Source organism: Ralstonia sp. PBBBR1, assembly GCF_002256165.1.
Taxonomy (GTDB): Bacteria; Pseudomonadota; Gammaproteobacteria; order Burkholderiales; family Burkholderiaceae; genus Ralstonia; species Ralstonia thomasii.
This window is the reverse complement of the sequence record NZ_NKIL01000006.1, coordinates 55,654-170,996: the sequence shown is the minus strand read 5'-3', so window position 1 is coordinate 170,996 and position 115,343 is coordinate 55,654. Positions and strand designations below refer to the sequence as shown.

Here is a 115,343-nt window from a genome sequence, read left to right as displayed (position 1 = left end):
CCCGACGCAGTTCCGCGCCATCAACTCGCTCTCCGACGCCGTGCATTGCGATGGCCTGATGCTCGATCGCAACGCCGCGGCAGATCCAGAGCGCACGCGAGCCCTGGCGCAGTTCAAGCTCAGCCATGTACGCATGTATTCGGTGGAGCGCGTGGGCGAAATGCTGACCGGCCGGGTCGGACTCACGCATATCGACGAGAATTTTCTCGATGACTACGCCGCGCACTATTTCTATGGCTTTACCAAGAGGTTGATCGATCTGGCCGCCGTGCTGTGCCTGTCGCCCTTGGCACTGCCGATCGGCTTGGCGGTTGCCGTTGCCATACGACTGGAATCTCCAGGGCCGGCCTTGTTCCGTCAGGTGCGCGTTGGCCTGTTCGGCAAACCCTTCACCATGCTGAAATTCCGCAGCATGGGCGTCGATGCCAGCGCGCCCGCACAGTTCGCCGCCCGACGAGACCCGCGTGTGACCCGCGTCGGCCGGGTCATCCGCAAATATCGGCTAGATGAGATCCCTCAGTTGTGGAACGTCCTGGTGGGGCATATGAGCCTGATCGGCCCGCGCCCTGAACAGGTGCCCATGGTGGAGGATTTTGAGCGGACCATTTCGTACTACCCATACCGCCATCTGGTTCGGCCAGGCCTGTCGGGGTGGGCACAAGTCCAGCAAGGCTACGCGGGCACGCACGAAGAAACCGTGACCAAACTCAGCTACGACCTCTATTACGTCAAGCACTGCTCGTTCGCCTTGGATCTGCTGATTGCCGTCAAGACGCTACGGACGATGCTGACCGGGTACGGGGCACGGTGAGCATGGCCGACATTCGCCTGCACCAGCCGCAGCCAATGCGCATCCTGTTATTGACCACGGGGTTGAAGCTTGGCGGTGCCGAGCAGCAAGTCGCCGCGTTAGCACGGCAGTTCGTCGCCCTTGAGCACACCGTAGCAGTTGTCAGCCTGACCCCCGGAAGCGACGTGGCGTTGCCCGAAGCCGTCACGGTCGTGCCTTTGGAGATGCACAAGACGCCGCAGTCGATGGTGCGGGCGCTATGGAAACTGCGTGCCTTCGTGCGCCAGTGGCAACCGGACATTATCCACGCCCACATGGTGCACGCCAACCTCCTCGCCCGCGTCCTGGCCGCGACGGGAGACATGCCCCCCGTCATCTGCACGGCACACAGCGCACGAGAAGGTGGCGGCTTGCGCATGCTGGGCTACCGGCTGACCGACCGTTGGAGCCACCTCAATACGCACGTCAGCCCGCAAGGACGACAAGCCATGATCGAAGCTGGGGCGGTGTCCTCGGTGCGCATCACAGTGGTACCCAATGGCATCGATACAGCTCAATTTCGCCCCGATACAGCGCTGAGGCAACGCGCCCGGGAAGCGCTTGGACTACAGGACAGTACTCGCCTCCTGATCAACGTTGGGCGCCTCGTCAAAGAGAAAGCCCAGGCGACGCTGATCGATGCGTTTTCCCAGCTCGAGGCGGATTCCGACACGCAGTTGCTCATCGTCGGAGATGGGCCGCTCCGGGGCGCACTGGAACAGCAGATCCGCGACCGTCGGCTCACGGGACGTATTCGTCTTACGGGTGCCCGCAGCGATATTCCTGCCCTGTTGAATGGAGCCGATCTGTTTGTGCTGTCTTCCGACATCGAAGGCATGCCGCTCGCACTCGGCGAGGCGCTGGCTTGTGGCCTGCCCGTTGTAGCAACCGATGCCGCTGGAGTGGCGGAATTGCTGGGGGAATACGGTGAAATCGTGCCACGCGGCGACCCGACGGCGCTTGCTGCGGCGATGCACCGAGCACTGGCTTGCGGCCTGGGCGATGCTGACGCGCAAGCCGCGCGACGTGCCCACATTGCCAGCCGCTTCAGCCTTGAAGCTGTCGCCTTGGAATGGCTGGGGCGCTATGCCAGCCTCATCGGCACGGACCGTGCCGCCTCAGCAAGGGTCGCGCAATGATGCACAAGGTTGTCAGCAACCTGATGTGGATGCTTGCCGAGCGGGGTCTGCAGATCGGCGCCGGCATCGGCGTGGTTGCCATGCTGGCACGTGGCTTGGGGCCGGAGGGGTTCGCGCATTTCCAGTACGCGCAGGCGGTGGTCTATGTGGCGGCCTCGGTTGCCCTGCTCTGCGGTGCGGAAGTCGTCATCCCGCGCCTGGTCGCTCATCCGGAACCGCAAGCGCAACATCGGTTGTTGATGCATGCCTTCGGCTTGCGATTGGCAGCAGGCATGCTGGGCTATCTGCTGATGTGTGGGTTCCTTGCGATCACGCAGCAGCCGATGGATTTCTGGTTGCCAGCGCTCATCCTGGGCATTGCGATCCTGCTGCGAGAGCCCTTCGGTGTTGTCACCGCCTGGATGCAAGCGCACACGCGCACACGCCCCAACACGCTGTTCAACGTTGTGTCGCTGACGATCAAGGTGGCCGGCGTGGCAACGCTATTTGCCCTTGGCGTACATAGTGTGCCGGCTTACGCCACGATGTTCTCCGCCGAGCCCATCGTACTGGCGGCATTGCTCGCCGCGTTCTATCTGAGCCGTGCGCCACGTACACCCACCGCCCGCGACCCAGAGCTCACGCGCGAACTGTTCACCAGTGGCCTGCTCTTCTGGGTCAGCTTCATGTGCATGATGGCTTCGCGTCGCGTTGACCAGCTGCTGCTCAAGCCGTTCGTCTCACTCAGCGAACTTGGCGCTTATGCCGCGTCAATGCAGATCCTCGACAACTTCGTGATGCTGGCGACGATTCTTTCTGCAGGGTTGGCGCCGGTCTACGTTTACTCCCAGTCCGCACTGGCACAGGCTCGCCGAAACGTACTCCGGATCGCGGGCGGCATGGTGGCCGTGGGCGCGATCGGTGGTTTGGCGATTGCGCTGAGCGCGCACTGGATCGTTCACCTGCTCTATGGGGCCGCCTTTGGGCGTGCCGTCGAGTTGCTGCAGCTGACCGCCTTGGCATCGACACTCGTGTTTGCCGATGTTGCGCTCACGCTGCTACCCATCCATATGCGAGTGCCGCGCCTCGTCGCCATCAAATGGGCGCTGGCGCTTGTTGCAACGTTGGCCGTCGATGCCTTCGCCATTCCGCGCATCGGTGCCTATGGCGCCATTCTCGGCTACGCAGTCGCGAATCTACTTTCCGTGCTATTTGGCATAGCCGTCTGGATGCGCTACCGCACGATCGCGCAGCGTCCCCTCGGAGTGAGCGCATGACGCAGGCAAAACCACGGGTGTGCTTCCTGACCGGAACGCTCAATGCACTGGCAGGGGCTGAGCGCATGACCGCCACCATCGCCAACGCGCTCGCTGAACGGGGCTACGCAGTCACCATCCTCAGCCTATGGGATACCGCAAGCTGTTTTGCGCTGCATCCATCCATTCAGCACGAAGCGCTTTTTGCTGAGCGCCCTTCATTCAAGCGAGCCTACGCGGCAACGGTGGCGGGCATCCGACGACACCTCAAGCGACATCACATCGACGTGCTCGTACAGGTGGACACCATGCTGTCGCTGTTTGCGTTGCCGGCGGCGTTGGGCCTCGGGGTACGACATGTTGCCTGGGAGCACTGCCACTTCGACGAAGACCTCGGCCGGCGCGCACGTCGATGGGCTCGACGCCTAGCGGCGCGTTATTGCGAGCAGATTGTTGTGCTGACTGAGCGCGATCGAAAGCGATGGATGGAGGCTTTGCGGCCGCGCAGCTCTGTGGTCTGCATTCCGAATCCGCTGCCGTTTCCCATGCCGGCGCAACCCGCGCCCCGAACCAGCAAGACCGTTCTGGCGGTCGGTCGGCTGGTGCATACCAAAGGCTTCGACGTGTTGCTGAATGCTTGGGCCATCGTCAACGAACACGCACCCGATTGGAAGCTGATGATCGTTGGGGAAGGCGAGGAACGCCCGCCGCTGGAAGCGCTGCGCGATCAGCTTGGCCTACGCAGCAGCGTCACTCTGCCGGGCATCTATCCGGACGTCACGCAAGCGTATGAGCAGGCGTCGATCTTTTGCCTGTCATCGCGTTACGAAGGATTCGGCTTGGTGCTGATCGAAGCGATGGCGTTTGGTTTGCCGATCGTTTCTACGGCGTGCGAGACAGGGCCGCGTGAGTTGCTGGAGGATGGGCGGGATGCGGTAATGGTGGCGGTTGACGATCAGGCCGCTCTTGCTGATGCGCTGCTGCGCCTGATTACAGACCGTAGTGAGGCAGATAGATTTGGGCACGCAGCCAGCATGAAAGCGACCGTGTTTTCCGAGGATAGGATCGCGAAGGTGTGGAATCGACTACTGCGATAATCAAACGCAAAACCAGTGATAAGTGCGGTCGAACAACCATCACGACTTGACGGTAATTTTACCACGAGAGGGAGATAGGCCGAGAGATCCCCACTCTCGTACGACCAAACGGACAGAGCGCAAAGCAGCCTCCTTGGCATGGTACATTCGTTGCCTAGCTTGGCAGAAATGCGTTGGCTTTCACCCTGAAATAGCTGAACCTAAAGTACACCATGAAAGTATCTCTTCGCCGAAATAAAGTTGATCCGCATTTTTACCGTAGCTTTAATGAGGATCTACGTCACATGACGAATGAGCAACTACAAGAGCACTATGCGAGCAAAGGGCGGAAGGAAGGTCGACACCCGAATTGGGAATCCGTCGTTCGAACGAGGGCTGAGCTACAAGGATTCGACTTCGAATTCTATCGCGACTTCTACCATGATTTGCGACATCTTCCGCCCTCCGATCTAATCGCACATTTTCTCGAGCATGGTAAGCGAGAAGGGCGCTTTGCTAGCCCTGAAGAACTCGCAATGGCTGAGAAGCAAATCAAATCGTTTGATGCAGACTTCTATCGTGCTTACTACTCTGACGTAGCAGCATTCAGCGACGAACAAGCGAAAAATCACTATCTTGCCTTTGGCTTGCGCGACAAGAGATATCCGAATGTCGATGCCTACATCAATGATCTCAATCTCGATCACTGCCCATTGCCTAATGACTTCTCATCAGAGACATACCTCAAGCTGAACTCTGATCTTCAAAACCACCTTAAAAAACCGTGGGAACCCGCATTGCACTACATGATGTATGGGCGGTGGGAGGGACGCCAATATCAGGGGAATAAGCCCAGCACCACATATAATGCAAGGACGCTACACCAACAGCTCTCAAGTGTCTATGACATGCCCGAGGTCGTCATTGACCCGCTCCGGAAGCCAACGGTAAATGTGCTGGTTCCGGCGTTCGACTTTGCTTCGATGTCCGCAGGATTTTTTGGCGTATTCCAAGTAGCCCTGTTCATCAAGCGATGCGGCTTGAACGTTCGACTGGTAATGTATGACAAATTCAACTTCGATATTGATTACTCTCGCGAGAAGCTGAAGAATTACCCAGGGATGGAAGCGCTGTTCGATGATGTTGAAGTGGCATATATCGGAGATCGCATAACGCCACTAGCGATCTCACCGCTCGATAACTGCGTTGCAACAGTCTGGTATAGCGCCTATCTTGCAAAAAAAATCATGGCGCTTTGCGGCGGAAGAAAATTCCTTTATCTGATACAAGATTACGAATCAGTATTTCACCCCAGCGGCTCCCAGTATGCATTGTCAGATCTGAGCTACAGCTTTAACTACTCCGCACTTTTCTCATCTGAATCGCTGCGAAATTATTTCACCGAAAACAAAATCGGTGCATTTGGACGAGAAAATGTGGATTCCACGTACTTTAACAATGCATGCGCCAGTGCCCTCCCCCCCAAGGAGGAGTTCATCTCTTCGCGGCGCCAGGGCAAGAAAAAAAGGCTAGCATTCTACTCCCGGCCGCCAGTACACCGGAACATGTTCGAATTGGGGGCGCTCGCACTCATTTTGGCTGTTCAGGAGGGCGTCTTCCCAAAGGACGAGTGGGAGTTCGTCGGCATCGGCCTAGGCGAAGCAACCATCGAACTCAGCGAGGGGCTTCATATGAAGCAGATGGAACGCATGAACTTGCGCGAGTATCAGAATGTCATATCAACCTTTGATATTGGCTTTTGTTTGATGGCTTCCTCACATCCCAGCCTCCTTCCGTTTGATCTGGCTGGCTCGGGCGCCGTAGTGGTGACTAATAGTTTTGGCGTCAAGGATCAAACCTACTTCGACAAGCTAACTCGAGACGTTATCGTTGCTACGCCAGATGTACACGCCCTCGTTGAAGCGCTGCGTGTTGCCGTCAACCGGGCCAACGATCTGGAAACTCGCTACCAAAATGCCTTAGCGATGACATTCCCGCGCACCTGGGATGAAACCTTCACCGAGGAACATGTGATGTTCATTCGCAATACCTTCAAGGAGACGCTTCAATGAATACTCCACGCCTGACGCTCGGCGAAATCGGTCGACGACATGGCTCGGACAAATTCACACGCCATCGATACGAGAGTATCTACGAATATTTTCTCGAGCCGCTGCGCGATAGCCCCCTGAAATTGTTGGAAATCGGCATTGGGGGCGAAAATCTCGAGTCAGGTGGAGGCTCACTAATCGCATGGCGCGACTACCTACCCAATGCCGAGATTTTTGGAATCGACATCTATGACAAATCCTTTCTTGCCGGCGAGCGCGTACATACATTCATCTGCAACCAAGCGGAACCCGAGGATCTGAATCGCCTGTGTGACAAACACGGTCCATTCGACATCATTATCGATGATGGAAGTCATCGCGGGCCCGATGTCGCTAGCGCGTTATTCACACTATTCCCTCGCCTGCGTGCGGGCGGAATATACTTCATTGAGGACACTCAGACGAGCTACTGGCCCCAGTACAACGGCTCTTCGCTCGTACCGAATTGTTACGATACTGCCATTCGCTGGACCAAACTCGCCGTCGATCTCATCAATCGAGGCGAGATACTCGATCCTTCAGCTTTCCCATTAGCTGCAAATATTGACATCTCAGAGCTGCACGTTTACCACAACATATCTGTTCTGGTGCGACGCCCCGAGGGGCATTTACTCGAAAGTAATATTATTACAGAAAAAATGCGGGCGGACTTTCTAGCCGCAGATCTCGCAATGCATGGTGATATATCCTCATTACATATGGATCTTGCCCAAGACCCCGCCCTATTTCGAGCACTCCTAAAAAAAGTCGTAGAACTCGGCGGACTGAAAGAGTTACTTCGCGATTGATCGCCACCTAAAAACTGGTCGCGTGAATTTAGATAATAAAAAATATCGCAAGTCGACAAAGAATATAAAAATAAAAATAATCAATCTATAATCTAAGTTTTATGTAAAAATCGAAACGCGCTCTTACACCAATACGACAAACACTTTTCACCCGCCAAGCAATTCTCTTATGCTCTCAACTGCAATAACCGATCTTCGGGAAAGTTTGATCTCCTGGCGACTATGGTCGCTACTTGGATGGTTAGAAATTCGGCAGCGATATGCCAGATCGGCAGTCGGACCATTTTGGTTGACGATCAGCATGGCGATCATGATCGCTTCCATCGGGGCCGTATACGGAACATTATTCGGTCAAAACCTGACAGAATATCTGCCATACCTGAGCATTGGCTTGGTTATGTGGTTTCTGCTTGCGCAAATTGTCAACGATGGCGCAACAGTTTACATTCACAACTCGCATTACATTCGCCAAGCCGCCACACCAAAACTACTTTATGTACTTCAAATCGTATGGCGAAACCTCATTATTCTAGCTCATAATTTTGTTATTGTGATAGCACTCTTGGCTATATTTGGCGTAAAAAGTTGGACCACACTTCCACTGTTTGTTCCAGCGATCATTCTATTTATATTGAATGCAATGTGGATGGCAATGATTGCAGGGCTTCTTTCAGCTCGCTTTCGCGATCTACCGCAGATTATCTCCTCTTTATTCCAGGTAGCGTTCTACGTATCACCCATCATGTTTCGACCTGCATCATTAGTGAGATTCGAATGGATCGTTGATTTGAATCCCCTAGCTTATCTACTGCAATTGGTCCGAGGCCCTCTGGTGGGAGAAATTCCGTCTCTAGAGACCTGGGGAATTGCGATTGGAATGGCAGCAATTGGATGGACAGTCGCCTTGTTGCTGACAGGGCGCTACCTTAAGCGCATTCCGTACTGGGTTTGATCGGAGACTTCTAGAATGGCTTATCTCGAATTGTGCAATGTCGGACTAGATCTCCCGATCTATGACATACAAGGGCGCTCTCTCAAAAAGCGCCTCATGCGGCTGGGCAGACGTAATGAACTCGCTGAAAAATCTTCTGGCGTTATTGTAGTGAACGCCCTTGCCGGGATCAATTTGCGCTTGGATTCAGGCGACCGAGTCGGTCTCATCGGCCATAACGGTGCGGGCAAATCTACTCTGTTGCGGCTTTTGGCAGGCATCTACGCACCTACCTCCGGCTCCATTGAGAAACAGGGCAAGGCTGTTCCGCTCCTCGATATCAGCCTCGGGATGGACGAGAATTCAACAGGGTATCAAAATATTCGCCTGCGCGGCCTATTGCTGGGCATGACAAACGCGGAAATTCGCAACAAAGAAAGAGACATAGCAGAGTTCACCGGTCTTGGTGATTCATTGGACCTGCCGCTGCGTACATATTCAAGCGGTATGCGTATGCGACTTGCCTTCGCGGTTTCTACGGCGATAGACGCTGATATCCTGCTACTTGATGAAGTGATTGGCGTGGGCGATGCTTCGTTCCAGGAAAAGGCCAACGCACGTCTGCATGACCTTCATAATCGCGCACAGATTGTCGTTTTGGCCATCCACTCAAATGATGTCATTCGGCGAATGTGCAATAAGGTCATCTGGCTCGAGCACGGGCATATAAAAATGTTTGGCTCCACGGATGAGGTTCTCAGCGTGTACGAGGGCCAACATTAGGCATCGCCAAGGTATTCCCGCCCGCAGAGGCGATCGCCTACGGTTAAAATCGGGCCAGCGGTGGGAGCACCTAGCCCGATCTTCGCGCTCAGGTAGCAATGCGTGCACCACCATCGCTTTGAAACCTTGCTGTACGTCAGCCGCGCGATCGCCAACCGAATTCAGCTCTACAATCATCGACGGCCACAACAAGCGCTGAAGACGAAAACACCGGCTGAGGCTTTGCGTTCGCCGCTTAACCTAAGCAGGTTTCGCTGGATCATTCCACACCTTCTCTCAGATAGGTCCGGTTTACGTCGGCGGAGGGGTCAGCTTTACAGCGAGACCAATACTTAACCTAGGCTCGGCGCTTGGGCCGTCCATCCGACAGTTTGTAGGGCCTCTTTGCAGAGCACTCAGGGGCTCGCTTCACGTCGGCATGAGTAACTCTGGTCCGGTTTGGATAAGTATTACCTTTTGCTTTCCCGGGCGCCACATCGTTCGCAATCGCCCCGGCCAATCACATCGGCTTTTGGCCCCTACTTTCGCCTCATCACTCTTCTGCCAAAGCGGGCAAAGCGCCATGCGTTATGCATGATTAGGATGTACAGACTCGACTGCACGAGGAACAGTGCAAAGAGCCACTGATCTGGAACGCCCATCTTCCACCCCAACACGCCGATTAACCCCATCACGGCATTGCTCGCCACAATTATCCAAACAATGGAATTGGGCCAAAATCCAAGGCGCGACAGAATATGATGCAAATGTGTGCGATCCGCTGAAAGAGGGTTTCTTCCTTTCAGGGCACGGCGTAAAACAACCGCCAGCAAATCTATCAAAATAAAACCGAGTATCCACAGCATTACGACGGGTGGAACATGTTTTCCACCGTTGTATCGAGCTTGGGAAAGCTCGACAGCAAACCAGGCAATAGCAAAACCTAGCATCAGGCTGCCCGCATCGCCCAAAAAGATGCGTACCTTTCCCCGCAGAGGGGTACGTACATTGAAGATCAAGAAGCCAAGCAACGCCCCGCAGAACACCACACAAATACGTTGTGCAGCGCCGTTGCCCAACTCACCTGCAACGTAGGCAAACCAGGCAAAGATAACAAACGCCAGCCCGCCACATAGCCCGTCAATGCCATCGCTCATATTCATGGCGTTCGCCACCGCAACGACGGCGAACAGTGTCAGCGGAATCCCCCAGTTGACCAGATCAATCTCGCGCCGACCAAACAAATCCCCCAGCGACATCAAATAGACCCCGCCCCACGAGGTCATCAAAATCGCAGCAAATATTTGGGCAAGCAGCTTTGGGACAGCCGGTATATTGCGTAAATCGTCCATGACTCCGACCACTGCCAGCATGGATAGTCCACCCAATAAGGCAACGTAATAGCCCTGGGTTCGCATGTACATCAGAGACCCGATCCATACCGCCATGGTAATCGCAATGCCACCAATGAGCGGCACCTCGCCGACATGCCGCTTCCGTGCGTCCGGGCGATCAACCAAGCCTGCTGTCGCCGCCACAGGATGAAGGGCAAGGACCGCGAGTACACACGCTAAGAAGGAGGTACCGGGTACCCAGAAGAAATCAAACATGCCGTTATTTGTGTTGAATGTCGGCCCGAGCGAGACCGAGGCGATAGCGCCAGTATGCCTTTGAACTGAAGAGTCGCCCTAGGCTGGCGATATGCCAAGCCAAGTACCGCCACTTCCGATGGCTGGCCCGCTGGGCGTCGTGCACAACCACTGCTTCCTGCACCCAGGTAACGGATCGTCCCAATAGGTGCATGCGTAGACAGATGTCCGTGTCCTCGCAATACAGTCGATATCGCGAATCAAAGCCCCCCACATCGCGAAACGATTCACGGTCGAAGACCATGCACATGCCGGCAACCCAATCGACCTGCTGCACAGGAATCGTGGGCAAGTAATCGGCCGTGCGATGACCTCGCCAAAAACGCTTGAACAAGCGCCACGGCGACAGGACACGACGGGCGCTGTCCTCAATACGCCCTTGCGGCGAGACAACGCGCGGACCAACCACTCCAGGGTACAGCCTGACGTTGTCCAACAGTGGCGTTAAACTGCGCGGCCCCACGTGAATATCAGGATTCAGAACACAAAAATAATCCGCCCCACAGAATGCGAACGCTGCGTTGTGGTTTTCACCAAAGCCCTTTGGTACTACGTTTTCAATCCAGATCAACTCGAAACCAGGAGCTTCTGTAACGAAGGGGTGCGCTTCTGGCAAGTTCAGCGTAACAATGACCTGCAGTGGGACCACCGCGGCCAGTTCTCGAAGTTGCTGCAATAGTGGTTGCAGTAGCTCGCCTTGACCATGGCTTACGACGGATACTGCCACCTGCAGCGCGACATCCCCTGTTGCCTCTTGCATGAGCGACCCTTTCAGACTTGAATCAAGTCACGAACCATGCCGGCGAATCCATCAGCGAATCGATGATAACCGTGAGCGCGCGACTCTCGCATCACGGAAACCAGTCGCGGGCCTAGTGATTTGCGGAACGCTATGCGACGTAGAAAATGGCTTTGCGCCTCTTCCAGCAAAGCCAGCCGGTCTGTGGGAATGGGCACACTGGAAGACTCGAGACGCTGATGCAGTGCCTCAAGGCGAGCTAGCTTGTAACGAAGATATTGGTCGCGAGGCGTATTTACAACACGCCGTGCGTGCGTAACCAGTCGCGAAATAGTGGATACAGGAATACCAATCACATTGGCGCCGTGCTGGCGGTATTGGGTCAGTCTATCGGGCAGCATTGCCACAGTGCCTTGTGCAGCGGCACAAGCCGCAAGCCATTCGTCATGAATCCAGCCATCCGGAAACGGCAGCGCAAGTTCCAACAACTCGCGCCGGAATGCCGCTGTCGTACCGGTCACAAGATTACGCCGGCAGTACACTTCAAAAAACCGCTTGCCGCTCACCAATGCCTGCTCGTGGGGCGATAGCCTCAGCGCCTCAAATAACGATTTCCCCAGATCCTTTCCCTCGCCATCAATCAGCACGGCATCAGTATGTACAAGCAGGATCGACGGAGTGGTCTCTAGACACTCCATCAATTCAGCGACCTTGGTGTTAGCCCATATGTCGTCCTGATCGGCAAGAAAAATCACGTCGGTTTCTAACGAGCGGATCGCTTGTTCGAAATTGCGACGCACGCCAAGCCGTTCTTCATTGCGAATCAGAGAAACGCGCGTGCGACCCATACCTTCCATCTGCACTGCCCAGGCCTGCAGACGCTCCCAAGTTCCATCATCAGAACGATCGTCACACACCACGATATGGGCAGGCGCGCGTGACTGCCGAGCAATTGAATCCAGCTGAGGTTGCAAAAATACACCCGCATTGCACGTGCACATTGCAACCCCGCACGTCAGCTTGACGCTAGGTGCTACCTTGGGAACCGACGCGATTGCGGGTGATGTCCGCAGGTCTTCAATGGGCCCAGAAATCATATTTAATTAATTTCCGACAGCCTGCACAGTAGGCCATCAACTCAAATACCCAACCTCTTTGAGAAAATAGATCCGGGCCCCTAGCAGTCCAAACGAAGTGACTCCACTACGAAATGGAACTTGGAGTAAGCGATTCGATCTCGTATTCTGAAGAGGCCATTGGAATCTGAACTAGATTCGGGATTTGACTGAACACAGCCTCAAACGCGACCTCCCAACGCTCAGGAAGAATTGTAACGCCTGCATTCAATACCCTTTCACTCATCGGCATCCCCGCAGCACGTTTGAGAGCATCGAGCATGGGCTCCAATTCAGGCTCCGCACATACAATATTTGCAGAATAAGCTGACAAATCTTTCTTAGGCCCATATACAGTCGTGACCACTGCTGCGCCGGCTAGCGCGAACTCTAGCGGTGGATAACTGGGATGTGGCGCCATCATCAACGACAAAACAAGATCAGTCCTACATTTGAGATCATCATATTCATCGAGCGATAATTTCCCGAGATTACGAACAATCGCACCACATTCCAGTTGAATATTCGGGACTTGCGCCTCTCCAGCCATAACAATATCCCAGGCCTCACGATCCAGCAGCCCTCGCGAAAAAGCCTCATTTATAACACGCAACCCGAAGTAGAAAAGATTTCGCTCCACCCCTGGTCGACCGTAAAAGAAAAGCGTTTTCTTTGACTTCTCAGGGAGAGGACTCTTCCTATTATCGATCAGACGCGCCACCGCAGGCTCAAACGAAACCATTGGCGTTCTTGGACCCATAATTTCGGAATCCTTGACGCACCTAACCATTAATTGCGTATTACATACTGCTACAAATCGTTGGGTCTTATAGCTATGCTCTGCCAGCAACCTTGTATCGCCGTTTGCATAAAAAATTGGCTCATAATCCTGGACAAGATAAATAAAGCGCCGTTTAAGCGGAAGCGCCGCAGCGATCATTGCATCCCACCAAGCGCTCACCACCAGTTGGTCCTCCGGATGTAAATCCAGATAGCCATAATAGTTGTATCTTCGCTCAGCGACGCTAATAACCTCTATGCTTGCCGCATCAATTGGAATATGGTATTTATCAAACAGTCCTTGAAGTTTCGAAACCTTCCCATTTACCACTGTCTGAACAACACGGAGTCTCTTACCCGTCTTATTACTGTACAGCGCCGCAAATATCAATGCAGTGGCAACCCCTCCGAATAACGACGAGTCGGACAATGTAGGAACAAGCACAACTACAGCGGGAGCTCGCCCCGCTTTTGGTAATGCCGGCATGACCGGCGTGATATAAGCATTAGCGCTATAGTAAACTTCATCAAAAGACTTTGCCGTTATCTGTTCAGCAAGGGCTGGAAACGGGCGCCCCTCGATTCGCGCACTTAGCCAATGCTCCACACGGGAAGCAAACTGATGAACCGAAAGCAGTGCCTTTCGCATCAAAAAAACACCGCGCCGAAAGACTCTGAGGACAAATATCTTCTTACTCATTAGGCTCAGCCTCGTAGGCAAAAGACACAAAACGATCGCCTACTGCGGTGTCATAGCTCTCAAGATACGACAAATAGGATCGATAAAAATCGTTATAGGGAATGGGCTTATGTCGTCTAGATTGGCTCTCTTTGTGAAGAATATAACCTCTATCGGACCCAATCAACATTGTTTTAAAGCCTGCCTTCTCGAGGCGGATGCACAAATCTACATCACCACCGCAAATAATAAAACGTTCGTCAAATCCATTTATCGCATCGAATTTAACTCGTTCAACTACGGTGACAGCCCCCGTCACCGCACTCAGCGTCAGATCACTCCTAATATCCGGCTCCAACGCGCCTTCTGCACACAATTTTGTCACGGAGGACAGAGCCTTCCCAACGTGGATATGATCTGCGAGCCCTCCCGAGACCAGATACACTCCACCATGTTGGATTGTCTTACCATCTCCATATAGCAAAACGCAGCCGACCCCTCCGATTTCCGGTTCGATCGCACGCTTCACCATGACCTCCAACAACCCTTTCGATGACTCAACTAGCTCGGTATCATTATTCAAAAAAAGAATAACGCCACCGGTTGACTGCCTCACCGCCCAGTTATTCAATTTCTGATAATTAAATGGCTGATCGTAAATTAGAACCCTTGCTTCCGGATATTGAGAAATCCCCCGCCCAATAACAGCCAACTCCGCGTCACTTGAGTTATTACTTATAAGCAGAATTTCCTTACAGCGCGGCCCAAATTTCCGCAATGATTGCACGCACTGCAGAGTCATTTCCGCCTTATCCTTAAAAGGAATCAACACCGAGATATCAGAATTCATATGATCCCTTCCTTCACTGAGGACAATTTTTTTGCCTCACCAGAATTCCCTGCAATTTCTGATGGCACCCGCCTCATGCACTCAAGAAATATTGAGAACAATTGGCCCCAAAAAAACAAAATTGCAAGCTCAGATTTTATCCTCGTCTCGCCATCTCGTTTTTTCATGACTATCCCGGGGAGGGAAAACGACCATCAACATACCAAACAACCTCTGACACTGAATCCCTGCAGCGGGTGACTACATCACGCTTAGCAAGATCGAAGACGAGATGCCGACGAATATAAAGCTAGCGCGCAGCAACAACCAAAGAAATATCAGAAAGGCTCATCGTTTTTCGAGAGTAGCAACCCGACGATTCCTCTACTAATTCCCCTCAAATGAATACATCTGCAGATGCCAACACACTGCCGCCCTGATCCTTTGCAGCAAGGATGGGAGTGCCTTCAAAGGGCCACTCAATTCCTATGGTCGGATCGTTCCACAGAATACTCCGCTCGTACTGTGGGTAATAATAATCCGTTGTCTTATATAAAAACTCAGCACAATCGGAGAGAACAACAAAGCCGTGAGCAAACCCCTCCGGAACCCACAGCTGCTTTTTGTTTTCGGCGGACAGCTTTATACCCACCCATTTCCCGAAATTAGGAGAACTCTTTCGAATGTCTACTGCCACATCGAAAACCTCCCCAGCAACAACCCTCACCAGCTTCCCTTGCGGATTCTGGATTTGATAGTGAAGTCCGCGAAGTACGTGCTTCGCTGAGCACGAGTGATTATCCTGCACAAAATTCACATCAAGCCCAGAAACCTCGCAAAAGCTTTTCTGATTAAAGCTCTCATAAAAAAAGCCCCGATCATCACCAAATACTTTTGGCTCGAGCACGAGAACCTCCGGCAGGGAGGTAGGGGTGACTTTCAGATTCATTTAATTGCTTCCGAAATAATTTGCTGGAGATATTTTCCGTAGCCGTTCTTGGAAAGCGGTGCGGCCAATTTTGCTACTTGATCAGCACCAATCCACTGGCGTCGATATGCAATTTCCTCCGGACAGGCCACCATCAATCCTTGCCGGTTCTGCAGGGTGGCAATAAACGTCGCCGCCTCCAGCAGCGACTCATGCGTGCCCGTATCAAGCCAAGCGTAACCGCGGCCCATGATCTCGACGTCCAACTGGCCCTGCGCCAGGTAATGCTTGTTGACGTCCGTGATCTCGAGCTCGCCACGGGCCGACGGTTTAATGTCGGCGGCAATGTCGCACACCTGGTTGTCGTAAAAATACAGCCCGGTGACGGCGTAGTGAGAACGCGGCTTGGCCGGTTTTTCTTCCAGCGAGAGCGCACGGAAGTTCTGGTCGAATTCGACCACGCCGTAGCGCTCCGGATCGTGAACGTGATAAGCGAAGACGGTGGCACCGGATTGCTGCGTGGCCGAACGCGTCAACTGGGCCACAAGATCGTGGCCGTGGAAGATGTTGTCCCCGAGAATCAGCGTCGAGGGATCATTACCCACGAAGTCGCGCCCAATGATGAACGCCTGCGCCAGCCCATCCGGCGAAGGCTGCACCGCGTACTGCAGATTCATCCCCCACTTGCTGCCATCGCCGAGCATTTCCGTAAAGCGCGGCGTGTCCTCCGGCGTGGAGATGATCAGGATGTCGCGAATCCCCGCCAGCATCAGCGTGGACAGCGGGTAGTAGATCATCGGCTTGTCATACACCGGCAGCAGTTGCTTCGAAACCGAGCGGGTGATCGGATAGAGTCGCGTGCCGGAGCCGCCGGCAAGGATGATGCCTTTACGCATAGCGCTTCATTTAGGAAAGAATTTGATCTAGCAGAAGATGAATGCCCTGCTTCCAGTCCGGCAAATGAATGCCGAACGTTTCGGTCAGCTTGGCGGTGTTCATGCGCGAGTTGGCAGGCCGTGGCGCGGGCAGCGGATACGCCGTCGCGGGAATCGCCTCAATCTGCTCAGGATCGACTTTCAGGTCCACCCCATGCGATTTGACGTAGCACAGCACCTCTGTGGCGTAGCCATGCCAAGTTGTTTCGCCTGCCGCTGCCAGGTGGTAGATGCCGCCCGGAAACGCCGCGCGATCACCGGACAGCCAGAAGCGCGCAATGATTTGCGCGGTCACGTCGGCGATCAACGCTGCTGTGGTGGGCGCACCGAACTGATCGGCGATCACACGCAGGCTGTCGCGTTCGCGGCCCAGCTTCAGCATCGTCTTGGCGAAATTGCCACCATGCGCGCCAGCTACCCAGCAAGTGCGCAGCACAAGCGCCGCCGCACCCGAGTCGGCGATTGCCTGTTCGCCTGCGAGCTTGCTCTTGCCGTATACGGACTGCGGGTCTACCGCATCGGTCTCGACATAAGCGCCGGCCTTGGTGCCATTGAAAACGTAGTCGGTGCTGTAGTGCACCAGCAGACTGCCCAGCGCACGCGCTTCCTCGGCCAGAACACCGACCGCCGCGCCGTTGACGGCAAATGCCGTTTCGGCATCGGTCTCCGCCTTGTCGACAGCGGTGTAGGCGGCCGGATTGACGATCACGTCCGGGCGATGCTCGCGCACCAAGCGGCGCAGCGCGTCCGGCTGCGTCAGATCGCAACCGGCGCGATCCAGCGCGATCACTTCACCTAGGGGGGCAAGGCTGCGGCGCAGCTCAAAGCCCACCTGGCCGTTGCTGCCCGTGACGAGCAACCGGGGGACAGGATTCGCCTTACGCTGCATATTGCTTCGCCACCCAGTTCCGGTAGTCACCCGAGACCACGTCCTGCACCCACGCCTGGTTGTCCAGATACCACTGGACAGTCTTGCGCAGGCCCGTTTCGAACGTCTCAGCGGGTTTCCAGCCAAGCTCGCGTTCCAGCTTGCGCGCATCGATGGCATAGCGGCGGTCGTGGCCTGGCCGATCCTTCACGAACGCGATCTGATCGCGATAGGAACCCGTCGCCTTCGGCTTGAGTTCGTCGAGCAGGTCGCACAGGGTGTACACGACGTCCAGGTTGGTCTTCTCGTTCCAGCCGCCGACGTTGTAGGTCTCGCCCAATTGGCCGCGCGCAAGCACCTCACGGATGGCGGCGCAGTGATCGCCTACGTAGAGCCAGTCACGCACGTTCTGGCCATCACCGTATACCGGCAGCGGTTTGCCGCTGAGGGCATTGGTGATCATCAGCGGGATCAGCTTTTCCGGGAAATGGTACGGGCCGTAGTTGTTCGAGCAGTTGGTCGTCACGACCGGCAAACCGTAGGTATGGTGATACGCGCGCACCAGGTGATCCGACGCTGCCTTCGATGCCGAATACGGGCTGTTGGGCGCGTATGCGGTGGTTTCCGAGAACTGCGGATCGTTGGGCCCGAGTGAGCCAAACACCTCGTCCGTGGAAACGTGCAGGATTCGGAACGCCGCCTTGGCATCGGCATCCAGGCCACCCCAATAAGCGCGCACCGCTTCCAGCAGGGTGAACGTGCCGACGATATTGGTCTGAATGAACTCTGCCGGACCGTGAATGGAGCGGTCGACATGGCTTTCCGCCGCAAAATGGACCACGGCGCGCGGCTTGTATTTGGCAAGCAAGCCATCAAGCGCGGCGCGGTCGCAGATGTCGGTTTGGGAGAATACGTGACGCGGGTCGGCCTCAACGGGCTCCAACGTTTTACGGTTGCCTGCGTAAGTCAGCTTATCGACGTTGACGATGCCGTCGGCCGCAGGGTCGGCCAGCCAATTCAGAACGAAATTACCGCCAATAAAGCCGGCACCGCCGGTTACGAGGATATTGGACAAACTCAGTGCTCCTTGTCTCGGCCGTGGGAACTCGTTTGGGCCACGCAATGTACCCATGAGGCGCAGCGGAGTTGTTAAATATGGTGGGAAGTCGCGTATTCTATCCGACCCTAGGGCATACCCTGCCAAAGGGTCCGATCTTTTTGTAGCGCGTTGTAACACTTGAGGCGCTAACGCCTCAACCCCATCGAATGCGCGGTTGACAGCACATGACGGTTGCACCTCTCCCCCACGCCATCGGCGACCTCCAAGGCTGCTGCTCCCCCCTCCACTCGTTGCTGGCCGCCCTCCCCCCCAACGCCCCCCTGCGCTTCGTCGGCGACCTCATCAACCGCGGCCCCGAGTCGCTGGCCGCGCTGCGCCAAGTCATCGCACTTTGCGAGGCCGGCCGCGCCCGCACCGTCCTGGGCAACCACGACATCCACCTGCTGGCCGTGGCTGCGGGCGTGCGCAAACCCGGCAAGCGCGACACGATTGCCGACGTCCTCTCCGCCCCCGATAGCGACCAGCTCATTACATGGCTGCGCCACCAGCCGCTGGCCATCTTCGAAAACGGGTTCCTGCTGGTGCACGCTGGCGTCCTGCCTCAGTGGACGACTGGCGACGTACTGGAGTTGGCCGGAGCGGTGGAGCGTGAACTGCGCAGCCCACATTGGAAAACCTTCCTGGCTGATGCGTTTGGCAACCATCCAGACAAGTGGAGCAACGATCTCATCGGCATGGACCGCCTGCGCCTGACCATCAACGCGCTGACACGCCTGCGTTTCTGCAAGCCTGACGGCACGATGGAGTTCGAAACGACGGACGCCGACGGCGCGCCGGATGGCCACATGCCGTGGTTCGACGTGCCGGGCCGCCGCACGCGAGGCACACCCATCGTGTTCGGGCATTGGTCCACACGGGGGCTGGTGATGCGCGACGATGTGATGGGCTTGGATACCGGCTGCGTGTGGGGAGGCAAGCTTACGGCTGCCAAGCTGTCACTCGCGCCGGCCGGACGTGACGTGATCCAGGTGGATTGCGAGCAGGCGCAGGACCCGCTCGCGCACAAAAAGAAATAGCCGGTTGACCTAGCCCGCGCGAGCGATCAGGTTGGCAACGGCTTCCTGGCTATGTGCAGCCAGCGCCCGCCGGTCCATCTCCGGGGCCACCGCGGGGCCCACAAAGACTTCCACCACCAACGGCGGCCCGTTCAGCATGGCGTTGATCGTATCCATCATCGACAGATCGCCGACATACGCGGGAATGGTCGTCAATTCGCCCGTGGCAGCGACCCGATAGCGCAGCGCCAGTGGGCGGATCGGTGCGCCAGCGCTGACGGGCGCCTGGAACAGGTTGGCGTGGAACGGCAGCAGCTGCAGCCCGTCAGACGTCGTACCCTCGGGAAACACGCAAATGGCATCGCCCGAACGCATCGCATCGGCGATGACGTGCATGATGCGATGCGCGTCGCGCTTGCGGGCGCGCTCGACGAACAGCACGCCGGTCTGCGCGCACAGCCAGCCAATCACCGGCCAGCTGCGGATCTCTGATTTGGCGACGAAGCGCGGCGGGTACCAGCTGTTGATCGCATAGATGTCGATCCACGACACATGGTTGGAGACCAGCATGGAGCCGGCCAGCTCCTTGCCCGTGACGGGCTCGCCATGCACCACGAGCGACACGCGGAACAGCGCGAGCAACTTGCGCGACCACCGCTGAATCAGCGCCTGCTTGGTGTGCGGCTTGATCCACCAGAATAGCAGCGCGCACGTGATCAGGCCTTCGACCAGATGTACGAGCAAGCGCAGCTTGCGCCGCACATGCTTGCGCTGCGGCGAGCTGGCCTCGGCGGGCGCGCTTGCCACGCGCTGATCAATGCCCGTCATAGGCAAGGTGGCCAGCGACCATTGTGGCGCGCACGCGGCCGGCCAGCTCAAAGCCCAGGTAGGGCGAGTTCTTGCCTTGGCTGCGCAGAGCGCGAGGCTCAAGTTTCCAGGTCGCGTCCGGATCGAACACACACACATCGGCCATCGCACCCACTTCCAGCGAGCCCGCACGCAGGCCCAGCACGCGAGCAGGCTCGCTGGTGATGCGGGCCAGCGCCTTCGAAAGCTCGACCTTGTGCTCGGTGGCCCAGCGCAACGTGAGCGGCAGCAGGGTTTCGAGGCCGGTCGCGCCTGGCGTGGCCTCGGCAAACGGTAGCAGCTTCTCGTCGTCATCCACGGGCGTGTGGTCGGAACAGATCGCGTCGATCGTGCCATCCGCCAGCGCACGCACGATGCCATCGCGGTCGCGCCCGGAACGCAGCGGCGGCACAAAGCGCATCTGCGAATTGAAGTAGCCGATATCGATGTCGGTCAGCGAGATATGGTGGACGTTCACATCGCACGTGACCGGCAGGCCTTCGGCTTTTGCGCGGCGTACAAGCTCGATGCCGGCGGCCGACGACAAACGGCACAGGTGAACGCGGGCGCCTGTGCTGCGAATCAGTTCGAAGATGGTATGCAGGCGCACCGTCTCGGCGATTACCGGCACACCCGAGAGGCCCAGGCGTGAAGCCAGCGGGCCGCTTGCGGCCACGCCGCCCTTGCCCAGATACGGGTCTTCGGGGCGCAGCCAGACAGTGAAGCCGAAGGTCTGCGCATATTGCAGCGCGCGCATCAGCACCTGCGTGTCGGCCATCGGTGCATCGGTCTGCGAGAAGCCAACGCAGCCCGACTCAGTCAATTCGGCCATCTCCGTCAGCACCGCGCCCTTCAAGCCGACAGTGAGCGCACCGAGCGGATACACATGCGCCTGGTTCAGGTTGCGCGCGCGAAACTTGAGCATCTCGACCAGGCCGGGTTCGTCCAGCACAGGATCGGTGTCCGGCGGGCACACCAGCGAGGTCACGCCGCCGGCCATGGCCGCGGCCATTTCCGATTCGAGCGTAGCCTTGTATTCGAAACCCGGCTCACGCAGGCGCGCGGACAAGTCAATCAGACCCGGGCAAACAACCAGGCCCGTCGCGTCGATGGTCTTGTTGGCATGGAAATCCGCCGGCGCGTGGCCGACACCGACCACCTTGCTTGCCGCGATGTACAAGTCCTGTTGTGCGTCGACACCGTTGGCCGGGTCGATCAGGCGGCCGCCTTTGATATGCAGTTTCATTGCTCTTCTTAGTCGTTGTTGCCAGCCACGATGCCCATGACCGCCATGCGCACCGCGATGCCGAACGTCACCTGATTCAGGATCACCGATTGCACACCGTCGGCCACGGCGGAGTCGATCTCCACGCCGCGGTTCATCGGGCCGGGGTGCATGACGATGGCGTCCGGCTTGGCCAGCGCCAGGCGGTCCTGCGTGAGGCCGTAGGCCTTGAAGTATTCCTGCGCGGAGGGCAACAGCGCACCGCTCATGCGCTCGTTCTGCAGGCGCAGCATGATGACCACATCCACGCCCTTCAGGCCCTCTTCCATGTTGTGGAAGACCCGCACGCCCATGTGCTCCAGGCCACCCGGCAACAGCGTGCGCGGGCCGATGGCACGCACTTCGGCGCAGCCCAGCGTCGTCAGCGCGTGGATGTCGGAACGCGCCACGCGCGAATGCAGGATGTCACCGACGATGGCCACCGTCAGGTTGGAGAAATCCTTCTTGTAGTGGCGGATGGTGAACATGTCGAGCAGCCCCTGCGTGGGGTGTGCATGACGGCCATCGCCCGCATTGATCACGTGCACATGCGGCGCAACGTGCTCGGCGATCAGGTACGGCGCCCCGGAACTGGCATGCCGCACGACAAACATGTCCGCCTGCATCGCCGACAGGTTGTTGATCGTGTCGAGCAGTGACTCACCCTTGCTGGTGGAAGACGCATTGATGTTCAGGTTGATCACGTCCGCCGACAGCCGCTTGGCGGCGATCTCGAACGTGGTGCGCGTGCGCGTGGAGTTCTCGAAGAACAGGTTGAACACGCTCTTGCCGCGCAGCAGCGGCACCTTCTTCACCTCGCGGTCGGAATCCGATACGGAGACGAACTGCTGCGCGGTGTCCAGCACGTCCGTGAGGATGTCGCGTGACAGTCCCTCGATCGACAGCAGGTGCTTGAGCTCGCCGTTTTTCGTGAGCTGCGGGTTGGCAAAAGTCTTGGGCATGGAGAAACGAAAGGCGACGAGGTCAGGTCAGGTCAGGTCAGGTCAGATCAAGGCAGGTGCGGTGCGCGCTTGAAGTCAGGCGCCCTTGGGCTCGCGCGTGAAGGTGAAGCGCGCGCCAGCGCCTTCGCCGGCTTCGCTCAGCACGAGCGATTCGTCGGCGGGCAGCGTGATGCGTTCACCGATGTAATCCGGGGCCACAGGCAACTGGCGTTCACCGCGGTCGACCAACACGGCAAGCTCCACCGCCGCCGGACGCCCGTAGTCGAACAGCTCGTTGATGGCCGCGCGGATGGTGCGGCCGCTGGCCAGCACGTCGTCTACCAGCAGGATGCGGCGCTCGTTCACATCGAACGGCAGCGTGGTCGGCTGCGCCTTGGCGTGCAGGCCTTTCTTGGCGTAGTCGTCGCGGTGCATCGCAACGTTGACGACGCCGTATTCCGGCAGGCCAAGGTCATGTGCCAGCCGCTTGGCGATCCATGCGCCGCCGCTGACAATGCCGGCCACCGACCAGGTGTGGCCGTCGGCCAGCCGCGTGCGCAGTTGTGCAACGAGGCTCTGGTACAGCGCCTCGGCATCGATCTGTTGCGATGTCATGCGTGTTCGTCGAAAAACTGTTGGAGGATGATGCGCGCGGCTTCTGCGTCGAGCACATCGTCGGAGGCACCGGCATCCTGTGCGGCGATCGACGAATAGCGCTCGTCCACCCAGGTGACCGGCAGGCCATAGCGGCCGTGCAATTGATTGCCGAAGCGCTTGGCGAGCTTGATCATCGGCTGCTCTTCGCCATCGGGGTGGACGGGCATGCCGACCACGAAGCCCACAGGCTGCCATTCGCCGACCAGCCGGCTTATCTGCGCGAAGCGGAAATCGACCGAACGGTTCGGAATGGTTTCCAGCGCCCGCGCCGAGCGCGAAACCGTATTGCCCAGCGCCACGCCGATGCGTTTTTCGCCGTAATCGAATGCCAGCAAGGTGCCTTCCACAGGCACGGAAGCGGTGGCCGGACGTGCCGGCTCAGGCATGCCCGGCCTCACCCGACAGCATGGCGGGGTTGATGCCGAGCAGGTTCAGCGCCGCGGCAAACCGCTCTTCGGGGGGCACGTTGAAGATGATCTCGGGATCGGCCTGGACGGTCAGCCAGCCGTTGCGGCTGATTTCGTCTTCCAGTTGGCCGGCACTCCAGCCGGCATACCCGAGCGTCAGGATGAAGCGGTGTGGGCCGCCACCCTGGGCGACGGCTTCCAGCACATCCTTCGAGGTGGTCATCTCCAGCCCGCCCGGCACCGCCAGCGACGACGAATACGCGCCCGTGGCGTCGTGCAGCACAAAGCCGCGCTCGGTCTGCACCGGGCCGCCGTAGTACACGGATTGTTCTGCGAGGGGGTGGATTTCGAGCTTGAGATCGATCTTGTCGAACAGCGTCGCCAAGTCGATATCGATGGGGCGGTTGATCACGAGCCCGAGCGCGCCGCGCTCGTTGTGCTCACACATGTACACGACCGTGCCCGAAAACGCGGAATCCGCCATGCCAGGCATAGCGATCAGGAACTGATTCGTGAGATTGATAAGTGCGTCAGGCGAGGCCATGAGGGGGAGTTTACCAAAAGCCCTCGGCCGCTGCCCCTCTCATTTGGAGGAATCGGCCCTCGGCGCAAGGTTTTTTGTGGGTGGCGCATTGTGGCGCTTTAGGCACTCGTCACGGTTGCGTGCGGCGGCGTGATGTTCAGCGCCTCCAAGTCCGCGGCTTCCAGCCAGCGCCATTCGCCCGGCGCCAGATCACCCAGCGACAACCCGCCGATGGCGCTGCGGTGCAATCCGTCCACGTGGTTGCCGGCGGCCGCCACCATGCGTTTCACCTGATGGTATTTGCCCTGCGTGAGGGCCATGCGCAGGTGGTGCGTGTCGACGCGCTCGGCCCAGGCGGCGGCAACGTTTTCATTTTCGTCAGCCAGCAGCACGCCGGCGCACAGTTGGGCGATCTGCGCATCCGTCACGGGCTCGGCGGTGGTGATTTCGTACACCTTGGGCACCTGGTGGCGCGGGCTGGTGACAGTGTGAACGAACTGGCCGTCGTCGGTCAGCAGCAGCAGCCCCGTGGTGTCCTGGTCGAGCCGCCCGACGCACTGCACGGCGCGCTCGCGCAGCGGCACCGGCAGCAGCGTGTACACGCTCGGATGATGTTTCGGCTTTTGCGAGCATTCAACGCCAGCCGGCTTGTTGAGCATCAGATAGGCGCGGGCGTGGTATGCCCAGCGCTCACCGTCGACATCCAGGACTAGGCCGGCGGTATCGACCAGGGCATCGGGGCTTTCCATCTCGACGCCGTTGATGAAGACCAACCCCGCGAGGACGAGGTCCTTGCAATAGCGGCGCGTGCCGAAGCCCTGGGATTGCAGGATGCGATACAGCGGTAGACGAGAAGAATCAGCCATGACAACAACGTGAACAAGACAAAAAGGGGCGAATTTTGCGATACGCTCGGCCAGTCTAAAGAGCAACCGATTCCATCCGATGCCCTCCACCGCCCCAAGCCGCCAGCCGTACAACATCGGAGCGCACTTCCAGCGAGGTCTGGTGTGGTTCCGGCGCGATCTGCGGCACTTCGACCACGCGGCGCTGCATTATGCCTTGCGGCACTGCCGCGAGGTCTATTGCGTGTTCGTGTTCGACCGCGACATCCTCGACGCGCTGCTCGCGCGCGGGCTCCAGGCCGACCGCCGTATCGAGTTCATCCGCGCGTCCATCGAGGAACTGCGCAGCGCGTTACGCGAGGCCGGCGGCGACCTCATCGTGGTGCATGACCACCCTCGCCACGCGATTCCGGAGATCGCGCGCAAGCTGAACATCGAGGCCGTCTTCGCCAACCATGACGAAGAACCTTCCGCGCAGGCGCGCGATGAAGCGGTGCGCAAAGTGCTCTCCCAGCAGCCGTGCGCCTGGTTCGACTTCAAGGATCAGGTGATCTTCGAGCGCGACGAAATCCTGAACGGGCAAGGCAAACCGTACGGCGTCTTCACGCCTTACAAGAATGCCTGGTTGGCCGCGCTGACGCCGTTCGACTTGCGCGCCTATCCGACAGAGCCCTACTTCGACGCGCTGGCGAGGCCGCCTGAGGCACTTGCGCACCCAACGCCTGCGCTGGAAGCGATGGGCTTCGCGCACACCAATCTGTCGGAGATTGCCCTACCCACCGGCATGTCGGGGGGCCAGGCATTGCTCGACGAGTTTGAAGACCGCATGGACGACTACCATGCGCGCCGCGATTTTCCCGCCGTGCGCGGACCCAGCTATCTGTCCACGCACCTGCGCTTTGGCACCGTATCGATCCGCACGCTCGCTGCGCGCGCACATGCCGCCATGCTGCGCGGCAGCCGGGGCGCGGCGACGTGGCTGTCGGAACTGGTCTGGCGTGACTTCTATTTCATGATCCTGCATCACCGCCCGGATCTGGCCGACGGCGCCGCGTTCCATCCGGAATTCGACCGCATCCGCTGGGTGGACGGCGACACCGGCGACGCGCGCTTTGAAGCGTGGAAAGGTGCACAGACTGGTTATCCGCTGGTGGATGCGGCCATGCTGCAGATCTTCCAGAGCGGCTACATGCACAACCGCCTGCGCATGGTGGCGGCCAGTTTTCTCATCAAGGACCTTGGCATCGATTGGCGGCGCGGCGAGCAGTATTTTGCCGACGTGCTGAACGATTTCGACTTCTCAGCCAACAACGGTGGCTGGCAGTGGGCGGCGTCCAGTGGGTGCGATGCGCAACCGTGGTTCCGCATCTTCAACCCCGTCACGCAGTCGGAGAAGTTCGACCCGCAGGGCCGTTTCATCCGCAAGTACCTGCCGCAGTTGGCAAAGCTGCCCGACAAATACATCCACGCACCGTGGACGGCACCAGCCAATGTGCTGAAGGAAGCGGGCGTCGTGCTGGGCGAGACGTATCCCCGCCCCATCATCGACCACGCAGGCGCACGTGCGGCCACGCTGGACCGCTATGCCGTGACCAAGGCACATCGCACATCGGGCGCTGAAGCGGCGGCAATGAGCAAATCCAGCAACGACGATTGAAGATCGCCACGCAGCAAACAACAAGGGGCCGGTAGACCACCGGCCCCTTGTTGTTTTTGCGAAGCGCGTCGTCAGCCTGCCCTGGCCGCCGGCGCGCGCTCGCCGATGAGGTTGCGCAGATGCTGGAGCAACTCCTCTTCGTTGTACGGCTTGCCCAGGTAGACGTTCACGCCGATCTCAGCCGCGTAACGGCGGTGCTTGTCGGCCGTACGCGAGGTGATCATGATGATCGGCGTGGCGCCGATGCGCTCATCCGCACGCACGTTGCGCGTGAGGTCGAACCCGTCCATGTGCGGCATTTCGATGTCAACGAGCATCGCGTCGGGCGTGACTTCCTGAAGCTGACGCAGCGCGTCCACGCCGTCGCGCGCGAGCACGGCCTGGTAGCCGGAGCGCGTGAGCAGACGCTGCGTGACCTTGCGCACCGTGAGCGAATCGTCGACCACCATCACGATTGGCTGTGTGGCCAGGCCCGGCACGGCGTCGATGCTGCCGTCGCGGTGCAGCTCGGCCACGGCGCCCGTCGCTTCCTGATCGGATGGGCCACGTGCGGCGGCTTCGCGCTCGAAGCGCTGCGTGAGCACCACGGGGTTGTAGATCAGCACGATCTCGCCGTCGCCCAGCGTGGTCGCACCGGCAATACCTTCCAGACGTGCAAGGTGCGGGCCGATGTGTTTGACCACCACTTCGCGGTTGCCGATCACTTCGTCGACGTGCACGGCGGCGCGCTCGGCACCGTTGCGCACGACCACCGCCGGCGAGTACTTGCGCGCGCCCGTGACGGATGTCGCTTCTTCGAGCAGCGCGCCAAAGTAGTGGAACGGCACGGGGCCGGTCGGCAATTGCAGCGCGGCGGCGTTATACGCCTCGGCCAGCGCCTGCGGGCGCAGTTGCTGTACGTGGTCGATCATGCCCGACGGAATCGCGTACACACGCTCGTTCACGCGCACCAACAGCACCTGCGTGATCGCAGTCGTCAGCGGCAGGTGGATGGTGAAACGCGTGCCGACTACGGGCGTGGTCTGCAGCGAGATCCGGCCACCCAGGGCGACGGTTTCGGCACGCACCACGTCCATGCCCACGCCACGACCGGCCAGTTCCGACACCTGATCGGCAGTGGAGAAGCCCGGCGTGAAGATCATCTCGGTGAGGCGCGCGTCGCTGGCTTCTTCGTCAGCGGCCAGCAGTTGACGCTCCAGCGCGCGTGCGCGAATGCGGTCGAGGTTCAGGCCGGCACCGTCGTCAACGAAGTGCAGCACGACTTCGTTGCCTTCCTGCTGCACCTCGAGCGTGAGCTCGCCAGCCGGATTCTTGCCCTTGGCGCGGCGCTCGTCGGCCGACTCAATGCCGTGTGCGACGGCGTTGCGGATCATGTGTTCCAGCGGCCCGCCCATGCGGTCCAGGACGCTGCGATCCAGTTCCACCGTACCGCCCTTGATGAACAGACGGACTTCCTTGCCGGTTTCCGCCGCAGCCTGGCGGGCCACGCGATACAGACGGTCTGCCACGGTATCGAACTGCACCATGCGCGCGCGCATCAGGCTGCGCTGCAGGCCGCGCGTGAGGCGTGCCTGGGTTTCCAGATCGAGCGATGCCTGATCGAAACCGCGGAACAAGTTCTGCTGCACCGTCGCCACGTCGTTGACGGACTCGGCCATCATCCGCGTCAGTTCCTGCAAGCGCGTGAATCGGTCGAACTCCAGGGGGTCGAACGACTCGGAATGTGCAGCCGCATCGGCAATGCGCGACTCCATCTGCGTTTCGGCCTGGATTTCGATCTCGCGCACCTGCGAGCGCAAACGCGCTACGTTGTCGTTCAGTTCCGACAGGTAGGTCTTGAGCGCATCGACTTCCGACTCGAGGCGCGCACGCGCGGCACCGACTTCACCCGCATCGTTGATGAGCGAATCGAGCGCACGCGCCTGCACGCGCACCATCGCGCGCTGGCGTTCGGCCACTTCCAGGGCTTCGGCTTCCGGGCTGCGCGTGCCGGTCAGATCGACGTTCGTCGATACCGCAACAGCCGGCAGCATCGATGCGCCGGACGATGCATGCGCGTCGGCGGCCGTCTGCTGCGTATCGGCGGCATCGGCTAGGCCGGCATCGAGCGGCAGCAGATTGCCCGCGCCCAGGGCATCGACGTGCGCCTGGATGCGGTCAAACCAGACGTAGAGCTTGCGGAACAGTGCGCCATCCACGCGGTTCTGACGCAGGCCGCCTTCAATGGCGCTCTCCATTTCGTGCGCGGCCTGGCCCAGCGTCATGGCGCCCGCCATGCGCGCACTGCCCTTGACGGTGTGCAGATTGCGCAGCAGCAGGCCAGCGGCATTGCGGTCCTGCGGCGCGGCTTCCCACGCACGCAGGTGCTGGCCCAACTCGGGCAGCGCAACGTGCGCTTCCTCCAGGAAGATCTCGAGCAGCGCCGGGTCGAGCGCGTCGGTCGGCGCCTGGCGGACCAGCTCACCCACAGCGGGCTCGGCCACCGGCGACTCGTGCGCGGGCACGAACGTCGACGTCACCTGTGCCGGTTCGAAGCCGGGCTCGCCAGCCAGGCCTGCGGTTTCGTTCTCGGCTTGTTCGGCTTCGGTAAAGGCGGCAGGCGCCGGCTCCAGCGGCAGGCGCGGACGCACGAGCAGCCGCTCGCACAGTTCGTCCAGGCTGCGGCGCAGCGGCTCGTCGGTGTCCGGCCAGAGGCTGGCGGCAAATTGATGCAGCATGCCGCGCATGCGCTCGACGGCTTGATCGAGCAGGCGGAAGTCGCCCGGATGCATCGCCACCGGGCGACTGTTCAGATTCAGCAGCACCTGCTCCAGCGCCCCAGCCAACTGGCGCACGGGCTCCAGCTCAACCACGGCGGAACTGCCTTGCAGCGTGTGCGCGGCGCGCAGGGCCAGCTCGCTCGGCGGCGTGCGGCCTTCGTGGCGCCACTCCGAGAAATCCACGCCGAGCCGGCGGATCAGATCATCGGCTTCCTGCAGGTAGACGTTGTACAGCGCCACGCTGATGCGGACCGGACCAATCTCCTTCACGCCGTCGTCGTGCGGTGCTTCCTCCAGCTCGCCGGTCTGCGCGAACGGGAACGGGATCACCTTGGCGTCGGCATCGGCGGCAACCGGTTCAGCGGCAGCGTCCTGAATCGTCTCTTCGACGTGCTCTGCAACCGGCTCGACTGCCTCATGCTCGACCAGCGGTGCGGTCGCCTTGGGCATCGGCGCCTCGACGTCGGGCAGCGCAGGTTCGTCTTCCCACTGGAGCGCGACGGCTTCTTCGGCTTCTGCAACGGGCACATCCGGTGCAGTCAACTCCATCGGCTGGATCGCGTCGATGTCGTGCAATGCGGGTTCCGCAGCCGGTGCTTCGGGCACTTGCGGCTCAGCGTGTTCGGGAGCGGCCTGCGTTTCAGGCACGGCCTCCAGCCACACGAACGGACCGCCATGGCGCACGCGCTCTGCGGCGGCAACCAGCGGTTCAATCGCGTGATCGGCTTGGGGCGATTGCGCGATGGCAGCGGCCCACGTCGACAACTCGGACTCGGCGCGCGTCAGGAGCGCGGCCAGGTCATGCGTCGGCACACGGCTCTCGGCCAGCCAGACATTCATCACCTGCTCGATGGCCCAGGCCGCCTCGCCATAGCGCGTGAGCCCGACCATGCGGCCCGAGCCCTTGAGCGTGTGGAACGCGCGGCGCAACTGCGTAAGCAAGTCCAGGTCCGAACCGGCAGCCAGACCGCCCGTGCCCATGTCGGCAGCGGCCTGCAGACCCTGCAGGTCGGCGCGCACGCCGGCCAGCACTTCTTCGGCTTCAGACAGGAAGATGTCGAGCAGCTCGGCATCGATGGATTGGGTATCCCGTGCGGCAGTTGGCGCAGGCGCGGCGGCCGCAGGCGCAGCAACCGGTGCCGCCAATGCGGCCTGCATCCGCTCAAGCGCGCCGGGGCTGCCAACCTGCCATGCATCGAACTGGGCCAGCGCCTCTTCCAGGCGGCGTCGGCGAGCCGGATCGTCGTCGATGGCGGCGGCATCGCGCGCTTCCTGCAGCGCAGTGCGCAGCTCCGCAGCCAGCGGGTCGGTCGGGTCGACCGGTTGCTTGGCCAGCAGGCGATCAAGCAACGATTGCAGCGGCGACGCGGCATCGGCATTGGCGATGTCTGCGCCGACGAGCGTTTCGGATTGCGGCTCGCGGCGGGCCAGCATGCCGGATTCGGTGTCGAAGGCGAACTCGCGCCACGCGGTTTCGCGCTCGGTGGGCGTCAGCTGGCCTTCAATGACGATCTCGTCGACTTGGCCGCCGGTCAGTTCTGTGCCGGCAGACAACGCATCAAGCAAGGCCTGCAGACCGCTGACGTTGGCAGCCAGCGCAGCCAGGTAGCGCTCACGATCGGCAGTTGCGCCCTCGCCCGCGGCTTGCAGCGCGTTGATGGTCGATTGGGCAGCTTCGGTGGCGTGCACTGCCTCATAGGCGTCGAGCGCGGCAAAGGCAGTTTGCATCTCGCCGAACAGGCGGGCGGCTTCCTGCAGGCCGCCGCTTTCCACGCCTTCGCGCTCGAACGCATCGAGGTGCGTTTCGGCAGAGGCCAGCAACGTTTGCAGCGCGCGAACCTGCTCGGCATGCGCGCGGCGTTGTGCAGCTTCTTCGGCCAGGAGCGTGAGCCATGCGGGAGCCGGCACGGCGTGACCGTCTTGCGTCGCGCGGGCGTGTTCGGCCAGTTCGCTGCAGCGGGCGGCAAACCACGCGCTGCGCAAGTCGCCGGATTCGCCATGCACCGCCCACGGGCGGGCCAGCATGCGCGAGAGGAATTGCAGCGTGGGCGCAACGTCCTGCCCGGCAGCTTCGGTCAGACGGTTCGACAGGTCGGACAGGGCCGGCTGCCCCAGCGCATCGGCATGCAGCGCAAGGGTCTGCAGTGCAGCATCGAGTTCGTCCGCCGCGGGTGCAGGTTGTTGACTGAGCGTTTCGAGCGAACGACCGACGCGTTGCAGCGTGTCGCTGGCGTCGGTCGGCAGCAGTGCGTAGTACTGACGCGTGTGCAGTGCGCCAGCGGGCGCGTGCGTGGGCGGAATCGCGAAGGCCTGCACGCAGGCCACGATATCCGGGCCAAGCGTGTCGTCGCCAACCGGCACTGCCGGTGCGTTGCTGTACGCCATGCCGGCCAGCAAATACAGCGCGTCGGTCAGCAGGCCTTGCGGCAAGTGGACGTTGTTGTGCGAGTACTGGCGCAGCAGCAGGTTGACGCGTGCGGCCAGGCGCTTGGCGGTCATGTCGGCCGGCACCAGGCCCGCACGCAGGGCGCCAAATGTCAGGGCCAGCACGAGCCACAGATCGCGCTGCAGATCGTCCCCGGCGCGGCGCGGTTCGCGCTCCAGCGCACGGATGCCATGCAGCAGGTCTTCCAGCGGTGCGTAGGCCGCTGCCGCGGCCGACGGATCCACCACCGCACCATCGGCGTTCGAGGCCGGCGCACGCAGCGCGGTCAGCAACGCCAGTTCGAACTTGCGGCGCAGGCGCGCCAGCCCCGGCAAATCGCGCGAGGGCAGCAACAGCGCCGGCAGGTGGCGCAGCTCATCGGCCCACAGGTCAGCCGGGTGGATGCGCTCTTCGCCCAGGCGGGACAGCACGGCTTGATACGGCTGGAACAGGCGCAGCGGCTCTTCGGCCATGCCGGCCATGAGGTCGGAAACGTATTCCTGCAACGCCTGCACGGCGCGCGAGAACACGTCCAGCGTTTGGGCGTCGGCGGCGACGCTGCCGGCATCCACCGCCTCGAGCAGGCGCTTGGCGGCTTGGCAATACACGTCGACACCGCGCAGACCCACGATCAGCAGCGCGCCGGCAGCCTGGTGCAGATACTGGCCGGCTAGGCGCAGCGACGTCGTATCGCGCGCACCGATGACCTCCGGATCGGCGATGACATCGGCCGCGTATTCGCCGAACTCGCGCACGGCATCGTCCAGCGCAGCGCGCATGTTGGGCGCGACCCACGCCAGCGCGGAGAGATCACGCGCGGGCACGGCAGGCTTGGGGCCGGATTTCTGACGCCCGGCTGGGGCTCCCACCGCCTCGACAGAGGCGGATTCGGGCTGGGCGGAAGATTGATGACGCATGTGTGCTTCCAAAAAGCAGGTGGCGGTTGCCGCGATTGCCCCCGGGGTGGCCCCTTCGGCGTTCCCGCCCGAAATCCAGAGGTGACGAGATCAGGCGATGCGGAACCGCGCCACCGAGTCACGCAGTTCTTCGGCAAGCTGCGTGAGCTGGCGCACCGACTGCGCGGTCTGGCGCGTACCGGTCGACGTCTGTTCCGTGATGTGCAGGATCTGTTCAATGTTCTGCGCAACGTCCGAAGCCAGCGTCGCTTCGTGCGACGTCGTCTGCGAAATGCTCTCAATCAGTTCGGCAAGCTGGCGCGACACGCGACCGATCTCCACCAGTGCAGCACCGGCGTTATCGGACAGCTTCGCCCCTTCCACCACACCCGCCGTGCTGCGCTCCATGGCGTGCACCGCGTCTTGCGTGTCGGTCTGAATCGTGCGGATCAGCGCGCCGATCTGCTTGGCTGCCTCGGCCGAACGTTCTGCCAGGCGCTGCACTTCTTCTGCCACCACCGAGAAGCCGCGACCGGCTTCACCAGCGGATGCCGCCTGAATGGCAGCGTTCAGTGCCAGCACGTTGGTCTGCTCGGTAATGTCCGAGATCAGCTCCACGATTTCACCGATCTCCTGCGACGATTCGCCCAGGCGCTTGATCCGCTTCGAGGTTTCCTGAATCTGGTCACGGATGTCGTTCATGCCCGTGATGGCGTTCTGCACCGCCTGCTGACCTTGCTCGGCAGCGGCCAGCGAGGCGCGTGCAACGTTGGCCGATTCAGCAGCACCGCGCGAGACCTGCGTAATGCGGTCCGCCATCTCCACCACCGACTGACCGGTCTGACGAATCTGGCGCGATTGTTCTTCCGATGCGGCCACCAGGCTTTCCGACGTGGTCTGCACCGCCGACGATGCCTGCGTCACCTGCTCGGCCGTCTGCTGCACCCGGCCGACCAGCTCGCGCAGTTCTTCCACGGTGTAGTTCACCGAGTCGGCGATGGCGCCGGTAATGTCTTCCGACACGGTGGCCTGCTTGGTCAAGTCACCGTCTGCAATGTCCTGCAGTTCGTTCATCAGACGCAGAATTGCGGCCTGGGTGGAATCGTTGTTGCGCTTTTCCACCATCCGGCGCTCTTCAGCTTCGCGCTGGCGCGCTTCTGCTTCCATCGTACGCACGCGCGAATCGCGCAGGTACAGGGCGGCCAGGCCGGCCAGGCAGACCACGGTCAGGATGGCCGACAGCACCACCGCACCGAGCGTCATGGGGCGGCTGCGCACGCTGCCGGCATAGGCAGACTGCAGGTCAGACAGCTCGGCACGCAGCTTTTCGTTGTCGTTGAAGATCTGCTGTTGGGCGCGCTTGGCGGCGATCAGGCCCGGCAGGTTTTCCAGAATGATCTGCGTGGTCTTCTGCACGTTGTCGAAACGGGTCGACAGTTCTTGCAGGTAGCCCTTCGTCTCGGCATCGGTGGCGGCCGACAGGCGCAGCGCTTCCGAGCCGTTGAGCAGTCCGTTCAGGGTTTCACGGAAGGTGTTGGTGTCCTTACCGAGCAGGAACGCCGTTTCCGGGTTCACGCCTTCGCCGGCCAGGAACTCGTTCATGTTCTTACCCAGACGCTGCGTCAACATCACCAGCTGCGACGAGGCGGCCACTTCACGGGCCGGCGCGTTGGTCTGCAGCTTCATCGACGAGATCTGCTCGGCTTCTTCCAGCAGTTCGGGGTTCGACGCGTTGAACACGTTCAGCGTCTTACCCACCGCCACCAGCGTCTTTTCCTGCGCCAGAATGGCCTGGGCGCTCTTGTCGCTGCGCTTCCACTCTTCGATCGACTTGTCGAGCAGTGCTTCGGCCTCGCCACCCGAGGCGCGCACACCGCGCTCCGAGTTGCCATTCTTCAACGCATCGAGGTTTTCCTGCAGACGCGCGCGGCTCTCCTTGAGCTGGGCGAATGCGTTGGTGTTACCCAGCAGCGCCACCGGCACCGCCTTGGCCAGTCGCTGCGAGTGCATCAGCGTGTCACCGGCAATTTCAATCTGCACCGAACCGTTGTTGGCCTGGCGGTTATCCAGGTACACCGAGATCAGCAGGGCCAGCAGGCCGACCACCAGGCCGATCGTGAAGACACGCTGCTGCGCGGCAAACGGCACGCGCTCCATCCAGCCGACCACGGCGTCCATGGGCGAGCGGCCCAGCTGCGTGGGCGTGCCAGCGGGATTATCGTCATCCGTATGGGACGCATTGTCCAACTGCGCCAACTGCACGGAAGCCGCCGACGCGCCCTCCGCTGCAACCTCGGGCGCCCCAGCCTCACCGGCACGGCGACCTGCGTTGAACCACTTGAACCCCATAGGACCCTCTTGTCTTGTCGATGCTGCCGTCTCGTTCTGTCGAGATCAGCCGCATGGATTTCCCGTCCGCGTCCGCGCCTTGTTCAACCTGGCGTGGTACGCACCTTCGGCGGAGCCTGTGAATACACTTGGCCACCTGGCGCGCCCTGTTGCGCGCGCCACGCACCGCCTCTTGCCCCTGCGCACCCCGCTCCCGTTGCGGCGTGCCCAATCGTTCTTGTTGGCTCTAAGGCTCTACGACCTGATTGCCCAATCGCTTTACGTGCGGCTGCGACCGACCTGCAGGAACGCCGGATCGGCCAGCAACTGCCGCACATCCAGTTCGCGCCATTGCGTGCCCTGCGCGTCGCGCCAGGCGCGCCCCAACCACGGACGCCCCTCTTCCGCCGTGGCTTCCGCGGGCTGCAGATCGCTCAGGCTGCGCAGGCCGGCCACGCGCGGCACGACAATCGCGCACGCACGCTGCGGGTCTTTGGACAGCACCACGATCTTGGCGCCGCTGCCACTGCCCGTCGGCGCTTCACCGCAGAACAAGCCGAAATCGATCACGCCGAGCAGGTTGCCGCGCGCATTCACGAGACCGAGGTACCACGGCTGCGTCAGCGGCACGCGTGCGGGCGGCTGGTAGTCCAGCACCTCGCCGGTTTCGGTCAGCGACAGCAGCCAGTGGTGTTCGCCGATCTGCACGCCCAGAAAGCCTTCCGTCGCCGACTTGGCGCGCGCCTCCTGCAGGCGGCGGGCCAGCATCGCCTGGTATTCGTGCAGGCGCTGGCGGGAGGTCAGGTTGGTGCGCTGTTCGTTCACGTCTGGCTCATGTCCGGTGCTGGGTCTTTGCTGCGCGCCGTCTCGACGTCGCGCTTCTAAACGAACTGCCGCAGGATCACTGCGCCAGCTTGGCGATCTTCTCGAGCAGCTCTTCGGCCTTCACCGGCTTGACGATGTAGTCCGATGCGCCCTGGCGCATGCCCCACACGCGGTCGGTCTCCAGGCCCTTGGTCGTGCACATGATCACGGGGATGCCCTGGAAGCGCTCGTCCTTCTTGATGGCGCGGGTCGCCTGGTAGCCGTTCTGGCCCGGCATCACCACGTCCATCAGGATCAGGTCGAAGGTTTCGGCTTCGAGCTTGGTCATGGCCTGCTCGCTATCGGCAGCGACCGTCACCTTGAAACCGTTCTTGCCGAGAATCTCCGACAGGTGCAGCGCTTCGGTCGGAGAATCATCGACCACCAACACTTTCTTGATTGCCATACAAACAGTCCTTCGTTAAGAGAGATGCCGTCACTGCGCGGCAGCTCGCGCCACCGGCAAATGCGTCTGGACCGCCTCCAGCAGCGCTTCCTTCGAGAACGGCTTGGCGAGATGGTCCACCGCCCCGACCGACTTGCCCCGCGCACGGTCGAAAATCCCGTCGCGCGAAGAGAGCATGATCACAGGCGTGGCATGAAACTTTGGGCTTTTCTTGATCAGCGAGCAGGTCTGGTAGCCGTCTAGATTGGGCATCAGGATGTCGCAGAACACGAGATCGGGCTTCAGGTCACCCACCTTGGCCAGTGCGTCGAAGCCGTCTTCGGCCAGCACGACCTGGCACCCGGCCTGGGTGAGGAAAATCTGCGCGGTACGGCGAATGGTGCTGGAATCGTCGATTACCAGCACTTTGCAGCCTGTCAGGGAATGCGCCAGCGGAGAGTTCGCCAGCGGTTGAGAGTCAGCCAGTTGTTCCACCCGCGCGGATTGCATCATGTTCTCGCAGTGCGCGACCACGGGTCGCCACGACATTCTGACCGGATGGATCGCGGCAAATCGCCACGCAGCGCGCCCTCCAAACGGAAAAGGCCCACGCTGGCGACGACTTCAAAACTACGCCCCCCGGCCCGCTTATGAAGTGTGAAGCTCAGAATTTGACGAAGTGTGACAAGTCACCTATTCGCCGTCAATGGCGCCGGCCGTCCGCCGAGCGCTTGTGGCATGGAAGCGACGAGCCCATTCATCGAACCGTCACTTCCTGATACTTGGCTGTCAGCAAGAGGGCAAACACTCACTTGCCGACGGGAGACAGGTCAGATCCGAATCAGATCTGCACCATTTCGAAATCTTCCTTGCGCGCGCCACACTCGGGGCACGTCCAGTTGATGGGCACGTCTTCCCACTTCGTGCCGGGCGCAATGCCGTCGTCCGGGGCGCCTTGTTCTTCGTCGTAGATCCAGCCGCAAATCAGGCACATCCACGTCTTGTATTCAATCTGTTGTTCCATAGGGCAAAGCTTCGGTGGTTCCGTCTATTAAAATGGCAGGCCAGATGGTACCGAATCGCGCCCGGCTGCGCCAGAACAGGCAGCGGGCAGACACGGTGTTTGACTGCATCCAACCCGGATCTGCGGCAAACCACCACATAATCGCCTCGAACCGCCTTTAAACCGTGCCGCAGCGCCGCTCTGCTCGGCGCCACGCTCTCTCCCAACACCCTCCATGTCGACTCCCTCCCGCAGCGCCGCCCTGTTTGAACGTGCCCAGAAGACCATCCCCGGCGGAGTGAACTCCCCGGTACGCGCCTTCCGCTCGGTGGGCGGCATCCCGCGCTTCATTGCCAAGGCAGCCGGCCCGTACCTGTGGGACGCGGACGGCACCCACTATATCGACTACGTCGGCTCGTGGGGCCCGATGATCGTTGGCCACGCGCATCCGGAGGTCGTGCGTGCCGTGCAGGACGTCGCCGCCGACAGCTTCTCGTTTGGCGCGCCCACCGAGGCCGAAGTCGTCATGGCCGAGGAAATCTGCAAGCTCGTGCCGTCGATCGAGCAAGTGCGGCTCGTGTCGTCGGGCACCGAAGCGACCATGAGCGCCCTGCGCCTGGCGCGTGGCTTTACCGGGCGTGACCTGATCGTCAAGTTCGAAGGCTGCTACCACGGTCACGCCGACAGCCTGCTGGTCAAGGCCGGTTCAGGCCTGCTGACGTTTGCCGATACGACGCAGAACGCACCGTCTTCCGCCGGCGTGCCGGAAGACGTGGTCAAGCACACGATGGTGCTGCCGTACAACGACGTGGCCGCACTGCGCGAGGCGTTTGCCCGCCACGGCAAGGAAATCGCCGCCGTGATCGTCGAGCCAGTGGCCGGCAACATGAACCTGGTGCGAGGCAGCAACGAATTCCACCAGGCCATGCGCGCGCTGTGTACCGAGCACGGCGCCGTGCTGATCTTTGACGAGGTGATGACGGGCTTTCGCGTGGCGCTCGGGTGCGCGCAGGCGCTGTACGGCATCAAGCCGGACCTGACGTGCCTGGGCAAGGTCATCGGCGGGGGCATGCCGGCCGCTGCGTTTGGCGGCCGCCGCGACATCATGGGGTTCCTGGCGCCCCTGGGCAACGTGTACCAGGCTGGGACGCTGTCGGGAAATCCGCTTGCGGTGGCGGCTGGGCTGACCACGCTGCGGTTGATTGCTGCGGATGGTTTCCATGACAGGCTCGCTGTCCAGACACGAAAACTGGTGGATGGGCTGGCCGAAATTGCGCGCGAGGCTGGCGTGCCGTTTGCCGCTGACAGCGTGGGCGGCATGTTCGGCATCTACTTCCGCGAAGGCGTGCCGACGAGCTTTGCCGAAGTCACCAAGAGCGATGTTGGGCGCTTCAATGCGTTCTTCCATGCGATGCTGGATCAGGGCGTCTATCTGGCACCGTCCGCGTTTGAGGCGGGTTTTGTGTCCGCCACGCACGATGATGCGATTCTGGATGCGACATTTGAGGCGGCCCGGAAGGCGTTTAAGGGTATTTGAGTTTTTTGTATTTGGGGGATGGGACTTGGCGGTGCATCCCCTGTTTCATCCCCTGCCGGGACTGAAACGGGGATGAACCACCAAGAAAACTCAAACCCGACCAACCACCTCCCCCAACTCCCGCCCCAAACCCTCAGAAGCCATCATCATCGGCACCCGCAACACATTGCGAATCAACCCCTCGGCAGCCAGCCAAGCCTTCAAAGGCCCAGGGTTCGTCTCGGCAAACAGCAACCGAATCACCGGTGCCAGCGCATGATGCAACCGTCGTGCATCGTTCAACCGCTGCTCCTGCACCGCCCTTGCCATCTCGACAAACAGCTCCGTGCGGACATGCGCGGCAGCAATAATCGCCCCGACACCGCCGGCGCACAGCGTGCCGAACACCTGCGCATCTTCCCCGGCCAGCACCTGCAACCGCCCGTCGGCGATCAGGCGCTGCGTCTTGTCCGCGTCGCCGCCGCAATCCTTGATGCCGTGGATGTTGGGATGCGCCGCCAGCGCGAGCAGCGTTTCGGTGTCGATGTGTGCGCCGGTGCGATACGGAATGTCGTACAGCAGCACCGGCACGGGCGAAGCATCGGCCAATGCAGTGAAGTACTCGATGATCCCGCGCTGCGACGGGCGAATGTAGGAAGGCGCCGGAATCAGAAACGCTGCCGGCCGATGTTCGGCGAGGCGCAGCATCCGCTCGCGCACCGATGCGAGAGCGCTGCCCGAGACGCCCATCACCACGGGCAAGCCGTCGGCGGCGGCACGTACCGTATCGAGCACGTCGGCCTGTTCCTGATCGGTCAGCGCTGCCGCTTCGCCAGTGCTGCCACACGCTACGAAACCGGCGACGCCCAGCGCGCGATACCGCATCACTAATGTATACAGCGCGCCGTAGTCGACCGATCGCGCCGCGTCATCGGCAAACGGCGTCACGATGGGCACCCAGATGCCCGCATACGACGGACGTTCGTTGGTGGACAAATTGGTGGATGAATTTTCAAGCACGACAACACTCCTGGACGAATCAACGACCGGTCAAAGAACCGTCAGAAGCGCTTCGGGAATGCGGCCCCGCGAGATGCGGGAGAGAGGCAACCGTGTCCAACGTATCGGTCAACCGCTGTTCCGTCGCCCATCTGACGGAACAGCGCTCCGGTCAGACGAGCGGCTGTTTGGTGGCTTTTTTGGCGCGCGCGAGCGTCGACACGACCGACAGGCTGAAGGCCGGTGCCGTGCAGATCGACGAGGAACGGGAAATCACGCGCATGGAAATTGTCAAAAAAGTCTCCATACCGTACTGATGTGTGACTGGAGCGTCAAGCGCATAAGCTACAGTGCGCTGAAACGTCATGCGACGACGTCGGTCTCATGCCACATTCTTTTCAGATTCAGATCTTGAGGACTTCATGACCCCTGCCCTGACCTTCCGCTCGACGCGTTTTTCGGTGCTGCGCTGGCTGGCGCTGTCGTTGGCCGTGCTGGCTGCGCCATTCCTGTCTGCGTGCGGCTACAACGACTTCCAGGCGAAGGACGAAGCCACCAAAGCGGCCTGGGCCGAGGTGGTCAACCAGTACCAGCGCCGTGCGGACCTGATTCCCAACCTGGTGAATACGGTCAAGGGCTATGCCTCGCACGAGAAGGACACGCTGGAAGCGGTGACCAAGGCCCGGGCCGCAGCCACCAGCTTCCAGATCACGCCGGAGGTGCTGAACGATCCAGCGGCGTTCCAGAAATTCCAGCAGGTGCAGGGCGAGCTTTCGAGCGCGCTGTCGCGCCTGATGGCCGTGTCGGAGAACTACCCTCAACTCAAGGCTGACCAGTCGTTCCGTGATCTGCAATCGCAACTGGAAGGCACCGAGAACCGCATCACCGTGGCGCGTCAGCGTTACATCAAATCGGTGCAGGACTACAACGTGCTGACCCGTAGCTTCCCGACCAACCTGACCGCCAAGGTGATGGGCTACCAGGTCAAGCCGAACTTCACGGTCGAGAACGAAAAGGGTATTTCCACCGCCCCGCCGGTGAAGTTCTGACGAGCTAACGATCATGTCGATGCGCGCGCGTGCCTGCTTCACCTTCCTGCTGACTGTGGCGCTGTGGCTGGCCACTGCGTTGCCTGCGCGCGCGCAAAGCGACATGGTGGCCGTGCCGCCGCTGGCCGCGCGCGTGACCGACCTGACCGGCACGCTCAGCGCCGAACAGAAGAGCGCGCTCGAGCAGGTGCTGGCCGATTACGAGCAGCAGCGCGGCAGCCAGATCTTCGTGCTGATGGTGCCCTCCACCGCGCCGGAACCCATCGAGGCGTATGGCATCCGCGTGGCCGATGCGTGGAAGGCCGGCCGCAAGGGCGTGGACGACGGCGCGATCATCCTCATCGCCAAGGACAACCCGGCATCGCTGCGCAAGATGCGTATCGAGGTGGGGCGCGGGCTGGAAGGTGCGCTCACGGACGCGCAATCCAAGCGTGTCCTGCAGGACGTGATGGCGCCGCACTTCCGCCAGGGCGATTTCTACGGCGGGCTGTCGGCAGGTATCTCGGCCATCCAGACCGTCATTGCACAAGAGAGCCTGCCGCCGGCCGAGCGCGCCAAGCGTCAGCAATCCGGCGGCGGCATCGGTGATTGGCTGCCCGTGCTGTTTCCGCTGGCGATCATTGTGTTCTTCGTGCTCAGCGCGGCCATGCGCTCGGGCGGGCGCGTCACGGGCAGCCTGCCCGGCCGACCCGGCTCACGCGTGGTGATGGGCAATCGCGGCTGGGGCCCCGGCACCATTGGTGGCTTGGGCGGTGGATTGGGTGGCGGCTGGGGACGCGGCGGCGGTGATTTCGGTGGAGGCGGCGGTTTTAGCGGCGGGGGTGGTGGTGATTTCGGTGGCGGTGGCGCCTCCGGCAACTGGTAACCGGTGAACGCATCCATGGCTTCCACGACCCGACATCACCACGGCGTGCGCCGTGCCCTGACCCATCTGCTGACAACCTCGTCGCATGCAAGGCGGGCGTTTCCGCCGGCGGATCTGCAAAAGCTTGAAGCCGCCGTGCGCGAAGGCGAACAACACCATCGCGGCGAAGTGCGCGTCGTCATCGAGAGCTCGTTGCCCGTGCGCGACGCCTGGGCCGGGATGTCGCCGCGGCACCGTGCCCGGACGTTGTTCGGGCTGCTGGAGGTGTGGAACACGCGCGAGCACGTGGGCGTGCTGCTCTACATCAACCTGGCCGATCACGCGGTCGAGATCCTGGCCGACCACGGTATCGCCGCCAAGGTGGACGCACACGCGTGGCGCACCATCTGCGAGACCATCACGCGTGGCTTTGCGCAGCGCGTGACCATGGCGCCGGTGCTCGACGCGCTGGCGCAGATCAACGACCTCCTCGCCGCGCACGTGCCTTCCGATGGCACGCCGCGCACCAATGAGCTGAGCGACCGGCCGGTCGTGCTGTAACGGCGCAACGTTGGGTGAGGCGCCAAGCAGCATGCCCAGGGTCCGCTGCTACTTCCGTCGCCTTGTTTCGCAGGGATACGGCTGCAGGTGCACATCCACGGCAGGTGTTTCAGTTCTGATACGAAAGTGCACACGCGAAGGAACGTATGGGCAACACGCCCAGGCAATCAGCCGCCTCATCTTTTAGGATGATATGAGGGGCGTCGCGCCTCAGGCATCTGCTTCATTTTCTGCGCTGCTGTCACCCACATCGCCGAGAAGCCGTTACGCCATTTCCGTGACGCACATGTGCGTCGTGCGATACGAAGGCACCTGCTACGGTGCTCTGCATTGCAGGATTTGCGAACCATGTTTCATGAATGCAACCATTCGAGGCCCCTCTTGTTGCCCCCGAGTTTTTGCATCGCACCAGGCAGTTAACGTCACTTTTTGCGTCCGTTTGCGCGATGCATTACGCACAAATCACCTCCGTTTGAGGCGATTTCCAATGACCCCTGCCACTATCCGGCACGTATCCAATACGAAACATCCGACTAGCGCCTGCCACTGCAAATACCTTGATTCCGGCTGGAATCGTTGTGGCTCAACGGTTTATCCGCCGTGGCATGGTCGTCGCTCTAGTGTCCCAGGCCAGCAAGGCCAATCAGTGATCCGGAGGCTCGGCAATCAAACCAGAGCGACGTGAAACGCCGCCGCCGAGACCGCAGGACAGATTCAAGACGGAGTGCAAATCCAACGGCACTCCGAGGGGAAGCTCAGAACAAAGGCGGTGCAGCGGCCACACCAGATGGCCAGGCACCCAAGAACACGCCCGATACAGCCATTCATAACGGCCTCGGGCAATGCGAGGGGAGTCCACTCGTAGCAGTGAAAGTCGAATTAGAAGTTGTCCGGGGGTAATGTCGGTGCGAACCGACGTCAAAGCCAGTCTCGAACAAACGAGACCGCCAGGTTGCCAGGCATGCACCGCACGCCGACAGCCCCATGGTGCATAGAGGTTCCTCCCCCAGACTGCATTTGCGGACGGACGGCTTTCCGCCCTTGTCCGACGGTTGACTTGGCAGTCCATTGGTGGCCGCAACAGCAGTGCGCGGCCCCATAGAAAAACGTTGGGGGAAAACATGAACGCGTACATCAACCGCCCGTTGCTTTATGTTTCACTGCGTCACGATGCAACGCGTTGCCGCTACCTGGCTCAACAGGGCTGGCAACTGCTCTTCGCCAACAACCGCCGCGACCTTGAAGCGCTGAACCTGTGCGAAGAGTCCGTCCTGGGCGGTCTGCTGGATCTGGATTGCGGTTACTCCGACACCGAATTGGAAGAACTGGAACCTTGGCTTGCCCGGCAGAACATTGGCTGGATCGGAGTGGTTGGCAACGGTGACATGTTGTCTGACCCGATGCGCAAGCTGCTCGGCCTGTACTTTGTCGACTACTACAACATCCCGTGCGACAGCGCCGAATTGGCACACGCACTGGGGCACGCCGTCGGCATGGCACACCTGCGCCCGGCGGCAACGCTCACACGCGATGCGCTGCGCCCCGATGGCATGATCGGCAACTGCCTCGCCATGCAGGGCCTGTTCCGCGGCATCGAGAAGGTCTCGAAATGGGATACGCCCGTGTTGGTCTCGGGCGAATCCGGCACCGGAAAAGAACTCGCGGCACGCGCAATCCACTGCGCCTCGCGCCGCGCCGGCCAGCCATTCATCGCCGTCAATTGCGCGGCCATTCCCCCCACGCTGCTGATGTCCGAACTGTTCGGCTATGAGCGTGGCGCCTTCACCGGCGCCGTCAAGCGCAAGCCCGGCCGCATCGAAATGGCGCACGGCGGCACGCTCTTCCTGGATGAAATCGGCGATATGCCGCTGGAAAGCCAGACCAGTCTGCTGCGCTTTCTGGAAACCGGCTGCATCGAACGGTTGGGCGGTACAGAGTCGGTTGCCGTCGACGTGCGTGTCATCTCAGCAACGCATGTCGACCTGGAAGCAGCCATCGCCGCAGAACGCTTTCGCGGCGATCTCTACCACCGCCTCTGCGTGCTGCGCGTCAAGCAACCTGCACTGCGCGAGCGCGACACCGACATCCTGCTACTGGCCGAACATATCCTCAACAGCGTGCGCAGCCATTCGCCCGAGCACATCAAGGGGTTCTCACCGACGGCCCTGCGTGCGCTCAGCGTGCACACATGGCCGGGCAATGTGCGGGAGCTGATCAACCGCATCCGGCACGCCGCTGCCATGTGCGAAGACGGCATCATCAAGCCGGCCGATCTCGACCTGCAGCCGCCCGTCGAGCCGTCGCGCCCGCCTACCCTGGCCGAGGCCCGGGAAGCAGCCGAGCGCTGTGCTGTCAAAGAAGCCCTGCAACGCAATCATGAACGGCTCATCGACGTGGCCGAAGAACTTGGCATCTCACGCGTCACGCTGTTCCGGATGATGCGCGAGCACAAGCTGCAGATCCGCAAGGGCGAACTTGGGATGGTGTGTGTGCAGGGGTAAAGGCAAGGGGAATGGCGGGGACAGAACAAAAAACAGGGGCGGACCATGTCAGTCAGCCAGCAGGGGACGGCGCGGGTTGACCCAGCGCCGAAATCGAGGGGGGGAGGTTGGCAGGGGTCCCGCCGACTGTATGTGTACGGCGGGGCCCTGCTCTTCCTTGAGTATTTCCTGCTCGGCGTGTGGTGGTGGGGCCACCACATCTTGCAGAACACCACCATTCCCTCGCCGGGGTGGGATCTGGCTGTCTTCTGGAGTGCCGCCAACCTGGCCATCACGCACGGCGCGACAACAGCGTATGACTGGGGGTTGTTGCGCGCTACGGAAGCCGCCATCCTGCCGCCCGACATCTTTGGGCCGTTCTCCTATCCGCCAACGTTTTTGCTGCTGATCTACCCGATCGGCGTGTTGTCGTTTGGTGCGGCCACGGTGGCCTTCTCGGGCTGCGGCATTGCGCTCTATCTGGGGATGCTCAACAAAACGCTGCGGTCGGTGCCAGGCGCGCTGCGGCTGCCTTGGCTCATTCCGGCGCTTGCATTTCCTGGTGTGTGGGTCACGCTGGTCACGGGGCAGAATTCGCTCTTCACCGCAGCAGCGGCGGGTGCGGCGCTGGTGCTGCTGCGGCGATCTCCGGTGGCGGCAGGTGCTTGCATCGCCATGCTGTGCATCAAACCGCAACTGGGCATCCTGTTCCCGCTATACCTACTCTGCGAGCGCCAGTGGCGCACGCTCGCATCGGCGGCGTTCTTCTCGGCGCTGACTTTAGCGGTGAGCTGGCTCGCATTTGGCACAGCCACCTTTGTTGCCGCCGCGAGAAGCATGGCCATGTTCCGCCACGCTATTGTCGAGAACGGTGGTGTGATCCTGTACGGCGCGCCAACGGTATTCGGCACGCTGCGGTCCGCCGGGTACTCGACCACGGTGTCATATGCGGCTCACGCCGGCGTGGCGATGCTGGTGATTGCGGTTTGCGTTTGGTTATGGCGCAGCGCCTGCCGCTTTGAGTTGCGCGCTGCCTCACTGCCCGTTGCGACGCTGATGGTGCAGCCCTATCTCATCTACTACGACCTCGCTTGGCTCGCTTTGCCGATGGCCTGGCTTGCGGTGGATTTTGTACGCTACAGCAGCAACCGATTCGAAAATGCGGTGCTGCTTGCCGCCTGGCTGGTACCTGCACAAGGCCTGTTCGCTGTGCTTTCGCACCGGACAGGGCAATGGGCGCCGATCGTGCTGGTGGGCTTGCTCGCCATCATCGTGCGGCGCGCGCGTGCGCCACAACGCGTGATCGCACCGCACGAAAGCTTTGACGCTGCAACACCACCCGTTGCCGCGATTGGCGCACATGCATCCAACCCGGCAGGGGGGACAACGGCGTGAACAGAAGCTTTGAGGGCCTGCGCGGCATCGCGGCCTTGTTTATCGTTGTGCATCACATGTTCTGCGCATGGCCGCACCCGCTGTCTGCCAATGCCTATCTCGCGGTGGACCTCTTCTTTGTCTTGAGCGGCTTCGTCATCAGCAGCGCGTGTGGCCCGCAGTTGTCGAATCTTGCATCGCTGCGCACGTTCATGATTCGCCGCATTGGCCGTCTGTGGCCAACGCACATCGCAACCACGGTCCTGGCCCTCATCGTGGCCCGCCATCTGCCGGCGTTTGGCGAGACGCTGGCACTCGCCACCATGTCGCAGGGCCTGAACGTCTTCCAGGCCGGCATCGGCAACGCCGTGAGCTGGAGCGCCGGCGACGAAATGTACGTCTACCTTCTGTTCGGTGCGGGTTGCATCCTGATGCGCGGCCGCACCCGCATGGTGGTATTCGCAGCGTTAGCCTTGACGGCGTGGCCGCTGGCCGCCTGGATCGAGATCGACCGAGCCTGTCTTCTCCAGGGCGGCTGCCTCAGTAAGTTGGTTCACCAATTCGGCTGGCTGCGGTGTATTGCGGGCTTCTTCATCGGCGCCCTCATTTATGAGTTCCGAGATCGCCTTATTCCCTGGGCGAGCCACCCCGTCTTTCAGGTGACGGCGTTTTCAGCAGCGCTGTTCCTGCTCATTTCGGCAGATGCCCTTCCCGGGTCTGCACTGACCGCGCCACTGACGTTCGGTGCGCTGATCGGTGCGCTCATCAGTGACCGCGGCCCCGTCTCGCGCATCCTCCAAACGCCAGCCGCGCAATATCTCGGCAAGGTGTCATACCCGCTGTACCTTACGCATGGCGTCATGCTGCCGCTTGTCGTAAGCATGCCGGCAGACGTCGGGCTCAAGCAGCAACTTGTCACCTACGCGCTATTTCTCTTCTGGGCGTTTGCCTCCACCAGTTTGCTGCACAACTACGTCGAGTTGCCGTTTCGTAACCGGTTCAATCGGTGGGCTCAAGCCATGCCTGGCGCAGCCATACCCACCGCTCAAGGGGTTGCCGGCGTTAGGTTGCACGAGCACCAACACAGCGTCATTGGCAATCAGAACAAGCAAGCGTGAGATACACCAATGCGAACCACAGTCACAAGCCTGGAAGGTCTTCGCGGCGTGGCAGCACTGTTCGTCGTGTTCCACCATATGTGTTACGCACCACCGCATCGGCAATTTGACAGCGCATACCTCTGTGTTGATCTGTTTTTCGTCTTGAGCGGCTTCGTGATCTGTCGGGCCTATGGCGGGCAACTAACGAGCCGGACTCAGCTGCGCACGTTTGCCATCCGCCGCGTTGGGCGTCTTTGGCCAGCGCATATCGCAACGTCTGCACTGGCCATTGCCTTCGCTTATCGTGTTCCGTCGGTTGGCGAAGTGCTCGCGCTCGTAACCATGTCGCAAGGCTTGAACCTGTTCCCTAACGGCGTGGGCAACCTCGTAGGCTGGAGCATCAGCGATGAAATGTTCGTCTACCTCGCATTTGGCGCGCTCTGCTTCCTGCTGCAAGGCAAAGCGCGCATCGCGGGCTTCGCTGCGCTTGCTCTGATCGGATATGCGCTTGCCGTTTGGATCACGCTTAGCATCGATCGCTGCCTGCTCACCGGAAAGTGCCTTGGCATGACGTTCAACTTCGGCTGGACGCGCTGCCTTGCCGGCTTCTTCATAGGTGCGCTGATCTGCGAGTTCAGGGATCGGGTCGCGGCACTGGCGAGGGGACGTGCCATTCAGCTCACGGCATCGGCCGCATCGCTATCTATGGTTATGTTTGCCAATGATCTGCCCGGTTCAGCGCCGTTTGCGCCATTGGTGTTCGCCACGCTGATCGGGTCGCTGTTAGCCGATCGTGGCCCGATCGCAAACCTCCTCCAGACCCGCCCCGCACAGTATCTTGGCAAGGTTTCATACGCGCTCTACCTCGGGCATGGTGTCTGGTTCCTGCAGATGCTCAGCGCAACGACCGGCACTGGCCTCAACGACAGGCTCATTCCCTATGCGTTGTTCCTATTCTGGACGTTCGGCATCGCACACCTGCTGCACAAATACGTAGAAGTGCCGTTCCGAGACCGATTCAATCGGTGGGCGCAATCCAGTGCTCAAGCAACACCGGTCTACAGTCAAATCAAGGAACCGCAACAATAAGCAGGCGAGCGCTGCGCGTCACCGAAGCCGTTCTTCAACGCGTGGTTCATAGAAGGACCATGATCGGAGCGGCCGGCGCAGCCACGAGACCATGCAACGCACGCCACATCGTGCCCGATCGCCGCGCGGGCCCCCTTCAGGACGTAAAACCACACGGCCCAGTCGCGGAACCAAAACCCGGAGCATCAATGCGACCAGAGCATGGACGGTCAGGTGACGCGCCGGGTCCGGTGTGGACTCCCCTGTGCCCAGACGCGCCTAACCGCGCTGACCTCGCACCATCTGAATCACGCGCCGCTCACCCGTCAACCGGTTGCGCAGCCGGCGCTCCTGATAGCGGCGCTTCACCAGGTAGATCGGGCGCCCCTTGGCCTCGTCGTAGATACGGCCAATGTATTCGCCCACCACGCCCAACCCGATCAATTGCAGGCCACCAAAGAACAGCAGCAGCGACAGCAGCGAGGCGTAGCCCGGCACATCCACACCCAGAACCATGGTGCGAGCGATGATGTAGCTGCCGTACACGAATGCCAGGCTTGCAATGGCCAAACCGATATACGTCCAGCTCCGCAGCGGCCAGGTGCTGAAACTGGTGATGCCTTCCAGCGCGAAATTCCACAGGCGCCAGCCGGAGAACTTCGACTGACCCGCGCTGCGTGCCTCCCGCTCGTACGGAACGATCACGGTGTTGAAACCCACCCACGCAAACAGGCCCTTCATGAATCGGTGCCGCTCGGGCAACTGCTTGAGCGCATTGACGACCGCACGGTCCATCAAGCGGAAATCGCCAACGTTTTCCGGCAGCTTCAGGTCGGACAACGTGTTGTGGACTCGGTAATACGCGGCCGCAGTCACCCGCTTGAGGAAGGTGTCGCAGGCACGGCTGGCGCGCTGTGCGAGGACCACTTCCGCCCCCTTCTGCCAGTGTGCCACCAGGGTGGGAATCAGTTCCGGCGGGTCTTGCAGATCAGCATCGATTGGGATGACGGCATCGCCAAGTGCCTCGTCAATGCCGGCCGTCAGCGCGGCTTCCTTGCCGAAGTTGCGTGTCAGATCGATCACCCTTACACGCTCGTCCATGCGGGACACCGCGATCAACTTCTGCAGGGTGTCGTCTTTGCTACCGTCGTTCACGCACACGATCTCGAACTGCATGAACTCGACCGACTCCAGGATCGGCACGACCCGTGCAAAGAAGGACTCCAGCGCCTCGCCTTCGTTGTAGAACGGTACAACCAGCGAAAGGAGTTGGTTTCTTTTGTAATCCAACATCATTGTTCTCCCCGTCCAAGGCGCCTTGGCACGCGGCTACGTGACGCGTTGCGTGTGCGCTCAAGATGAATACGGCGCGCGATATGCGCGAGTGCAAGCAGCAATACAAGTGGCATCAGTTGAAAGCCGAGTCGGTCAATCAAGAGCATTCCGCCCAGCGGCAAAAGCCACAGCAGGATGAGCCCTTCACGTTCACCGGGCAGCCACCCATCCCGCAACGCGTAGGAGGCCAGCCAGGCAATGGCCAGACCGAGGAACGCCAGGTCGTAGTCGTACAGGTAAGGGCTGGCGAGCATGCTTGCCGTCAGCACGGCTGCGGCACGCAGTGCAAAGCTGCAAGGCCGACTCCAGGCATAGGCGACTGCGGCACAGGCCGTGAAGCCCCCTATCAGATGCAGCACGTAGGCCAACATCACGCTGCCGTGCAGCATCTTGACCATGGCAAAGAGGGTGGGCATGCGCTCCAGATGGACTGCGCCGGCTTCCACTGCCGAGCGCGCCAACGCCGCGTTGTGCAGAAAGGCAATGAACGACTGCGGGCCGAACGCTGCCAGCGCCAGCACTGCCAGCGCGAGTGAGGTCAGCGCCATTGCAATCAACGTTTTCCAGGCTCTGGCGCACATCAGTGCCACCGGAAACATCACAGCCAATTGCGGTTTCACCGTCAGCAGGGCGAGCAACATGCCCGCTGCGATCGGGCTGGGGGGCCGCTTGGGGCGAGGGGAATGCAGCAACGTGAGCGCCAAACCAGCACATGCCGCCAGCAGCAACGCGTTCTGCCCCGTTGCGAGCACGACCGCAATCCCCGGAAATGCCGCGCACGGCAGCCATGCCCGCCGCAATGGCACGATCCGGCCGACAACCCACAGGAAGCATCCGACGCTCATACTCAGGAAGACGAGCACGGCAAGCCAGTACGGCAGCAGCCCGAAGGGCGCGATGAAGGGCAGGAAGGTTGGCGGATAGAACCAGGGCAACAACCCCTGGGTTGTCGCCACCAGTGGGACGGTTGCCAGCTCCACGTTATGCAGCACAGCCACATCGTAGGCAGCGGGTGGGTGCCCTTGCAGCACCAACTGCGCAGCGCTCCAGAACACCAGAAAATCGCCGCCAAGCGGAAAGACACCCGCGACCTTCAACACACTGGCGCGAACAGCCCAGATTACAAAGTACGCGACGTAGCAGGCCAGCGCAGCCATCGAGTAAACGCGCACGCGGTCCGGGCCCAACCAGTGGCGAGCACCCGCGGCGGCCACTGGAGACGCCGCCGTCGCCTCGGGCGCCCTGTGCTTTAGAAGGTTCAAGGCGATGGCCATGGTGCCCTCACGCCCGCGTTACCACGCGACGCACAACAAGCGCCATCATGGCGAACAGAACCAGCGGCCCGATCTGCGGTAGTTTCAAATACGGATTGGCGTGCTCATAGATCGGCAGCAGCCAGGCCACAACGAGCGCCGCCCGCTCGCCGCTCGACAGGCCATTGCCGCTGCCATCACGCACACCGTCGCCCACCAAACCGGCAATGGCCAGCCCCAGCCATGTCAGCTCGTAGTCACGCAGATATGGCGACACCATCAGCGTGGCAATCGCCAGCGCCGCAGCACGTAACTCAAACGCCGTCGTCCGCCGCCAGACATAGGCCATCGCGGCGGCCATCGCCAGCGCTGTCAACACCTGTACGGCGTACGCACCGGTCACGCTCGCCCCGGCCAGCCGGGCGGCTGCGATAGGCGTTGGCATGCCCCACCATAGGTTGGCGCCGCCCTCGATGAAGCTCGCCCGCACCCATTGCGCGTTGGCAAGGAACGCCGGCACCGTGCGCCAGCCGCAGACCAACACGCTGACACTCGCAAACACCACGGTTGTCAGCAGCGCGCCGGCCAGCGCCTTCCATGCACGCGAGATCACCAGGGCCAGCGGGAACAACACCGCCAGTTGCGGCTTGATGGCAAGCAAGCCGATCAGCACACCGGCAAGCACGGGGCGCTTGTTCAGGTGATACACGGCAGCCCCGGCCACACCAGCTGTCAACAGCGCGTTTTGGCCAGCAAGAATGGTGATAAGCGTTGCCGGAGCGGCCAGCACAGGCAACCACAACCCCTGGCGCCAGGGGTGCTGTGCCCCCGTCAACATGCCGATTGATTTGAAATAGACGAGCCCCGTGCCGGCCAGGAACAGCAGGTAGCTCAAGGTCAGCGGCAACAACGACAGCGGCAAGACCATCAGCAGAAAGGTCGGCGGATAGAGCCAGGGAAGGATCAGCTCAGCCCCCCTTCCCAACGTTCCATGCTCGGCGATCACCGCAGTCAGCTGGCGCACGTCGTATGCCTGCAGAGGGCCCTGCGTCAGCGCGAGATAGGAGGCGCCCCAGAACGCCGAGAAATCCGTTCCAGGACGCGCCATCGTCACATCGGTAAAGCCATTGCTCGTCCAGGCCCAGCCAAGCAGCAGCACGCAGAACAGAACCAGCAGCGCACCGCTGTAGGCGCGCACTCGGGCCAGATCGATCCAGTGGCCAGCAGCATGCTCAACGGTTGCACGAATTGCTGCTGCGGCGCTGCGCGTGGCTGGCAGACGCACAGATCTCTGGCTCATGCTGCTCCTCGCGTCGGTTCCGGGTGGTGCGCGGCACACGATGTCTGCGCTGCGCTGAGTGGGGCTTCGTCACGCGCGCGACAGCTTCACGCCGCGGGCGGGTCTTAGAGCCCAGTCTTGTTCGTGCACTCGGATAAGGCAAGGTAGGGCACGCGCCTGCGGTCTGTGTTTAGCGCCGCCCGAGCGTCGAAATTGCATCGACGTTTCAGCACTGAAGCGCGGGGACATTTCCCGCGATGCGTTGTGGCTACAGCCTTGCTACGCGCAACCATCAGAGCGATACGCCAGGAGGATCCATCAACGTTTCCATCCGGAAACGTCGCCCCGCTATGGACACGCCCTCGGCTGGGGCACGGTGAGGAGGCTGACGCAGACCCCCAGCCTACCCGACGGCGATTTCCACCATCCACTACGCTACCCCCCCACCTGTCCATTTGAATGAGGACACCCCTGTGCTGCGTCATCCCTACGTAGCCTCATCCAAATCGACGTGCCGCGCCACGCGTTTCCCCCTGGCAACTCCGCCCCCGAGAACGCGGGCACTAACCGTCATGCACGCGCCCTCGAATTCAGCCAATCGCCCGCAAAGCCTTGTCGCACATGGAAGTGCACGGGGGTGGCCCAGCTCTTGCCTATGCCAGATCGCAGGACATCGTCACCGCCGCCTTGAACGGGGAGCAGCAAGTTCACAGCAGAAGGCGAAGCGAAACGGAATCTCCAATTCAAAGCATCGAATTGAAAAAAAAGGGATCGAGACAAATGCCGACCAACAACGCGCTCACATCGCCCACACGGGACAGCACGCTGCGCGACACCGCACGGTGCGTGTCACGTGAGTTCCTGCGGGCAGGTGACGGCAGCCAAGGCTGCTGGCCGTTTCATGCTTGTGCCATCTGTGCGCCGCCGACATGACCTCTTTCATTCTGGCTTTTCGAACGCGCATTTTTTCCACTGAAGGAGATTGTCATGAACTACCTCAACGCACTCAAGCAATTCGCCCGTGATGAAGATGGTGTGACCGCCATCGAATACGGCCTGATCGCCGCCCTGATCGCAGTCGTGATCATCGCCTCGGTCAAGCTCGTGGGTCAGAACCTGAGCACGGTGTTCTCCAACATCGCCGCGGCACTGTAAGTGCACCGATGTTGCAAACGCGAGGCTCACTGCATTGATGCCCAGCAATGCATGCCAAGCGAGTGCAAGCGTGGGTTGCCATGAACATGGCAACCCACGCTCCAGCAACAACGGGCAAAACTTCTAACAGGGTCAAAGGGAGATTGTCATGAACCGCTACAGCACGCTTCTACAGCAGTTCCTGTACGACGAACAAGCTGTCACTGCGATCGAATACGGCCTGATCGCGGCATTGATCGCCGTGGTGATCATCGCTTCCGTTCAGCTCGTCGGCACGAATCTGAGTACGGTGTTCTCCAACATTGCAGCCGCGCTCTAGCGGATTGTCAACTCGGTCAGCTACCGGCGCTACGCAGGAGACCAGCATGCATAAGCCAATCAACCCCAGGAAGTGGCTGCGCGACGATCAAGGCGTTACCTCGATCGAGTACGCACTGCTGGGTTCACTTATCGCGATCGTCATTCTCGGCTCCGTCGTGGCGCTGGGTAGCGGTGTGAAGTCTCTCTACGAAATGATCGCTGCGGCCATCCCGTGATGTTGCGCTGCACCGAATAACTACAACTTTTGCAAGACCCGACCTCATTGAACTGAACACGCAACCGCACCAAAGAACCCGAGGACACCATGAACGACGCCACCCTGCTCTCGTCAATGATTGGCCCCGTTGCAATGGGCGTGGCACTGATAGCGGCGGCCATCGACGCGCAGCATCGCCGCATCCCGAACTGGCTGACCTTCGGTGCATGGCTTGCGGCGCTGCCGTTGCAGGTAGCAGTCCATGGCTTCGGCAATGGCGCGCTGGAGTGGACGTGTGGCTGGCTTACGGGCCTGGCGATCTTCCTGCCCTTCTATCTGCTGCGCGGCATGGCTGCGGGCGACGTGAAGCTCATGGCTGCCGTAGGCGCCTGGCTCGGCGCGTTCATGGCCTTTGAGATTGCAATGGCCACGTTCGTGATCGGCGGCATCTGGGCGCTGCTATTTACCCTCCGGCATAAGCGCATGGCGCAGCTGCGCCGGAACCTGCGCGACGTCCTGTTGACGTCGGGGCAGGTCAGCCGGGAAGCCGGCGCGCCCACCCCGCAAGCCGATGCCTCTTGGTCGGTGGGCACGTTGCCGTACGGCGTTGCGATTGCCGCCGGCACGATTGCAGTCCTGTTTGCGTCGGCCTGATGCGCGCAATTTGCACATCTGGGCGCGCACTTCGTATTCACTCAGCCAAATGGTGATGAAGATGATCGGGGACCAAAAAATCGAGCACACAGAATTCGGGCACGCCCAACATGCGCCGCGCTCGCTGGAGGCGGTGCCATCGCCCACCGGGCTGGACGCCGCCCGTCGCGAGCCTGGTGCCCCATGGCACATCCTGCCGCGCACCGTGGCCGAAACGGGCCTGGACATCTCGTTGCTGCTCGGCCTGCTCATGAAAGTGGCCTACCTGCATCGCAGCGCCACGCTGGTCATGCTGATGGACACCATCAAGCTCCCCGCCATGGTCATCAATGAAGTGGCCGCCTACGCCGTGCGCGAGCGCATGCTGGAAGTCGCCCACCGTGGCGCCAACGACCTGGACGTGCGCTTTCACCTAACCGACGCCGGCTATGTCCGCGCTGCCGAATTCACCGCGCGCTGCAGCTATGTCGGTGCCGCGCCTGTCACGCTGGAAGCCTATGTTGAATCCGTTCAACGGCACTCCATCCAGTTCGCCTCGTTGTCCAAGACTGATGTCACCGCCGCCTTCAGCACGTTCGTCATGCCGCCGGACCTGCTCGACGATGTGGGCGTCGCGCTGAACACGAGCCGTGCGTTGATGCTCTACGGCCCTGCCGGCGGTGGCAAGACTTATCTTGCCCAACACCTCGGGATGCTGCTGCCAGGCACGGTGCCGGTGCCATACGCCATCACCATCGCCGGCGAGATCATCCAGATTTTCGACCCGCTCGTGCACGTAGCGCAGGAAGACGAAGACGGCCCCGTGGCGCGTCGCCCGCTGGACCGCCGCTGGCAGATGTGCCATCGGCCCGCGGTGCTCTCGGGCGGCGAACTGACGCTAGAGATGCTGGAGCTGCGCTATGACGGCACGACCGGCTTCTACCAGGCGCCCCCGCACATGAAGGCCAATTGCGGCATCTACATCGTCGATGACCTTGGCCGCCAGCAAGTGGGCGTGAGCGAACTGCTCAACCGCTGGATCGTGCCGCTGGACCGCCGCGTCGACATGTTCTCGCTGCGCAATGGTGTGCGGTTCTCCGTGCCATTCGATGTGTGGCCCGTCTTCTCGACCAACCTTGAACCGGCTCAGTTGGGCGACGACGCCTTCCTGCGCCGGCTCGGCAGCAAGCTTTACGTGGGCCCGCTCTCGGTGGCCGATTATCGCGAGGTCTACCTGCGCGCTGCGCAGGATCTCGGCCTGCAGAACGCTGATGCCGCCTTCGATTATCTGCGCGAAGCGCTGCACGAAGTCAGCGGCAAACCATTGCTGGCCTGCATTCCACGCGATCTGCTGCGCTTGGTGGCCTCGGCCGTCCAGTACCACGGTGGCCCATCCGAGGTAACCGCAGAGGCACTGCGCCGCGCGTGGGACATCTACTTCTGTTCGCACACAGATTTCAAGGCAACCGACTCCATGAGTGCGGGTATGGGCTGGCGGCAGGACAAGCAGGCTCACACCTGAGCCTTGCCTATTCGATCCGCTCTATTGATCTCAGAAGGGGGAACTCATCATGAAAAACGCGCGTGCAATCGTGATGCTGATCGTCGCATTGGTAGCGGGGATCGCGGCCGTTGTCTCTGCATCACGTTGGCTGTCTCAGCAGTCAACCAGCTCAGTCAAGCAAGTCGTGGTGGCCGCCAGCGACATGGACCTCGGCCAACCGCTGGGCAATGAGCAGCTGCGCACGGTCAGCTGGCCGGCGGGCAGCTTGCCACCGGGCACGTTTGACGACCCCAAGGCGTTGCAAGGGCGCGTGGTGCGCGCCAGCCTGCAGAAAGGCGAACCGATTCTGGAAAACAAGCTCGCGCCCATCGGTACCAAGGGCGGGCTTTCCGCCGTCATCGCGGAAGGCAAGCGCGCCATTACCGTACGTGTGAATGACGTGGTGGGCGTAGCGGGCTTTGCGCTGCCGGGCAACCTGGTCGACGTGATCGTCAACACCAACGAAGACGCGAAGAGCGCGAGCAACAATAACAACAGCATTTCCAAGATCGTGCTCGAAAAGATCCTGGTGCTGGCAGTCGCGCAGCAAGTCAGCCGGGACGATACCCAGCCCAAGGTCGTCAACGCGGTGACGCTGGAAGTCACACCCGATCAGGCAGAGAAGCTCGATGTGGCGCGCAGCGTGGGAACGCTCTCGCTGGTGCTGCGCAACCAAGTCGACGTGGCCGCCACAGCAACCGGCGGCGCCACCAAGGGCACCTTGCTGGGCACGCCCGCAGCCGAGCCCGCACCCAAGGTGGTGATGGTCAGCACGACGCGTGCAACCGCCAAGGTGCGCCACGTTGCCTCGGGCCCGATCCGGCAGCGCGACTGCATCGGTGTGCTGGCCGGCGTGCAAGGCAGCATGGAATGCTTCTGACCCTCCACACACCTGACAGTCCTTCAACACAACACGTAGCGCAAGTCGAGGTTAACCAGCCACAGCGTATCAACCGCATTTTTACCTTGTGCAGCAGACCCTCGGGGGGGGAGATATGAAGACGAACCAAAAAACCAATGGCGCCAACGTCACGCTACGTGGCGTACAGGTCCTCGGCAGCACACGCATGCTCATTCTGGCGAGTGCCGCCGGTGCCATGCTCTGCATGCCTACGCATGCGACAGCACAAGCGGCCATGGAGGCAGGCGCCGTAGCCAAGTCCACCACAGCACCGGTCGTGATGCAGTCTCGCGCCGGTGCATCCGCACCGGTGCAGATGACGATCAGCATGAACCCGGCGCTGGCGACCGCACCGGTGGCCGATGTACGCGGGCCGAACTGCACGGGCGCCGTGCGCGGCGAAAGCAGCGTGGTGGTGCCGGTTGGCAAGTCTTCGCTCATCTCGCTGCCGGAGCCCGTGCGCAATCGCACGCTGGGCAATCCGGCTGTGGTGCAGGCCACCATGGTGTCGCCGCAATCCATGTATCTGCTGGGCCGCAGTGTGGGCACCACCAACATGATCGTGCAGGGGCGCAGCGGCGCCTGCAGCATCGTCAATGTGGTAGTTAACGCCGATGCCGGTGGCCTGCAGACTTCGCTCGCGCAGCTGATGCCGGGTGAAAACAAGATTCGCGTGATGACCGCGGCAGACAGCCTTGTACTGGCCGGCAACGTGTCGAGCGCACAGGCGGCGCAGCAAGCCATGGAAATCGCCCACGCCTATGCAGCTTCTGCACAAAGCGGTGCGGACAAGGGCGGCGGTGCGGCAGGTGCACTCGGCGGTGGTGGTGCGGCCGGCGGTGCCAACGTCATCAACATGATGATCGTGGATACACCGCAGCAGGTCATGCTGGAAGTCAAGGTGGCGGAAGTGTCGAAGACCCTGTTGAACCAGCTGGGCTCGGCACTCAATGTCCAAGGCGGATTCGGCTCGTGGAGCGGCGGCCTCCTGACCTCCCTGTTGACCGGCTCGTCTACCGGGTTCTTTGCCAACAAGGCGAACAACCGGCCCTTCCAGGTTGAGTTGGATGCGCAAAAGAACGACAGCCTGGTGAAGATCCTTGCCGAGCCGAATCTCGTCACGCTCAGTGGCCAGGAAGCCAGCTTCCTGGCAGGCGGCAAGATCTACATCCCGGTTGCGCAGAGCAGCAGCTCAGGTGGCGCTCCCACCATCACGCTGCAAGAGGAGGAGTATGGCGTTGGCCTGAAGTTCACGCCAACCGTAATGGCCAATGGCCGCATCAACCTCAAGGTGGCACCGGAGGTATCGGAACTTTCGCCCACGGGCGCAACTGTCACCGGTGCCAACACGAACGGCCAGACCATCCTGCCGCTCATCACCACGCGGCGCGCCTCCACCACCGTGCAGATGCGTGACGGAGAGAGCTTTGCCATCGGTGGGCTGCTGCAAGACAACGCGCGCGGCTCACTGAAGGCATTGCCCGGCGCGGGTGAAATCCCCGTCCTGGGCACCCTCTTCCGTAGCACGCAGTTCCAGCATGACCTGACAGAGCTGGTCATCGTCATCACGCCGCGCCTGGTGCAGCCAATGCAGACGGCCTCGTATCCGCTGCCGACTGACAGCTTCTCGACGCCCAACGAGCTTGCCGTCTACCTGACGGGCAACATGGAAGGCTCCGGCACCAAGAACCGCGCGGCCAAACCAGCAACGGCCGCCGCACCTGCAACGGCACCGCAGGTACCTGCGCCGGTACCGAGCGCACCCGCTGCCCCCAGCTCGCAGGCGCCGATGCCGGCTCCGGTTGCGCCCGCACCGGTCGCTCCGGTCATCGCTGCACCACGCACTGAGGTGAGCATCGCCCCGCCCACGCAGCCGGCAAACGGTGCGCCCGAAAAACCGGCGGCCGCGCAACCGGTTTGGGAAACCGCGCCCGCCACAACATCGGCCACGGCGCCCACGGACGACAATGCCGCGCGTGTTGCCCGAATCGAAGCCACTGCGGCACGGCTGGCCCAGGCCAGAACCAAGACGCAGGGCCGGCAGACGGCAGTGGCCGACACGACCACAACCCCGCAGACACGCTAACCCGGGAACCATGTGGAGATATGCCATGAACACCAATCTTAAATACCTGCAACGCGCCGCACTCGTGATCCTGGCTTGCCAGGCCCTGACTGCCTGCATGACCACGACACCCAACTGGGACAAGCACTTCGGTGAGGCCGTCACCAGCGTCAAGCAAGCACAGGTGATCAATCCCGACGCACCGGCCGGCTTGCCCGCTCTGGATGGCTATGACGGCAAAGCCGCCGTGGCCGCCATGAGCAACTATGACCGCTCGATGACCCGCTTCCCCGCAGGGGGTACTGGCACCGGCAGCGGTGGGTACGGCGGATTCGGCGGCAGTGGATACGGTGGTAGCGGAATGTCCGGCAGCTTCTCGCGCTGACAGTACAGGGCGGGTGCCCATGCTGCACCCGCCATCGCCAGCCTGATACGAGGCCAGCCCATGCGCGGCGCGATGCAACGACATACAAAACACACGATCGAACGGGGAGCTTTGCCATGCTCAAGATCTTGATTGCCTCCGAAGACGGTGAACGCCTGGCTGACCTTGCGCGCCTCGTAGCCGCCGCCGGCAGCTACCAGGTCATGCACCTGCATGCTGCACCGGGCAGCCTGTCCACGCATGCCTGCCAACTGCGCGGCGCGGATGCGCTCATCATCGACCAGCCGAGCGGTGGCCCGAGCCAGATGCTGAGCATCGAACTGCTGCGGCAGCAGTTCGCCGACCTGCCCTGCATCCTTGTCACGCAAACCCAGGAGCGCGACGACCTGATTCGCGCACTGCGCGCCGGCGTCAGCGACATACTGACTTGGCCGCTGGAACGCGCCCAACTGACGACAGCGCTCACGCGGCTGGAAACCAACCACACCCCGAGAACGCGCGAGGAAGCGCGCGTAATCGCCTTCATCTCCAGCAAGGGCGGCGCGGGTTCCAGCTTCATCGCCAGCAACGTCGGCTATACGCTGGCCGCACACGAACACAAGCGCGTGCTGTTGATCGACCTGAACACGCAGTTCAGCGACACGCACTTTCTGGTGAGCAACAAGACGCCACCTGCCACGCTGTCCGAAGTGTGCGCACAGGTCGACCGGCTGGACGATGCCTTCCTGGAAGCGTGCTTGACACGCGTAGCCAAGGACTTTGACGTCCTGGCCGGCGCCAGCGATCCGATAAAGGCGGGCGAGATCAAGAAGGACAAGATCGAGTACGTGCTCTCGCTGGTGTCACCGATCTACGACTTTATCCTGGTGGACGTCGGGCAGGCGATCAACCCGCTGTCGATTGCGGTGCTCGACCACTGCGACCAGATCTGCGTCGTGGTCCAGCCGACCATTGCCTTTGCCCGCACGGGGCGGCGCCTGCTGGATATCCTGCACGGCCTGCATTACCCCCCCGAAAAGCTGCGCATCCTGGTCAACCGGCATGGCAAGCGCGACGAGCTACCACGCAGCACGCTGGAGCAAGTCTTCGGACAGAAGCTCTTCCATGTGCTTCCTGAAGATGCGGCCGCGGTGGATGACTCCATCTGCCAGGGCATGCCCATTGCCCAGCATCACCGCAGCAGTGCCATGACCAAGGCGCTCATGGCCTTAGGCAACGTCTTTGCCACAGCGCGCGAGAACGATCGTCATGCTTCACAAGAGAAAGGCTTCTCCTTGAGCAAGTTCTTCTCGCGGGCCAAGACGTCGTCTCCGAACATTGCCTGAGTTTCTCCTGTCCATTTCGCCAGTCAGACGGAGCCCATCATGTCGATCCGCGAACAACTCTCCCGCCCGGAACACGTGCCGCTGTCCATGAACGGACACGCACCGCACCACCACAATGTGGCGGGCCATCCCGCCTACCGGGACTTCAAGAAAACCGTGCACGAAGTGGTGCTCGACCGCGTGGATCTGGAACGGCTGGCCCGCTTCCCGATCGAGCAGGTGCGCCACGAGATCGGCACCCTGGTCAACAACATCATCGACGAAGAAAAGCTGCTGCTCAATGACACCGAGCGTCGGCAGATGACCACTGATGTGTATGACGAGATGTTTGGCTTCGGCCCGCTCGAGCCTCTGCTGCAGGACCCGACGGTGTCTGACATCCTGGTCAACACGGCCAAGCAGGTCTACGTTGAACGCCGCGGCAAGCTGGAGCTTACCGACGTCACCTTCTACGACGATGCACACCTGATGAAGGTGATTGAGAAGATCGTCTCGCGCGTGGGGCGTCGCATTGATGAAACCAGCCCGATGGTGGACGCGCGCCTGCCCGATGGCTCGCGGGTGAACGCCATTATTCCGCCCTCGGCCATCGATGGCCCGCTGCTCTCGATCCGCCGGTTTGCGACCAACCCGCTGCAGGTGTCGGACCTAATCGATCTTAAGACACTCACACCGCCCATGGCCAAGCTGATGCAAGCCTTGTCGCAAGCCAAGGTGAACGTGTTGGTATCGGGCGGCACGGGCAGCGGCAAAACCACACTCCTGAACATCCTCTCGGGCTTCATCCCGGCAGACGAGCGGATGGTCACCATCGAAGATGCCGCAGAACTGCAACTGCGCCAACCGCACGTGCTGCGCTTGGAAACGCGCCCGCCCAACATCGAGGGTAAAGGCGAGATCACGCAGCGTGCACTGGTGCGCAACGCCCTGCGCATGCGGCCAGACCGCATCCTCCTGGGCGAAGTGCGCGGCGGCGAGGCCCTGGACATGCTCAACGCCATGAATACCGGTCACGAAGGGTCACTCACCACCGTGCACGCCAACACCCCGCGCGATGCACTGACGCGCATGGAAAACATGGTGAACATGGCAGGCCTGAACCTGCCACCCAAGACGATCCGGCAGCAGATCGCCTCGGCCATCACCGTGATCATTCAAGTGGCGCGTTTGACGGATGGGCGCCGCAAAGTCATCAGCATCCAGGAGATCACCGGCATGGAAGGCGATGTCATCAACATGCAGGAAATTTTCACCTTCCAGCGCACGGGCATCGCGCAAGACGGCTCCGTCAAGGGGCACTTCCGCGCCACAGGTGTCTATCCAAAATTTGCCGAAAGACTGCGCGTGTTCGGGGTGGGCTTGCCAGACGAGACCTTTGACCCGCAAAGGCACTTTGAGGTTTAAAGGCTTGAAGCCAGAGCCACCACCAGTGTGGTCCAAGCGCGATCTAGAAACGGGGGCACCCTAAATGAACGAAATCTTCTACGCGTTCGCAATCCTGCTGTTCGCGGCCGTCGTACTCTGCATCGAGGGGGTCTACCAGTGGTGGAACAACTACCACGGCCCCGAGGCCAAGCGCGTTGATGCCCGCATCCGCGCGCTGTCCGCGGGCGGACACATCGGCACTGAACAGCTCTCGATTCTGAAGAAACGCCTGCTGAGCGAATCGCCCCAGTTCCAGCGCTGGTTGATGAGCCTCCCCCGCGTGAGCACGATTGACCGTTGGCTGGAGCAATCCGGCAGCGCTTGGTCGGTCGCGCAGCTCCTGGGATACACCATCCTGACTGGCGCCGGAGTGCTGGCAGTAGGTGCGTTGCTGCCGGTCCCGTTTGGCATCGTGACGGCCTGCGCGTTGCTCATGTCTGCGCTGCCGGTCTTGCACATCGCATCGCAGCGGCGCAAACGCCTGAAGAAGCTGGAGGCGCAGCTTCCCGACGCGGTGGACATGATTGCCCGTGCACTACGTGCCGGCCACTCCTTCGCCAGCGCGCTAGGCATGGTCGGGCAAGAGATTAAGGAGCCCATGGGTCCCGAGTTCCACACTACATTCGAAGAAATCAACTACGGCGTATCGCTCGATGAAGCCTTGACCAACCTGGCCAAGCGGGTGCCCGTCAATGACCTGCGCTACTTCGTGATTGCCGTGCTCATCCAACGCGAAAGCGGCGGCAACCTGGCGGAGATTCTCGACACAATCGGCAACCTTGTGCGCGAGCGCCTGAAGCTGTACGACAAGATCCGCGTGCTGTCAGCCGAAGGGCGTTTGTCGGCGTGGATTCTCGGGCTGCTGCCCTTCTGCACCGCCGGCATGATTCTCCTTGTCAATCCCGACTTCATGAAGGTGCTATGGACGGACCCGATGGGCCTGAAGATGATCGGCCTGGCGCTGTTCAACATGGTGATGGGCCTGATCTGGATGCGCAAGATCATCCGCATCCGGGTCTGACGGACGTGCGATATGCAGCACGGTAACCTCACAACGTGACTTCGTATTCTTGGGGGGAGACGATCATGCAAGCGCTCTATTCCAATCAATATTTCATCCTGGTCCTGATCTTCGTGGCTGCCTTTGGCGGTGCGCTCGGGCTACTGCACCTGTTCTCTCCGAACCGCGCACGCGGGCGGATACAACAGATCGGCGGTCAGACCGTGGGTGCAGACCTGGCCGGGGGCCCTGACCATGCCTGGGTAGAGAAATTGGCCACGTGGGCCAAGCCGGTCTCGCAACTGTCGTTGCCCAAAGATGGCTGGGAGAACTCGCAACTGCGCATCCGCTTCATGAATGCCGGCTGGCGGCAACCGTGGGCGCCGTCGCTGTACTTTGCTGTGAAGACGGTGCTCGCGATCCTCTTACCGCTGGCGGCACTGCTGGTGCTGAGCAGCCGGCCGGAACATCACGACCAGGAGGTGGTCCTCGCTGTTCTGGGGCTGCTGAGCGCCATTGGCTATTACCTGCCCAATGCGGCACTGGCACGCAAGGTCGAGCATCGTCAGCGAGATGTATTTGAAGAATTTCCCGATATGCTTGACTTGCTCACGGTGTGTGTAGAAGCCGGGCTCGGCCTGGACGCCGCCATGATGCGCGTGTCGGACGAACTCGCGCTGCGCTGCCCCGTAATGGCTGAAGAAATGGAACTCACGCTGCTGGAACTGCGTTCCGGGTTTCCGAAGGAAAAGGCACTCACCAACCTGGCGCTGCGCACCGGTGTGGAAGACGTCGACCGGTTTGCATCGATGCTGATCCAGGCTGACCGTTTCGGTACCAGCCTTGCCGACTCGCTGCGCGTGTTGTCAGACATGCTGCGTACCAAGCGCCGCATGCGTGCCGAAGAACAGGCCGCCAAGATCGCGCTGAAGCTGCTCTTCCCGCTGATCTTCTTCATCTTCCCTACGCTGCTTCTGGTGTTGCTCGGCCCAGCATTCATCCAGATCTACCGTGTGCTGCTGCCGACCATGACAGCCTCGGGAGGCTGACATGCGAGCGCGCAAATAACTGGTAGTAACGGCCCCCGGACTATCACCTGGCGTATGTGCTAGCGCGGTGGTCCTGTTCCCGGACGCGCGCCGGGTTTTTTCCTTTGTATCTTTAGCGTTTGGGGTTGGGCTTCGTGGTGCGTCGGCTTCGGGGTTGCGCTTGGTGGTTTGCCCTCCTTTCGCGCCCTGCCAGGGTGGCCCTTTGTGGTCCATTCCCTCTTTCATTTCCTGCCGGGCTTGACCGACTCTCTTGGTCTTGCCAAAGAAACTGAGCAAAAAAAGCGTGCCCGAGATGGCGAAAGACTCCTTGAATTTATGTCGCAGTGGAAGGGAAAAACTTGCTGCGCTCAGGCAGTTTCCGCTTCCTTTTCTTCGCAACAAAATCCAAGGCGCCATCAAGAGCGGGGACGATCAAATCGTATAGAGGTCGGCGCAGCTTTACTCGCCGTGTAGGTTGAGTTGATTCTTAGTTTCGGCGCCACGTTCAGCACATTAAAGAAAAAGGCCAGCCCATCGTGAGGTTGGCCTTGTCGTTTGGGCTGGCGTCCAGAGGGTTTGGTCTTTGATTTCCCCGCACGAGATGTCGCTTTGAATTTCTACAAACGGCCGGGAAAAAGGTGGGGAACTGTCCGAGCGAAGCGACTCCTCCCAACCTCTCCCGACTTACGCAAATCCAAGAGGCAGTCGCCGTCTCGGGCACGCCTTTTTTGCTCAGTTTCTTTGGCAAGACCAAGAGAGTCGGTCAAGCCCGGCAGGAAATGCAAAAGGGGATGGACCACTAAGCCCATCCCCCGAAAAAACAGTGGGCCAGACCCACACCATTAAGAAGCTGACTCAGGAGCAGACACTACTGCTATTAGGGTCCTGCCCCATGATCTCCCGCGGCAAGTAAGTAGAAAACCCCGGCACGGCAAGCCGTGAAAATCCAATCCAGGTAGCCGGCGAATAAGGCGCCACCGTCATACCGGTCACGCTGACTGCAACACCACCGCAGCTCGTAGCGTCACAGCTGGTACTCACCGCCCCACTGGTGTCGTACCACTGCACCGACACATTCGCAGACGTGAGCGTCGGAAGAATGGTCTGCATCTTACCCAACACAGATGTCGACCCCTGCCCGCAAACCACCGCCTGTCGCGCCCCCCAGCGCGTCGCTTCTCCCACGGCGTTCCAGGTAAAGAGAATGCGCCCAAAGTCGAGGATGCCAAGCAGTACCGTCAGAAAGAGCGCCACCACAATGGCAAACTCAACCGCCGTCGTTCCTTTCTGATGTTTATTCATAGGACTGCCTCATGGTCACTGAGATGTTCCCAAATGGGAACGAAGTGATCGACCCTTTGCCGCCCGCATAGAATCGCAGGAACGCCATCATGTCGATCACCGGGTTGAACGTGTAGCCCGAGATCGTGACGGTGACGGTGTTGATGGCCGGGTTGGTCCCTTGCGCAATGTTGGACGTGCAGCTCGTGTTGGACGCATCGCAAATGGACACCATGCTGGACGTCAGACCCGGTGCCAGCGGCGCTTGCGTGCTGCCGACCGTCGGCGTGCCGTAGACCGCCAGATTTGTTGCAGTCGCATAGGAGGTCGTGTTGCCGGCGGCCTGCGTGCTCAGGTAACGGGTGGCGTCTCGTGTGGCCTTGGCCAGGGTGTTGTACGTGTAGATGGCCCGGCCGAACTCCGTTATCGCGAAGGTGATGGCAAGCAGCAGGCTGAGCATGATGGCCAGTTCGACCAGCGCCACGCCCTGTTGTCGTTGTCGCGTCTTCATGGTTCGCTCCTACTGCACCAATGCTGGAACCAAGGGGCCCTTGCTGCCGCCCGCCAGGCCACTGGGTGAACACGGGCTGCTGGTGCTCCCTGCGTTGCCCAGGAACTCGAACTGCGGCGTGTTGTGGACACCGTCAATGGGCTGCAACATCAGCATGCAGGCGTAGTCGATGATCTTTGACGCGGACGAGATGACGGGCACCAGGACAACGCGCCGGTTCACCCCATAGGTGGCAAGGTCGCCGCTGCTCCCGCTGGTAGCGAGGTTTTTGTAGCCGCCCTTGACGTTGAGCCCGGTGATCTTGTCGCCGCCGGAAACACTCGTACCGGTATCGTCATAGTTGGCGTAGGCAAGCCGTTTGTTCTTGAAGTTGGCAGCGCTCTTGTCGGAACCCGATGCCGGCGTGCCGCTGTAAGCGTTCTGCGGCACCGTGTTTGTCCAGTTGGTGGACGTGTAGGAGTAGCCCGTGAAATCCGGCTGCAGTTGCGACGCATTGGACTTGTTCTTGTAGATGCCAAAGCGTGCGTTCCAATTGTCGTCAACGGACACTTTCGCACCAGGCGTGCCCAGTTGGTCGCCGATCTTGGAATTGCAGTAGCCCTGATCCATTTCGGCCTTTGTCTCGTTGGCATTGGTGGAGCCGTCGAGGTTGTACCAGCCCATCTCACCTGGCGTAGTAGAGCCGCCTGAGTACAGCATGCTGACCCACTCACCAACCTGGAAACCATAGTTGGGTGCCGTCCCGCCGGTTTTCGGGATCAAGGCGACCGGAATCGGGCACGTGCTCTGCGCATGCACACGCGTGGCGACCGCCAGCGCGGCAACGGCATAGCTGTTGGCACCGCCAACGAACTTGATCAGGCGCGCCGTGATCCCACTTTTTGAGTGCTTGCACTTGACATAGCTGGACGAACTGGACGCCACTCCGGCCGCACTGTAGGTGCCGTTCAGTGCCGTGCTGAACGTGACGTCAGCATTGGCCAACGACGCAGAAGATGCTTGATAGACAACACGGTTGGCATTGCCCGCTGTCACCCCCGCATTCGTTGCCCGTGTCAGCGCATCGGAGGCGCCATCCAGCTCCTGGGCCGCCGACAAGGCACAGCTATCCACCGCTGACTGAAGCTCCGTCTTGGCCACAAACAACCCGCTCAGGTCGATCACCAAACCTGCCATTCCGAGCAACACGGCAAGCATCAGGCCCACCATCGGGAGCACCGCCCCGCGTTCTCTCTGTTTGGTATGCGTGCGCATATGCCTTCGCCTCCGCCGGTGTGAATGGCTATCGGGCGTTGTATCGACTACCTGCCGCGGCTCGCCGGTCGCTTGCAGATTTCCCCGTCCCTTATCGTCAGTTGTAGCCGCCACAGACGCAGTCCGAAACTGGCCGTAGGTATGATTCAGTGGTGAAACGCGAAGCCGCTTGGTCGCTTGCATTGCGGGCGGTTTGTGCAGGCAGCCCATGTTGCCCTCCGCTAGCGGAACGTCCAGAACCGATGCATTAAGAAGGTGAGCGGCGGCACCACAGACAGGATGACCGCAAGCCCGACCCAGTAGCTCAGGCCCAACGTCTGGGCCAGCCACGAGATCGCAAGCGTCAGCGCCAGACAGAGCAGTGAGACGGCGTAGAAGCGCAGGAAATTGGCGCGCCCCGGCTTGGCCGAGAAACTCCACAGCGCGTTGAGCAGGTACGAGCAGACGTTGGCGCAGACGAACGCTACGCCGTTGGCCGTCACCTGAGAGGCAGAAAAGCCGTTGATGAGCGTGGTGGCGATGGCAACGTGCATGCCGGTGGCCGCAACACCGGAGACCCCGAAGCGGAACACGCGGACCACCATCATGCGATCTGGCAGCCGCTGCGCAAGCGTTGGCGGCAGCAGACCTGCCAATGCGTTCATGACGCCCGTTTCAGCCTGTCGCATGATGTCCCCCGTCCCTCTGCCACCATTCTTGGTGGCGTGAGGCAAAGGGGAAATCAATCAAAGGGATGACGAAGGCGCCGGGAATCGGACGAGCGTGTCGAGCGGCGTGCGTGCCGCGTCAGTCCGCGTCGTTGTTGTCACTGCCGCCGTGCGTGCGGTCAAAACGGCGCAGCGTGTCGATGCGTTCGCGCGTCAGCGGATGAGACGAGAAGAACGCCGCTGCATCGTCATCGCTGGCGGCATCGGTCTTCTTGGCGGCATCTGCCTTGCGCGTGCCGCCATGCGTGTCTTCCAGCGCCTGCAGCACGTCGGCAAATGCGGCAACGGATAAGCCGTTCTCCTGCAGCAGCAACGCGGCATAGCGGTCGGCATCGCGCTCGTAGTCGCGTGAATAGCGCAGTGTCAGCAGCGCCGCCGGCACGCCCGACAGAATCGTCGAGACATCGCCAAACAGCAGCGCCGCCGTTGCCCCAATGGCCGATGACTGAATCACCTGCCGCAGCCCATGGCGATATTCAACGTGACCCGCCTCGTGCGCCAGCACACCCGTCAGACCATCGCCCTCACCCACCAGCTTGACCAGCGCGTCGGTCACGACGATATCGCCGCCGGGCAGCGCAAAGGCATTGGCGCCGATGTCGGCGTCCCGAAACACGATGTGATACGTGTGCGTGGCCTGCGGCGGCTTGTGCAGTGCTGCAAAGCGTGCGCGGATGCGGTCCTGCAGCGCGGCTGGCAGCTTGCTGGGCCGCAACCAGCGCTCGTCCATTGCTTTGAGCGTGCTGCGCCCGAGTTGCGCTTCCGCACGCTGCGGCACCATGCCGGCCATCACCTTGGCGCCCCAGGGCAAGCCGTAGCGATACCCCAGCGCCAGCACCACCACCATGGCCAGCAGCGAGCCCAGCGCCAGCTTCCAGCTGTTCTGCGCCCGCACGACCCAGCCTTCGCGATAGCCGGTGCGATGCAGCAGCGCATTCAGCGACGTCTGCTCCGCCGGGTCGGTGATCTCGCAAAACGCGCCGTCTTCGAAGGTGATCAAGCGCGGTGCATGCTTGACGCGCTCCGACACCCGCAGCGTAGCGAGCGGCGCGCGGCGCAGCACCGTGCCCTCGGGCTCGAACAGCACCGCCTCGCCCGCCTCGACAGCAAGACGCACGGGTTGCGCGCGCGAGGTACGGCCGTCGAAGTAGGTCGCGAGAATCACAGCGGGTGCCCCTGCCTTGCAGCGCGTTTACAGCGCGATATCGATGTCGTACCAGTCCACTGTGGCGTCGCCCAGCGCGCCTACGTTGGTGGTTTCGCCGGCAACGAAGGTATCTAGCGAACCGGCCGCGATCATCGTCACCGAGTCGAGCTTGTAGCGTGCCGTGCGCACGCGTGCGAACGGCGTGAACAAGCCGATGGTGATCAGGATCAGCACCGCATTGGACACGAAAATCCAGAACAGCTTGCCCGCACCCACCTGGCTCTGGAAGCGATGCGCGCCCAGCGTGGTGTGGTTCCACACCACGTTCTGCAGGCGCGACAGGAAATAAGGCGTCAGGAACAGCATCGCGGCATACATGAACAGGCCGATGAGGATGAAGCCGAAGATCTGGCCCACTCCCGGCGCACGGTGCAACGACACACCCAGTAGCAACGCGAGACAAGAGGCCACCACGAGCGCCAGTATCGCCAGCCCGAAGGTGCGCAGATACACGCCATAAAAGTTGCCCGGCGTGCCGGAAAAATCGAACTGCGCGGTACCGAAGCGCGTGTTCTTGTGCTGGAAACGCTTGAAGCGCTGGTGCGCCAGCGGTGCGAGCAGGTACAGCGAGAGCACGCTGAGGATCGGCCACACCAGAAACACCATGTAGCCCTCGGCATCCTTGCCCGTAAAGGCGAAGCGCAAGCCGCGGTAGCTGGAATTGGCCATGCGGAAACGTAGCGAGCGCACGAGCAGCCACGGAAACGCGGCGGCCATCACGATAAGCAGTGCCAGCCCCAACAGCGGCGACGAATGACCAAGGAGGTTGAATGCAAACGCCAGCACGAAAATGATCGCGCGGCCCTTGAGAATGGCAATCGGGCTGCCGTGATAATCGAAGCTGGACCCCGCCAGTTGGGTGTTGCGATAGAAATACTGAAGCGTGCGGACCTTCGCCCAGGCCGAGTAGATGCCCAGCGTGACGATGGTCAGCAGCAGGTTGACGATCCAGATGCGGAAGTATTCCGAGCCGCTGCCAATAAAGCGCAGCCGCAAGGGTTGCGGCGCAGCTGGAGCGGGGGCGCTGCCCAGGACGGACTCGCGTGCGATGTCGTTCATCTGTTTTCCCTTCCCTGAGTTGTTATCGTGCCCCGCTTCAGGACGCTCATCGATACGTGACGACGCTGAGGCTCGCGGGTGGGCCGATTGTAGCGAAGCCCACTGCCTTGCAGCGTTAACACCGTCTTAACAAAGCGACCAACAAAAAACCCCGCAGGCTCGCACCCACGGGGTTTTTTGTTTGGAACAGCCATCCCGAAGGATGGCCGGGCCAGGACCGGTACGGCAAATTACATCATGCCGTCCATGCCGCCCATGCCACCCATGCCGCCCGGCATTGCCGGAGCAGCATCGTCCTTCGGCAGTTCTGCCACGGCGCAGTCCGTCGTCAGCATCAGCGAAGCGACCGAAGCAGCGTTCTGCAGCGCGGTGCGGGTCACCTTGGTCGGGTCCAACACGCCCATTTCCACCAGGTCACCGTACTCGCCGGTCGAGGCGTTGTAGCCGTAGTTGCCCTGGCCGGCGATGACGTTGGCCACCACCACCGAAGCCTCGTCGCCAGCGTTGGTGACGATCTGGCGCAGCGGCTCTTCCATGGCGCGCAGCACGATCTTGATACCGGCGTCCTGGTCAGCGTTCGCACCCTTCAGGCCGGAGATCAGCGCACGGGCACGCAGCAGTGCAACACCGCCACCAGCCACAATGCCTTCTTCCACGGCAGCGCGCGTTGCGTGCAGCGCATCTTCCACGCGGGCCTTCTTTTCCTTCATTTCGACTTCGGTGGCAGCGCCAACCTTGATCACGGCAACACCGCCGGCCAGCTTGGCCACGCGCTCTTGCAGCTTTTCACGGTCGTAGTCCGAGGTCGCTTCTTCGATCTGGGCACGCACTTGCTTCACGCGGGCTTCGATGTTGCGGGCATCGCCTGCGCCATCGATGATCGTGGTGTTTTCCTTGCCGATTTCAACGCGCTTGGCTTGGCCCAGGTCGTTCAGGGTTGCCTTTTCCAGCGTCAGGCCGACTTCTTCAGCGATGACTTGGCCGCCCGTCAGGATGGCGATGTCTTCCAGCATGGCCTTGCGGCGGTCGCCGAAGCCCGGAGCCTTCACGGCGGCGGTCTTCAGGATGCCACGGATGTTGTTCACCACCAGCGTTGCCAGGGCTTCGCCTTCGACGTCTTCAGCGATGATCAGCAGCGGACGGCCAGCCTTGGCCACTTGTTCCAGGATCGGCAGCAGGTCGCGGATGTTGCTGACCTTCTTGTCGAACAGCAGCACGAACGGGTTGTCCAGCTGGACAACTTGCTTTTCCGGGTTGTTGATGAAGTACGGCGACAGGTATCCGCGGTCGAACTGCATGCCTTCCACGACGTCCAGCTCGTCGGCCAGCGACTTGCCGTCTTCCACCGTGATCACGCCTTCCTTGCCGACCTTGTCCATGGCTTCAGCGATGCGCTGGCCGATGGATTCGTCGCTGTTGGCCGAGATGGCGCCAACCTGAGCGATTTCCTTGCTGGTGGTCGTCGGCTTGCTGATCTTCTTCAGTTCTTCGACGGCAGCGCCGACAGCCTTGTCGATGCCGCGCTTCAGGTCCATCGGGTTCATGCCGGCGGCAACGTACTTCATGCCTTCGCGCACGATCGACTGGGCCAGCACCGTTGCGGTGGTGGTGCCGTCACCGGCGTTGTCGCTGGTCTTGGAAGCCACTTCCTTGACCATTTGCGCGCCCATGTTCTGCAGCTTGTCCTTCAGCTCGATTTCCTTGGCGACCGACACACCGTCCTTGGTCACGGTCGGGCCACCGAAGCTGCGCTCCAGCACCACGTTACGGCCCTTCGGGCCCAGGGTCACCTTCACTGCGTTGGCGAGAATGTTCACGCCTTCGACCATCTTGGCACGTGCGGCGTCGCCGAACACTACGTCTTTAGCTGCCATCTTGAGAATCTCCGAAATCTTTGGATGTTGCCTGCGCCGGGGGAATCCGCGGGGCAGGCAATGAGGAATGGTTTACTGGTAAGCCAATGCGACTGAGCGCCCGCTTACTTCGCCACCACGGCCATGATGTCTTCTTCGCGCATGACCAGGACTTCCTGACCATCCACCTTGACGCCCTGGCCGGCGTACTTGCCGAACAGCACGCGGTCGCCGACCTTTACGTCCAGCGCGATCGCATTGCCCTTGTCGTCTTTCTTGCCCGGGCCGACGGCCAGCACTTCGCCTTGATCCGGCTTTTCAGCGGCGGCGTCAGGGATGACGATGCCCGAAGCGGTCTTCGTTTCGTTGTCCAGGCGCTTCACGATCACGCGGTCGTGCAAAGGACGCAGGTTCATACACAACTCCTCAATGCAAAGTGAGTGTTTATTCACAAAACGCGCCGCAGAGCGCGGCGCATCGGGAAAGCATCGGGGACCGGAGGTTTGTTAGCACTCCTGCCCGGCGAGTGCTAATTATAGGGACGGGGTATTACGATTTCAAGAACGGGCGTAGCGGAAGTTGTTGTCGATGTCGAGATTCACTGAATCTGGAACTTTGGTCACTCCATGTGGAACCCTCTGACGCAGCACGGCATGCCGAAAATAGGAAAATCCTTATATTTCAGTTAGTTAGCACACAAGACGCGCGCCAGAGAGAGCACCATTGATTGCGTCTCACGCGGCAGACTGCGGGGCCTTGCCGCACTAAACTCCGCTCTTCTCCCTGCAAGACATTCCGATAGGCTTCGTCACTACAAGAAGCAATTGCCGAGGCACAGCATGCGAGCGAGCTTCTGGTGGCCAAGGGGAATCAGCGCCCCGCAAGGATCTCCAGCCTCAAGAACGCCTTGGCATGGACCTATAGATGGCCGTCGATCAGGGGGATACGATGTAGTACTCGTGGTCGTACCCCTCTTGATATCGCACCTTCAACGGCTGCTTGCCACATTGAACGCGGCCCAACTCGAGTTCTCGACCTAGAACAATCCACTCAGCTTGCCAGTGTCCCGAGTATGCAGAGGCGTGCAGGCACAAGAAGGCATCCGGATACTCGCTCCACTTTAGGAAGACGTGGAGCAAGGCTGCGACTAGAGGGGCACATCGACCGGATCCACGTGCGTCATCAAATTGAGCACGTCGCGTCGCTCCATCACGCGGCGGCGAGCCTCCAGTGCGATGTCGTGGCCCTCGCGCACACTGACGCGCGCATCAACTTCGAGGTGTGCATCCACCAGAATCATGTCGCCCATACGGCGTGTCTTGACGTCGTGTACGCCGAGTACGCCCGTCGTCGCGAGCATGACCTGGTGGATCGCCTCCACGGTCTCCTCATCAACGGCACGATCCATCAGATCGTGCAGGGCTTCCCAGCCGAACTGCCAGCCCATGCGTGTCACCATCAGGCCCACGACAAGCGCCGCCACTGGATCGAGCAGACGGTACCCGAGCACGTTGCCTACGATGCCAAGCGCCACCACCAGCGACGATGCGGCATCCGAACGGGCATGCCAGGCGTTGGCGACCAGCATGCTCGAACGCACCCTTTCTGCCACCGCCAGCATGTAGCGGAACAACAATTCTTTGGCGGCCAGAGCGCCCAGCGCGACCCATAGGCCAATGAGCCGCACCGGCTGGATAGCCTCGGCGTGCTCCAGCTTGAGTACCGCGTTCCAGAGCATGCCCACGCCCACTGCCAGCAGGAGCAGACCGAGCACGAGCGAAGCGGCATTTTCGAAGCGCTGGTGGCCATAGTGGTGTGTCTGATCCGGCCCTTTCTGGCTATGGTGGCTAGCAAATAGCACCACGAAGTCCGAGATCAGGTCGGACAAGGAGTGGATGGCGTCGGCGATCAGCGCCTGCGAGCCGGCCAGCATGCCAGCCGCTACCTGCGCTATCGTCAATCCAAGATTGACGGCGACGCTCACAAGGGTGCTGCGCCGCGCAGCGGCCTGCTTGGCCATGCTGTCTTCGGAATCGGCGGCGATCTCAAGATCGATTTCTTTTATCTGTTGCATGGATTGTCCGAGCAGTGAACGTGGGGATGGGGTTCCAGGTTGAGCAGCGGCGCGCGGTCAATGGCGCAGCCCCGCTGCCAAGCGATTGCGCATGAGAGAGACCGGAGCCGTTTTCCACATCGGGACGCTCCCCGAGTCGCACCGCTGGCTCGTATTCTTCATGACTTCAATGAAGGGATGAAGTCGCGCATGACCTATTGGTAGGTTCCGGACCCACTGGATGTGAGGTTCGACCAGATAACGTCGACGCGCAATCCCCCGAGACCCGGCGAGCGGTCAACCGTTACGCTTGCACCGTGAACCGCCGCGATCCGGCGCACGATCGACCATCCAAGGCCGCTACCACTCTGGTCCGTTCCCTCGACACGGAAAAAGCGCTCGCCAAGTCGGTGCTGTTCGGCGGCGGGGAGCCCGGGGCCGCTGTCTTCCACACAAAGCGCGGCACTTCCGTTACGGTGCGCGACCGTCACGACGATTTGTGCCTCGGCGGGGCTGTAGCGTATGGCGTTGTCGATCAGGTTGCGAACAAGTGAGGCCAGTAACGCCCTGTTGCCCGCGACCATGCAGCGCTCCGGATTCTCTAGTGCGATGCGCTGTTTCTTGCCGAAGGCTATTGGCGCAATGTCTGCCATCACTTGTCTAGCCAGCGCACCAAGGTCGATCGGTTCAATCGAAATGCCGGCGTTCGCTTCCAGACGCGAAAGCAACAGCAATTGGTCGACCAGATGGGCAGCGCGATCGCATCCTTCCAACGTTCCCACCAAGGCGTGGCGACGCATGGCGTCCTCCTCGGCGGCCATTGCCACCTGGGCCTGGGCCTTGATTGCGGCAATCGGCGTGCGCAATTCGTGGGCGGCGTCGGCAGTGAAGCGGCGCTCGGCGTCGAGCATGGTCTGAATGCGGGCAAAGAGCGCGTTGAGCGCGTCGAGCATGGGCGTCATCTCAACCGGCGCATGGGGCATCCGGACCGGATCGAGTGCTCGCGGGTCACGCTCGGCAAGCGCGTTACCCAATCTGCGCAGCGGCAGCATCCCGCGCTTGACCGCCCACCAGACGGCCAAGGCGAGTAACGGCAACGCCAACGCCATCGGCCACAGCATGTTGCGCAAGAGGGCGGACAGGATTGCGGTGCGCGAGTCGATGCGCTCGCCAACGTAGACCTGGATGTCCTTGTAGACCCCCTGCGCTACAAAGACACGCCAAGCATTGCCTCCGATTTGCACCGTAGAGAATCCGGACACGGTGCGCTCGCCTGGCGCAACCATCGGCTGGTTCGGCGCGTTGGCCGAGTGGATGCCCAGCTTCCCTTCGTGAAAGACCTGAAAGGCGACTTTGGGCGCGTAACGATGCTGGACAGGCAGGTCGTGACTCGGCTCATCGTCCTCGTCGACGGCCTGTGCGTGCTGCATGACCAGTAGCGCACCAGCTTGCGCTAGATGACTGTCCAGCAGTTGATCGATCTCGTCCTGGGCGTCGTACCACGTGATCAATGCGGTGATGAGCCATAGGCCGGCGACGGCGCCAAGCACCAACAACAGCAGCCGACCTTGGAGCGAGCGCGGTCGCGTCATGGCGCTTCGGCATTGTCACGCGGCAGCATATAGCCGACGCCGCGCACGGTCACGATGAGGTCGCTGCCAAGTTTGACGCGCAGATGATGGATATGCACCTCCACGGAGTTGCTTCCGACTTCCTGCCCCCAGGGGTATAGGCACTGCTCGAGCTGCTCACGTGACAGCACGCGCCCCGCGTTCAGCATCAAGGCATGCAGCAGGTCAAATTCCCGCGTCGACAGTGCGACGGCTCGACCGTTGCAGAAGACCGTGCGTGACGCCGGCTCCAGAACAATGCCGCGCGCCCTCAACTGCTCCGTGGGATGACCATGCGCGCGGCGCACCAGCGCGCGCAGTCTCGCGCTGAGTTCGTGCAGATCAATGGGCTTGACGATGTAATCATCGGCGCCGAGATCGAGACCACGCACGCGATCTGGTATCGCGTCGCGCGCGGTCAACACCAGGATGGGGACCGCAATGCCTGCGCCACGCACCTTTCGCAGCACGTCCACGCCGTCCATGCGGGGCAGCCCAAGGTCGAGTATTGCGGCGACGTAGGCGTCCGTGCGCAACTCCCGCCACGCTGCCTCGCCGTCGCGCACCCAATCGACCTGGAAGCCCTGCTGCTGCAGGCCCGCACGAATGCCGTCTCCGAGCAGGGGGTCGTCTTCGACAAGCAGGATGCGCACGGATGAGATCTCCGCTCGGTACCGGTTTGGATCAATAGTCGTCGCGGTCGGCGTCGTGATGCTTCGCGGAGGCCGCGGGACGGTCAGTGACCCCGGCCGGCGGCGCGGACTGCCACTGCATCCACCAGAAGCCCAGCACAGCCACCAACATCAGGCCCGCGACACTCGACCACGCACGGCGGATGCCCTCGTTCGGCAGGCCGGTCTTGCGTCCGCTGATCATCGCGCCAACCAGATTCTCACGGTGCAGCCAACTGCTGGCAAAGACGGCGAGAACATGAATGCCCACCAGTGCAAGCATTGCGTTGGCGAAGCCCTCGTGCAGTTCGCCGAGCCAGTCACCGCCGACATCGTTGTAGGTGGCCCAGCCCGTTCCTGCCAGGCCGCACGCCATCAGCAGCAAGGCGATGATAGCAAGCGCACCAGCGGGGTTGTGGCCAATATGGTGCTCCGGCCGCCCGCGCATGATGCTGGTCAAATAGCGGAGTGCGGCAGTGGGCGACCGTACGAAGCTGGAAAACCTAGCGTATCGCGTGCCCACTATGCCCCACACCAGTCGAAAGCCGACCAGCGCCGCCATCGTGTATCCGAGTGTGATGTGGACAAGGCGCCACTGCTCACTTTCCGCGGTCAAGTAGGCACCCAGGAAGCTCAGCGCCAGCAGCCAGTGAAAGAGGCGGGTCGGCGCATCCCAAACCAGGATGCGGCGGGTGATGGAATCGGTTTTCATGGCTTCAGCGCGGGATGCGGACATTGTGTTCATTGAAGTCGCCTTGATCCGCCTTGGTATGGCAGGCAGCGCAGTTCGAGGCGCTCTTGATGGCAGGCCGGCGCCACACTGCAGCCGGCACTTCGTCGTGGGTGCGGGCGAACCACGCCGATCGGGTGATCCGGTCCTCGGGCGGCGGGGGTATTGACCTTGAGCGATCCGCCGCGTTGGCCGTGAGCCACTGATCGAGTTGCTTGACGGTGGCGGGGTCCAATGAAGCATCCGTCCCGTAGTGGTGCTGCAGGTTGCCCAGAATGCGCTGCCAGGAACTGGCGGGTAGCGCTCCGGGCGGATAGGCGATATGGCAAGACGCGCATTCCTGCCGATACTTGGGCAGCAGCGGTGCAGCGCGCATGCCAGGCCCCTCTTCGGCGGCGGCAAGAAACGACAGCCCGAGGCCCGCGATTGCCAGGCAAGCGCGTGCAGCTCGGCCTGTAACAACGAAACGGCCAGACATTTGGATACTCCGCATCAGGTCAGGAATTGAACGGGTTGCTGGATGGCCCTACTTCCCGAGGGTCATCAGCCAACTCAGCACGTCTGCTTTTTCGGCCACCGTGCACTCGCGCCCGACCACGTCGTTGCAGTTGCGCCGAAACCATTTCTCCGTCTTGGCGGCATCGGTAAAGCGCTCAGGATTGAATGCCGGAGCCAGCGGCGCGATCGACTTGCCAGTTGCGGCATGCCGGCCGGTCTGCGTGGGCGGGTTCCCATGGCAAGACGCACAGCTCCATTCACGGCCATGCTTGGATGTAAAAAATTCCTGGCCGCGGGACGGGTCGGAGGGGGCTCCGGCCTGCGCTCGATATTGATCAAGCAGTTGCGCGGGCGCTTGCGCATGTGCCAGGGGAGCGGCAGCGGCTAGCGCTAACGCCAAGACCGAATGCAGGCAGGCAACAGGAGGAAACTTTGAGATTGGCATCGCGGCCTCTCGCACTGAGGAATGCCTTAATGCTCTCGAATTCTTCTTAACGGATTCTTAAGCGATACCGCGGGGATCTATTTCAGTGGCCCGGTCAAGGATTGCACGCCTGCGTGGGCGACATGGACATGGCCACAGGTCGACCCTTTCAATCGGTGTGACTGCCACCGTAGCTGCGCACAGCAAGACAACCCGCTAGCGAGCCAGGATCGGCTTGCCGAACAGCAACGGCAGGAAATCATCAAGGAAGAACAACACCTGAATAGTTGCGCCGACACCTCGCGTCGATCCGTGGGTTGCAGGAAGGACCAGTTCCGCGGCGACCTGCCACGTATCCTTGACATAGGCGATTCCTGGGTTGACGGTGCCGCGCGTGCGTTGCCCGCGTGGCGAGTCGAACGCGAACTCAACCAAGGGAATCCACTGGTGCAGGGGTTCTTCCTTGGGCAGCACGCCTGGCACAAATCGATCCGTCAAATAGAGCGTGCTGTACTCCAATGCGAATCCCCAGTGCACCGCGGTGACGTTGGCTGTGCTCACACTGTTGAACTGCCGCGTCGTCGGGTCATAGCTCAAGTTGCCCGACGTTTTGCCGGTCGGCACAGCCACGCTGACGCCCGCTGTGATGGCGAATGGCCGCAACCAAGACCATGCGTCAGGCAAGGCGCCGAACCCCTGGCCTATATAAAGGCTGGGCGCGATGGTCGCTGAAGTGTTGGCGCCGAGCCGTTTGGCCCCGGTATGGGGCAGTCCATAGATGAGCGAGCCGGCAACAAGCGTCTCGTTCAGATCGTCCTCGTAGAGCCTGGACTTGAGCACCACGTCGGAACCGGTTGCGCCGGGCTGACGCATGCTGCCCCAGTCGCGCCGAATGAAGCCTGTGTCAAAACCGATCGAGACCTCGGGCGTCAGGAGCCTCGCGAACGAGATCGTTGCAGCGCGATCGGTGACGTTTCCGCTGTCATCAGGGCGTTTTACCGCACCCGCGGTGATCGAGAGTTCGTCAGCAACGGCTGGGTCATCGAAATTAAGTGTCCCTGGAAAAAAGCGGTTGCCCGCAATGCCGTGCGCACGCGATGGGCCGGAAACGCCGCACGCGGCAAGGGCGAGCGCTGCCGCGCAAATGCAAACAAATGCGGATGGGCCGTACATGGTCGAAAGAATCTGCGGTCAGACCGCGAATGTGTTCTGTTGTGGTCAGGCAGATGCGGCACGCATGGCAGGGTGCCGTGCCCCATGCTGGTGATGCGGAGCAAATGTCCGAGTCGACCAATAGGCTATTTGCCCGGCGACGCGTGAACTTCCACGGTGATATGCGACAGTGCCTGGAGTCGCCGCAACCGTTGGTGATAAAACTGCGGCCCGCGATGCGCCTGGCCTGTGCTCACCGAGACCACCGCGCCCAGGTGGCCAGGGCCGATGCGCCATACGTGCAGGTCGAGCAGCGTGTCGCCATCGGACTCCAGCGCCGTCTTGATGCGCCTGCCGATATGCTTGTCCGGCGTCACGTCGACCAGAATGCCGCCGGTGTCGCGCATCAATCCGTACGCCCAGTTGGCGATGACCACCGCACCGACGACGCCTGCAAGGGGGTCCATCCAGAGCCAGCCAAATGTTCTGGCCAGCAGCAGACCGATAATGGCCAGCACAGAGACGGCGGCATCCGCCAGAACGTGCACATAGGCCGCGCGCATGTTGTGGTCGCGATGGTGTGCCCCGTGACCGTCGGCGTGATCGTGGTCATGCTCGTCGAAGGCCACGCTGTATTCCTGGCCGCCGATGCCGAGTACGGCAGTGAAGGCATGTGGTTCCGGAATCTCGGTGGTGGATTCCAGATAGTTTGCCTTGCGGACCAGCGGGAATTCCTGGCGGCTCCCGTCCGGCCGAATGGTGGTTACCGTCGCCACATCGCCGGGCAGCGGAGCGGTTTCTCCAGCTAACCGGAACACTGGCGGTACGCCGTCTTCGAAGATCGACAGTGCGAACACGCCCCCGGGCGCGTCGATGTGCTGCACTTCCCTGCCATGCGGATGCGTGTCGCCAAGTCCGGCTGCGCCGTGGTCATGTCCGTGGGCGTGACCATGGTGATGACTGTGGCCATGGCTGTGACCACCGTGGTCGCCACCGCTCAGCAGCCAGGCGCTTGCGATATTCACCAGCAGACCGACGACCGCAATCGGGATCGCCTCGCTAAAGTGAATCGGCACCGGTGAGAGGAAACGCGCCACCGCTTCGTAGCCGATCAACAGTGCAACCATCGCCAGGATGATGGCGCTGGTGAAGCCGGCTAGATCACCAAGCTTGCCTGTGCCGAACACGAAACGCGGGTCGTTCGCATAACGTCGCGCATAGGTGTAAGCCAGCGCAGCGATCAGCATGGCGCCTGCGTGCGTCGACATATGCAGCCCATCGGCCACCAGTGCCAGCGAGCCAAACACGCTTCCGCCGATGATCTCGGCGGCCATCATGAGGGTGCATAGCACGATCACGGCCCAGGTTTTGCGCTCGTTCTTTTCATGTCCCTCGCCCAGGAACACGTGGTCGTGGCTGGCGTGGAACGGCGTGTCGTAGAAATTGCTCATGGCCGGCTCACCTGAAATAGCTATGCACGACCTCGATCAGCTGCTCTTTGGCGCTGCCGTCGGCGTGCTCGTGTTCGTCATCCACCTCGGTCAGGTGGGTGCGGATGTGGTCTTCCAGCACCACGGCCAGCAGGCCATTCATGGCGCCTCGGCAGCTTGTGATCTGCTGCAGTACGGGGGCGCATCCCTGCTCCTCCTCCAGGGCGCGCTCGATGGCATCGAGCTGGCCGCGAATCCGGCGAACGCGGTTAAGTAGCTTCTGCTTCTCGCGGATAGTGTGGCTCATCCATCACCTCAACCAAAATATACTATAGGGGGGTATGCTACATCAGATTTAAGTTGTCATAGCGGCCCAACTCCTTCCTCAAGGGAGAACTCACGCGCCACAGCTATCAGCCCGCAGTCCGTCATTTCGAGGTCGAATGGGGTGGGTTCCTGCTAGCAAGCGCGGACAGCGCACAGTTGGCCCACCACGCTCAGACCCTCTCCATCAACACGCTACGCCAGCGCTTGGCAGCACTCGCGCAGTGGCATCTCACACAGGGCTTTCTCGATCTCACGCGGGCACCGCATTGCCGCAAGGTCTAAGCGCATTCCCGTGCTGCATCCCGCAAGCGAGAAGCGCCCAAGCTCCTCGCCTGCAGCGCACCCAGCTTGAGCAGTTGGTCGCTGGTGGACGAACAACTAGCGTGTTTGCCAGTGCCAAGGCGAAAAGCGCGCCCACACCACCCATGCCCGTTACAAAGCCATCGTTGCGGAGCCCTGCTAGTGCGTAGTCGGGAATCCCTTTGCGTGGAGAGACCTCATGCCTCCCGCCGAAAAGGTCGTTACCCGTTCGCCGCGCCGGCGAGTGGGGCTGATCGCCTGTCCGTGGTTGCTGACCACTCCCATCAGCCCCGACAAGAAAGTCGTGGTCGAGGCAAGTGCCACGAGCGCGCCTCGGTACTACTTCGGCATGCACGCAGCCATATTTCCAAAGGGATAGCAAACCCGTTCATAGGCTGCTTCCATTCCAGGACTGGCGGTAGTCGACCCCACGTCCATACGCGCCCGCGTAAATCAACTGCCGAATGGGATGACCGGGGCGACCCACGCGTGACTGATTCGATCAAAAATCAGTCGTGTCATAAGAGCATGCCGCCTCACCCGCACCCAAGAAGAGTAGCGTTAGTGCGCGATACGGCGCCTGCTCAGCTTTCGTGCAGCGGAGTGAGATCAGGGTAAACATTGATCGATTCAATCATTTTATTGATTACAATGACTGGACCGATCGATGTTTGAGGCGTTCAGCCGTGCATCCCTCCGGTTCAAGCTGACCCACGGGCCGCAGCCCACCACGAAAGGATTGCCACATGACCGCGTCGTTCAAAGGGATCGTCCCTGCCCTGATCACCCCGATGACCCCGACGGAAGACGTGGACGAAAACGGCCTGCGCGTGCTGATCGATCGGCTGATCGACGCGGGCGTCCACGGGCTCTTCGTGCTCGGCACCAACGGCGAATTCATTGCGCTGAGCGAAGAAGAGAAGCTGCGCATCGCCCGTATTACCGTCGAGCAGGCGCGCGGCCGCGTGCCCGTGGTGGCGGGCACCGGCGCCTATGCCACGCGTGATGTGATCGCGCTCAACCACAAGATGCAAGACGTGGGTGTGGACGCCGTATCCGTCATCACGCCCTACTTCAACGGCGCCACGCAGCCGGAGCTGTTTGCGCATTACGAGCAGATCGCGCGCGCGACGTCGCTGCCGATCCTGCTGTACACGATTCCGGCCAAGGCCGGCGTGACGCTGACCGTCGACACCGTGCGCCGGCTGGCGGACATCCCGAACATCCGCGCCATCAAGGACAGTGGTGGCGATTTCGACCGCCTGCTGCAGCTCATCAACCTGCGCCGTGACGACTTTGCCGTGTTCACCGGCACCGATTCGATGATCCTCTGGACACTGATTGCCGGTGGCGACGGCGCGGTGGCAGCCACCACCAATGCGGTGCCGCACGTGGTCATGTCGATCTGGAATCAATTCCAGGCGGGCAACATTCCGGCCGCGCGTGCTGCACAGGAATCGCTGCGTGCACTGCGTGACGCGTTTGCGCTCGGCACCATGCCCGTAGTGCTGAAGACCGCCGCCGAGATGCTCGGCATGCCCGCAGGGCCGGCACGCTCGCCGGCCAAGCCGCTCGATGAGAAAAGCCGCGAACGCCTGGCTGAAGCGCTCGCCATCTACCGTGCCGCGCTGAACGTCGCCTAAGCACTGCCGCCCGCCCCAACATCACCGATCGCCATGTCCTCCACCTACCATTTCCAGACCGTCAAGCACATCGTCCACGGCGCAGGCAGTCTGGCATTGCTGCCCGAAAAGCTCGCGCTGCTTGATGTGCCCGTCAAACGCATCGCACTCATCACCCAACCGGTGATGGAGCAGAACGGCGTGATCGGCCGCGTGGTGCAAGCGCTGGCCGCGCGCGACATCGAGGCGCGCATCGTACGCGGCGTCGAACCCGAACCGACGATTGAGAACGTCGAGACCGTCTTCCGCGAGCAGATCGCGCCGTTTGCGCCGGATGCCATCCTGTCAATCGGTGGCGGCAGCGTGCTGGATGCGGCCAAGCTGTTTGCAGTGCGCCTGACCAACGAACAGCCGCTGCGCGAATGGCTCGGCATTGATCTGATCAAGCGCCCCGGCATTCCGCTGGTGTTGGTCCCAACCACGGCGGGCACGGGTTCTGAAGTCACGCCCAACGCCATCGTCACGCTGCCCGATGAAGAACTGAAGGTGGGCATCGTCAGCCGACATCTGCTGCCACAACTGGTGATTCTCGATGCGGAACTGACCTTCGACCTGCCCAAACCGATCACGGCAGCCACGGGCATCGACGCATTCGTGCATTCGCTGGAGTCGTATATCTCGACCAAGGCCAACCCGGTGAGCGACATGTTTGCGATGGAGTCGATGCGGCTCATCGGCGCGAACCTTGTCGAGGCATATCAGAACGGCCGCTCGGTCAAGGCGCGCGAGGCGATGATGCTGGGTTCGATGTACGGCGGCCTGGCGCTGACCGCCGCCGGCACGGCCGCCGTGCATGCGCTGGCGTATCCGCTCGGTGGCATGTTCGGCATTACGCACGGTGTGGCCAACGCGATGCTGTTGCCGCACGTAATGTCGTTCAACAAGGATGCCATCGTCGGGCGGCTGGCCAACGTGGCACGTGCACTGGACATCAGCAGCCATGACAGTGACGACGAGACCGCCGCCGATGCGCTCCTCGAACGGCTGACCGAGTGGACCGACGTTGTGCAGATTCCGCAGGACTTGCGCCAGTTCGGCGTGTCGGAAACGCACCTGGACGTGCTGGCCGAGGCCGCGTCGAAGGTCAAGCGTCTGCTGGGCAACAACCCCAAGCCGCTGAGCCACGCAGACATCAAGGCTATCTACCAGCGCCTGCTGCCGTGAACACGTCCGCCCACACCGCTCCGAAGCTGCTGATCCTGGCCGACGACCTGTCGGGCGCCGCCGATTGCGCGGTGGCCGGCGTGCGGGCCGGATTGCGCAGCGCGGTCATGCTGCGCGCCGATGTTGGACACCCTATCGGGTACCCGACCACCGCCGACGTCCTCGCACTGGACACCGACACGCGGCGCGCCAATGCCGTCGATGCGGCGGCCACGCAGGTGGCGGCATGGCATGCACTGGCCCGGCCGGCCACGCGGCTCTACAAGAAGATCGATTCGACCCTGCGCGGCAACGTCGCTGCTGAGGTGGCCGCACTTGCACCGCTGGCGGGTCTGGCCATCGTGGCGCCGGCGTTTCCGGCAGCCGGACGCACCACCCGCGACGGCCGCCAGTGGCTGCACGGCGTGGCCGTGGAAGACACCGAGGTGTGGCGCAACGAAAGCATCGGCGGCCGCGCCGATCTGCGCGTCATGCTGGAGCGCCAGGGCCTTCAGACCGCCGTGCTGACGCTTGACGACGTCCGCGCCGGTGCCGCCGCGCTGGCCGGTCGCCTGGCGGCATTACAGGCGGACGGTGTGCAAGCCGTGGTGTGCGACGCCCAGACCGACGACGACCTCGCGCACATCGCCGAGACCTCCGTGCGGCTGGCGCATGTGTTCTGGGTCGGCTCCGCCGGTCTGGCGCCCGCGCTGATTCGCGCGGCGGGGCTCGGCAGCGCCAACGCCGCTGTCGAAGGCGATGCGGCAACCGCAATCGCCGGGCCGGTGCTGACGGTGGTGGGCAGCATGTCCAGCGTGTCCCATGCGCAGGCGTCGGAATTGAAGGCCGCTGCCGGTGCGCGCCTGCTGTCGCTGGAGCTGCCCGTGGAAGCGCTCGACACACCGCAGGCGGACATCACCCAGACCGTCATCGATGCGCTGTGCGAAGGCCGCGACGTGCTGGTCACGCTCAGCCAAACCACGCGCGGCAACAGCGCCGACGGCCTGCACTTCTGCCGCCGCCTCGCCACGTTGCTGGCGCCGGCCTTGCCGCATGCCGGCGGGCTGATCGCCACCGGCGGCGAGACCGCGCGCGCCGTGCTGTCGACCGCCGGCATCGACGCGCTGCGCCTGTGCGACGAAATCGAATCCGGCATGCCGCTGCTGCATGCCCAACTTACTGGCGTCGACCGCGTGCTGCCGGTCGTCACCAAGGCGGGGGGCTTCGGCACACCCGGCTCCCTGCATGCCGCTTGGCGACGGTTGATCGAAACCGCAGCCAGCACCCCACCCAAAGGAACTCACGCAATGACCTATCGTCCTGTCATCGGCATCACCATGGGCGATGCCGCCGGTGTCGGCCCCGAGATCATCATGAAGGCGCTTACACACCGCTCGGTGTACGAGCAATGCCGACCTCTGGTGATTGGCGACACGGCACGACTGCGCGATGCCGCCCAACGTACCGGCGTGGCACTGGAAGTTCGCTCGATCGAGCGCCCTGCCGATGCCGGCTTCCGCTACGGCGTAGTGGACTGCATCGACCTCGGCCTCATCCCTGCCGACCTGCCCTACGGCAAGCTCTCTCCCATCGCGGGCGATGCCGCGTATCAGTACATCGCCCGCACCGTCGAGCTGACGTCCGCTGGCGAACTGGATGCCATCTGTACCGCGCCGCTGAACAAGGAAGCGCTGCACGCCGGCGGCCACATCTTCCCGGGCCACACCGAAATGCTGGCGCACCTGACCGGCATCGATGAGGTTTCGATGATGCTCGTGGCGCCCAACCTGCGCGTGATCCACGTGACGACCCATATCGGGCTGCTAGACGCCATCCGCCGCATCGAGCCGGGCCTGGTCCAGCGCACCATCGAACGCGCGCACGCCACGCTGGTACGCGCCGGCATCGAGAACCCGCGCATCGGTGTCTGCGGCATCAACCCGCATGCGGGAGAAAACGGGCTGTTCGGCCATGGCGAAGAAGAGCAAAAGATCATCCCCGCCGTGCAGGTGCTGCAGGCACGCGGCTGGCGCGTAGAGGGCCCGCTGCCCGCCGATACGCTGTTTTTCCGCGCCGGCCGTGGCGACTTCGATGTGGTGGTGGCGATGTATCACGACCAGGGCCACGGACCGGTCAAGGTGATGGGCCTGGAAGCCGGTGTGAACGTCACCGTGGGCCTGCCGGTAATCCGTACTTCGGTCGACCATGGAACCGCGTTCGACATTGCCGGCAAGGGCATCGCCGATGAACGCAGCATGCTCGAAGCGTTTCGCCAGGCCTGTGAACTCGCCACCCGACACGATGACCCGCAAGCCGTACGTGCGGCCTGACATCCCATCCATGCAGCACGAATTGATGTAGCGCCCCCGCGCAAGGCCTGACCCGACGGAGACACGCCGGGCTGGCCGGAGCCATTCGCTCAAGAATCAGGAGACAAAAGATGACCTCGTTTTCGACCTGGGACACCACCATGATCATCGCCATGGTCGTGGTCTATATCGTGGTGACCAGCGTGGCCAGCATCCGGCTGCGCAGCCGCACTTCCGAGCAATTCATGGTGGCCGGTCGCTCGATGCCGGCCGTGGTGGTGGCCGTGCTGCTGATGTCGGAATACATCGGCGCCAAGTCGACCATCGGCACCTCGCAAGAAGCCTTCAGCGTGGGCATTGCAGCGTCGTGGTCGGTCATCTCCGCCGCCATCGGCTTTCTGCTGTTTGGCCTGTTCATGGCCAAGCGTCTGTATGCGTCGGGGCAGTTCACCATCTCCGGCTTCATCGCCAAGAAGTACGGCAACACGGCCAAGCTGGTGGTGTCGGCCATCATGATCTACGCGCTGTTTCTGGTGAACGTGGGCAACTATGTCAGCGGCGCGGCGGCCATCTCCACCGTCATGCACATCGACCTTCCGATCGCGGCGCTCATCACGGCTGCCGTCAGCACGATCTACTTCGTGTGGGGCGGTCTCAAGAGCGTGGCGTATCTGACCATCGTGCACAGCGCGGTCAAGGTGGTCGGCATCGGCATCATCGTCGCGGTGGCGTGGAAGCTCTCTGGCGGCATTGCCCCGATGGCGCAGGCCATGCCGGAGCACTACTTCACGTGGAAGGGTGCGCTGTCCGGCGGCACCATCGGCGCGTGGATCATCGGTTCGGCCGGGGCGATCTTCTCCACCCAGTTCATCATTCAAGCCATTTCTTCCACCAAGAGCCCTGAAGCCGCCCGCTCGGCTTCGTTCATGGCGGCGGTGCTGTGCGTGCCGATCTCGATTGCGCTGGGCTTCATCGGCGTGGCCGCCAAGTATCTGTACCCGGGCATCAAGAGCCTGTATGCGCTGCCGGTCTTTCTGCAACACATGCATCCGCTGCTGGCCGGCGTGGTAACGACTTCGCTGGTGGCGTCGATCTTCGTGAGCGTGTGTACGGTGGCACTCGCCATTGCTTCGCTCATCGTGACCGACTTCTATGTGCCGCGCTATCGCCCGTCGGCCGAGCAGGAAATGCGCATGACACGCTGGATCTCGCTGGCGGTGGGCGTGCTGCCGCTGGTGTTCGTGCTGTTCGTGCCGCAAATCCTGGCGCTATCGTTCTTCACGCGGGCGCTGCGGCTGTCGGTGTCCATCGTTGCGCTCATCGGCGTCTATCTGCCGTTCTTCAACAGCAGTCGTGGAGCCGTTTCGGGCCTGATCCTGGCCGCGATTGCAACCACCATCTGGTATCTGCTCGGCAACCCGTTCGGCGTCGACAACATGTACATCGCGCTCGTCACGCCCGCCCTCGTTCTGGTGGTCGAGAAGCTGCTCTTTCGCGCGGCTGAGCCTGCACAGGCCAGCGCACCCGTCGCCAACATCAAGCCAAACAACGCGGCGCATTGATCCCCAGACACCGAGCATTGAACTGAGACACAACATGACTGCCACCCTTCCGGCCTACGCCGCCTTCGATTCGAACGTGCGAGCTGCCTATACCGACGCCGAGCGCCGCGAAGCGTTCCTGCCCACACCTTGCGTTCAAAACCACGCGGCCAACCTGCACGCGCTGCCCAACGGCGACTTGCTGTGCGTGTGGTTTGGCGGCACGCAGGAAGGCATTCCCGATGTATCGATCTACCTGTCTCGGTTGGCGGCAGGCACCTCCGAATGGCAGCCTGCGACCAAGCTATCGGAAGACCCGACACGATCGGAGCAGAACCCGGTACTGTTCACCACACCCACCGGCGAACTCTGGCTGATCTACACCGCGCAGCTTTCGGGACACCAGAACACAGCCATCGTGCGCCGGCGTATCTCGACAGACGGCGGCCGAAGCTGGGGGCCCATCGATACGCTGTTCGACCAGGCCGGCACCTTCGTGCGCCAGCCAATCGTCGTGCTGCCCGACGGCGCGTGGGCCTGCCCGGTCTTCCTGTGCCGCACGCAACCAGGCGAACGCTGGGTCGGCAATGACGACATCAGCGCCGTCATGATCTCCGAAGACCAGGGCCGCACCTGGAGCCGCCACGACGTGCCCGACAGCATCGGCTGCGTGCACATGAACGTGCAGACGCTGGCCGACGGCAGCCTGCTGGCGCTGTACCGCAGCCGCTGGGCAGATCACATCTACGCCAGCCGCTCGCAAGACGGCCGTACCTGGAGCGCACCGCAGCCGACAACGCTGCCCAACAACAATTCGTCGATCCAGTTTGTGGCACTGCGCAACGGTCATCTCGCGCTGGTCTACAACGAGAGCGATGCCTCGCACAGCACCGGTCGACGCACCTCGCTGTACGACGACATTGAAGACGCCGAAGACCATGGCGAGCTGCGCGACCAGCAGGCATCCACGCGGGGCACCGCTTTCTGGGGCGCACCGCGTGCGCCGCTGTCGCTGGCCATCTCGGAAGATGGTGGCCACACCTGGCGCCGCCGTAACATTGAAATTGGCGACGGTTATTGCATGACCAACAATTCGGCCGACCAGCGCAACCGCGAGTATTCGTATCCCTCCATCGTGCAAGGGAACGACGGCGCGCTGCACATCGCCTTCACCTATTTCCGCCAGCGCATCAAATACGTGACGGTTGACGAATCGTGGGTGCGCGGCTGACCCGGTTTGGGGCCGATTTGCTACAGTGGCTCCCCATCTGAGGTCGGTTGGATATTTGCAGACATGAAAGTCACGAAGCGCCGCGAGGCCATGCTGAAAGCCGTGCTGGGCGGCATGAACGACGTCGCCACACTGTGCGAGCACTTCGGCATGTCGGAAGCCACCGTGCGCCGCGACCTGCGCGCGCTCGCTTCCGATCGCCGCATCCTGCGCACGTATGGCGGCGCGGCGGCGGTCGGTTCGCACGAACCCGAAGCCCCGCTGGAAGAGCGCCGCAGCAGCGCACGTGAGCAGAAGGAAGCGATTGCCCGCCTCGCGCAAGCACACATCGCCGACGGCGACACCATCTTCCTCGACGGCGGCACGACCACCGCGGCACTGGCGCGTCACCTGTCCGGCAAGCAGATCCACGTTGTCACGAACAACTTGATGGTCGTGACATCGCTGGCGGCTGGCGGCATCCCGGTCACGCTCATCGGCGGTGATGTGCGCCCGTCGAGCATGAGCACGCTTGGGCCGCTCGCGCAGTTGTCGCTCGGCCGCGTGAGTGTCGACAAGGCATTTCTGAGCGCCGACGGCGTGGTCGCCACCAACGGCCTGTGTGAAGCGTCGGCCGATCAGGCGTATCTGAAGGAATGCGTCATCCGTCAGGCCGCGCAGGTGATCGTGCTGGCCACGGCGGACAAGCTCGGGCGCGCCACCCAGCAGCACTGGACGCCTATCGAACGACCCTGGACGCTCATCACCGACAACGGTGCATCGCCCGATCAACTGGAGCCATTCCACGAACGCGACGAGGTCGACGTGGAAATCGCCCCGCTGGACTAAGCATGCCAACCCGCCCCGCACCGCAAGCCGCTGCCGCCCGTCATGCCATCGTGACTGGCGCCTCCTCGGGCATCGGCCGCGCCATTGCAGAGCGCCTGCTGGCCGACGGCTGGCGCGTGACAGGCCTGTGCCGGACCGCGCCCGCCGAGCCGGTCGAAGGGTTGGAGATCGCACAGGTGGATGTGACGGACTTCGCGCGGTTGGGCAAGGTATGCGACAGCCTGGGCGCAGTTGACGCACTTGTGCATGCTGCCGGCTTCATGCGCACAGCCCCATTGGGCGAGCTTTCCGCCGCCGATGGTGAGGCGATGTGGCGCGTGCACGTCGATGCCGCCGCCTTCCTCGCAGACAGACTCGTGCAGCGCATGCCGGCCGGCGGCCGCATTCTTTTGATCGGTAGCCGCACGGCCAACGGCGCCCCAACGCGCAGCCAGTACGCCGCCACCAAGGCGGCCCTCGTGGGTATGGCGCGTTCGTGGGCCGCCGAACTGGCGCCGCGCGGCATCACCGTCAACGTGATTGCGCCCGGCGCGACGGATACACCGTTCCTGCATGACCCTGCACGCGCGCACACCCCGCCGCGCATGCCGCCCATCGGCCGGTTCATCGCGCCCGAAGAAGTGGCCGCCATGGCGGCATTCCTGGCAGGCGAATACGGCGGCGCCATCACCGGTCAGCAGATCGTGATGTGTGGTGGGGCGTCGTTGTAGCGCTGGCGTGCAGTTAGGAGATCACGCCAAAGCGGGGCAGATGCCCGGTGGCCTCGGCGAGCAATCAGCCTTGCCTTGCTTGCATCGTGCGCGCGGCTGCACCCTCCAATGCATGAGCGGCGTAGATCCCTTGACCCGTTGCAATGAACAGCATCCGGTTAGCCGAATTGCCTCACGTACGTGATCACGCATCGCGTTGCCGACGAGCTGGACGAAGCCAGACAGAAGATTCTGGCGAACAGGCGAGCATGATCAGCTAGCCTGTAGCGTCAGTTTCGCTTTCCCGCCATCGCAGGGCTTCGATCACCAGAGCCAGCGCCGGCGAGACGTGTCTGCGGCGTAGTACAGGTCGTTGCCCGGAAACGACAGCCACCAGTCCTGCTGCACCGGTACCAATCGGCCCGCATCGATATGGGGCTGCATGGTGTCCAGGGGCACGAAGGCGAAGCCCATCGCTCGGTGAGTTCGTGCGGCCTGGCGGGAAGTCGTTTGTCCGCCATTTAGCCAGGTGACGTCGCCACAGCCATGCCCTGCCCCGGCGCGAGACGCACGGCCACCATGTGCTTGTCCACGCGATCTCCTACGCGCACGCCGGCGTCGAAGCGCCGCGCAGCGATATCTGTGAATGCGTAGTCGACGCTGAAATCGACATGGACGTCGGGATAGTCTCGCAGCAAGGGCAGCAGCCGAGGCCAGAGCACGCTGGTGATGGTGTGGTCGTGGGCCGTGATGCGCAGGGTGCCCGCAGGCTTGTCTCGCAGTGCAGTGAGGGGCCCGAGCTCCAGTCCGATCTCATCAAGCCGGGGTGCCACCGCTTCCAGTAGCCGTGCACCGGCCTCCGTAGTGGAAACGCTGCGGGTAGTGCGCGTCAGTAGCCGCACACCCAGCCGCGCTTCCAGGGCATGCATCGCATGGCTCAGCGCTGAGCGAGACAGCCCCATTTGCGCCGCAGCGCGGGTGAAACTGCGCTCCCGTGCCACGGCCACGAAGGCTTGCAAGTCGTTGAGGACGGTGGAATACGACTGTTTGAGGCTCGCGCGCCGCCGTCAGGGGTTCGACATCGACTCTTGGCCTTCCATGACCGAGGCACAAATGCGCCTCATTGATCGCGAGCCTTGGCGCGCAGGAGAAGAGCGAGGCGATGCCTGGCGCAAAGGCGCCGGCAATGAAGACGCCTAGTGATCAAGCGACCATCCCGGATTAGGCACGTTTTTCCCCTCGCGATAGGTCCAGCTGGCGCCGCACGTGCGGCATGCGAACGTGCTCACCGTGACGGCAGCGGTCTTGGATGCCTTGATGCGCTGGGTGTCGGTGATCCTTAAGAAAGCATGGCCTGACGCACCAAGTCGGTGGACTTCAATGGCAAGGCAAGCGCGGCAGAGTGTCATGCCAACTCCTTTCTCAAATAACGTGGACTGAATATGGCGCGGGCGCTAGGACTAACGCCCAGGCATTGGGCTGCGACGCGTTCCGCTGCATCGCCTTTGGACTAGACGCCAAAGACAGGAGCGCCGTACTTCAGCAGCAACTGCTCGATCTGGCCCATGTCATCGGTGCGCGGCGTTCTGTCTTCCGTCACGCGCGACGGGCCACCATAGACTGCAGCCACATGCCTACGCACCGTCAACACATCATTGGCAGGCGGTTCGATCATGACGGGGTCGCCCGGTACGTGCCGATAGCTGCCATCTTTCCAGCCCTCGGGCGTCAGATGCAGTTCTTCCCATTCTTCGCTAGCAAACATGGTGACTTCCTTCCCTTTGACTTCGGGGTTGCGCCTGCCGTTGCCGCAAGCGAAAAAGCCGCCCAAGGCGGCTTGCGTGGTTCAGTTCTTGTGACGGTGCGTCAGACGTGCGATGGCTGCTCTTCCGGCAAGCCGCGCCGCATTCCTCGCGAGTGCTTCGGTGCCATGTACGTTGTGGCGCATCGAGACGTTGGCGAGGAGGCGTTCCGTGCCATCTCTGTACTCATTGATGAGATAGGTGGCAAACCAGACGCCGGGTTCTTGTTCAATTGGGTACACGGATACCGTGTACGGGGAGTCGACTTTGTTCAATACAGTGCTAGGTTCGGGCGAGAGCTGATGCAGGCGTGGACTGCCTGGGCAAACCAGTTCCTGCTGATGAGCTACGCCACGATGGGTAAGGCCAACGCCTTGGTGCATGCATACAAATGCATGGCGCAAGCGATTGGAAACGAGGTGACCGTACTTGCGTAGGCCGGCACGCCTAGTACATGCGCGCTGCGTACGGAGCGGATAAACCGCCGGTCAGATAGGTGATGGGCCGCATGGCCCAAGGTGATTCGGGTGTACGCCCGACGGGTGGTCAGCGTTTTGTCGGTTTTTTTTGCTGGGCACCCAGCCCGTTCTATTCGAACATTCGAACGACAGGCAAAGGTTGCGCATGGTAACAGCTTCTCGCAATCGCTGCTCGTCTTGAACGACATGCCCCGGAGCGCGGAGATTGACCTATTACCTATCGCCTCAGCTTGCCCCACCACTGAGCGCGCGCAGCATGCCACGCGGCACTTCGAAAGATCGTCACGCCACCGTGTACTTATGGGAGTACAGTGGGGCACCGACCGCGGCGCTCCAGTTCTTGCTTCCGTGAGTACGAAAGCAAAGTTACCCGCACTTAGGATCACGGCGCTCGGGAGCGCCTCCTGCCCTGGACCAAGCCCTGCACGCTGTCATCCTCGCCTGTTCCGCACACGGACACTTGCCTGTTGATGCTCGCGACTCGCGATGTAAGTCATGGAGATCCGTGATGCTCGACCTTGTCGCATTTACCAAACCGGTGCTGGATGAAATTACCGGGCAGGACGTGCGAACCTGGCACTCCGGGCCGAGTGTGCTGGCGGCAAACTGGCAGGTGCCTGAGTTCGACAGCCGTATCTGGCGTGTGAGAACGCTGACGATCGCATTCACGCACGATGTCATGAATCAGTTGATGCACGCAGATCAGCAAGACCTTTGTCAGCTGCAGTGCATGCTTGACCGCTTTCTGCGGGCGCAGTTGGGCATGCATGCCCAAGCGGACCGTGGAGATCGAATGCTCGTGATCACCGTCGATCATCTTGGGGTGGCGTCATAGCCGACCAGGCCAATCAGCGGGTTGCCGATCACAATCACTGTCGATGCCCCGCCGGGGTGTCGACCACGCCCACCATCGGTTGGAGCCATTCATGAATGCAAGCCCGTCAGCCACGTACAAGGGTTTCGACCTGTATCCATTGGTGTACAGGACTGAGGCGGTTCAGTCATGGCCGCGCAAGCGCCTCGACCGTACGTTCAACGCATCCGTGGTGATCTGCCGCGCAGGTCATCAACCTGGAGCCGAACACTCGCGCGTTTTTCAAATGACACCGACCGCTTGGGAGAATGTCGGGACCGCAAGGCGGGGCGCGCTGAAGTTCGGCGAGGACGTCATCAATGGCTTGATACCCGGCGAATCGGTGGCGTCTCTGTAATACGCGCGACGTATTTCTGTGGCCCGTGGCTCTTTTTGATACTGAGTTGGCGAGGCGTGTTCCTTGCATGACCAGCCAGGAAACAAGATGACTCATGCATCCGATAAGACCAGCTTTCTCTGCACCCTTCCCGGAGCGGCAAAGAGCATGGCGTATTCCATTACGGTTGGCTTCATCCGCGATGGGCAGCCGAACTGCGTGCAGTTCACCAGTTTCGTGGGTGAAGGAAGGCGGTCCTTCAGGGTGTTGGCAAGCGCTCCGGATCTGGCGTCCGCAGCCATGGCCAGCGTTGAAACCTTGTGTCGCCTGGCCATCGGGCAAGTGATCCGAGACAGCCTCCACGCGAAAACGGCACAGGGGGACCATACCCTGGATATGCGCGTGCAACCCTGGGAGGGCGAGCTCAGACCTGCTGGATCACGTAGCACGCTGAAGCCGCCCCGTCCACATTTGGTTGTTCGTGGATAGTTCGATGGAGCGAGCGGAATGCGCGTACAGTGGAGCCACCCCTTTCTACGGAGATTGCTGTGGACGCCTATCCGACTTGCCGCTACAAGGGGTTCGATGTTTACCCCCTGATCTATCTATTCGATCCGCCTCGTGAATGGCATGAACGGCGTCCGGATCGGTCTTACAGCGCTTCTGTGCTGATTTGTCAGGAAGGGGAGCCGCCGAGCACGGAGCGCTCCCGAATCTTCCCACTGCCGGCAACCCAATGGGACAACATCGGGACGGCAAAACGTGCGGCTGCGAAGATGGCCGAAGACATCATCGATGGCTTTGTGCCTGGTCGCTCCATGCATTCCCAGTAGTTGCATTCCCTGACCTAGTCACGCAGAGATCGGCCGGCGTGCCTGGCCACCCCGAGGTTTCTCGATCCGCTAGAACCGGTATCCAACGTTCAGGCTGAAGACAACGGGCTTCACGTCGATTTCCGTCTTGTTGACGGGCGGTACCTGGCCTGCCTGGCTGCGCAGCGTGATGGTCGATGTGGTCTTGCGCGGCAGATAGGCGACGGTGCCGACCAGCGTCCAGTTCTTGGCAAACTCGTACGACACGCCACAGCCGCTGCAGCGGCAACGCCTGCGGCCACCGCCCTTGAAGAAAAAGAGCCGCGTGGGCCGCGTCGCAAACGCGAGGCACAGTCGCGCCTGTTAGCCTGATCTCGGTTGGCAGCACTGTCCTCGCCGCCGTGGCGGCAGGCGTGCAAATCGACGCGCAATCGGAGCCGGCGGCATCGGCACTGCTGCGCATGCTCGGACTGAACCACACCGAGGCGGAAGATATCGCGCATGGCCCATTGCCGGAAATGCGCGGAAACTCCGAGGCTCTATCGCCGGATATTCCTATGGTGAGGAATGCATATAGGCCGCCAGCTCTTGGGGCGTGCCGGTCGGGAACGCATCTTTGAGGTGCTCGAGAAAAGCGGAAACGCGGGCGCTCAGCAACCGCCTGGAAGGGTAAAGCGCCCATAGCGCGATATCGGGGCCGTCCACATCGCCCCAATGCACCAACGTGCCGGCCTCCAGATCGTGGGCCACGAGCGACACCGGCAGGCAAGCGGCCCCCACACCAAGCCGCACCGTGTCGCGCACCATGATCAGCGACGACAACTGCGCGACCGGCCGGATCGCGATGCGGGACTTTCCGTAGGGCCCGGTGACGTCCCAGGCGGCGCTTCCTGTGCCCGCGCCGCGAAGGACGGCCGGCACGACAGCCTTGCCGGAGGGCCGCTCCAGTTCCGGCGTTGCCACAACGACAAGGCGATCACGCAAGAACACTCGTCCGATCAGGCTTTCGTCCGGGTCCGGGTTGACTCGGATCACCAGGTCATATCCTTCTTCGATCATGTCGACGCCACGGTCTTCTGTGGTCACCTCCAACTGCACCTCGGCATATTTCAACGCGAACGTGGCCACCAGCTTACCCATGGCCACCTGCGAAAACAGCATGGGCGCGCTGATGCGCAAACGCCCTCGTGGCCGCTCGCTTCCCGAAGCAATTGCAGCGGCGGTCTCGGCAATCTCGGTGAGCAGCGTGCCCGTGCGCTCGTACAGCGCATGCCCTTCCTGGGTGAGCTTGAGCCCGCGTGATCCGCGCTCGAACAGCCGAAGATCGAGACTGCCCTCCAGCTCCGAGACCCTGCGAGACAACGTGGCCTTCGGACGCCCCGTCGCGCGGGCGGCCTCGCCAAAGCTTCCATGTCGGGCGACGAGGTTGAAATCGGCAAGCGCAAGCAAATCCATGTGTCCCACCAGTGAGATACCCTGTCCATTTATAGCATCTTCCGAACCACACATGGATCATCTACCTTGACTGGGAACCCAACCCACTCAAGGAGTGAACATGATGACCATCCTCGTTACTGGTGCTACCGGCCGCGTCGGCCGCCAAGTCGTCCATCAACTTGCCAACCGCGGTGCGGACGTGCGCGCGCTGGTGCGCGACCCGTCAAAGGCCGACTTCCCGGCCAGCGTGAACGTCGTGCAGGGCGACATGCTGGATCTCGACTCGCTCCGGCGTGCCTTCGTTGGTGTCCGGACGCTGTTCCTGCTCAACGCGGTCGCGGGGGACGAATTCACCCAGGCGCTCATTGCACTGAACGTTGCCCGCGAATCGGGCGTTGAGCGCGTCGTCTATCTGTCCGTCATGCATGCCGAGCGCTTCGTGAACGTGCCGCACTTTGCGGTGAAGTCCGGCGCGGAACGCATGATCGAGCAGATGGGCTTCAGCGCCACCATCCTGCGTCCGGCCTACTTCATGGACAACGAGCACATCGTCAAGGACGTCATCGTCAACCATGGTGTCTACCCGATGCCGATCGGCAGCAAGGGGGTTGCGATGGTCGACACGCGCGACATCGCAGAAGTCGCGGCCATCGAGCTGATCCGCCGGGACGCGGCACCGGGCAAGCTGCCGGTCGAGACCATCAACCTCGTGGGCCCCGATACGCTGACGGGCCCCGAACTGGCCTCGATCTGGACAGAAACGCTCCGCCGCCCCGTGGCCTACGGCGGCGACGACCCGACCGCATTCGAGAGCAACCTGACCAACTTCCTGCCCAAATGGATGGCTTATGAGATGCGCCTGATGGCCGAACGCTATGTCAGCGACGGCATGGTGCCGCAGGCGGGCGATGTCGAGCGCCTGACCAGCATTCTGGGGCGGCCGCTGGGCACGTATCGCGATTTCGCTGCGGCGCTTGCGCAGTGAGCCGCGCGCGGGGCGGGGCAGGCGACAGGCGGGGGCACTGACGCCCGCCTGCCCTCTTCCGCGCCCTTGCGCTGAGCGGGAACCACGTCAACCGCTCGCCGGGCTGCAGTTTTGGTGTCTTGTGCCGATAACCAGCGGTGACGGCGTGCCCCACACGCATCCAAACCGTCCCAAAGATCGATCGCCCGATGCCTCGTCGACCAGGCTGAGGTGCGGTTTGTCGTCGCCCAAGACCACGACATGCACCTTCGCCCCCTCGCCCGACGGCTGGCCACATCGGCAGGCCACCATCCCTTTGTTGTTGGTGCGCTGGGGACGCTGCTCACATTCATTGTCCTGGCAATCAGCGTGCTGACCCTTTAGGCCAACCGCGAAACGGCCATCGAGCACGCACACGACACCTCGAAGAATGTCGCTGCCGTTCTGGCCAGCCACATTTCGCGCACCGTTGAATCGGCAGATCAATCGCTGCAGACGCTGATAGGCGCACTCGACAAACCCGGCATCCGCAACCTCGATCCGCAGGTTCGGCACGATCTGCTGTTCAGCCCGACGGCCTCTGCCCGGTATGTCACCGGCATGGGCGTGACCAACGACAAGGGCCAACTCGTTGACGGATGCTGCTCTGTGACGCACCACTGGGATTTCAGCGACCGCGACTACTTCATCGTCCATCGCGATCACGCAAACGTTGGCCTCTATGTGTCCGGCGTCTACAAGGCCCGGTCACGCGCAGGCGTGGAGGCCATCGCGCTGAGCCGAAGGATGGACCGGCGGGATGGGACGTTTGCGGGCACCGCACTGGTGGCAATCGACCTCGATTACTTCAAGCAGCTTCTTGAAAAGCTCGATGTGGGGCCACGCGGCGTTACGGCCATCGTGCGCACCGACGGCACGCTGCTGGCGAGAAATCCGCCGCCCAGCGCGGCTCGGGCACCCGATCTCAACAAATCGTTGACGTTCCCGCGCATGGTGAATCAGGAGTCCGGCTTTTATGTGGCGCCGTCGTCCAGCGACGGTGTGCTGCGCCTCTACACGTTTCAACGCGTGCCGGGCACACCGTTCATCGCGGTCGTTGCCCCCGCCATGAGCGACGCGCTTGCACCGTGGCAGCGGCTGTCGTGGATCGTCGGGTTGTCGTCGCTGTCGGTCAGCCTCGCCTTCTGCGCAGGCGTATGGCTCCTGGCGTTTGCGCTGCGGGGCCGCGTGATGGCGGAAAACCACCTGCGTGAGCTGACGCAAACCGACCCGCTCACCGGGCTGAAGAACAGGCGCGCCCTGGATGTCGCGCTGGAGAACGAGTGGGATCGGCTGCAACGGAATGACAGTCGGCTGTCCGTGCTCTTTATCGATGCCGATCACTTCAAACGCTATAACGACGCGCACGGCCATGCTCAGGGCGACGTCGCGTTTCAGTACCTCGCCCAGTGCATTTCCAAGCATGCGCGACGACGCCGCGACCTGGCGGCCCGATACGGCGGAGAGGAATTCGTGGTGCTGTTGCCCGATACGGACGAAGCGGGTGCCACGCGGATCGCCGAAGCGATCCGTGCCGAAGTGGAAGGCGCCGGCGCGTCCGTCGGCGACGCAGGTTTGGCCCCTTTCACCGTGAGCGTCGGTTGCGCGACCGCGCGGCGCGCGAGCTTCCCGTCGCTGAACGCATTGACCAAGGCTGCGGACGATGCGCTCTACGAAGCCAAGCGTAAAGGCCGCAACCGCGTTGACTACGCCACGGTTGGCTAGCCTTACGTGAGCGCCGCCCCCGATCTACAGACCGAGCAGTCGCGCAAACTGGCCGCCGTCGGAGTTGATCGGCGTCTGGTACCTGCCGCCCGAGCCAAAGCATCCAACCGGGCGGGCCACGCCGCGGGCCGCTGGAGACGTGTCACCCCGTGATAAATCGCGCAAAATGCTGCGCATCTGGGATGTGGAGGCTGGCCGGTGAGCATCAATTTCGATTTGACGGACTTGCAGGCATTTCGCGCGGTGGTGGAGTTGGGCAACTTCCGGAAGGCCGCCGAGGCGATCAGCATTTCCCAGCCCGCGTTGAGCCGCCGGATCGACAAGCTCGAAAGCGCGCTCGGCGTGCCCCTGTTTGAGCGCACCACCCGCAGCGTCACACTCACCACCGTCGGCCGCGTGTTTGCCCGCAGCGCTGAACAACTGCTCGACGATCTCGACGTCGCCCTGCTCGGTATCCGCGACGTTTCATCGAGCCGCCTCGGGCAGGTGACCATCGCATGCGTGCCGTCGGTGGCCTATTACTTTCTGCCGAACCTGATTGCGAACTATCACCGCCGCTTTCCACGCATCCGGGTCAAGCTGCTCGATGCGAGCGCAAACGAAGTGCTGGGGGCCGTCATCAGCGGCGAGGCAGATTTTGGCGTGAGCTTCATGGGCAGCCAAGAGTCCGAGATCGAGTTCAAGATGCTGCTGCAGGAGCGGTTTGTTGCAGCATGCCGGCGCGATCATCCGCTCGCCCGAAAGAAGCGCGTGACGTGGAACGAGCTTTACGAACACGAATACGTCTCAGTGGACAAGACCTCCGGCAACCGCCTGCTGCTGGACCAGGCGCTGTCGGCCGTGGCGCCGCGTGCGCCGAGCGTCTGCGAGACGCGGCACGTCACGACCATGCTGGGATTGGTTGAAGCGGGGCTGGGTGTCGCTGCGGTGCCATCGATGGCCATGCCGGGGCATGAGCACCCGATTCTCACGAGCGTGCCGCTGGTGGAGCCGGTGGTGAACCGGCGCGTGGGCATCGTGAAGCGGCGCGGCCGGGCGCTCACACCGGCCGCGGAGGAATTTCACCGGATGATCATTGAAGCGAAGCGCAGCGGCATGATGGCAAGCGATGCATAGCCAGCAGCGCTTGCCCTGCCACGCGGGCGCCGTGCCTCAACGCGCAAGTACCGAATCGAGGCCAGTCGATTTCACGTCTGCCTGAGCGCCGGGCGAAGCAAGATAGTCGAGAAGCGCCTTGGCTTCCTTCGGATGCGGTGCCCCAACGGGAATGCCCGCCGCAAAGCGTGTGACCGACTGCAGCGACTCCGGAATCTTTCCGACAAAGGTGGCGCCCTGCACCGGCAGCAGCTCACTGACTTGCTGGAAACCGATCTCGTAGTCGCCCGTGGCCACCACCGACGCCACCGGAATGCGCGGAATCATCCTCGCCTTCGCCTTGACCTGCTCTTCAATGCCGAGCTTCTTGAACAACTCTCGCTCGATATACACGCCGCTTGCGCTGTCCGAGTAGGCAATCGACTTGGCATGCAGCAGCACTTGCATGAGGGCCTCAGGCGAGCTGATGTCGGGCTTTGCTGCGCCATCGCGAACCACCATGCCGATGCGCGAATCGGCAAGTTCCACGCGCGATTCCGGGATGACCTTGCCTTGCTTGATCAGATCGTCGAGTGCGTAGCCGACCATGATGACGGCGTCCGCTGGCTCGCCGCGCGCAAGCCGATTCGGAATCGCTTCGGGCGACTTGCCCATCGACGGTCCAAGCGCGGTGTTGAGCGTGTTGCCCGTCTGCGCTGCAAACTTCGGCCCGAGCACTTTATAGGCGGCGGTAAAGCCACCGGAGCTCATGACGTGCAGCTCGGCAGCCTGGACGTGAGCTGCAGCTGCCGAGGTTGCGACGAGCGCGGCTGCGCAGAGTTTCAGGAACAGAGTCTTCATGGTGAGGGTCGTGCCAAGTCGTGCGTTGCTTGTGAATATACGGAACGTGCTGCGCGTCAGTGCGCCGGAGCCAACGTCACCGCGCGGCGGCGATAGAGCGTCAACGTCGCCAGGAGAGCGCACACGGCGGCAAGACTCATCCAGTAGCCAGGGGCCGCCTTGTCGCCGGTCATATGAATGGCCGCTGTCGAGATGGCGGGGGTGAAGCCGCCGAATACAGCCGTCGCCAAGCTGTAGGCGAGCGAGAACCCTGCAACGCGCACCTGCACGGGCATCACCTCCGTGAGCGCAACGATCATCGCGCCGTTGTAGATGCCGTACATGAACGACAGCCAGAGCAGCACGAGCAGCATATTCATGAAGCTCGGCGCGTGCGCGAGAAACGAAAGCGCCGGATACGCAGTGGCGATGGTCAGCACCGTCATGCCGATGAGCAGTGGCCGACGGCCAATCCTGTCGGAGAGCGCACCGCCAATCGGCAGCCACACGAAGTTCGACACCCCCACGCAGAGCGTGACGAGCAGGCTGTCGGCCGTGCTGAGGTGCAGGACCGTCTTCCCGAACGTGGGCGCATACACCGTGATGAGGTAGAAGCTCGTGGTCGTCATCGCCACCAGCATCATGCCGGCGATGACGACGCCCCAGTTCTGCACCAGCGTGCTGAGTACGTCCTTCATGCTCGGACGATGCTTGCGTGCCTTGAACTCCTGCGTTTCTTCAAGATTACGGCGCAGCACGAAGATGAACGGCACGATCATGCAACCGACGAAAAACGGCACGCGCCATCCCCATGCGGCGATGGCCGGTGCGCTCAGCCATTGGTTGAGCGCGAAGCCCAGGCCCGCCGCTACGACGATTGCGACCTGCTGGCTGGCGGACTGCCAGCTCGTGAAAAAACCCTTGCGGCCGGGCGTGGCCATCTCGGCCAGATACACCGATACGCCACCCAGTTCCGCGCCCGCCGAGAAACCCTGCAAGAGACGCCCCAGCAACACGAGCGCCGGTGCCAGCAGGCCGATCGTGGCGTAGCCGGGAACAAACGCAATCAGCACGGTCCCGCTTGCCATGATGGACAGCGTGACGATCAGGCCCTTTCGGCGACCGACATCGTCAATGTAGGCGCCGAGCACGACTGCGCCCAGCGGGCGCATGAGGAACCCAGCCCCAAAAACAGCGAACGTCATCATCAGCGAGGCGAATTCGCTTTCGGTCGGAAAGAAGACGTTGGCGATCTGCGTGGCGTAAAAGCCGAACAGGAAGAAATCGAACTGCTCCAGGAAATTCCCGGCGGTGACGCGGAAGACCGCAGCGGCCTTGGATTGCCCGGTCGAAAGGCTGGACGGGGGGTACATCGAGGTGTCTCCTGGAAGCCAAAAAAAAGAACACGCCGTTGGACGGCGCTTGTCGTTTTGGCAATGTTCGCCGGGAGACCGACAAACGAGAAGTGCAATTTTCGGAACGATTGATGTGCTTTGGTTATCAATCCCATCTGCGCGCAACGTCCTGTGGGTGGACGCGAAACGGCAGGTTCAAGCAATGCATTGCGTCGGAATTGCCCACCCTCCAAAAAAAAACGCCAACCCGCAATGGGTTGGCGTTCTGCTTCGGGCGAGACCCGTATCCGTGAATCAGTGGAACTGGTTCATGGTGTTGTCCTTACCCGCAGCCTTCAGTGCCGCTTCGCCGCTGAAGTATTCCTTGTGGTCGTCACCGATGTCCGAGCCCGACATGTTCTGGTGCTTGACGCAGGCGATGCCTTGGCGGATTTCCTTGCGCTGCACGCCGGCCACATAACCGAGCATGCCCTGGTCGCCGAAGTATTCCTTGGCCAGGTTGTCGGTCGACAGCGCGGCAGTGTGGTACGTCGGCAGCGTGATCAGGTGGTGGAAGATGCCGGCTTCACGCGATGCATCGGCCTGGAACGTGCGGATCTTCTCGTCGGCGAGCTTTGCCAGTTCGCTGTCGTCGTACTCCGTGCTCATCAGTTGGCCGCGCTCGTAGGCCGACACATCCTTGCCGGCTTCCTTCATCGCGTCATACACCTGCTGGCGGAAGTTCAGCGTCCAGTTGAACGACGGGCTGTTGTTGTACACCAACTTGGCGTTCGGGATGACCTTGCGGATTTCCTTGACCATGCCGCCGATCTGCGCGATGTGCGGCTTTTCGGTTTCGATCCACAGCAGGTCGGCACCGTTTTGCAGCGAGGTGATGCAGTCGAGCACGCAGCGCGCTTCGCCCGTGCCGGCGCGGAACTGGAACAGGTTGCTCGGCAGGCGCTTCGGGCGCAGCAGCTTGCCGTCGCGCTTGATGACGACGTCACCGTTGCCCAGTTGGTCGGCCGACAGTTCTTCGCAGTCGAGGAACGCGTTGTACTGGTCGCCCAGGTCGCCCGGCGTGTTGGTCACGGCGATCTGCTTGGTGAGGCCTGCGCCCAGCGAGTCGGTACGGGCCACGATGATGCCGTCGTCCACACCCAGCTCCAGGAACGCATAACGGATGGCGCGAATCTTGGCGAGGAAGTCTTCGTGCGGCACGGTGACCTTGCCATCCTGGTGGCCGCACTGCTTCTCGTCCGACACCTGATTTTCGATCTGGATACAGCAGGCGCCCGCTTCGATGAACTGCTTGGCCAGCAGGTACGTGGCTTCTGCGTTGCCGAAACCAGCGTCGATGTCGGCAATGATGGGCACGACGTGGGTAACGTGGTTGTCGATCTTTGCCTGGATGGCGGCCTTAGCGTTAGCGTCCTTGGCAGCATCCAGCTCGCGGAACAGACCGCCCAGTTCACGTGCATCGGCCTGGCGCAGGAAGGTGTACAGCTCGCGAATCAGCGCGCTGACCGAAGTCTTCTCGTGCATCGACTGGTCCGGCAGCGGGCCGAACTCGGAGCGCAGCGCAGCGACCATCCAGCCCGACAGATACAGGTAGCGGCGCTCGGTGCTGTTGAAGTGCTTCTTGATGGAGATCATCTTCTGCTGGCCGATGAAGCCGTGCCAGCAACCGAGCGACTGCGTGTACTTGGACGGATCGGCGTCGTAGGCAGCCATGTCCGCGCGCATGATCTTGGCGGTGTACTTGGCGATGTCCAGACCCGTCTTGAACTTGTTCTGGGCACGCATGCGGGCAGCGTACTCGGGGTTGATCGCATTCCATGCGCTGCCGTGGGTCTCTTTCAAACCGGCAACTGCCTTGATGTCGTCTTGATACTGGGCCATGTCAATTTCCTGGAAATAAAGCGCGTTTGAGAAGAATCGGTTGCGTGTGCAGCTACGGAATTCGAAGCGAGCAGCATGGATTTATTGTAGGCCGGCTTTGACGCGTCGCAGCAAAGTCTTATATAAGACATAAGAGTTAGTTTTTCTTTATTTTTCAATGAGATAGACAATTTATTTTGCAATGCGGAATGGTTTTTCAGCAAACGGGAAGGCCACGCAGGAGAAATTCCTGGCGAATTCCATAATGTGAAACAAGTTTTCAGGTGCCGGAGGCTGGCGAACGCCTGGACTGACGCCGGGCGGATGCGTATCTGCCCAGGTCGAGCGATGCCGGCGCCGTGAGTTGCTCGACGGGTCCGGCGCCTTCACTATTGCTTGCTGCCGAACGATGGAACAAAAAGGAAGACCCCATGCCCGCTCCTGACTATGACGTTGTCGTGTTTGGCGCCACGAGCTTTGTCGGCCAGATCCTGACCCGCTACCTGGCCGAACACTTTTCGGGGGATGCGGAAACGCTGCGCTGGGCCATCGCCGGACGATCCGAAGCGAAGCTCCAGGAGGTCAAATGTTCGCTGGGTGCGGCAGGCGAGTCCATCCCGATCATCGTGGCAGATGCTGCCAACGAAGCACAGTTGCAGGCCCTGTGTGCGCAGACGCGGGTGGTGGTGTCCACGGTCGGCCCCTATGCCCTATACGGCGAGCCGTTGATCAAGGTCTGCGCCGAAAGCGGGACGGACTACTGCGACCTCACCGGCGAGACGCAGTGGATCAGGCGCATGCTCGGCACATATGAAGCGACGGCCCAGCAGTCCGGGGCGCGCATCGTGCATTGCTGCGGCTTCGACTCGGTGCCGTCGGACATGGGCGTCTACTTTCTGCAGCAACACGCCATGCGGCAATGGGGGACGCCCGCCACGCAGGTGAAGTTGCGCGTCAAGACGCTAAAGGGCGGCGCATCGGGCGGCACGATCGCCAGCCTGATCAACGTCGTGCAGGAAGCCGCAGCCGACCCCGCCTTGCGCAAGGAGCTGGCCGATCCCTATGCGCTCTGCCCCAAGGGTCACGGCTTCACGGCGCGCCAGCGCTCTGTCCGGGGCGCGGCGTTCGATGCCGATTTCGATGCGTGGATTGCGCCCTTTGTCATGGCCGCCATCAACGAGCGCGTGGTGCACCGCTCCAACGCCTTGTCCGGCAACGCCTATGGCAATCCATTCCTCTATGACGAAGCGGTGATCACCGGGCACGGCCTGAGCGGCCGCATGAAAGCCATGACGATGGTGGCCGGCCTGGGTGCATTCATGCTGGGCATTGTCATCAAGCCCGCTCGCATCGTGATGCAGCGCTTTCTGTTGCCCAAACCCGGCGAAGGCCCCACGCCGGCGGCGCAACTGGCTGGCCGCTACGACCTGCGGCTGTTCGGCCGAACCGATCAAGGCAACACCTTGCGCGTGAAGGTGACCGGCGATCGCGACCCGGGCTACGGCTCGACCGGCAAGATGCTCGGTCAGGCCGCTGCCAGCCTCGCGCTGGACCACGTGAAAGACGGCATCAAGATCGGGCGACCGGGCGGTTTCTGGACGCCGGCCACGATGTTCGATGAACGCTTTATCGAGCGCCTGACCCGCCACGCAGGTCTGCGGTTCGAGCGCATATGAGCGGGACGCGCCGCCCATTCGGCCGAAGCATCATTCGTTCTGCCCGCGCGCAAAGATGTCCCAGCTGGCCATGAACAATGCGGCGACCAGCGGGCCGATCACGAAGCCGGTGATGCCGAACAGCTCCATTCCGCCCAGGGTGGAGATCAACACGACCCAGTCGGGCATCTTGGTGTCCTTGCCGACCAGCAGCGGGCGCAGCAGGTTGTCGACGAGGCCGATCACGCCGCCGCAGAACGCGACGAGGATCACGCATTTCCAGATCGCCCCCACCATCAGGAAGTAGACCGCGACCGGAATCCACACGAGGCTCGCGCCAATCGCCGGCAGCAGCGACAGGAACGCCATCAGCGCGCCCCACAGCACCACGCCGTCAATGCCAAGGATCCAGAAGATCAGCCCGCCCAGCGCGCCCTGCACCAGCGCCACGGCAATGTTGCCTTTGACGGTGGCGCGCACGACGGTAGTGAACTTGCTCAGCAGCAGGCGCTTGTGCTCTTCGTCCATCGGCAGCGCGCGGCGCACGCGGCGGCCGATCTCCGTGCCATCGCGCAGCAGGAAGAACACCATGTACAGCATCACGCCAAAACCCACCACGAACTGGAACGTGTTCTGCCCGATGCTCAGCGCCTTCGTGGCGGCAAACTGGCTGATCTGCGCAGCGCCATCGGCCAGCTTCTTCTGGATGCCGGCAATGTTGGTCAGACCGGCTTTGGCAAGCAACTGCTGCACCCACGTCGGCAGCGCATGAACCGCTTCCGAAAGGTACCGGGAGTAATTCGGCTGCGCGCTCTGAATCTCCTGATAGGCAACGCCGATCTCCTGCACGATGGTCGCCGCCACAAAGATGACGGGCAGGATCACGATCAGGATGATCAGGGCGAGCGTGACGAGCGCTGCGAGATTGCGCCGCTTGCCCATGCGGGCAACCAGCGCGCGCTGCACGGGCTGGAACAGGATCGCCAGGATGACACCCCAGAACACGGCGCCAAAGAACGGCGAGAGGATCCAGCAGAGTCCGAGCGTGACGGCGAACAGCAGGAGGTATAAGAATTTCTGGTGGTCGTTTCCGCTATCCATGGATTGCTTTCGCTTGAGGTGACGTCTGAAGGGCCCAAGCAGGATCCGGGCCAAGGCAATGGAATCCGAGTATGCCCGCGCGGCCGCGGTTGTCATAGGGGCGGCCCACAAGTGGACACGGCTTGCGAAGCCAACCAAAGGTTGGCGCCCGCACTGTCGAACGACCCCGATGCCGGCCCGCCATGGCACCGAGGATTGCCAGCTATACCGGCTATAGTCTTCTCCCCATCCAACCAAACGGAGCACAACGTGGTATTCGAAATGGCCCACATCGAAATTCTCGCCGGCAAGCAACGCGAGTTTGAAGCCGCCGTCCAGCAAGCCCTGCCGCTGTTTGCGCGCGCCAAGGGCTGCCACGGCGCTGAGCTGCACCACATCGTCGAGCGCGACACCAGCTACGTGCTGCTGGTACGCTGGAACACCGTGGAAGACCATATGGTCGATTTTCGCGAGTCCGACGATTTCCAGGAATGGCGCAAGCTGGTCGGCCCGTTCTTCGCAAAGGCGCCGGAAGTGGTGCACTCCGAGGTGGCGGTCAAGTAGTCGGCCCGCCCGAATCGTTCGATGCTCATCCAGGCACGAGATGCGCGCGGCGCCATCTCGTGCCATGCCGTGGCAACAACCCGGCCGCCCAGCCCTTTTTTCAGGGCTCCGGCCTGAACATTCCGTAAAAAATCCTTTTGCATTTGTTTGCAGTCCGCGCTCGTGGCGCGGCTCCAATGGCACGGTAAAGAAGCTTCCGATGCTGCCGTTAGCCAGAAATGTGTACTGCACGCGGCAACGTGCGCCGGCACCTCCTGTGCAACCCGTTCGCAACCGCCTTCCGGGCCGCCCAACCGCCCGCCAAGACGTTCCACCACTCCGTTCATGTCTTCTGAAACGTCGATGGACAGGCGCTTTGGCGCCAGCGTCGCCATCGTCCTCGTTCCGGTGTTGTCGTTATCGTGCTGGCTGCTGGGCTACGCATGGTTGGCCTACGGCCGTGCCGACGATTCCGCCCGCAGCGTCCAGGTGCTGCGCATGACGTTGCTGGCCATGGAGAAGGTTTCAGCCGAACGCGGCCCGACCAACGGCGTGCTCGGCGAAGACTTGCCGGTGCCGGCCGAGCGCAGCGCGGCCCTGCAACGCATGCGCGCCGTCAGCGACGAACACGTCGCCCAATTGCTCGACGCGCTGGGCCCTGAACATTGCCCAGGCTGCGAAACCGACATCAAGGCCGCGCGCCGCGCCCAGACGCATCTGGCCGCCGCGCGCGCCAACATCGACCGGCTGACCGCCCTGCCCCTGCGCTCACGCAGCAGCGACGACCTGGCCGATGGCGTGAACCGCATGATCGCGGTCATCCCGGAATTCCTGCCCATCGTCAACGCGCGCACGGCCAACATCACGCGCGGCGATCCCGACGTGCTCAATTGCCTGACGCTGGCGCGGCTGTCGGCCGATCTACGTGAATACGCGGGCCAGCTCGGTTCGCGCTTTACCGGTGCGCTGGCCATGCACCGCATGCTCACGTTTGACGAGCAGCTTGCAATCGAACGCACGCAAGGCCGTATTGACCAGCTGCGCAGCATGATCGAGACCCGCGTGGGTGCGCATTCGGCACTGAACCAGCACGCCTTGGCCACGCTCGGCGCCCAGTACTTCGGCGACGGGCTGCGCTATGTGGCTGCCGTGCGCGCCAAGGCCAGCCAGCCCGGCGGCGTCGATATCACCCCCGCCGCATTTGCCGAGCGCTACGTGCCCACCATGCGCGCCACTACGGATTTCCGCGACATCGTGCTGCGCCTGGCGGATGACGACATCCGCCAACATCGGCGCGCGATGCTGCTGGTGCTCATCGGCTCGGCAGGCGCCGTGGTGTCGGTGCTGGGCGCGCTGGCATGGATGATGATTTCGTTCCGCCGCAACGTGGTGAGGCCGTTTGTCAACGCCACGCGGCTGATCGACGGGATTGCGCGAGGCAACTTGAGTGTGCACATCCCGACCGACTTTGCGCGGCGCGAGATCCGAGCGATGTTCGACGCGATCCGCGTGCTGCGCATCAATAGCATCGAGCGCCGCCGGCTGGAGGTGGAACGCGCGCACCTGATGCAGGAACTCTCGCGCATGGCCGAGACCGACCCGCTCACCCAGTTGCTCAACCGTCGCGCCTTTGAAGACCGCGCCGGCGCGATGTGCAAATCGCCGCAGCCGAAGGCGCGGCTCATTGCACTGATCATGTTCGACATCGACCACTTCAAGCGCATCAACGATACGTACGGCCACGCCGTGGGCGATGAAGCGCTGCGCACCGTTGCAAGACTGTGCCGCTCTGAAGGCCCGTCCGCCGACATGGTGGCGCGCATCGGCGGCGAGGAATTCGCAGTGATGGTGTGGGCGGACAGCCTCGCGCAGGCGCGCGCGGTGGCCGATCATCTGCGCCATCGCATTGCCGAGGTGACAGTGCCCACCGGCACCGATCTGCCCTGCAGCATGACGGCCAGCTTTGGCGTGGCGGCAGCGCCCGCGGCGGATGGCCCCGAACTGGAGCCGCTGCTGCGGCGGGCAGACCATCTGCTCTATGCTGCCAAGCTGGCGGGGCGCAACTGCGTGATGGCGGACCGCCCGCCTGCGTCGCCAGACGTGGCGCTCGCGGCGGATTGATGTGCTGGGCGCGCCAGGCCTGGTTGGCGCGCCGATACTCAATACTCCGCAGGCGCCTTCCCCACAAGGCGGCGGGAGTCGCGTGTGTCTGGCTTGCCGGCAACGTCACGCAGATCGTTCATGGAATCGGCAGCGGCGGAAACAATGCCGCGATGATGCACCGCCGCAGCGCATTTTTCCAAGACGGAGCCGGATCGACCGCCTACAGTGGCAAGCTGTCATCCACCCATGGCACCGCACATCGGAGACGACGATGCCGCAAGACCGCCACCTGACTCTGTACCACTCGCCACGCAGCCGCTCGCGGGGCGCGCGCATGCTGCTCGAAGAACTCGGCGCCGACTACGAGGTGCATGCCTTCGACCTGACGACCGGCCAGCACAGGAGCCCGGAGTTTCTTGCCATCAATCCGCTGGGCAAGGTGCCGACGCTATGTCACGGCGATGCGGTCATCACCGAGCAGGTAGCGGTGTATCTGTATGCGGCGGAGCTGTATCCGGAGGCCGCGCTATCGCCGGCGGTGGGTGATCCGCTGCGCGGTGCGTACCTGCGCTGGATGGCGTTCTACGGCGCGTGCTTCGAGCCGGCCATCGTCGACCGCTCGATGAAACGCGAACCGGCAGCGTATTCGATGTCACCGTATGGCAACTTCGACACCATGCTTGGCACGCTGACAGCCCAGCTGGAGAAAGGCCCTTACCTGCTGGGTGAGCGCTTTACCGCGGCGGATGTGCTGTGGGGTGCGGCGCTGGGCTGGACGACGATGTTCAAGCTCATCCCGGAAACACCGCTGGTGCGCGGTTATATTGACCGCGTCATGGCGCGGCCAGCCATGCAGCGCGCGCAAGCTGCCGACGTGGCGCTGGCCGAAGCGCAGGACAAGGCAAAGGCCGAGGCAACAAACGCCGCCCCGGCACCGTAACGCGACAACGTGGTGCAGTTAATGCACTTAGTGCGACAAGCGGAACTGCCCCACTGCCTCGTTCAGGTTGTGGGCCTGTTCCTCCAGCGATTCCGCAGCGGCAGCCGCCTGCTCGACCAGCGCGGCGTTCTGCTGCGTCACCTGGTCCATCTGGTTGACGGCCTGGTTGACCTGCTCGATGCCGCTGCTCTGCTCTTCCGACGCTGATGAAATCTCGCCCATGATGTCGGTCACGCGCTTCACTGCATCGACGATCTCGGCCATCGTCACGCCGGCCTGATCCACCAGCGCCGTGCCGTTGCTCACACGATCCACCGAATCGCTGATCAGCGCCTTGATTTCCTTGGCCGCACCGGCCGAACGCTGCGCCAGGCTGCGCACTTCGCTGGCCACCACGGCAAATCCGCGGCCCTGCTCGCCGGCACGCGCGGCTTCCACCGCCGCGTTCAGCGCCAGGATGTTGGTCTGGAAGGCGATGCTCTCGATCACGCCGATGATGTCGGCGATCTTCTTGCTGCTCTCGTTGATGCCGCCCATGGTCTGCACAACCTGGCCGACCACGTTGCCGCCGCGCGTGGCCACGTCCGACGCCGTGACGGCAAGCTGGCTGGCCTGACGCGCGTTGTCGGCGTTCTGCTTCACGATGCTCGTCAGTTCTTCCATGCTCGACGCCGTTTCTTCCAGCGAGCTGGCCTGCTCTTCCGTGCGCTGCGACAGGTCTGCGTTGCCGGCGGCAATTTCCTGCGCTGCCGAGCGCACCGAATCGCTGCCCAGGCGGATCTGCTGCATCACCGCCGTGAGCTTGTCGGCAAACGCATTGAACGAACGGGCGATCTGCGCGACTTCGTCTTCGCCGTCCGACGGCAGACGCTTGGTGAGGTCGCCGCTGCCCGAGCCGATGTCGTCCATGGCATCGCGGATCATCGACAGGCGGCGGAACGCGCGTGCCGTCATTGCACCGACGATGAGTGCTGCAACGATGGCCACGCCCACCAGCGCGCCAATCGACGTCATCACGAGCGAGCGCATGCCAGCGGTGGCGTCAGACTTGTCCAGCGCCACCACCAGGCCCCAGTCGGTGCCCTTCACGCCCTGGCGGTAGAGCAGCTTGGACGCCCCATCCACCGGCACTTCCACGGGCTTCTCGGCTTGTGCCAGCGATGCCAGCGTGGCTTCGTTCAACCCTGCCGCCAGCTCAGTTGCCGGCTTGAGCGTGAGTTTGTCATTCGGGTGCGCAACGATCTTGCCCGCAGCGTTGACGAGGAAACCGAAGCTCGCCTGCGTCGGATGGATGGCCTTCACGTTGGCGATCACGCTGTCCATTGCCACGTCGCCGCCAATCACGCCCTTGAGCGTGCCGCCGTCCAGAATGGGCACTGCGAAAGTCACCACGAGCTGGCCGGTGCTGGCGCTCACGTACGGCGGCGTCACCACAGGCTTGCCCGCCTCCACCGCCTGCTTGTACCAGGGGCGCGCGGTCGGGTCATACGTCGGCGGAATGCCTTCGGGGTTCGAGAATTTGTACGACTTGTCGGGATAGCCAACATAGACGTTAATGAAGCCGCCAGCCTTGTGCACGGCCTTGAAGACCGGAATCGGATCGGCAGACACCGCCACGTCTTGCAGCGACACCATCATCTGCGTCTTGGACGCCACCCAGTCGTCGATGCCAGCGATGTGGCCCCGCGCGACGGACTGCAGGTTCTGGCGGATGGACTCGTCGTTGTACGAGCGCGTCACGAGATAGTTGAGACCGCCGGCAAAGGTCAATGCGCCGACCACGATGGCAACGCAGGTCAGCAAAATGCGAGTACGGATGGATGCAAGCACGGTATGGTTTCCTACTACGACGCCCATGGCAGGGGTTCCACCATGTAAGGCATGCGGCACGCGGCCCTGTCGGCCTGCCGTCGCACAAGAAACGGCCGTTGTAAGAGAATCTGAAGTCTGATTTGTCGAACATGACGTTGTTGTCACGTTGCCGGGGCAGGCAACGTTCTACAATCGCCCTCCCTACACTGCCCACGTCGGGCAGGCTCCACTTCAAAAAAAGGAATGCGCATGAAAACCAAAGCCGCCATCGCCTGGAAAGCCGGTGCTCCGCTCACTGTGGAAGAAGTGGACCTGCAAGGCCCGCGTGCCGGCGAGGTGCTCGTCGAGATCAAGGCGACCGGCATCTGCCATACGGACTACTACACGCTCTCGGGCGCAGACCCGGAAGGCATCTTCCCGGCGATCCTCGGGCATGAGGGCGCAGGGGTGGTCCTTGAGGTGGGAGCAGGAGTCACATCGTTGAAAGCCGGCGACCACGTGATCCCGCTTTACACGCCGGAATGCCGCCAGTGCAAGTTTTGCCTGTCGCGCAAGACGAACCTGTGCCAGGCCATTCGTGCCACGCAGGGCAAGGGCCTGATGCCGGACGGCACGTCGCGCTTCTCGCTCGATGGCAAGCCGCTGTTTCACTACATGGGCACGTCCACGTTTGCCAATCACATCGTGGTGCCGGAGATTGCGCTGGCAAAGATCCGCCCCGACGCGCCGTTCGACAAGGTCTGCTACATCGGCTGTGGCGTCACCACAGGCGTGGGCGCGGTGGTCTACACGGCCAAGGTGGAACCGGGCGCCAACGTGGTCGTGTTCGGTCTGGGCGGCATCGGCTTGAACGTGATCCAGGGCGCGAAGATGGTGGGCGCCGACAAGATCATCGGCGTGGACCTGAACCCCGCACGCGAGGCGATGGCACGCAAATTCGGCATGACGCATTTCATCAACCCGAGCGATGTGGGGAACGTGGTCGATCACATCATCCAGCTCACCGATGGCGGCGCGGATTACTCGTTCGAATGCATCGGCAACACGAAGGTCATGCGCCAGGCGCTTGAGTGCTGCCACAAGGGCTGGGGCCAATCGATCATCATCGGCGTGGCCGAAGCCGGCGCGGAGATCAGCACGCGCCCGTTCCAGCTCGTGACCGGCCGCGAGTGGAAGGGCTCCGCATTCGGCGGCGCCCGCGGCCGCACCGACGTGCCCAAGATCGTCGACTGGTACATGGAAGGCAAGCTCAACATCGACGACCTCATCACGCACACGCTGCCGCTGGAGCGCATCAACGAAGGCTTCGAGCTGATGAAGCGCGGTGAGTCGATCCGTTCGGTCGTGTTGTATTGATCCTTGGGGATGGAGCCACGCGATGACGATCCCGGTACCGGCACTTGAACTGCTTTCCGAACACGCCTGCTTTGGTGGCGTGCAGCGCTTCTATCGGCATGCCTCGACGGCGATCGGGCTGCCGATGCGCTTCTCGGTCTACCTGCCGCCCCAGGCGCTGGCAGGCACGAGCTGCCCCGCGCTGTTCTATCTGGCGGGCCTGACGTGCACGGAAGAGACGTTCGCCATCAAGGCCGGTGCGCAGCGCGTGGCAGCACGCGAGGGGCTCATCCTCATCGCGCCCGACACCAGCCCGCGCGACGCGAACGCCCCCGGCGAAACCGACAGCTGGGATTTCGGCATTGCCGCCGGCTTCTATCTGGACGCCACGCAGGCGCCATGGCGCGAGCACTACCGCATGGAAAGCTATATCGCCGACGAACTGCACCACATCGCGCGCGTGGTCTTTCCGGTGGCGGCCGGGCGCATTGGCATCTTTGGGCACTCGATGGGCGGCCACGGCGCGTTGACGCTGGCGCTACGCCATCGGGAACGCTTTGCTTCGGTGTCTGCGTTTGCGCCCATCGCGCATCCGTCTGTGTGCCCGTGGGGCATCAAGGCATTCACCGGGTATCTCGGGGACGATCGCACCGCCTGGGCAGCGCACGATGCCACGCAGTTGATGCGGCAGGCGTCGTGCCCCTTCCCGCGCGGCATCCTGATCGATCAGGGCGAAGCCGACAAATTCCTCGCAGAGCAGTTGTACCCGGATGACTTCGCGGCCGCATGCGCCGCAGCCGGGCAACCGCTGCAACTGCGCCGCCACCCCGGGTACGACCACGGCTACTACTTCATCGAGACCTTCATCGAAGACCACCTGCTGCACCACGCGGCACAACTGCGTTAGCAGCAGGTCAGGGCGCGGCTAGCGGCTGCCTCCGCCGGCACTGCCGCCCGCCGCCCCACCGGCGCCTGCGCCACCCGCACCGGCACCCGCACCGCCTGAACCGGCAGCACCGCCACCACCGCCACCCGGTCCGCCCATCGCCGCGCCGGCGCCAGGGGCGCCTACGCCCACTCCGCCCGAGCCGCCGCCGGTCGTACTGCCCGTTGAATCGTTGGCACAGCCGCCATAGCTGCCACTCGAACCCGAGCGCGTATTGCCAGAGCGCCCTTGCTTACCGGTGGCGTTGCGGTTGCGCGAGGTGTCCCGGCCGCTGTTGGCTGAACTGCCGTTGGCGGTGCTGTCGCCCATGCCACTTGCAGTTGCGTCGGTGCCGGCACCACCCGCCGCAGACATGCTGCCCCCGCCCGCCGTACTGTTGGATGGGGCGCCCCCTGTCTGGGCATACGCCGCCGCGGTGCCGCCAGCCAGCGCCAGCGCGACGACAAGAGAAGAGGCTCTGAGATACGTCATGAATTGCTCCTTTGAGGTTGAGGACGTGCCCCGTCCGCTGCAGCAAGGCCCGTTCCGCCGTCACGCCGCGCAGTATCGAGCGAACCGATTGGCTGGATATTTGCTTGAGACCGTGCGTCAACATGCGGCGGGCCGCACTCAGCTATACATTCAACTGTGTATGTACAATCGCCTGCCCGACTGTCGGTGCGCCGTCGCATGCCTGTCCAACGCTGCCACCGCGCCCTCAGCCCGACGATGGAGCCGTC

The 115,343-nt window shown here is 62.0% G+C and carries 107 protein-coding genes and 1 pseudogene (2 of these 108 only partly in view); 53 read left to right on the top strand and 55 right to left on the bottom strand.

The window, feature by feature from the left end; all coding sequences use genetic code 11:
• From CFE42_RS11925 to CFE42_RS23925, 9 genes are all read left to right on the top strand, one after another.
• Positions 1-811: the 3' portion of a sugar transferase gene (locus CFE42_RS11925; RefSeq protein WP_238563739.1), read on the top strand. Its footprint begins 425 nt before the window's first position; 811 of the gene's 1,236 nt are visible here — the last part of the coding sequence; its start codon lies off the left edge, out of view; its stop codon occupies positions 809-811.
• 2 nt (positions 812-813) lie between these two features.
• Positions 814-1,968 (top strand): glycosyltransferase, encoded by a 1,155-nt coding sequence (locus tag CFE42_RS11920; protein ID WP_004629587.1) that lies wholly within the window; start codon positions 814-816, stop codon positions 1,966-1,968.
• Positions 1,965-3,224 (top strand): oligosaccharide flippase family protein, encoded by a 1,260-nt coding sequence (locus CFE42_RS11915; protein ID WP_004629589.1) that lies wholly within the window; start codon positions 1,965-1,967, stop codon positions 3,222-3,224. The genes CFE42_RS11920 and CFE42_RS11915 overlap by 4 nt, the downstream gene beginning before the upstream one ends.
• Positions 3,221-4,300 (top strand): glycosyltransferase family 4 protein, encoded by a 1,080-nt coding sequence (locus tag CFE42_RS11910; protein ID WP_004629591.1) that lies wholly within the window; start codon positions 3,221-3,223, stop codon positions 4,298-4,300. Before CFE42_RS11915 ends, CFE42_RS11910 begins: the two co-directional genes overlap by 4 nt.
• Before the next feature lie 212 nt (positions 4,301-4,512).
• Complete coding sequence (locus tag CFE42_RS11905) at positions 4,513-6,351, top strand: hypothetical protein (protein ID WP_238563740.1); 1,839 nt, start codon at positions 4,513-4,515, stop codon at positions 6,349-6,351.
• Positions 6,348-7,178, top strand: coding sequence for a class I SAM-dependent methyltransferase (locus tag CFE42_RS11900; RefSeq protein ID WP_004629595.1), 831 nt, complete (start codon positions 6,348-6,350; stop codon positions 7,176-7,178). The genes CFE42_RS11905 and CFE42_RS11900 overlap by 4 nt, the downstream gene beginning before the upstream one ends.
• A 169-nt stretch (positions 7,179-7,347) precedes the next feature.
• Positions 7,348-8,130: an ABC transporter permease gene (locus CFE42_RS11895; protein ID WP_004629597.1), complete on the top strand. Its 783-nt coding sequence runs from the start codon at positions 7,348-7,350 to the stop codon at positions 8,128-8,130.
• 15 nt (positions 8,131-8,145) lie between these two features.
• On the top strand, positions 8,146-8,892 hold the full coding sequence (locus CFE42_RS11890; RefSeq protein ID WP_004629599.1) for an ABC transporter ATP-binding protein: 747 nt from the start codon (positions 8,146-8,148) through the stop codon (positions 8,890-8,892).
• Positions 8,893-8,994: 102 nt separating this feature from the next.
• Positions 8,995-9,228, top strand: a complete 234-nt coding sequence (locus CFE42_RS23925) for an IS3 family transposase (RefSeq protein WP_338010854.1) — start codon at positions 8,995-8,997, stop codon at positions 9,226-9,228.
• A gap of 182 nt (positions 9,229-9,410) precedes the next feature.
• Here CFE42_RS23925 and CFE42_RS11885 read toward each other — a convergent pair whose 3' ends face one another.
• The 9 genes from CFE42_RS11885 to rfbB all read right to left on the bottom strand — a co-directional run bounded on the left by CFE42_RS11885 (position 9,411) and on the right by rfbB (position 18,468).
• A complete protein-coding gene (locus tag CFE42_RS11885) occupies positions 9,411-10,481 on the bottom strand; it encodes an MraY family glycosyltransferase (protein WP_004629601.1) in 1,071 nt (356 codons plus the stop codon).
• 4 nt (positions 10,482-10,485) lie between these two features.
• Positions 10,486-11,280, bottom strand: coding sequence for a glycosyltransferase (locus CFE42_RS11880; RefSeq protein WP_004629603.1), 795 nt, complete (start codon positions 11,278-11,280; stop codon positions 10,486-10,488).
• A gap of 11 nt (positions 11,281-11,291) precedes the next feature.
• On the bottom strand, positions 11,292-12,260 hold the full coding sequence (locus CFE42_RS11875) for a glycosyltransferase family 2 protein (RefSeq protein WP_037043972.1): 969 nt from the start codon (positions 12,258-12,260) through the stop codon (positions 11,292-11,294).
• A 202-nt stretch (positions 12,261-12,462) separates the two neighbouring features.
• Positions 12,463-13,854, bottom strand: a complete 1,392-nt coding sequence (locus CFE42_RS11870) for a hypothetical protein (protein WP_004629606.1) — start codon at positions 13,852-13,854, stop codon at positions 12,463-12,465.
• Complete coding sequence (locus CFE42_RS11865) at positions 13,847-14,683, bottom strand: glycosyltransferase (protein ID WP_004629609.1); 837 nt, start codon at positions 14,681-14,683, stop codon at positions 13,847-13,849. Before CFE42_RS11865 ends, CFE42_RS11870 begins: the two co-directional genes overlap by 8 nt.
• A 376-nt stretch (positions 14,684-15,059) precedes the next feature.
• Entirely contained in the window at positions 15,060-15,611 is a 552-nt protein-coding gene (gene rfbC / locus CFE42_RS11860) for a dTDP-4-dehydrorhamnose 3,5-epimerase (RefSeq protein WP_004629611.1), read from the bottom strand.
• The gene (gene rfbA, locus CFE42_RS11855; protein WP_004629613.1) at positions 15,608-16,486 is read right to left on the bottom strand and encodes a glucose-1-phosphate thymidylyltransferase RfbA; all 879 of its coding nucleotides are present in this window, start codon (positions 16,484-16,486) and stop codon (positions 15,608-15,610) included. The genes rfbC and rfbA overlap by 4 nt, the downstream gene beginning before the upstream one ends.
• A 10-nt stretch (positions 16,487-16,496) precedes the next feature.
• Positions 16,497-17,414, bottom strand: a complete 918-nt coding sequence (gene rfbD / locus CFE42_RS11850; protein WP_004629616.1) for a dTDP-4-dehydrorhamnose reductase — start codon at positions 17,412-17,414, stop codon at positions 16,497-16,499.
• Positions 17,404-18,468, bottom strand: a complete 1,065-nt coding sequence (gene rfbB / locus CFE42_RS11845) for a dTDP-glucose 4,6-dehydratase (protein WP_004629618.1) — start codon at positions 18,466-18,468, stop codon at positions 17,404-17,406. The genes rfbD and rfbB overlap by 11 nt, the downstream gene beginning before the upstream one ends.
• 209 nt (positions 18,469-18,677) lie before the next feature.
• Here rfbB and CFE42_RS11840 point away from each other — a divergent pair, with 209 nt between their 5' ends.
• Positions 18,678-19,529: a symmetrical bis(5'-nucleosyl)-tetraphosphatase gene (locus CFE42_RS11840; protein WP_004629620.1), complete on the top strand. Its 852-nt coding sequence runs from the start codon at positions 18,678-18,680 to the stop codon at positions 19,527-19,529.
• A 9-nt stretch (positions 19,530-19,538) separates the two neighbouring features.
• On the opposite strand, the gene CFE42_RS11835 is transcribed toward CFE42_RS11840, so the two are convergent.
• The 7 genes from CFE42_RS11835 to CFE42_RS11805 all read right to left on the bottom strand — a co-directional run bounded on the left by CFE42_RS11835 (position 19,539) and on the right by CFE42_RS11805 (position 25,012).
• Positions 19,539-20,336, bottom strand: coding sequence for a lysophospholipid acyltransferase family protein (locus CFE42_RS11835; protein ID WP_004629622.1), 798 nt, complete (start codon positions 20,334-20,336; stop codon positions 19,539-19,541).
• Positions 20,323-21,600 carry a dihydroorotase gene (locus CFE42_RS11830; protein WP_004629624.1) on the bottom strand — a complete coding sequence of 426 codons (1,278 nt, stop codon included), beginning with the start codon at positions 21,598-21,600 and terminating at the stop codon, positions 20,323-20,325. Before CFE42_RS11830 ends, CFE42_RS11835 begins: the two co-directional genes overlap by 14 nt.
• An 8-nt stretch (positions 21,601-21,608) precedes the next feature.
• Positions 21,609-22,580 (bottom strand): aspartate carbamoyltransferase catalytic subunit, encoded by a 972-nt coding sequence (locus tag CFE42_RS11825; protein WP_004629626.1) that lies wholly within the window; start codon positions 22,578-22,580, stop codon positions 21,609-21,611.
• 75 nt (positions 22,581-22,655) lie between these two features.
• Entirely contained in the window at positions 22,656-23,174 is a 519-nt protein-coding gene (gene pyrR, locus CFE42_RS11820) for a bifunctional pyr operon transcriptional regulator/uracil phosphoribosyltransferase PyrR (RefSeq protein WP_004629628.1), read from the bottom strand.
• Positions 23,171-23,602, bottom strand: a complete 432-nt coding sequence (ruvX, locus tag CFE42_RS11815) for a Holliday junction resolvase RuvX (RefSeq protein WP_004629630.1) — start codon at positions 23,600-23,602, stop codon at positions 23,171-23,173. The genes pyrR and ruvX overlap by 4 nt, the downstream gene beginning before the upstream one ends.
• A complete protein-coding gene (locus tag CFE42_RS11810) occupies positions 23,595-24,167 on the bottom strand; it encodes a YqgE/AlgH family protein (RefSeq protein WP_004629631.1) in 573 nt (190 codons plus the stop codon). Before CFE42_RS11810 ends, ruvX begins: the two co-directional genes overlap by 8 nt.
• A gap of 98 nt (positions 24,168-24,265) precedes the next feature.
• Positions 24,266-25,012 carry a pseudouridine synthase gene (locus CFE42_RS11805; RefSeq protein WP_004629633.1) on the bottom strand — a complete coding sequence of 249 codons (747 nt, stop codon included), beginning with the start codon at positions 25,010-25,012 and terminating at the stop codon, positions 24,266-24,268.
• Positions 25,013-25,091: 79 nt separating this feature from the next.
• Between CFE42_RS11805 and CFE42_RS11800 the strand changes: the two genes are divergently transcribed.
• The gene (locus CFE42_RS11800; protein WP_004629635.1) at positions 25,092-26,648 is read left to right on the top strand and encodes a deoxyribodipyrimidine photo-lyase; all 1,557 of its coding nucleotides are present in this window, start codon (positions 25,092-25,094) and stop codon (positions 26,646-26,648) included.
• A gap of 71 nt (positions 26,649-26,719) precedes the next feature.
• Here CFE42_RS11800 and CFE42_RS11795 read toward each other — a convergent pair whose 3' ends face one another.
• From CFE42_RS11795 to CFE42_RS11770, 6 genes are all read right to left on the bottom strand, one after another.
• Positions 26,720-32,749 carry an Hpt domain-containing protein gene (locus CFE42_RS11795; protein WP_004629637.1) on the bottom strand — a complete coding sequence of 2,010 codons (6,030 nt, stop codon included), beginning with the start codon at positions 32,747-32,749 and terminating at the stop codon, positions 26,720-26,722.
• Positions 32,750-32,839: 90 nt separating this feature from the next.
• Entirely contained in the window at positions 32,840-35,077 is a 2,238-nt protein-coding gene (locus tag CFE42_RS11790; protein ID WP_004629639.1) for a methyl-accepting chemotaxis protein, read from the bottom strand.
• Positions 35,078-35,335: 258 nt separating this feature from the next.
• Positions 35,336-35,881, bottom strand: coding sequence for a chemotaxis protein CheW (locus tag CFE42_RS11785; protein WP_004629641.1), 546 nt, complete (start codon positions 35,879-35,881; stop codon positions 35,336-35,338).
• Positions 35,882-35,957: 76 nt separating this feature from the next.
• Positions 35,958-36,326: a response regulator gene (locus CFE42_RS11780; protein ID WP_004629647.1), complete on the bottom strand. Its 369-nt coding sequence runs from the start codon at positions 36,324-36,326 to the stop codon at positions 35,958-35,960.
• A gap of 30 nt (positions 36,327-36,356) precedes the next feature.
• Positions 36,357-36,854 carry a response regulator gene (locus CFE42_RS11775; protein ID WP_004629648.1) on the bottom strand — a complete coding sequence of 166 codons (498 nt, stop codon included), beginning with the start codon at positions 36,852-36,854 and terminating at the stop codon, positions 36,357-36,359.
• A 292-nt stretch (positions 36,855-37,146) separates the two neighbouring features.
• A complete protein-coding gene (locus CFE42_RS11770; protein ID WP_003261842.1) occupies positions 37,147-37,329 on the bottom strand; it encodes a rubredoxin in 183 nt (60 codons plus the stop codon).
• A gap of 214 nt (positions 37,330-37,543) precedes the next feature.
• On the opposite strand from CFE42_RS11770, the gene hemL reads away from it, so the two are divergent.
• Complete coding sequence (gene hemL, locus CFE42_RS11765; RefSeq protein WP_004629662.1) at positions 37,544-38,845, top strand: glutamate-1-semialdehyde 2,1-aminomutase; 1,302 nt, start codon at positions 37,544-37,546, stop codon at positions 38,843-38,845.
• Positions 38,846-38,935: 90 nt separating this feature from the next.
• Here the strand turns inward: hemL and dapA (CFE42_RS11760) are convergent, their stop codons facing one another.
• Entirely contained in the window at positions 38,936-39,844 is a 909-nt protein-coding gene (gene dapA, locus CFE42_RS11760; protein WP_004629664.1) for a 4-hydroxy-tetrahydrodipicolinate synthase, read from the bottom strand.
• A 92-nt stretch (positions 39,845-39,936) separates the two neighbouring features.
• Between dapA (CFE42_RS11760) and CFE42_RS11755 the strand changes: the two genes are divergently transcribed.
• The 8 genes from CFE42_RS11755 to CFE42_RS11720 all read left to right on the top strand — a co-directional run bounded on the left by CFE42_RS11755 (position 39,937) and on the right by CFE42_RS11720 (position 48,320).
• A complete protein-coding gene (locus tag CFE42_RS11755; RefSeq protein WP_004629666.1) occupies positions 39,937-40,140 on the top strand; it encodes a hypothetical protein in 204 nt (67 codons plus the stop codon).
• A gap of 105 nt (positions 40,141-40,245) precedes the next feature.
• The gene (locus CFE42_RS11750) at positions 40,246-40,872 is read left to right on the top strand and encodes a LemA family protein (RefSeq protein ID WP_004629669.1); all 627 of its coding nucleotides are present in this window, start codon (positions 40,246-40,248) and stop codon (positions 40,870-40,872) included.
• A 13-nt stretch (positions 40,873-40,885) separates the two neighbouring features.
• A complete protein-coding gene (locus CFE42_RS11745) occupies positions 40,886-41,737 on the top strand; it encodes a YgcG family protein (protein ID WP_004629671.1) in 852 nt (283 codons plus the stop codon).
• 15 nt (positions 41,738-41,752) lie between these two features.
• Positions 41,753-42,277 carry a TPM domain-containing protein gene (locus CFE42_RS11740; protein ID WP_004629672.1) on the top strand — a complete coding sequence of 175 codons (525 nt, stop codon included), beginning with the start codon at positions 41,753-41,755 and terminating at the stop codon, positions 42,275-42,277.
• Between the two features lie 1,121 nt (positions 42,278-43,398).
• The gene (locus CFE42_RS11735) at positions 43,399-44,778 is read left to right on the top strand and encodes a sigma-54 dependent transcriptional regulator (RefSeq protein WP_004629675.1); all 1,380 of its coding nucleotides are present in this window, start codon (positions 43,399-43,401) and stop codon (positions 44,776-44,778) included.
• A gap of 132 nt (positions 44,779-44,910) precedes the next feature.
• Positions 44,911-46,152, top strand: coding sequence for a glycosyltransferase family 87 protein (locus tag CFE42_RS11730; protein ID WP_238563742.1), 1,242 nt, complete (start codon positions 44,911-44,913; stop codon positions 46,150-46,152).
• Positions 46,149-47,249 (top strand): acyltransferase, encoded by a 1,101-nt coding sequence (locus CFE42_RS11725; RefSeq protein ID WP_004629679.1) that lies wholly within the window; start codon positions 46,149-46,151, stop codon positions 47,247-47,249. The genes CFE42_RS11730 and CFE42_RS11725 overlap by 4 nt, the downstream gene beginning before the upstream one ends.
• 9 nt (positions 47,250-47,258) lie before the next feature.
• Positions 47,259-48,320 carry an acyltransferase gene (locus CFE42_RS11720; protein ID WP_004629680.1) on the top strand — a complete coding sequence of 354 codons (1,062 nt, stop codon included), beginning with the start codon at positions 47,259-47,261 and terminating at the stop codon, positions 48,318-48,320.
• A 258-nt stretch (positions 48,321-48,578) separates the two neighbouring features.
• Here the strand turns inward: CFE42_RS11720 and CFE42_RS11715 are convergent, their stop codons facing one another.
• From CFE42_RS11715 to CFE42_RS11705, 3 genes are read right to left on the bottom strand one after another with little or no spacing between them, the layout of a single operon-like run.
• Complete coding sequence (locus CFE42_RS11715; protein WP_004629683.1) at positions 48,579-49,592, bottom strand: glycosyltransferase family 2 protein; 1,014 nt, start codon at positions 49,590-49,592, stop codon at positions 48,579-48,581.
• The gene (locus CFE42_RS11710; RefSeq protein WP_004629684.1) at positions 49,592-50,908 is read right to left on the bottom strand and encodes a glycosyltransferase family 87 protein; all 1,317 of its coding nucleotides are present in this window, start codon (positions 50,906-50,908) and stop codon (positions 49,592-49,594) included. Before CFE42_RS11710 ends, CFE42_RS11715 begins: the two co-directional genes overlap by 1 nt.
• Before the next feature lie 7 nt (positions 50,909-50,915).
• A complete protein-coding gene (locus CFE42_RS11705) occupies positions 50,916-52,187 on the bottom strand; it encodes a glycosyltransferase family 87 protein (RefSeq protein ID WP_004629686.1) in 1,272 nt (423 codons plus the stop codon).
• Positions 52,188-53,153: 966 nt separating this feature from the next.
• On the opposite strand from CFE42_RS11705, the gene CFE42_RS11700 reads away from it, so the two are divergent.
• The 12 genes from CFE42_RS11700 (at position 53,154) to CFE42_RS11645 (ending at position 64,164) form a co-directional block, all read left to right on the top strand.
• A complete protein-coding gene (locus CFE42_RS11700; RefSeq protein ID WP_004629688.1) occupies positions 53,154-53,321 on the top strand; it encodes a Flp family type IVb pilin in 168 nt (55 codons plus the stop codon).
• Between the two features lie 148 nt (positions 53,322-53,469).
• Entirely contained in the window at positions 53,470-53,640 is a 171-nt protein-coding gene (locus CFE42_RS11695) for a Flp family type IVb pilin (protein WP_004629689.1), read from the top strand.
• Positions 53,641-53,686: 46 nt separating this feature from the next.
• Complete coding sequence (locus CFE42_RS11690; protein WP_004629691.1) at positions 53,687-53,857, top strand: Flp family type IVb pilin; 171 nt, start codon at positions 53,687-53,689, stop codon at positions 53,855-53,857.
• Positions 53,858-53,946: 89 nt separating this feature from the next.
• Positions 53,947-54,492 (top strand): A24 family peptidase, encoded by a 546-nt coding sequence (locus CFE42_RS11685; RefSeq protein WP_004629693.1) that lies wholly within the window; start codon positions 53,947-53,949, stop codon positions 54,490-54,492.
• Between the two features lie 61 nt (positions 54,493-54,553).
• Positions 54,554-55,993: an ATP-binding protein gene (locus tag CFE42_RS11680; RefSeq protein ID WP_193747919.1), complete on the top strand. Its 1,440-nt coding sequence runs from the start codon at positions 54,554-54,556 to the stop codon at positions 55,991-55,993.
• Positions 55,994-56,042: 49 nt separating this feature from the next.
• Entirely contained in the window at positions 56,043-56,894 is an 852-nt protein-coding gene (gene cpaB / locus CFE42_RS11675) for a Flp pilus assembly protein CpaB (protein ID WP_004629697.1), read from the top strand.
• 115 nt (positions 56,895-57,009) lie between these two features.
• Positions 57,010-59,001 carry a type II and III secretion system protein family protein gene (locus CFE42_RS11670; protein WP_004629699.1) on the top strand — a complete coding sequence of 664 codons (1,992 nt, stop codon included), beginning with the start codon at positions 57,010-57,012 and terminating at the stop codon, positions 58,999-59,001.
• 25 nt (positions 59,002-59,026) lie between these two features.
• Positions 59,027-59,365 carry a hypothetical protein gene (locus tag CFE42_RS11665; RefSeq protein WP_004629701.1) on the top strand — a complete coding sequence of 113 codons (339 nt, stop codon included), beginning with the start codon at positions 59,027-59,029 and terminating at the stop codon, positions 59,363-59,365.
• Positions 59,366-59,481: 116 nt separating this feature from the next.
• Positions 59,482-60,690, top strand: a complete 1,209-nt coding sequence (locus tag CFE42_RS11660) for an AAA family ATPase (protein WP_004629703.1) — start codon at positions 59,482-59,484, stop codon at positions 60,688-60,690.
• A 39-nt stretch (positions 60,691-60,729) separates the two neighbouring features.
• Complete coding sequence (locus tag CFE42_RS11655; RefSeq protein ID WP_004629705.1) at positions 60,730-62,094, top strand: CpaF family protein; 1,365 nt, start codon at positions 60,730-60,732, stop codon at positions 62,092-62,094.
• A gap of 64 nt (positions 62,095-62,158) precedes the next feature.
• Positions 62,159-63,136, top strand: a complete 978-nt coding sequence (locus CFE42_RS11650) for a type II secretion system F family protein (RefSeq protein ID WP_004629708.1) — start codon at positions 62,159-62,161, stop codon at positions 63,134-63,136.
• Positions 63,137-63,201: 65 nt separating this feature from the next.
• Entirely contained in the window at positions 63,202-64,164 is a 963-nt protein-coding gene (locus tag CFE42_RS11645; protein WP_004629709.1) for a type II secretion system F family protein, read from the top strand.
• Between the two features lie 834 nt (positions 64,165-64,998).
• Here CFE42_RS11645 and CFE42_RS11640 read toward each other — a convergent pair.
• The 17 genes from CFE42_RS11640 to CFE42_RS11560 all read right to left on the bottom strand — a co-directional run bounded on the left by CFE42_RS11640 (position 64,999) and on the right by CFE42_RS11560 (position 80,890).
• Positions 64,999-65,445, bottom strand: a complete 447-nt coding sequence (locus CFE42_RS11640) for a TadE/TadG family type IV pilus assembly protein (protein ID WP_004629715.1) — start codon at positions 65,443-65,445, stop codon at positions 64,999-65,001.
• Complete coding sequence (locus tag CFE42_RS11635) at positions 65,438-65,935, bottom strand: TadE/TadG family type IV pilus assembly protein (protein WP_004629717.1); 498 nt, start codon at positions 65,933-65,935, stop codon at positions 65,438-65,440. Before CFE42_RS11635 ends, CFE42_RS11640 begins: the two co-directional genes overlap by 8 nt.
• 9 nt (positions 65,936-65,944) lie before the next feature.
• Positions 65,945-67,399: a pilus assembly protein TadG-related protein gene (locus tag CFE42_RS11630; protein ID WP_238563743.1), complete on the bottom strand. Its 1,455-nt coding sequence runs from the start codon at positions 67,397-67,399 to the stop codon at positions 65,945-65,947.
• Between the two features lie 11 nt (positions 67,400-67,410).
• A complete protein-coding gene (locus tag CFE42_RS11625) occupies positions 67,411-67,857 on the bottom strand; it encodes a GtrA family protein (protein ID WP_004629722.1) in 447 nt (148 codons plus the stop codon).
• Between the two features lie 118 nt (positions 67,858-67,975).
• Complete coding sequence (locus CFE42_RS11620; protein WP_004629725.1) at positions 67,976-69,061, bottom strand: M48 family metallopeptidase; 1,086 nt, start codon at positions 69,059-69,061, stop codon at positions 67,976-67,978.
• Between the two features lie 27 nt (positions 69,062-69,088).
• Positions 69,089-70,162: a YjgN family protein gene (locus CFE42_RS11615; RefSeq protein WP_004629726.1), complete on the bottom strand. Its 1,074-nt coding sequence runs from the start codon at positions 70,160-70,162 to the stop codon at positions 69,089-69,091.
• Positions 70,163-70,392: 230 nt separating this feature from the next.
• Positions 70,393-72,036 carry a chaperonin GroEL gene (gene groL, locus CFE42_RS11610; protein WP_004629728.1) on the bottom strand — a complete coding sequence of 548 codons (1,644 nt, stop codon included), beginning with the start codon at positions 72,034-72,036 and terminating at the stop codon, positions 70,393-70,395.
• Positions 72,037-72,140: 104 nt separating this feature from the next.
• Positions 72,141-72,431: a co-chaperone GroES gene (gene groES / locus CFE42_RS11605; protein WP_004629730.1), complete on the bottom strand. Its 291-nt coding sequence runs from the start codon at positions 72,429-72,431 to the stop codon at positions 72,141-72,143.
• 731 nt (positions 72,432-73,162) lie between these two features.
• On the bottom strand, positions 73,163-74,089 hold the full coding sequence (locus CFE42_RS11600; protein WP_004629731.1) for a cation diffusion facilitator family transporter: 927 nt from the start codon (positions 74,087-74,089) through the stop codon (positions 73,163-73,165).
• Between the two features lie 194 nt (positions 74,090-74,283).
• Positions 74,284-75,660, bottom strand: coding sequence for an ATP-binding protein (locus CFE42_RS11595; protein ID WP_004629733.1), 1,377 nt, complete (start codon positions 75,658-75,660; stop codon positions 74,284-74,286).
• On the bottom strand, positions 75,657-76,331 hold the full coding sequence (locus CFE42_RS11590) for a response regulator transcription factor (RefSeq protein WP_004629735.1): 675 nt from the start codon (positions 76,329-76,331) through the stop codon (positions 75,657-75,659). Before CFE42_RS11590 ends, CFE42_RS11595 begins: the two co-directional genes overlap by 4 nt.
• Before the next feature lie 31 nt (positions 76,332-76,362).
• Entirely contained in the window at positions 76,363-77,094 is a 732-nt protein-coding gene (locus CFE42_RS11585) for a cytochrome b/b6 domain-containing protein (RefSeq protein ID WP_004629737.1), read from the bottom strand.
• Positions 77,066-77,557 carry a diheme cytochrome c gene (locus CFE42_RS11580; protein ID WP_004629738.1) on the bottom strand — a complete coding sequence of 164 codons (492 nt, stop codon included), beginning with the start codon at positions 77,555-77,557 and terminating at the stop codon, positions 77,066-77,068. The genes CFE42_RS11585 and CFE42_RS11580 overlap by 29 nt, the downstream gene beginning before the upstream one ends.
• 48 nt (positions 77,558-77,605) lie before the next feature.
• Entirely contained in the window at positions 77,606-78,022 is a 417-nt protein-coding gene (locus tag CFE42_RS11575; protein WP_004629741.1) for a DUF1924 domain-containing protein, read from the bottom strand.
• Positions 78,023-78,217: 195 nt separating this feature from the next.
• On the bottom strand, positions 78,218-79,174 hold the full coding sequence (locus CFE42_RS11570; protein WP_004629743.1) for a hypothetical protein: 957 nt from the start codon (positions 79,172-79,174) through the stop codon (positions 78,218-78,220).
• Positions 79,175-79,299: 125 nt separating this feature from the next.
• Positions 79,300-80,604 carry a CDF family Co(II)/Ni(II) efflux transporter DmeF gene (gene dmeF / locus CFE42_RS11565; protein ID WP_004629745.1) on the bottom strand — a complete coding sequence of 435 codons (1,305 nt, stop codon included), beginning with the start codon at positions 80,602-80,604 and terminating at the stop codon, positions 79,300-79,302.
• 7 nt (positions 80,605-80,611) lie between these two features.
• Positions 80,612-80,890, bottom strand: a complete 279-nt coding sequence (locus CFE42_RS11560) for a metal/formaldehyde-sensitive transcriptional repressor (protein ID WP_004629747.1) — start codon at positions 80,888-80,890, stop codon at positions 80,612-80,614.
• A 1,066-nt stretch (positions 80,891-81,956) separates the two neighbouring features.
• Here CFE42_RS11560 and dapA (CFE42_RS11555) point away from each other — a divergent pair.
• The 7 genes from dapA (CFE42_RS11555) (at position 81,957) to CFE42_RS11525 (ending at position 90,654) form a co-directional block, all read left to right on the top strand.
• Positions 81,957-82,853 carry a 4-hydroxy-tetrahydrodipicolinate synthase gene (gene dapA, locus CFE42_RS11555; RefSeq protein ID WP_004629750.1) on the top strand — a complete coding sequence of 299 codons (897 nt, stop codon included), beginning with the start codon at positions 81,957-81,959 and terminating at the stop codon, positions 82,851-82,853.
• Positions 82,854-82,886: 33 nt separating this feature from the next.
• Positions 82,887-84,056, top strand: coding sequence for an iron-containing alcohol dehydrogenase (locus CFE42_RS11550; protein ID WP_004629752.1), 1,170 nt, complete (start codon positions 82,887-82,889; stop codon positions 84,054-84,056).
• Complete coding sequence (gene pdxA / locus CFE42_RS11545) at positions 84,053-86,365, top strand: 4-hydroxythreonine-4-phosphate dehydrogenase PdxA (protein ID WP_004629754.1); 2,313 nt, start codon at positions 84,053-84,055, stop codon at positions 86,363-86,365. The genes CFE42_RS11550 and pdxA overlap by 4 nt, the downstream gene beginning before the upstream one ends.
• A gap of 110 nt (positions 86,366-86,475) precedes the next feature.
• Entirely contained in the window at positions 86,476-87,906 is a 1,431-nt protein-coding gene (locus CFE42_RS11540; RefSeq protein WP_004629756.1) for a sodium:solute symporter family protein, read from the top strand.
• A gap of 34 nt (positions 87,907-87,940) precedes the next feature.
• Positions 87,941-89,116, top strand: coding sequence for a sialidase family protein (locus CFE42_RS11535; protein ID WP_004629758.1), 1,176 nt, complete (start codon positions 87,941-87,943; stop codon positions 89,114-89,116).
• A gap of 63 nt (positions 89,117-89,179) precedes the next feature.
• Entirely contained in the window at positions 89,180-89,944 is a 765-nt protein-coding gene (locus tag CFE42_RS11530) for a DeoR/GlpR family DNA-binding transcription regulator (RefSeq protein ID WP_004629760.1), read from the top strand.
• A gap of 2 nt (positions 89,945-89,946) precedes the next feature.
• The gene (locus tag CFE42_RS11525) at positions 89,947-90,654 is read left to right on the top strand and encodes an SDR family oxidoreductase (protein WP_004629762.1); all 708 of its coding nucleotides are present in this window, start codon (positions 89,947-89,949) and stop codon (positions 90,652-90,654) included.
• Positions 90,655-90,910: 256 nt separating this feature from the next.
• On the opposite strand, the pseudogene CFE42_RS11520 reads toward CFE42_RS11525, so the two are convergent.
• The 4 genes and pseudogenes from CFE42_RS11520 to CFE42_RS11505 form a co-directional block, all read right to left on the bottom strand.
• Positions 90,911-91,652: pseudogene (locus CFE42_RS11520) on the bottom strand (LysR family transcriptional regulator).
• Between the two features lie 177 nt (positions 91,653-91,829).
• Entirely contained in the window at positions 91,830-92,042 is a 213-nt protein-coding gene (locus CFE42_RS11515; protein WP_004629768.1) for a hypothetical protein, read from the bottom strand.
• Positions 92,043-92,143: 101 nt separating this feature from the next.
• Positions 92,144-92,398 (bottom strand): hypothetical protein, encoded by a 255-nt coding sequence (locus CFE42_RS11510; protein ID WP_004629771.1) that lies wholly within the window; start codon positions 92,396-92,398, stop codon positions 92,144-92,146.
• 81 nt (positions 92,399-92,479) lie between these two features.
• Entirely contained in the window at positions 92,480-92,710 is a 231-nt protein-coding gene (locus tag CFE42_RS11505) for a hypothetical protein (RefSeq protein ID WP_012434987.1), read from the bottom strand.
• A gap of 712 nt (positions 92,711-93,422) precedes the next feature.
• On the opposite strand from CFE42_RS11505, the gene CFE42_RS11500 reads away from it, so the two are divergent.
• From CFE42_RS11500 to CFE42_RS11485, 4 genes are all read left to right on the top strand, one after another.
• Positions 93,423-93,749, top strand: coding sequence for a hypothetical protein (locus CFE42_RS11500; protein WP_004629775.1), 327 nt, complete (start codon positions 93,423-93,425; stop codon positions 93,747-93,749).
• Positions 93,750-93,840: 91 nt separating this feature from the next.
• Positions 93,841-94,125, top strand: a complete 285-nt coding sequence (locus CFE42_RS11495; RefSeq protein WP_004629776.1) for a hypothetical protein — start codon at positions 93,841-93,843, stop codon at positions 94,123-94,125.
• Positions 94,126-94,212: 87 nt separating this feature from the next.
• Positions 94,213-94,593, top strand: a complete 381-nt coding sequence (locus CFE42_RS11490) for a hypothetical protein (RefSeq protein ID WP_004629779.1) — start codon at positions 94,213-94,215, stop codon at positions 94,591-94,593.
• A 59-nt stretch (positions 94,594-94,652) separates the two neighbouring features.
• The gene (locus CFE42_RS11485) at positions 94,653-94,937 is read left to right on the top strand and encodes a hypothetical protein (RefSeq protein ID WP_004629782.1); all 285 of its coding nucleotides are present in this window, start codon (positions 94,653-94,655) and stop codon (positions 94,935-94,937) included.
• Positions 94,938-95,006: 69 nt separating this feature from the next.
• Here the strand turns inward: CFE42_RS11485 and CFE42_RS11480 are convergent, their stop codons facing one another.
• Positions 95,007-95,183, bottom strand: a complete 177-nt coding sequence (locus tag CFE42_RS11480; protein WP_004629783.1) for a hypothetical protein — start codon at positions 95,181-95,183, stop codon at positions 95,007-95,009.
• Positions 95,184-95,471: 288 nt separating this feature from the next.
• Entirely contained in the window at positions 95,472-96,371 is a 900-nt protein-coding gene (locus CFE42_RS11475; protein ID WP_037043936.1) for a LysR family transcriptional regulator, read from the bottom strand.
• 103 nt (positions 96,372-96,474) lie between these two features.
• Between CFE42_RS11475 and CFE42_RS11470 the strand changes: the two genes are divergently transcribed.
• The 3 genes from CFE42_RS11470 to CFE42_RS11460 all read left to right on the top strand — a co-directional run bounded on the left by CFE42_RS11470 (position 96,475) and on the right by CFE42_RS11460 (position 100,197).
• Positions 96,475-97,338 (top strand): NmrA family NAD(P)-binding protein, encoded by an 864-nt coding sequence (locus tag CFE42_RS11470; RefSeq protein WP_037043985.1) that lies wholly within the window; start codon positions 96,475-96,477, stop codon positions 97,336-97,338.
• A 381-nt stretch (positions 97,339-97,719) separates the two neighbouring features.
• Positions 97,720-99,081: a sensor domain-containing diguanylate cyclase gene (locus CFE42_RS11465; protein ID WP_238563748.1), complete on the top strand. Its 1,362-nt coding sequence runs from the start codon at positions 97,720-97,722 to the stop codon at positions 99,079-99,081.
• Positions 99,082-99,279: 198 nt separating this feature from the next.
• Positions 99,280-100,197, top strand: a complete 918-nt coding sequence (locus tag CFE42_RS11460; RefSeq protein WP_004629792.1) for a LysR family transcriptional regulator — start codon at positions 99,280-99,282, stop codon at positions 100,195-100,197.
• Positions 100,198-100,233: 36 nt separating this feature from the next.
• Here the strand turns inward: CFE42_RS11460 and CFE42_RS11455 are convergent, their stop codons facing one another.
• The 3 genes from CFE42_RS11455 to CFE42_RS11445 form a co-directional block, all read right to left on the bottom strand.
• On the bottom strand, positions 100,234-101,016 hold the full coding sequence (locus CFE42_RS11455) for a substrate-binding domain-containing protein (RefSeq protein ID WP_004629793.1): 783 nt from the start codon (positions 101,014-101,016) through the stop codon (positions 100,234-100,236).
• Between the two features lie 56 nt (positions 101,017-101,072).
• On the bottom strand, positions 101,073-102,368 hold the full coding sequence (locus CFE42_RS11450; RefSeq protein ID WP_004629798.1) for an MFS transporter: 1,296 nt from the start codon (positions 102,366-102,368) through the stop codon (positions 101,073-101,075).
• Between the two features lie 276 nt (positions 102,369-102,644).
• A complete protein-coding gene (locus CFE42_RS11445; RefSeq protein WP_004629800.1) occupies positions 102,645-104,231 on the bottom strand; it encodes an isocitrate lyase in 1,587 nt (528 codons plus the stop codon).
• A gap of 410 nt (positions 104,232-104,641) precedes the next feature.
• Here CFE42_RS11445 and CFE42_RS11440 point away from each other — a divergent pair, with 410 nt between their 5' ends.
• On the top strand, positions 104,642-105,886 hold the full coding sequence (locus tag CFE42_RS11440; protein ID WP_004629801.1) for a saccharopine dehydrogenase NADP-binding domain-containing protein: 1,245 nt from the start codon (positions 104,642-104,644) through the stop codon (positions 105,884-105,886).
• Between the two features lie 30 nt (positions 105,887-105,916).
• Here the strand turns inward: CFE42_RS11440 and CFE42_RS11435 are convergent, their stop codons facing one another.
• Positions 105,917-106,966: an AI-2E family transporter gene (locus tag CFE42_RS11435; protein WP_004629802.1), complete on the bottom strand. Its 1,050-nt coding sequence runs from the start codon at positions 106,964-106,966 to the stop codon at positions 105,917-105,919.
• Positions 106,967-107,227: 261 nt separating this feature from the next.
• On the opposite strand from CFE42_RS11435, the gene CFE42_RS11430 reads away from it, so the two are divergent.
• The 3 genes from CFE42_RS11430 to CFE42_RS11420 all read left to right on the top strand — a co-directional run bounded on the left by CFE42_RS11430 (position 107,228) and on the right by CFE42_RS11420 (position 110,531).
• Positions 107,228-107,509: an antibiotic biosynthesis monooxygenase family protein gene (locus CFE42_RS11430; protein ID WP_004629803.1), complete on the top strand. Its 282-nt coding sequence runs from the start codon at positions 107,228-107,230 to the stop codon at positions 107,507-107,509.
• A 342-nt stretch (positions 107,510-107,851) separates the two neighbouring features.
• Positions 107,852-109,609 (top strand): GGDEF domain-containing protein, encoded by a 1,758-nt coding sequence (locus CFE42_RS11425; protein WP_004629804.1) that lies wholly within the window; start codon positions 107,852-107,854, stop codon positions 109,607-109,609.
• Between the two features lie 253 nt (positions 109,610-109,862).
• A complete protein-coding gene (locus CFE42_RS11420) occupies positions 109,863-110,531 on the top strand; it encodes a glutathione S-transferase family protein (RefSeq protein WP_004629806.1) in 669 nt (222 codons plus the stop codon).
• A gap of 27 nt (positions 110,532-110,558) precedes the next feature.
• Here CFE42_RS11420 and CFE42_RS11415 read toward each other — a convergent pair whose 3' ends face one another.
• Entirely contained in the window at positions 110,559-112,361 is a 1,803-nt protein-coding gene (locus CFE42_RS11415) for a methyl-accepting chemotaxis protein (protein ID WP_037043938.1), read from the bottom strand.
• A 231-nt stretch (positions 112,362-112,592) separates the two neighbouring features.
• Here CFE42_RS11415 and CFE42_RS11410 point away from each other — a divergent pair, with 231 nt between their 5' ends.
• Entirely contained in the window at positions 112,593-113,699 is a 1,107-nt protein-coding gene (locus CFE42_RS11410) for an S-(hydroxymethyl)glutathione dehydrogenase/class III alcohol dehydrogenase (RefSeq protein WP_004629809.1), read from the top strand.
• A 22-nt stretch (positions 113,700-113,721) separates the two neighbouring features.
• A complete protein-coding gene (fghA, locus tag CFE42_RS11405; RefSeq protein WP_004629811.1) occupies positions 113,722-114,585 on the top strand; it encodes an S-formylglutathione hydrolase in 864 nt (287 codons plus the stop codon).
• Between the two features lie 18 nt (positions 114,586-114,603).
• Here fghA and CFE42_RS11400 read toward each other — a convergent pair whose 3' ends face one another.
• A complete protein-coding gene (locus CFE42_RS11400; RefSeq protein WP_004629812.1) occupies positions 114,604-115,095 on the bottom strand; it encodes a hypothetical protein in 492 nt (163 codons plus the stop codon).
• 237 nt (positions 115,096-115,332) lie between these two features.
• Between CFE42_RS11400 and CFE42_RS11395 the strand changes: the two genes are divergently transcribed.
• A protein-coding gene (locus tag CFE42_RS11395) for a paraquat-inducible protein A (RefSeq protein ID WP_037043940.1) crosses the window boundary here: on the top strand, positions 115,333-115,343 show its beginning. The gene runs 769 nt beyond the window's last position; 11 of the gene's 780 nt are visible here — the first part of the coding sequence; the start codon lies at positions 115,333-115,335; its stop codon lies off the right edge, out of view.

Excerpts from the sequence above, each read along its gene's own strand:
- CFE42_RS11920 (WP_004629587.1), top strand. The coding sequence starts at position 814 with ATGGCCGACATTCGCCTGCACCAGCCGCAGCCAATGCGCATCCTGTTA.
- CFE42_RS11915 (WP_004629589.1), top strand. The coding sequence starts at position 1,965 with ATGATGCACAAGGTTGTCAGCAACCTGATGTGGATGCTTGCCGAGCGG.
- CFE42_RS11910 (WP_004629591.1), top strand. The coding sequence starts at position 3,221 with ATGACGCAGGCAAAACCACGGGTGTGCTTCCTGACCGGAACGCTCAAT.
- CFE42_RS11905 (WP_238563740.1), top strand. The coding sequence starts at position 4,513 with ATGAAAGTATCTCTTCGCCGAAATAAAGTTGATCCGCATTTTTACCGT.
- CFE42_RS11900 (WP_004629595.1), top strand. The coding sequence starts at position 6,348 with ATGAATACTCCACGCCTGACGCTCGGCGAAATCGGTCGACGACATGGC.
- CFE42_RS11895 (WP_004629597.1), top strand. The coding sequence starts at position 7,348 with ATGCTCTCAACTGCAATAACCGATCTTCGGGAAAGTTTGATCTCCTGG.
- CFE42_RS11890 (WP_004629599.1), top strand. The coding sequence starts at position 8,146 with ATGGCTTATCTCGAATTGTGCAATGTCGGACTAGATCTCCCGATCTAT.
- CFE42_RS11885 (WP_004629601.1), bottom strand. The coding sequence starts at position 10,481 with ATGTTTGATTTCTTCTGGGTACCCGGTACCTCCTTCTTAGCGTGTGTA.
- CFE42_RS11880 (WP_004629603.1), bottom strand. The coding sequence starts at position 11,280 with ATGCAAGAGGCAACAGGGGATGTCGCGCTGCAGGTGGCAGTATCCGTC.
- CFE42_RS11875 (WP_037043972.1), bottom strand. The coding sequence starts at position 12,260 with ATGTGCACGTGCAATGCGGGTGTATTTTTGCAACCTCAGCTGGATTCA.
- CFE42_RS11870 (WP_004629606.1), bottom strand. The coding sequence starts at position 13,854 with ATGAGTAAGAAGATATTTGTCCTCAGAGTCTTTCGGCGCGGTGTTTTT.
- CFE42_RS11865 (WP_004629609.1), bottom strand. The coding sequence starts at position 14,683 with ATGAATTCTGATATCTCGGTGTTGATTCCTTTTAAGGATAAGGCGGAA.
- rfbC (WP_004629611.1), bottom strand. The coding sequence starts at position 15,611 with ATGAATCTGAAAGTCACCCCTACCTCCCTGCCGGAGGTTCTCGTGCTC.
- rfbA (WP_004629613.1), bottom strand. The coding sequence starts at position 16,486 with ATGCGTAAAGGCATCATCCTTGCCGGCGGCTCCGGCACGCGACTCTAT.
- rfbD (WP_004629616.1), bottom strand. The coding sequence starts at position 17,414 with ATGCAGCGTAAGGCGAATCCTGTCCCCCGGTTGCTCGTCACGGGCAGC.
- CFE42_RS11840 (WP_004629620.1), top strand. The coding sequence starts at position 18,678 with ATGACGGTTGCACCTCTCCCCCACGCCATCGGCGACCTCCAAGGCTGC.
- CFE42_RS11835 (WP_004629622.1), bottom strand. The coding sequence starts at position 20,336 with ATGACGGGCATTGATCAGCGCGTGGCAAGCGCGCCCGCCGAGGCCAGC.
- CFE42_RS11830 (WP_004629624.1), bottom strand. The coding sequence starts at position 21,600 with ATGAAACTGCATATCAAAGGCGGCCGCCTGATCGACCCGGCCAACGGT.
- CFE42_RS11825 (WP_004629626.1), bottom strand. The coding sequence starts at position 22,580 with ATGCCCAAGACTTTTGCCAACCCGCAGCTCACGAAAAACGGCGAGCTC.
- pyrR (WP_004629628.1), bottom strand. The coding sequence starts at position 23,174 with ATGACATCGCAACAGATCGATGCCGAGGCGCTGTACCAGAGCCTCGTT.
- ruvX (WP_004629630.1), bottom strand. The coding sequence starts at position 23,602 with ATGCCTGAGCCGGCACGTCCGGCCACCGCTTCCGTGCCTGTGGAAGGC.
- CFE42_RS11810 (WP_004629631.1), bottom strand. The coding sequence starts at position 24,167 with ATGGCCTCGCCTGACGCACTTATCAATCTCACGAATCAGTTCCTGATC.
- CFE42_RS11805 (WP_004629633.1), bottom strand. The coding sequence starts at position 25,012 with ATGGCTGATTCTTCTCGTCTACCGCTGTATCGCATCCTGCAATCCCAG.
- CFE42_RS11800 (WP_004629635.1), top strand. The coding sequence starts at position 25,092 with ATGCCCTCCACCGCCCCAAGCCGCCAGCCGTACAACATCGGAGCGCAC.
- CFE42_RS11795 (WP_004629637.1), bottom strand. The coding sequence starts at position 32,749 with ATGCGTCATCAATCTTCCGCCCAGCCCGAATCCGCCTCTGTCGAGGCG.
- CFE42_RS11790 (WP_004629639.1), bottom strand. The coding sequence starts at position 35,077 with ATGGGGTTCAAGTGGTTCAACGCAGGTCGCCGTGCCGGTGAGGCTGGG.
- CFE42_RS11780 (WP_004629647.1), bottom strand. The coding sequence starts at position 36,326 with ATGGCAATCAAGAAAGTGTTGGTGGTCGATGATTCTCCGACCGAAGCG.
- CFE42_RS11775 (WP_004629648.1), bottom strand. The coding sequence starts at position 36,854 with ATGTCGTGGCGACCCGTGGTCGCGCACTGCGAGAACATGATGCAATCC.
- CFE42_RS11770 (WP_003261842.1), bottom strand. The coding sequence starts at position 37,329 with ATGGAACAACAGATTGAATACAAGACGTGGATGTGCCTGATTTGCGGC.
- hemL (WP_004629662.1), top strand. The coding sequence starts at position 37,544 with ATGTCGACTCCCTCCCGCAGCGCCGCCCTGTTTGAACGTGCCCAGAAG.
- CFE42_RS11750 (WP_004629669.1), top strand. The coding sequence starts at position 40,246 with ATGACCCCTGCCCTGACCTTCCGCTCGACGCGTTTTTCGGTGCTGCGC.
- CFE42_RS11745 (WP_004629671.1), top strand. The coding sequence starts at position 40,886 with ATGTCGATGCGCGCGCGTGCCTGCTTCACCTTCCTGCTGACTGTGGCG.
- CFE42_RS11740 (WP_004629672.1), top strand. The coding sequence starts at position 41,753 with ATGGCTTCCACGACCCGACATCACCACGGCGTGCGCCGTGCCCTGACC.
- CFE42_RS11735 (WP_004629675.1), top strand. The coding sequence starts at position 43,399 with ATGAACGCGTACATCAACCGCCCGTTGCTTTATGTTTCACTGCGTCAC.
- CFE42_RS11720 (WP_004629680.1), top strand. The coding sequence starts at position 47,259 with ATGCGAACCACAGTCACAAGCCTGGAAGGTCTTCGCGGCGTGGCAGCA.
- CFE42_RS11715 (WP_004629683.1), bottom strand. The coding sequence starts at position 49,592 with ATGTTGGATTACAAAAGAAACCAACTCCTTTCGCTGGTTGTACCGTTC.
- CFE42_RS11710 (WP_004629684.1), bottom strand. The coding sequence starts at position 50,908 with ATGGCCATCGCCTTGAACCTTCTAAAGCACAGGGCGCCCGAGGCGACG.
- CFE42_RS11705 (WP_004629686.1), bottom strand. The coding sequence starts at position 52,187 with ATGAGCCAGAGATCTGTGCGTCTGCCAGCCACGCGCAGCGCCGCAGCA.
- CFE42_RS11700 (WP_004629688.1), top strand. The coding sequence starts at position 53,154 with ATGAACTACCTCAACGCACTCAAGCAATTCGCCCGTGATGAAGATGGT.
- CFE42_RS11695 (WP_004629689.1), top strand. The coding sequence starts at position 53,470 with ATGAACCGCTACAGCACGCTTCTACAGCAGTTCCTGTACGACGAACAA.
- CFE42_RS11690 (WP_004629691.1), top strand. The coding sequence starts at position 53,687 with ATGCATAAGCCAATCAACCCCAGGAAGTGGCTGCGCGACGATCAAGGC.
- CFE42_RS11685 (WP_004629693.1), top strand. The coding sequence starts at position 53,947 with ATGAACGACGCCACCCTGCTCTCGTCAATGATTGGCCCCGTTGCAATG.
- CFE42_RS11680 (WP_193747919.1), top strand. The coding sequence starts at position 54,554 with ATGATCGGGGACCAAAAAATCGAGCACACAGAATTCGGGCACGCCCAA.
- cpaB (WP_004629697.1), top strand. The coding sequence starts at position 56,043 with ATGAAAAACGCGCGTGCAATCGTGATGCTGATCGTCGCATTGGTAGCG.
- CFE42_RS11670 (WP_004629699.1), top strand. The coding sequence starts at position 57,010 with ATGAAGACGAACCAAAAAACCAATGGCGCCAACGTCACGCTACGTGGC.
- CFE42_RS11665 (WP_004629701.1), top strand. The coding sequence starts at position 59,027 with ATGAACACCAATCTTAAATACCTGCAACGCGCCGCACTCGTGATCCTG.
- CFE42_RS11660 (WP_004629703.1), top strand. The coding sequence starts at position 59,482 with ATGCTCAAGATCTTGATTGCCTCCGAAGACGGTGAACGCCTGGCTGAC.
- CFE42_RS11655 (WP_004629705.1), top strand. The coding sequence starts at position 60,730 with ATGTCGATCCGCGAACAACTCTCCCGCCCGGAACACGTGCCGCTGTCC.
- CFE42_RS11650 (WP_004629708.1), top strand. The coding sequence starts at position 62,159 with ATGAACGAAATCTTCTACGCGTTCGCAATCCTGCTGTTCGCGGCCGTC.
- CFE42_RS11645 (WP_004629709.1), top strand. The coding sequence starts at position 63,202 with ATGCAAGCGCTCTATTCCAATCAATATTTCATCCTGGTCCTGATCTTC.
- CFE42_RS11640 (WP_004629715.1), bottom strand. The coding sequence starts at position 65,445 with ATGAATAAACATCAGAAAGGAACGACGGCGGTTGAGTTTGCCATTGTG.
- CFE42_RS11635 (WP_004629717.1), bottom strand. The coding sequence starts at position 65,935 with ATGAAGACGCGACAACGACAACAGGGCGTGGCGCTGGTCGAACTGGCC.
- CFE42_RS11630 (WP_238563743.1), bottom strand. The coding sequence starts at position 67,399 with ATGGGCTGCCTGCACAAACCGCCCGCAATGCAAGCGACCAAGCGGCTT.
- CFE42_RS11625 (WP_004629722.1), bottom strand. The coding sequence starts at position 67,857 with ATGCGACAGGCTGAAACGGGCGTCATGAACGCATTGGCAGGTCTGCTG.
- CFE42_RS11615 (WP_004629726.1), bottom strand. The coding sequence starts at position 70,162 with ATGAACGACATCGCACGCGAGTCCGTCCTGGGCAGCGCCCCCGCTCCA.
- groL (WP_004629728.1), bottom strand. The coding sequence starts at position 72,036 with ATGGCAGCTAAAGACGTAGTGTTCGGCGACGCCGCACGTGCCAAGATG.
- groES (WP_004629730.1), bottom strand. The coding sequence starts at position 72,431 with ATGAACCTGCGTCCTTTGCACGACCGCGTGATCGTGAAGCGCCTGGAC.
- CFE42_RS11600 (WP_004629731.1), bottom strand. The coding sequence starts at position 74,089 with ATGCAACAGATAAAAGAAATCGATCTTGAGATCGCCGCCGATTCCGAA.
- CFE42_RS11595 (WP_004629733.1), bottom strand. The coding sequence starts at position 75,660 with ATGACGCGACCGCGCTCGCTCCAAGGTCGGCTGCTGTTGTTGGTGCTT.
- CFE42_RS11585 (WP_004629737.1), bottom strand. The coding sequence starts at position 77,094 with ATGAACACAATGTCCGCATCCCGCGCTGAAGCCATGAAAACCGATTCC.
- CFE42_RS11580 (WP_004629738.1), bottom strand. The coding sequence starts at position 77,557 with ATGTCTGGCCGTTTCGTTGTTACAGGCCGAGCTGCACGCGCTTGCCTG.
- CFE42_RS11575 (WP_004629741.1), bottom strand. The coding sequence starts at position 78,022 with ATGCCAATCTCAAAGTTTCCTCCTGTTGCCTGCCTGCATTCGGTCTTG.
- CFE42_RS11570 (WP_004629743.1), bottom strand. The coding sequence starts at position 79,174 with ATGTACGGCCCATCCGCATTTGTTTGCATTTGCGCGGCAGCGCTCGCC.
- dmeF (WP_004629745.1), bottom strand. The coding sequence starts at position 80,604 with ATGAGCAATTTCTACGACACGCCGTTCCACGCCAGCCACGACCACGTG.
- CFE42_RS11560 (WP_004629747.1), bottom strand. The coding sequence starts at position 80,890 with ATGAGCCACACTATCCGCGAGAAGCAGAAGCTACTTAACCGCGTTCGC.
- dapA (WP_004629750.1), top strand. The coding sequence starts at position 81,957 with ATGACCGCGTCGTTCAAAGGGATCGTCCCTGCCCTGATCACCCCGATG.
- CFE42_RS11550 (WP_004629752.1), top strand. The coding sequence starts at position 82,887 with ATGTCCTCCACCTACCATTTCCAGACCGTCAAGCACATCGTCCACGGC.
- CFE42_RS11540 (WP_004629756.1), top strand. The coding sequence starts at position 86,476 with ATGACCTCGTTTTCGACCTGGGACACCACCATGATCATCGCCATGGTC.
- CFE42_RS11535 (WP_004629758.1), top strand. The coding sequence starts at position 87,941 with ATGACTGCCACCCTTCCGGCCTACGCCGCCTTCGATTCGAACGTGCGA.
- CFE42_RS11530 (WP_004629760.1), top strand. The coding sequence starts at position 89,180 with ATGAAAGTCACGAAGCGCCGCGAGGCCATGCTGAAAGCCGTGCTGGGC.
- CFE42_RS11525 (WP_004629762.1), top strand. The coding sequence starts at position 89,947 with ATGCCAACCCGCCCCGCACCGCAAGCCGCTGCCGCCCGTCATGCCATC.
- CFE42_RS11515 (WP_004629768.1), bottom strand. The coding sequence starts at position 92,042 with ATGACACTCTGCCGCGCTTGCCTTGCCATTGAAGTCCACCGACTTGGT.
- CFE42_RS11510 (WP_004629771.1), bottom strand. The coding sequence starts at position 92,398 with ATGTTTGCTAGCGAAGAATGGGAAGAACTGCATCTGACGCCCGAGGGC.
- CFE42_RS11500 (WP_004629775.1), top strand. The coding sequence starts at position 93,423 with ATGCTCGACCTTGTCGCATTTACCAAACCGGTGCTGGATGAAATTACC.
- CFE42_RS11495 (WP_004629776.1), top strand. The coding sequence starts at position 93,841 with ATGAATGCAAGCCCGTCAGCCACGTACAAGGGTTTCGACCTGTATCCA.
- CFE42_RS11490 (WP_004629779.1), top strand. The coding sequence starts at position 94,213 with ATGACTCATGCATCCGATAAGACCAGCTTTCTCTGCACCCTTCCCGGA.
- CFE42_RS11475 (WP_037043936.1), bottom strand. The coding sequence starts at position 96,371 with ATGGATTTGCTTGCGCTTGCCGATTTCAACCTCGTCGCCCGACATGGA.
- CFE42_RS11470 (WP_037043985.1), top strand. The coding sequence starts at position 96,475 with ATGACCATCCTCGTTACTGGTGCTACCGGCCGCGTCGGCCGCCAAGTC.
- CFE42_RS11455 (WP_004629793.1), bottom strand. The coding sequence starts at position 101,016 with ATGAAGACTCTGTTCCTGAAACTCTGCGCAGCCGCGCTCGTCGCAACC.
- CFE42_RS11450 (WP_004629798.1), bottom strand. The coding sequence starts at position 102,368 with ATGTACCCCCCGTCCAGCCTTTCGACCGGGCAATCCAAGGCCGCTGCG.
- CFE42_RS11445 (WP_004629800.1), bottom strand. The coding sequence starts at position 104,231 with ATGGCCCAGTATCAAGACGACATCAAGGCAGTTGCCGGTTTGAAAGAG.
- CFE42_RS11440 (WP_004629801.1), top strand. The coding sequence starts at position 104,642 with ATGCCCGCTCCTGACTATGACGTTGTCGTGTTTGGCGCCACGAGCTTT.
- CFE42_RS11435 (WP_004629802.1), bottom strand. The coding sequence starts at position 106,966 with ATGGATAGCGGAAACGACCACCAGAAATTCTTATACCTCCTGCTGTTC.
- CFE42_RS11430 (WP_004629803.1), top strand. The coding sequence starts at position 107,228 with ATGGCCCACATCGAAATTCTCGCCGGCAAGCAACGCGAGTTTGAAGCC.
- CFE42_RS11425 (WP_004629804.1), top strand. The coding sequence starts at position 107,852 with ATGGACAGGCGCTTTGGCGCCAGCGTCGCCATCGTCCTCGTTCCGGTG.
- CFE42_RS11420 (WP_004629806.1), top strand. The coding sequence starts at position 109,863 with ATGCCGCAAGACCGCCACCTGACTCTGTACCACTCGCCACGCAGCCGC.
- CFE42_RS11410 (WP_004629809.1), top strand. The coding sequence starts at position 112,593 with ATGAAAACCAAAGCCGCCATCGCCTGGAAAGCCGGTGCTCCGCTCACT.
- fghA (WP_004629811.1), top strand. The coding sequence starts at position 113,722 with ATGACGATCCCGGTACCGGCACTTGAACTGCTTTCCGAACACGCCTGC.
- CFE42_RS11400 (WP_004629812.1), bottom strand. The coding sequence starts at position 115,095 with ATGACGTATCTCAGAGCCTCTTCTCTTGTCGTCGCGCTGGCGCTGGCT.